The organism is Gemmata obscuriglobus (assembly GCF_008065095.1).
Taxonomy (GTDB): Bacteria; Planctomycetota; Planctomycetia; order Gemmatales; family Gemmataceae; genus Gemmata; species Gemmata obscuriglobus.
The window spans coordinates 7,072,710-7,188,052 of sequence record NZ_CP042911.1 but is presented as its reverse complement, the minus strand read 5'-3'; the positions used below and the strand labels follow the sequence as shown (position 1 = coordinate 7,188,052).

The window sequence follows — 115,343 nt, the reverse complement described above, 5'->3', positions numbered from 1 at the left end:
CCTCCGGCGCGAACGCGAGCAGGCGCGGGAGCGCACCCCTACGGCTGATGGCACGGCTCTCGAATGTGGTGCCGCCTGCGACTCCCGCTTTGTCGCGGGGGGGGGGCGGGCTGACAATTTTGCCGTTCTGTCGAACAGCGCTCGCGCGAGAGGAACAAAAATCGTGGGCAACCGAACTCGGTTCGACCGAACGACTGCCAACCTTGGCGCCGGCGGTCACAATCGTGTCGAAAATGAGAAGGGCTGCGAGGGGTGAAAATGAACCCTCGTAGCCCTTCTCATTTTCATGGCATCCGTGATCGGTCGGTGTCTCCGGAACAAATCGGGCACAAATAATTACTGGGAAATCATTTGTGGCTGGTGCCGCTGCTGGAACGCAAATATGAGAGGAAAAGGAGTTGTGAAAGGTCGATGAGAGTGGTACGGTAACTTCTGTCGGGCCAAGTCAAGCGGTTTTGGTCGATACTCAGTCGCCTCTCACAAATTGCGGTCGCCACCAGTCTGGGCCACTCGCGCCCTGCGACCGAGACGGAAAGGTTTTGACGATGAAACGCGATCACCGTGCCCTGTCCGAGGTTCGTGAGCGGTCCCCGTTCGCCACCCCGCCGCACATCCTGGTCGTCGCGGACACCGCCGACATTGTTGAGGCCGTCGAACTGGCCGAAGCGCTGGACGAGTGCGGTGCGGACGCGGAGGTGCGCCTCACCGCCGACGCCGCGGCCGACTTCCACGGTGAGGCCGACGCCGTCATTTTCGCGGGCGCCGCGGGCGACTCCGGGGTGCTGCGTCACGGGGCCGTGCGGGTCGCGGTGACCGACGAGCGTGCTTCCGTCAGCGGCTACGATCTGGTGATAAACCGGCCGGTAAACCCGTCCGTGCTGATGCGCCGACTTGGGGAGCGTCTCCCGAGCGTGCGGCAATGACCCGTCGTCGTTGACGGCGGTCTCTTGCCCCGTTGGCCTCCGCCGCGGCCCGACCGGTGTTCCGATCGGGCCGCGGCGGAGGCCTTTTTCATGAGCGAGACGAGCCCACTCCGAGCCGGTGGCTGGGGCGTGTTCAACGTTCAACGGGCCGCGTTCACATCCCACACGCGGCGCGAGGTCGCGTGGGCCGCCCCGGACTTTTACGACCAGTTCGCGCCCGTCACGACGAGCTACGATGTCGTGACAGGCGCGGCCACGCGGTTGGTTCCAACTCAGCGGACGCACCCGGTCTCATCCTGGGGCGTCGGGTTCCATCTGTGCGAACGCAGATGGTAACCCGGCTTCAAACCCGGTCAGAATTTTCGGGTTATTCTGGGTAACCTTTATCGCGCCACAGTGTAAGGTATAACCTGACACATAAGCACTTTCGACGCCCGGACCATGATCCGGTCTATCCCCAAGTGCCGATGAACGAGGTCGGCCGCTGACGACCCGATGACGGCGAAGGCCTTGGCGACGGTTATCCATGGGAACTTCTGATGCCCCCGGGGTGCCCCCGGAGCACCTGCTGGTCGATGACTCGCCCACTCGTGAGGGCTCGCCCCGGCACGTTGTGGCGATCGGCGCGTCCGCCGGCGGCCTTGAAGCGCTCGAAGGGTTCTTCGATCACGCCCCGGTCGACACCGGGATGGCGTTCGTCGTCATCCAGCACCTGTCGCCGGATTACAAGAGCCTGATGGTGGAACTGCTCTCCCGGCACACGCGGATGCGGGTGCTGCGGGCCGAGCACGGGATGCCGCTGGAACCGGACTCGATCTACCTGATCCCCCCGAAGAACAACCTCACCATCCGCGGCGGCTGCCTCCAACTGACCGAGCAGGTGGCGCACAGCGGGATCCAACTGCCGATCGACCTGTTCTTCCGGTCGCTGGCGAGCGAGTACGGGGACCGGGCGGTCGGGGTGATCCTGTCGGGCACCGGCAGCGACGGGGCGCGGGGGGTGCGGGCGGTCAAGGAGGCGGGCGGGCTGGTGGCGGTTCAGGACGAGGCCCAGGCCCGGTTCGACGGGATGCCCCGGAGCGCCATCGCCACCGGGCTCGTCGATCTGGTGCTGCCGGTCGAGCAACTGCCCGCGGAACTGGTCAACCAACTGGAGCTGCGGGCCGCCAGCCCGCCGCCCCCGGCCGGCCCGGCGCTCGAAACGGACGACGCCGTCCTGCGCCAGATGTTCGACATCCTGAGCCAGCACGCGGGCATCGACTTCTCGCTGTACAAGCCGGCCACCGTCACCCGCCGGTTGGACCGGCGGATGAGCGCCAACCGGGTCGAGCGGTTCGCCGAGTACGTGCGGCTGCTCGAGCGCTCGCCGCAGGAGCGGGACGCGCTGTACCGCGAGCTGCTGATCGGGGTGACCCAGTTCTTCCGCGACCCCGCGGCGTTCGAGGTGCTCCAGGCGCGGGTGGTCCCGGAGATCTTCGCCGCGGCGCCGGCGGGGGAGACGGTTCGGGTGTGGGCCCCGGCGTGCTCGACCGGGGAGGAGGCGTACTCGCTGGCCGTCCTGTTGCGCGAGTACTGCGACGCCAACCAGATCCGCTGCCACGTCAAGATCTTCGCCACCGACGTGGACCGCGAGGCGGTCGCGTTCGCCGCCGCCGGGGTGTACCCGGCGGCCAGCGCCGCGCTCGTCGCGCCGGACCGGCTGGCCCGGTACTTCACCCCCACCAGCGGCGGGTACCAGGTCGGCCGGTCGATCCGCGAGATGGTCGTGTTCGCGTACCAGAACCTCGTCAAGGACCCGCCGTTCACCCGGATGTCCCTGGTCGTGTGCCGGAACCTGCTCATCTACCTGCAGCCGGTGCTCCAGCGGAAGGCGCTGGCGCTGCTGACGTACTCGCTGCGCCCGGGCGGGTTCCTGTTCCTCGGGGCCAGCGAGAACCCGGGGCACCTGGGGCACCAGTTCCAGACCGTCGACACCCGCTGGAAGGTGTACCGCGCGATCCAGAGCGGGCGCGGGTCGCTGACCGACATCCTCGCCCTGAGCCGCGCCCCCAGTACCGGCCCGCCCGCGACCCGGGCCCCGCGGCTGACCGGCGACGACGTGCTGCTGGACCGGGTCCACCAGGAACTGGTGCGGGCGCTCGAGCAGACGTGCTTCGTTGTGGACGCGGATTACCGGCTGCTGCACAGCTACGGGAACACGGCCGATGTGCTGACCGTCCCGCCCGGGCGGGCGACCCTCGACCTGCTCCGGATGGTCCCGGCGGAACTCGGGTCCGCGATCCGCACCGCCGTGCTCCGCGCCGCCAAGGACGGGCAGGAAACGGCCCAGCCGGTGACCCTCGGCGACGGCGCCCCCCGCGCCGCCCGGCTGCGGGTCCGTCAGTTGCCACCGGTGCCGGACCAGGACGCCCTGTTCCTGGTCCTCCTGGAGCCCGCGGGCGGCCCGTCGGGGGCGCCCGCCGGGGGCGGCGACGGCGACGCGGACCGGTTCCGGCACCTGGAGGCGGAGCTCCAGCAGACCCGGGAGAACCTCCAGGCCACCATCGAGGAGCTGGAAACCGCCAACGAGGAGCTCCAGGCCACGAACGAGGAAATGGTGGCGGCCAACGAGGAGCTCCAGAGCACCAACGAGGAGCTCCAGTCGGTCAACGAGGAGCTGCAGACGGTCAACGCCGAGTACCAGCAGAAGATCGACGAGCTGACGCAACTGAGCGACGACGTTGACAACCTGCTCCGGGTCACGGAGGTGGGCATCCTGTTCGTGGACGAGGGGCTGCGGATCCGCAAGTTCACGCCGGCGGTGTCGCGGGTGCTGAACGTGATCCCGGAGGACATCGGGCGCCCGCTCGACCACCTGTCCAGCGTGGTCCCCGGGCTCGACCTGGCGGGGCGCGCGCGGGCGGTGCTGGCCGGGGGCGACGCCGAGGCCGTCGAGGTGCAGGGGCCGGACGGGAAGCACCTGCGGGTGCGGTTCCTGCCGTACCTGGCGGACGGGCGGCTCCGCGGGGTGGTGGTGTACCTGCTGGACGTCACCGCGGACCGGCGCCGGGAGCTGCGGACGGTCGAGATCCTGAACTCGCACCCGGCCCACGTGGCCGTCCTCGACCGGGCCGGCACGATCCTCATGGTGAACCGGGCGTGGGAGCAGTTCGCGCGGGAGAACGGCGACCCGGACCTGACCCGCACCGGGGCCGGGACCAACTACCTGACCGCCTGCGGCCGCGGGGCCGACCCGGACGCGACGGCCGCCCGGGCCGGGATTCTGGGGGTCCTCGACCGGCGGCTGCCCGACTTCTACCTCGAGTACCAGTGCCACACCCCGGGCCGCCGCCAGTGGTTCATGATGCGCGTGTTCCCGACCGCGGAGCCGCCGGCCGGGGCCATCGTCTGGCACCTCGACATCACCGAGCGGCGGGAGGCCGAGGAGCGGCTCGCGACCGGGCGTCCGAACTCCAGTGAACCGACCGGCGGGCCAGAGTAGGGATATTAGCGGCGCGCCAGAAAGGGCCTCGCCCATGCAGACCGACCTGCGGCACCTCGCCGAGCAGCTCCTCCGGGACGGCACCGTCATGGCCCCGGACCTGAACGGCATCGACCTCGACGGGCTGGTGCACGAGCTGTACGTGTACCACGCCGAGCTGGTCGTTCAGAAGTCCGAGCTGGAGGCCGCGCAGGCGGAGGCCGAGCGGTCCCGCAACGAGTACGCGCAGCTCTTCCACTACGCCCCCGCGAGCATCCTGTTCCTGGACCGCCGCGGGGTGATCCGGGAGGCCAACCAAACAGCCGCACGGGCGCTCGGCGCCGACGCCGGGGCGGTCCGCGGCAAGCCGTTCACCGCGTTCCTGGCCGGGGGCGACCACGCCGCGTTCCACCGGCACCTGAGGTCGGTGCTGGGGGCCGGCCACCGGCGCGAGTTCCCGGCCCGGTGCGTGCGCCCCGGCGGGGGCGGGTTCCCGGCCGAGGTCGTGCTCGAGTGGTGGCCGATGAGCGCGCCGGGGGAGCCCCGCGCCGCGGCCGCGGTCCGGGACGTGAGCGACCGCGCGGCGGCCGAGGTCGCCCGCCGGGCCGCCGCGGAGGCCGAGCGCCGGGCGTGGGAGCAGACCCGGGCCACGCTCGACGCGCTGCCGGCCCAAATCGCCCTCCTGGACCCGGCCGGGGCGGTCGTCGCGGTGAACGCCGCGTGGCGCCGGGCCGCGGCCGCGCGCCCGGCCGCCGGGGACATCGGCGCCCCGTACCTGGACGTGCGCGCGGGGATCTGGGCCGGCACCCGGGCCGCCGACGAGCGGCACGTGGCCGACGGGCTGGGCGCGGTGCTCGCCGGGACGGCCGCCGAGTTCGTGTTCGAGTACCTGTACGGCACGCACGACGGGCCGCGCTGGTGCCGGCTGGTGGTCACCCCGGTCCGCGCGGACCGGGTGACCGGGGCGGCGGTCACGCACACCGACGTGACCGAGCGGAAGGCGGCCGAACAGGCGCTGCGGTTCCGGGAGCGGGCCATCACCAGCGCCGACCAGGGGTTCGTCATCTGCGACTTCCTGGCCCCCGACCGGCCGCTCATATACGTCAGCCCCGGGTTCGAGCGGATCACCGGGTGGGCGGCGGCCGACGTGACCGGCCGCAACTGCCGCTTCCTTCAGGGGCGGGACACGGACCGGGCCGCGGTGGACCGGCTGCGGGCCGCCCAGGCGGCCGGCGAGGCGTGCGCCATCGAGCTGCTGAACTACCGCCGGGACGGGACCGCGTTCTGGAACGGGCTGTCCGTTTCACCGGTCCGGGACGAGACCGGGCGGGTGACCCACTACGTCGGCGTGCTGAGCGACGTGACCGCCCGCCGCCTGCTCGACGAGCAGTCCCGGCAGGGGCAGAAGATGGAGGCGATCGGGCGGCTGGCCAGCGGCGTGGCGCACGACTTCAACAACCTGCTCACCGTCATCAACGGGTACACCGAGATCCTCCTGGCCGAGCTGCCCCCGGGCGGCCGGGCGCACCAACTGCTGCGCGAGGTGTGGAGCGCGGGCGAGCGGTCCGCGGGCCTCACCCGGCAGCTGCTGTCGTTCAGCCACAAGCAGGTGCTCCGGCCCCAGGACCTGGACCTCAACGCCGCGGTCGCGGGCGCCGAGTCGCTGCTGCGCCGGCTGATCGGCGAGGACATCCAACTGGTCACGCTGCCGGGGGCCGACGCGGGCGCCGCCCACGCCGACGCGGGCCAGCTCCAGCAGGTGCTGATGAACCTGTCGATCAACGCCCGCGACGCCATGCCCACGGGGGGCCAGCTGACCATCCGCACCGGCGCCTTCGACCTGGGCGCGGATCACCCCCGGGCGCGGCTCGGGGCGCCGCCCGGGCGGTACGCGACCCTGAGCGTCTCGGACACCGGGTGCGGCATGTCGGTCGAGGTGAAGGGGCACCTGTTCGAGCCGTTCTTCACGACCAAGGGCGTGGGGAAGGGGACCGGGCTGGGGCTGGCGACCGTGTTCGGGGTGGTTCAGAGCAGCGGCGGGTGGGTTCAGGTGGAGTCCGAGCCCGGGGCCGGCACGACCGTGTGCGTGTACCTGCCCCAGGTCGCCGCGCCGGCGCCGCCGCCCGAGCCGCCGCCTTCGACGCGACCGCCGCGCGGCGCGGAGACGATCCTCCTGGTCGAGGACGAGGACGGCGTCCGCGCGCTGAGCCGCTGCATCCTGACCGCCTGCGGGTACACGGTGCTCGAGGCGTGCGACGGGGCGGAGGCGCTCCGCCTCGCACGCGCCCAGGGGCCGTCGATCCAACTGGTGCTGACCGACGTGGTGATGCCGGGCCCGAGCGGGCGGGAGGTGGCCGAGGAGATCCGCGGGCGGCACCCGGCGACGAAGGTGCTGTTCGTTTCGGGCTACACCGACGACGCGGTCGTGACCCGGGGCGTGTTCCAGGACCAGATGCACTTCCTGCACAAGCCGTTCTCGCCGGACGCGCTGGCGCTCAAGGTGCGGGAGGTCCTGGACGCGCCGTGACGGCCGCCCCGCTCGCCCCGCGAAGCCGGCGAGCTCTCCCCCGGGCGCGGTGGCTCGTTCGCCCTTCGTCGGGGCCGCTACTCCGCGCGGGCCGCCGGCTTCAGCACCCCGAGCAGCAGCTTGTAGATGCCCGCGGGCGTGTCCGCGTCGCCGGACCGGAGCCGCAGGTACACGCTCTTGTCGTCCACGATCTTCAGCCGCCCCCGGCTCGCGGCCACGAACTGCTTCGCGCGCTCCGCGCTCCGGTAGGTGAACACGATGTCCTGGCCGTGCCGGTGGACGCTCGCCACCAGCCACTTCACGCACAGCAGCCGGACCTCCGTGGTGCGCAGGAGCCACTCCACCGGCTCCGGCGGCTCCCCGTAGCGGTCCCGGAGTTCCGTGCGGAAGTCGGCCAGTTTCGCCGGGTCGCGGAGCCGGGCGAGTCGCCGGTACACCTCGATGCGCAGCTTCTGCCCCTGCACGTAGTCGCGCGGCAGGTACGAGGGCCACGGCAGATCGACCACCACGTCCACCGCCACCTTCGGCGGCTGGTGCTTCAGCGCGCGGACCGCGTTCTCCAGGAGCTGGCAGTACAGCTCGTACCCGATGGCCGCGATGTGCCCGCTCTGCTCCCCCCCGAGGATGTTGCCCGCGCCGCGGATCTCCAGGTCGCGCATCGCGATCTTGAACCCCGCCCCCAGCTCGGTGAACTCCTCGATCGCCTTCAGGCGCCGCTGCGCGGTCGGGTTCAACAGCTTCAGCGGGTTCACGATGAAGTACGCGTACGCCCGGTGCTTCGACCGCCCCACCCGGCCCCGCAACTGGTGCAGGTCGGCCAGCCCGTAGGTGTCGGCCTCGTCGATGAAGATGGTGTTCGCGTTCGGGATGTCCAGCCCGCTCTCGATGATGGTGGTCGCGACCAGGATGTCGGCCTCCTTGCGGACGAACCGCACCATCGCCTTTTCGAGGTCGTGCGCGTCCATCTGCCCGTGCCCCACGGTCACCTTCGCCTCGGGCACGAGGATCTCGATCTTGGTGGCGACCTCGTAGATGTCCTGCACGCGGTTGTGGACGAAGTACACCTGCCCGCCGCGGTTCATCTCGCGGAGGATCGCGTTCCGCAACTGCTTGTCGTCCCACCGGGTGATGTGCGTCTCGACCGGCTGCCGGTCCGCGGGCGGGGTTTCGAGGTTGCTGATCTCGCGGATGCCCAGCAGCGACGCGTGCAGCGTGCGCGGGATCGGCGTGGCGGTCATCGTGAGCACGTCGACCGTCGCGCGGAGGTGCTTCAGCCGCTCCTTGTGCTCCACCCCGAACCGCTGCTCCTCGTCGATCACCACGAGGCCCAGGTCCTTGAACGTCACGTCCTTCGAGAGCAGCCGGTGCGTGCCGACGATCACGTCCACCTCGCCGGCCGCGAGCTTCTTGAGCGTCTCCTTCTGCTTCGCGCCGCTCTTGAACCGGTTCACCGCGTCCACCATGAAGGGGTACTCGGCGAACCGCTGGGTGAACGTGCGGAAGTGCTGCTCCGCCAGCACCGTCGTGGGCACCAGGACGGCGACCTGCTTGCCGCTGTCCACGGCCTTGAACGCGGCGCGGATCGCCACCTCGGTTTTGCCGTAGCCGACGTCGCCGCAGATGAGCCGGTCCATCGGCTTGGTCTTCTCGAGGTCCCCCTTCACCTCGGCGATCGCGGAGAGCTGGTCGGGCGTTTCCTGGTACGGGAACGCCGCCTCGAACTCCTTCTGCCAGTCCGAGTCCGGGGGGAACTGGTGCCCGGGAACGGCCTGGCGCAGCGCCTGGATGTTGATCATCTCGGCCGCCATGTCGCGGACCGCCTCGGACACCTTCTCCTTCTTGCGGCTCCACGCGGCGCCGCCGGGCTTGCTCAGTTGCGGCTCGGCCTGCGACCCGCCGACGTACTTCTGGACGAGGTCGATCCGGGTCGCCGGCACATACAGGAAGATGCCGTCCCGGAACTCCAGGACGAGGTGCTCCTCCTCGGCGGCGGGGTTCGCCGGCCGCTCGTCGGGGAACAGCGAATCCTCGCCCGTGTCCTGTACGCCGCTCGCCTTATCCAGCATCCGCATCCCGCGGAACCGGGCGATCCCGTGGGCCACGTGAACGACGTAGTCGCCGTCGTTGAGGTCGAGGAACGAGTCGATCGCGCGCGACTCGATCGTGCGGCTGGACTTGGCCTGCGCCTTTGTCCCGGGCGGGAGCAGGTCCTTGTGGAAGATCTCGTGGCTGCCCAGGACGATGACGCCGCTCTCCACGAGCCGGAACCCGCTGCGCACGTGCCCGGTGACGAGCCGCAGCCGGTGCGACTCCGCGAGCTTGCCCGCCTTCAGCACCTCCGTGAGCCGGTGCACCTCGGCCTCGCTCTGGCAGGCGACGAGCACGCGGGCGGTCGCGTTGTGCGCGATCGAATCCAACTCGTCCCGCACCCGGTGGACGCTCCCGCTGAACCGGTTCACCGACTCGACCCGCAGGTGAACGGACGCCTCCACGCTCGGCCGCGGCAGCGCGGACAGCACCACGCTGGGGAGCTTCATCAGGCCCGCGAACGCCTGCTCGGTGGTGTGCAGCCCGTCGGTGGTGGAGACGCGCTCGTGAAAGTGCTTGGCCTGCTCGCGCAGGTCGCGCGGCTCGATCAGCACGACCCACGAGTCGGGCGGGAGGTAATCCGCGAGGTGGCCCTTCGCCGGCCGCGCGCCGGCCGTCCCCTGGTCGGTCGGCAGGAGCGTGACCCGGTCCTTCTTCTCCAGGCTCCGCTGCGAGCCGGCCGCGAACGTGCGCAGGCCCTCCACCTCGTCGCCGAAGAACTCGAGCCGGAACGGGTCCGGGGAGTCGGGCGGGAAGATGTCGCAGATGCCCCCGCGGCGGCTGAACTCGCCCGGGAACTCGACCGCGTCCACGCGCTTGTAGCCGTTCGCGACGAGCCACTCGGCGAGCTCGCTCGGCTCGACGATGTCGCCGGCGGCGAGCGTGCGGCCGCGGGCCGCGAGGTCGGCGCGCTCGGGCACCGGCTGGCACACGGCGCTGATCCCGCACACCACCACCTTCGGCGGCCCCTCGGCCCCGCCCGCTCTCTGGAGCTGCTGGAGGAGGCGCAGGCGCGACGTGGTGACCGGGTCGAGCTTCCCCCGGTTGGAGGACACCGGCCACGACTCCCACATCTCGAACACGGCCGGGCGCGTGCCCAGGAACGAGGCCATGTCCTCGGCCCACGGCTCGACCTCGACGGGGTGCGGCACCACCACCAGGAGCGTGCCCCGCACTTCGGCCGCCAGGGCCGCGGCCGCGAGCGCCGCGGACGACCCCCAGGCCCCGTCGACGGTCCCGCTGCGCCCGGCGGCGAGGGCGGCGCGCATCTCCGTCCAGCCCTCAGTCCGGTGCAACAAGGAGGGCAGGGCGCGCAAATCCGCGTCCGCCGGCACCGCCAGAGCCGCCGTCGTCATGAGAGGTCCCTCCAACCGCCCATTCTACTAATGTCCGCCAGGGGGGGGGTACCAGCCCGATGCGCACAACCGTTTCCTTCGGCACAACACGCGCTGTGGCGCAAGCGGTGAATCACAAGGAAGTTGCGAACGGAATTCGCCTTTTCCGCCGCGATCGAGGGCGAATTGACGAGCGGAAATGTTGATTAAAAGCGCGCGAAATGGTTGCCGTAGTCTCCTTTTGATCGCATAAAGACGCGACCGATGTTAGCCGAGTCCACCCGAATTCGCCCCGCTTTCGCGCTCACTCTCGTTTAGCGCGCCTCGGCCGGAGTGCCGATTAACAGGGAAGGAGCCACCACCGCCGCACCTCGCACGTGCCCCCCGCTCCTCATCTTGACGCCGCACCCCACGAACACGGAGGATCCTCCCGCGATGATTCCATTGTCCCGTTACCTCGGCCGCCTGTTCCGCGCAGAGCCCCACGGGAGCGACCGGCTCGCGCTGCGAGCCGCCCCCGCGGTGGTGTGCAAGCCCGAACCGGCGCTGAAGGGGGAGGAGCTGTTCCGCTCGTTCGGCACCGGCGACACGCGGTCCTACGCGCTGAAGGGCGTGTCGGCCGACTTCCGCCCGGGCGAGCTGAACCTCCTCATGGGACCGTCCGGGAGCGGGAAGTCCACCCTGTTGGCGGTGCTGTCGGGGCTGCTGCGCCCGGACGCCGGGGCGGTCGGCGCGCTGGGCCGGAGCGTGTGGCAGATGGGCGAGGACGAGATGGAGCGGTTCCGGCTCCGGCACTGCTCGTACATCTTCCAGGGGTACAACCTGTTCCCCGCGCTCACCGCCCGCGAGCAGCTCGAGATCGTCCTCAAGTGGGGCGAGGGGTGCTCGGCCCGCGAGGCCCGCGACCGCGCCGACCGCGTGCTCGGGCAGCTCGGGCTGTCCCGGAAAGCGCACCTGCGGCCGGCGGAGATGTCGGGCGGGGAGAAGCAGCGGGTCGCGATCGGCCGCGCGCTGGTCAAGAACCCCGCGCTCGTGTTCGCCGACGAGCCCACCAGCGCGCTGGACTGGGAGAACGGCCAGCAGGTCATTAACCTGCTCACCGAGACGGCCCGCGAGCGCGGCGCGATGGTGCTCGTCGTCACGCACGACCCGCGCCTCACCTCCTACGCCGACCGCGTGTTCGAACTGGCCGACGGGCAGCTCGAGTCGGAAGCGGCGCCCGCCGCGAGCGGGTCGGGGCTGCCGCGCGAGTACGAACACCTCCCCCTCGCCGGGCACGGCCCCCGCGTCCGCCTTTACAACCCGGACCACTGACGGCCGGCTCGCGCGGCGTGACGGCCGTAGCCGACCGCAATTGCGCCGACGCGGCCCACCAAGCGTCGGTTTCACAGGGGGGCGGCGCTCGAAAGAAATCGGGCACCTTCGCGCGCCTCGTTGAGGTCACGCCACGGTTTGTGCTGTGGCACCCTCTGATTTGTGGCAGAGTGTATCTCGTTTGCGGAACGAGGAGCCCGGCCGTTCGGCGAAGAACCGTGGGAGCCGGTCGTCTTGGCTCAGCACGGCGGCCCGCAGTTGCAGGATCGATTCGGCACCGTCGGGCCGGGTCCAATGCTTCTGTGTGCTCTTCACCCGGGCGTTGATCTCGCCCACCAGTGACTCGACCAAGCTACTCGTCGTCGGTAGCCCGTTGCGCCGGTATCGCGGGTACGCCATGCGATCCCGATTGTTCCCCAAGTAGGTCCGCGCGTGCGCCACCACCCGGCGCGGGTCCCGGCGCTCCTCGGCCGTCGCCGCCTCACCCGGTGGGGGCTCACCCAGCCGCGCCTGCCACTGATCCAGTTCGGTGAGCACTTCTCCAACGCGACCCTGCCAGCACGCGCGCATCCAGGCCACGTATTGGGACCAACCCGACGCCTCATCGGGGCTCACGGCCGCGGCCGACGAGAACACGTAACACACCGCGTGCAGGAAATCCACGATCGGCTCGAACGCACCAAAGTACCCGCGCCAGATGGTCCAGTTGTACGCCTGACCGTCGGCTACGAACGCCCGACGCGGGGCCTCATAGAAGCGCCGCTCCTGGGCCTCGGCGGCCATCATCGGGCCGAACGCGGTACTCCCCTCCAGGCTCGCCACGCACGTCCGCACCAACCGCGTCGGGGACCACCGCTCGGCCCCTTCGGGTTCCCCGGCCGGCACCGGGGGCGTCGATTCGTCCACGGTTTCCGGGGGCGCGACCTCGCCCGCCGGGCCCTTCATCTGCTGCACCAGGCGCCGCACCCGGCGCGGGCAGCGGAACGACTCGGGCGGCTCGGGGCACGGGTCCGTGGCGAACGTGGGGCCACTCAGGGTGGCCAGGCACGCCACCTTGTCCTCCTTGTTCTGGGCCTCGTGAACACCCGGGCCGGCGCCCGCGGCGCGGGTGCGGATGCGCCCCCCATCGACCTCGACCACCACGGCCACGGGCACCACCGCGGTCCGCGGCTCTAACTGGCGGCGCCGGTGCTCGACCGCCTTCCGATCGCGCCGCGCGATCAACTCGTGCCCGACCTCGTGAGCCAGTCGGCGCACCTGGTTGTCGCTGATCGTGACCCCGGTCATCCGCACCGCCTCGGCGGCATCCCGGAACGAGGAGAACCGGGCGGCGGCCGTGACGATGCGTTGAACGACCGAGGAACTGTACCCGTGCTCATCCAGCCCGAGGGCCAGCCGCAGGGGGGAAAAAGTCCCGCCGGCAGGCGGGACAATGGGCGATCCGTTCGGCCTGTTGAACCGTGGCCCCTTGGGCCGCCAGGGTGCGGGTGTGTGGTCGGGTCGGGCACGGCTCGCCACACACCGGACACGGAACCTGTTCGGGCACCTTCCGGGCCTGCTGGTGGAGCATCTGCTGGAGGGCACCTTCGGTGAGCCCTTGTGCCGCCGCGGTGGCGATCTGCTCCATCGTCCGGAAGTCCACGTCCAATCCCGGCCCGTCGTCCCCGAACGCCCGCTTGGAAACGATTTTGCCCCACTCCGCCGCCAGTGCTCGAAGGCGGTCGAGTTCCTCGGCCGTGAAACGCGGTGTGCTCATGACTCGCCCCGCACGAGAGTTGCGGCGAAATCGCCCCGCGCTTTTCCTATCCCGTGCCCCGAGGACCGCAAGGCCTACTGCAAACCGTGGCGTGACCTCCGCCTCGTTTTTGCGCCGCAACCGAGCTACCAATCGCTCATCGGGCAAATTACAAGCTCCTCTTCGCCCGATCCCTGGTGGAGTGTCCCAGATGAAAACGGTGCGTCGGTTCTGCGCGGTGGCGGCGGTGGTTGCGCTGGTGGCGCCGGTGGCGCGAGCCCAGGACGGCCCCAAGCCCGGCCCGGAGCACGAGTTGCTCAAGAAGATGGAAGGCAACTGGGACCTGGTGATGAAGTTCGGCGGAATGGAGACCAAGGGGACGGTGGTCTACAAGATGGAGCTGGGCGGGCTGTGGCTCACCGGAACGCTGGAGAGCGAGCTGTTCGGTTCCAAGTTCACCGGCAAGAGCCTCGACACCTACGACGCGACCAAGAAGAAGTACATCGGCGTGTGGGTGGACAGCATGGTCACGCAGCCGATGCTCCTTGAGGGCGACTACGACAAGGACAAGAAGACGCTGACGCTGAGCGGCGACGGCCCGGGCATGGATGGCAAGCCGACGAAATACAAGTCGGTGTCCGCGTACCCGGACGACAACACCATCGACTTCAGCATGTACATCGGGGACGGCAAGGAGCCGGCGTTCACGATCGTCTATAAGCGGAAGAAGTGATCGGGCGACGAGACGGGCCGCGCGACGGATCGAGCCCGCAGCCCCCTCGCACCCAACGACGTGCAAGGGGGCTGCGGGGCTCACGTTCGTGTCGTGCCTCCGGAGCCGGCACCGCGCGGCACGCGAATGACGAGCGACGAAAGACTGCGAAGCGCGTGCGGATCGATACCGGCACCGTACCGCGCAGGCACATCCCCCGACCTTCATTCATGGTCCGGCTGGTAGGTAGTTTCTTGGCGCGCCGCGACCGCGCGGGGGCGGTGCCACGTATCTCGCTCCGGAATCGTCTTTTGTTCGCGACTGGCATTCGCGGTGCATTCAACAGTTCCGCCCGGTGACAGGGGCGCAGGCCGGGTAAGGCGAGCTGGCATCTCCGGCCGCTGTCATGGGATAAGGCGTGAGTGCCCTGCGGACTACCTAGCCGCGACCACGTCAGTCGGTGGGCGTCACGATCAACTGGCGCGGCGCCGACCTCTGCCCGCCCGGCCGGGCACAAGGCACGAGCCAGCCGGCGGAATAACGCGAGCGGCCCGGGATGACTCCCGGGCCGTGTCGCTTGGTGGATGTGAGAGCCTGACGTGATCAGGGCGGCTCAGTGCCCGCTATCGTCGAGGGGCGGCGCGCCGCCGGCGCTGCGGACGTCGTTCTTCTTGGGCGGCCCCTTGGCGACGCTGGGCTTGCGCCCCTTGCAGCTACAGCACCCCTTGCACTGCTTCGGCAGGTTCAGCCCCTGCAGCTCGGACAGCTCCATCCGGGCCAGCCGCACGGCCGACTCCAGGTCCTCGCGGTGCTTCGCCGCCGCGGCCCCGTCGCCCCGCTTGTCGGCCTGCTCGGCCAGCAGCCGGTAGCTCTGCCGCGCGGCCTCGATCTCCGGCTCCCACTCGTCCCGGGACAGCCCCTCGAGCCGCATCAGCCAGGTGGTGTAGTACTGGCTGTTGGCCTGCGCGGACCGGGCCTCGGCCAGCACCTTCGGGTCCGCCGCCGGGTCCGCCGCCATCTCGTCCACCAGCGTGCGGAGGTCACCGTGCGCCTCGGTCAGTTGCTGCGCGAGCATCTGCGCCTTGGCCTTCTCCAGCCGCAGCTTGCGGGCCTCGGCGGCGCGCCCGTCCGGCAGCGCCTTGAGCGCCTGGTCGAACGCCTCGACCGCCGTGGCGTAGTCCTCGGCCGCCACCGCCTGTTCGGCGGACGCCACGTGCAGCGCCACCCGGTCGAGCTTGCGCCCGTCCACCCCCGGCCCGAACCAGTGCGCCACCGCGGCGCCCACGCCGAGCAGCAGCCACCCGGTCAACAGCAGAACGCGAAGCGCCATCGAACCGTCCTCCGCGACAAGGGAATCGGAATCGCGCCAACAAACGGATCAATAATACCGTATCCGCCCCGGCGCGTGAAGAGATTTTGTCGGAATCTCCTTCGAATGTGCCGGTGAACGTGCGTTATCCCTTGCCGAGTACCAAGTCCACCACCCAGCACCCGCGGACGTGTGGTTCATCACCCCGGCAGTGGTCGAGCACTTCGGGGCTGTCGCACCCGGCGTCCTGAAGTGCGTCCGCGAGGATGGGCATGGCGCCGAAGTCGCGAGATTCGTACATCTGGCGGGCGAGCGCGAGGGCGGTGTCGGTGCGCCAGGAAGGGGAAAACGTAACCGGGCGAAACGGGTTCCCGAAGATGCAATCCACTAGCCACCGTTTAGGCCAGCAAAGGTCAACGGAACTGGCACACTATTCGACACGTTTTAAATGTCCACGGTTGAGTTCCGGCCGGAGCGTCGTGAGATAAGCCAGTTCCGCAGCCGCTGCCAGTCGCTTACAAACGGGTTCGTTCACCCTCCACTCGCCGCCGGTAAGGACCGATTCTCCAAGTGCCCCCATCTCGACAAGTCGGGGAAGGTTCGTCCGTTGTGTGGGGTACTGTTCGTAGAAGTCAGCATCGAAGTCGAAACCGAACGTTGGCGACTCGGCGATCCCGTTGGCTCCTGCCATTTCCTCACCGTCCGCCGCGCCGTCGGCATACCGCTCCGCAATTCCGACAGCTTCGACGCTTGCTGGAGCGTGGAACAGATGGGTAATGTGCCGACACGCAGCGACAAGGTACAGAAGGTATTTCCGACCTGCCTGCTCGGCCCCTAAATGCCGGAGAAGTGCCATTGGGTCAGTCGCTACTAGCCACTCTGCTTCCGTCATACCGCACCTCCGTCCCCAGCATGACCGATCCGCGCCAGGTTACAAGCCGAACGGCGGTCGGAGCGGTGCCGAGCAGTCGGTCTACGGGCTCCGCAGAAAAAAATGCAAGGACGGCGCCCTGCCCGGGAAACAGTAGGTAACGATGAGGGCGTCACCGAGGTGCCGACATGATAAACGCTCACGCCGGTCCACTCGCCAGCCGGCTCCGCGGGGTTGTCGTGGGCCGGGACGGCGGCGAACCGTCCGACGACGAGTTGCTCGGGCGCTACGTTCGGTCCGGCGATGCGGAGGCGTTTGCACATCTGGTTCGCCGGCACGGGGCGATGGTGTGGGGCGTCTGCCGCCGACTGCTGTCCGACTATCACGCCGCTGAAGATGCCTTCCAGGCCACGTTCCTGGTCCTCGTCGCGCGGGCGAGCGCCGTCGCGCCCCGGGACCGGGTGGCGAACTGGCTGCACGGGGTCGCTTACAACACCGCGCTCAAGGCCCGCGCGCGGGAGGCCCGGCGGCGCACGCGCGAGCGGCTCTCGGCGGCGCCCGCGGAACCGATGGCGCCGCCGGTGCCCGATTCGTCCGACCTCCGACCGGCCCTTGATCGCGAGTTAAGCGGTCTGCCGGCCCGGTACCGGGAAGCGATCCTCCTGTGCGACCTTGAGGGCCGAACACACGCCGAGGCCGCCAGGCAGTTGGGGTGCCCGGAGGGCACGATCGCCGCCCGGTTGAGCCGGGGGCGGGCGATGCTCGCCGGCCGGCTGTCCCGCCGCGGCATCACACTGTCCGTCGCGGCACTTGCGATCGAACTGGCCGCCGGTACGGCCGCCGGGGCCATACCCCCGCGGCTGATCCGGCGGACCGTTGACACGGCCGAACTGGTCGCGGCGGGCGGGGCGCTACCCCCACACGTCGCCTCGCTCACACACGGGGGATTCAAAGCCATGCTGCTGGAGAAATGGAAGGTTGCGTTGGTCGGAAGCGCCCTGCTGGTGGCGCTGGCCGTCGCCGGAGCGGCCGAACACACCGGCCCGCCGGTCGTCTCCCGTGCGGGCGCCGGCCGGATCGCGGCGCGCCCGGCGCCGGTCCGCGTCGCGCCGCCACGCGAGGAGCAACTGCTCGTCACCTCGTTCCACGCTGCTGATGGCGTGGCCGAGGTGTTCAAACCCGATGGCACCCCGGCTCGTCGGCTGTCGATGGGGGAACTGGGGCATGTGTGGCGTCCCCGGTACTCGCCGGACGGCACCCGCCTCGCGGTTACCAAGGTGGGGCCGTTCGTTCCGAACTCCGGTCCGTGGGCCTCGATCGACCTGCACGTTTTCGACCCCGCCAGCAAGGACGGGCCGGGTGAGCCACTGATTTCCGGCATGCGGTGCATGTTCTTCGCGTGGCACCCGGACGGGACGAAGCTGTACGTGTCGCACCTGCCCCCCGACGTGAAGGACGTGGCGGCGGACAAGCCGGCGCCGGTCGCGACGTGGGTGTACGACCTGAAGACGAAGAAGAAGGCCCCGCTGGAGTTACCGGCCGGGTACGGGATCGTCGACGTCTCGCGCGACGGGAAAACCCTGCTGGCGGTTACCATGACGCTCAATGATGTCTACCCGAGCCGGACGTACCTGATACCGGTCGCGACCCTGAAGCCGCAACTGCTCACCGAGAAGCGGTTCGATGGGCAGCGGCTTTCGCCGGATGGGAAGTCGGTGCTGGGGGTTCGGGTCGAAAAGGACTTGGTCCCATTGACACGGTCGCTGACGGTGGTGGCGGTGGCCGATGGGTCCGAGCGGGCGGTCAAACTGCCCGCCGGCGCGGACAGGGTGTATCAGGCGTGTTGGTCCCCGAACGGCCGGCGGATCGCGTTCCACTGGTGCGAGGAGGTGCCTGTGGAACCGAACCAGGTGTTGGGCGTAGAAGGGGGAAAAGGGTGGGCCGATCGGGTGACGGTGGCCGATCCCGACGGGGGGAACCCGAAGACGATACTGACCTCGGACGGTAAACGAAGTGTTTCCGGGCTGGACTGGAAGTAACGGCGCCGGGGGTGCCACGGGCGAGCGGCCGCAAGCCAGACGGGCGTGGGTGGTTCGGTGCGGAACGGTGAAGAAGTGGCGGAACCCGGCGTCGCGCCGCCCCAGGAAGGTCTTCACCCGGTCCCACCCGAACACCTCTTGCAGGAGTTCGATGTTCGCCGACCCGCGCTCCCGTTCCTCTCGTGCGAAATCCCGGACGCCGATGCCGAACGCCGCGGCCAGTCGCTGCGTGGTGCCCGAGCGGTACGGACGGAGAACACCGGGTTAACGACCGTGCGCCTTGGCCGCCGGCGCATCCCCGCCCCGGTTGTCGCACTGACGGTTCCCCGCCGCCGGTTCGGCTCGCGGCTTCAGTTCTCATTGCAGGGCTCTGAGCAGAACCCGTAGTACGCACGCTGCGTGCGCCGGTCGTAGGTCGCCGAGTACGTGTTCGGCACGCCGCGCTGCAACGTGCTACCGCCGAGTCCGTCGGTGACTTCAACCACGGTGGCCCGGTCGCCGAAACCCGACCGCGGCCAGATCGTGATGCTCCCGACGATCGGCTCTGGGTTCCACCCCTGTCCTACGGCCCAGGCCACGAAGTCGTGCTCCGTGATCGCGAAATCGACGGCGATTACCGTCTCGGGGGTGCCGGTGCTGGTAGAAGCGAATGTCCGACGCTTGCGGGGGGACATCGAGCTGAACCCGGCCCACAACCTCCGTGCGGGTCAGGTGCTCGCCGCGGCTGCGGGTCAGCCACCGGGCTAAAGGTGCGTGGGTCGCGACCACCAGCAGAACCAGCACCCCGCCCGCAATCCGGAGACAATCGCGTTGCCGAGATTGATGGCATGTGCCACGCACCGGGGCATTCGCTTCTAACTGCGCACGGGGTTGCACAAGAACCGCTCCTCTGTGTCGGGCGCGGCGCTCACCGGCCCGGCTGTGGTTTCCGTGTGCGGCAAACGCGATCGGTGAGCCACGGGAAACGAACTACGTGTTCGGGGCCGGGCCGGCACCGTCGCTCCCCTCTCCCAATTGCGCCTCAAGCGCCGCGAGGCACGCATCTTGCCCGCGGAGCGCCGCACGCAACCGCCGGGCCGCTCGCTCCCCCCGGCGCTCCGGTCGCAGCCCCGGCCAGTTGGGCGCGTGGCGGGCCACCTGCTCCCAGACCGGGAGGAACCCGGCTCGTTCCTCTCCGAGTGTGACCGCCCGGCGGTACGCGATCAAGTACCGATATACCCACTGCGTGCGCACCAACGCCCACGCGGCGGAACCGGGCGGCGGGAACTCGTCCGACCAAATGAGCCCGTCGGACATCAAATCGTAGCGGCTGCGTGCCGTCGGATCGAACGGCATCCGGTCGAGGACGGCCAGGGCACCCGGGGAGAACTGGGGCAATTCGAACGATTCCATCACGCGCCCTCATTCACGGTCCGGTTGCGGGTGTCCGCTCTGGGCTGATATCGTTGTGGCACAGACAGAGATGTCTGTACAGCCTTCTCGTGGCACAGACAGGAATGTCTGCCACAAAGGCATCAGCCCAAAACGGACACCCGCAACCGGACCGTGAATGAGAAGTGACGAGCGAACGGACGGGCGCGCCGACCGCCAGTGGGCGGTGCCACGTACCCCACTCCCTGGCGGTCGCGGCTCGTCAACAGGAAGCGACACTACCACCCGGCGCGCCGCCTCACGCCGCGATGCGCCCGGACGGGAGCGGCCCGCGGTCGAGGTTCCGGCGCTCGCGCACGACGTAGGGGCGCTTGCCCTGGCTCTCGTAGTACACGCGGGTGAGCACCTCGCCCATCAGCCCGAGCGACACGAACTGCACCCCGATCAGGCTCGCGACCGCCCCCAGCAGGAAGAGCGGGTTCTGGGTCATTCCGGGGCCGGTGGTGTACTTGATCACCACGCTCGCCGCCACGCTCACGAACCCCGCGAACATGCACAGCAGCCCCAGCCCGCCGAACAGGTGCATCGGGCGGGTCTGGAAGCTCCCCTGGAACTTCACCGTCATCAGGTCGAGCATCACCCGCACCGAGCGCGTCAGGTTGTACTTCGACTGGCCCGCCGTGCGCGGGTGGTGGCGCACCGGCACCTGCGTCACCTTCGCGCCCTGCAGCATGATCAGCGCGGTGATGAACCGGTGCATCTCGCCGTACAGCACCAGGCCGTCGAACACCTCGCGCCGCACCGCCCGCAGGGTGCAGCCGAAGTCCTTGAACGGCACGCCCAGCACCTTGCGGATGAACCAGTTGGCCACGAAGCTCGGCACCTTGCGCAGCAAGAGCTTGTCCTGCCGCTTCTGGCGCTGGCCCAGCACCGCGTCGTACCCCTCGTCCAGCTTCGCGAGCATCAGCGGGATGTCGGCGGGGTCGTTCTGGAGGTCGCCGTCCATCGTCACGATCACGTCCCCGGTCGCGGCGTCGATCCCGGCCTGGGTCGCGGCGCTCTGGCCGAAGTTGCGGCGCAGCCGGACCACCTTCACCCGGGCGTCGCCCCGGGACACGGCCTCGAGCAGCGCGAACGTGTCGTCCGCGCTGCCGTCGTCCACGAAGACCAGCTCCCACGGGCCGGTTCCCGCGCCGTCCAGCGCGGCGCGGACGCGGTCGAACATCGGGCGCACGTTGTCCCGCTCGTCTTTCACCGGCACGACCACGGACAGCAGGCCCATCGGCGGGCTCCTCAGGAGATGGTGAGCGGGACCGCGAGCGGCTCGGACCCGTACTGCACGAACGCGGTGTCGAGCAGCTCGATCGGTTCGCCGTCGATCAGGTCCGCGTGGAACTGGTACGTGCCCGGGGGGAGCGGCGGCACCCCGCAGGCGAACTCGACCGCCTCGCCCGGCGCGACGACGCGGGCGAAGTGGCCGCTGTACGACCGGTACATTCTGGTGCCGTCCGCCGCGGTGACCGTGTGGCACAGCCGGATGCCCCCGCGCCCGGTGTGGAACCGCCACGGCTCGATCGAGGTGTTCCGCGCGCGGACGGCGACCCGGACGCCCCGCCCGGTGGGGAAGCTGGTGCCGCTGGCGAGGGTCAGCTCGGCGCGGTACGGACCCGGGCAGTAGTCGGTGTTCACCCACTGCCGGAAGCGCTCGGGGGCGTGCGGCTCCCCGCGCCGGGCCAGCCACGCCTCGTAGTAGTCGAAGAAGGCGTCGAGCACGGCGGTGCGGCCGACCGCGACGTGCCCGTACCGCGGCCACAACTGGCGCCGGGCGGTCGCGAGGTCGGCGTCGGTGTGGAGCAGCACCGCGACGGTGGACGCCAGCCCGGTGCGGTCCGCCCCGCGCTGGCAGTGGAACACGATCGGGTACGCGGTGTGGTCGAGCACCTCGACGAGGCGCCGCACCTCCCCCGGGGCCGGGAACCGCTTGGCGGAGAACGTGATGTCCTCCTGGTTCACGTTCGCCGCGTGCGTGGTGCGGCACTCGCCGAGGTACCAGGCGGTGTCGGTACACACGCCGCGCAGGTTCACGACCGTGCGGACGCCCTTCTCGGCGATCAGCTCGCGGAGCTGCTCCGGCTTGAGCTGGGCGGTGCGGTACACGCGGCCCGGGATGACAGTGTGCTCGTTGGTCCGCACCACGACCCGCAGCACCTCCGCGCCGAGGCCGAGCGCGGCGGCCCCGCCCGCGAGCTTGAGGAGCCGGCGGCGGGTCAGCCGGCGCGCGGGGGCCGGCGGCGGTGGTGGTGGGGGGAGTTCGGGTGCGTCCATGCGGGCGGGAGAATGCCACAAGCCGCGCAAGAGGGGAAGGCCAAGTTGCGCGCGCCCGTGTTACGCTCCAGCGAGCGCCGCACGCTCGCTCCGCAACGGCTTACGACGAGCGCCGGGCGGCGGCGTGTTCGAGCACGGAACGGTTCTGCGATTTTTCCGCGGGAAAGTTGTTGACTCTCGTAGCGGGGCGAGGTAGAAACTCTTCAGACCGGCCGCGGGCATCGAACTGAATGGGCGACAGTTCGGTAGTTCGCGGCCGGTTCTTTTATTTTGTGCTCGGTCACATTTCCGCACGAAACCTCACCAACCCGGCTCTCAAGTTTCGCACGTGTAACCCTCGTTACACCTTCACACTCCGCGCGCAGGGCTGACTCAAGCTCACCGCCCCGCCCGGCCGATACAGCGAAAACGACCGATATCAACCGATCACCGACGGCCCGCGTATGAGTTCCGTTAGCTCCGGCTCCGCGCTGTACATTCGCAAGGTTCGCGGCATGGGTCGCGGGGTGTTCGCCGGGCGCGATTACCACCGCGGCGAAGTGATCGAAGTGTGCCCGGTGATCCCGCTGCCGGACCCGGCGCCGACGGACCCCGGGCGGGTGCTGGAGCGGTACGTGTTCTGGTGGGGCGAGAACGGCCGGGCCATCGCGCTCGGCTACGGGTCGCTGTACAACCACTCGGCGAGCCCGAACGCCCGCTTCACGCCCCGGGAGTCGCGGACCGACATCGTGATCCGGGCCATGCGCGACATCACCGCGGGCGAGCAGATCATGATCGATTACGGGTGGGACGAGGCCGACTTCGCCGCCCTCCTGAGCCCGCCGCCCGGCTGAGCGGCTGATACACGATCCGGTTACGGGTGCCTGCTTTGGGTTTGTTCTTGTGGCACAGACATTCCTGTCTGTGCGGCGCGAGAAGACTGCACAGACAGGAATGTCTGTGCCACAAGAAACAGACTCAGCCACCCGGACCGTGAATGAGGGTGTCCGGAGCGCATCCCGGTGATCTTTGGGTTGTGCCGGTCGGCGTTGACCGAGACGAGCCGTGAGAGGCGTTGTCATCAGGTTAATGAGGGGATAGGGCCGCACCGGCGTTGCGCGAATCACGCGACCGAGCATGAACCCGGTTCAAGCGCGGAGCCGACTTGCGGACCTGTCCGCGGGGGCGGCGAACCGCATTCGGCACGCCGTCCATCAGCGGGCGGACGAGCGCGTCGGCGGCGCCCAGTAAGACACTTCTTCACCAGCTCACCCAGTCGGGACGTTCACATCCGAGCCGAAGGCAGCGCTGCCGAGGAACTCATTCGCCACAGGTCCGTGCGTCGATCGTGCGAACCGCGGAGCCCGGTGCCATCAGGTAGATAGGGGAAGGTAAGGGCCGCAGCGGGCGCCGTGCGAAGCGCGTGACCAAGGTTCCACCACGCGGGGCTGTAACGGGGGTTACACCCGCGGCACGAGCGGCATCGGCGAACGGGGCGGGTGACGGGACACGAGCTACCGCTGCCGCTGGCGATTCGCTACCCGTTCGCTGGTGCCTTGCGACCAACGAATCGCGCCCGCAAAACCCGGATAATGCTCCTGACCGAACATCGCTCGGTTTCCGTTCGACGAGAATGAAAACGGCGCAACATGTTAATGCGAAATCTATTGTGGCAGAAAATCTTGACGGGTGCCGGTCACCGCGGCTTCGCGGTAGTCGCTTTCGCCCAGCCACCAGCCGCGCACCTCCGGCTCGGCGCCGCCCAGACCCACAATCACGTGGACGACGGTCTCGCCGTAGGTGTTATTGGCGAGGTCGCGTGCGCTCGGCACCGGGGCGGACGCGGGGTGCGAGTGGTAGACCGCCAGCAGTTCCAGACCGCCCGCCCGCATCGCGCGGAACGCGTCGAACATGCCGCGGGCGTCCGTCAGGTAGTCGGTCGGGCTCCGCAGCGCGTTCCGGATTGGGAACCGCGCGGTCGCCACCCCGGCGCCGGCGTCGATGGTGCCCGCGAGCAGCCCGCAGCACTCGAAGGGGAACTCGCCGCGGGCGTGCGCGACCACTTCGGCGCGCAGGGCGTCGGGAAGCACGAGGGTGGTGAACGGCGGCATGAAGGGGAACTCCGTGTGCAACGCCGGCCGAGTTCCGTAATCCTATCCGTCAGCAGCTATCAAGGGACACCGAAATGACCACCGTTGCCGACCTGAAGGGCCAGACCGTTGCGTTCGCCGCGAGCGGGGGGCTCGACTCCTGCACCGTCACCAAGTGGCTCACCGAGAGCGGCGTCAAGGTCGTGTGCTTCACCGCCGACATCGCCCAGCCGGACGAGTCCAACTTCGACGAGGTCGGGACCCGGATGCGGGCCTGCGGGGCCGCGGACTACGTCGCCATCCCGCTGCACGAGATGATCGCCGAGAGCGGCCTGGAGGTGATCCAGTTCCAGGCGAAGTACGAGGGCAACTACTGGAACACCACCGGCATCGGGCGGCACGTCATCGTCGCCGGGATGATCCCCGAGATGAGGAAGCGCGGCGCCACCGTGCTGAGCCACGGGGCCACCGGCCGCGGCAACGACCAGGTGCGGTTCCAGCTCTGCACCAACATGCTGGCCCCCGAGGTCACGGTGTACGCCCCGTGGCGGGACCGCGAGTTCCTCAAGCGGTTCCCCGGCCGGTCCGAGATGATCGACTACTGTAACGGCCACAAGCTGCCCATCAAGGCGAGCAAGAGCGCGCCGTACTCCACCGACGCGAACCTGCTCGGCCTCACCCACGAGGCCGGCAAGCTCGAGCACCTCACCACCGAGCCGTGGTTCGTCACCCCGGGCATGGGCGTGCTCCCGAAGGACGCCCCGGACGCGCCCGAGAGCGTGACCGTGCGGTTCGAGCAGGGCCGCCCGGTCGCCATCAACGGCACGGCGACGACGGCGTTCCAGGCGATCCAGACGGCCAACGCGCTGGGCGGCAAGCACGCCGTCGGGATCGCGACGCACCTCGTCGAGAACCGGTTCGTCGGGATCAAGAGCCGCGGCGTGTACGAGGCGCCCGGGATGGAACTGCTCGGCACCGCCTACGCGTACCTGCTGCAACTGGTGCTGGACCGCCGCAGCCGCGAGCTGTTCGACCACCTGTCGCAGTTCGTCAGCAAGCAGATCTACCAGGGCTACGGGTTCGACCTCGCGACGCACATGGCCCGCTCGGCGCTCGCGCCGATCACGCGGCTCGCCACCGGCACCATCAAGCTGAAGCTGTACAAGGGCCGGGCCGAGTTCGAGGCGGCGGAGGACGTGCCGCACCAGTTGTACTCGGAGGCGAACGCGAGCATGGAGGCGATCGGCTCGTTCGACCACGCCGACAGCGAAGGGTTCTTGCGGGTGCTCCAGGTGAGCGCCCGCGCCCTGGCCGCCAACCACCAGGTCACCGCGCCGGCGTGGGCCGCGCGATAACCACACCGTACCGCCCCCGCCGGTGCCGCCCCCTTCCTCTCCGGGGCGGGAAACAAGGCAAAAGGGCGAAGTCAAAAGCTCAAAAGCAGAGCACCCGTTTTGACTTCGCTCTTTTGCCCCGGTCTTGCACCCCGTCGGGGTGCCGGGCGTGGCACAGGGCGCGCCCTGGATGCCCAACTCTCCAGTACGCACTCGGAACTTCTAACCGCTTCTGAGACCCCAACATGCCTCGCGTTTTCGCGCTCCTCGCGCTGCTCACGTTCGCCCACATCGGTGCCGCACAGGGCACCAAGCAGGACTACGAGCGCGCCAACTCCGTCGGCAAATGGACCGCCGGCAAGGTTACCGCCACGAAGGTGGCGCCCAACTGGACCCCGGACGGTCAGCAGTTCTGGTACCAGAACGCCAATAAGGAGTTCGTGCTGGTCGATATGGTCAAGGGCACGCGGGAGGTCGTCGCGGAGGACAAGCTCCCGAAAGACGCCAAGCCCACGCCCCCGCCCAAGAAGAAGCGGTTCGACGCGGCCGACGAGGGCGGCGACACGTTCGTGCGGCTCGCGCAGCCGCCCCGCCGCGGGGCCGAGTCGCCCGACGGGAAGTGGGCCACGTTCCTCAAGGACTCGAACGTCTGGCTCCGCGACACCAAGACGAAAGAGGAGACGCAGCTCAGCACCGACGGCAAGCCCGGCGACAGCTACGGAACCGTGTTCTGGGCGCCCGACTCCCAGAAGCTGATCGCCATCAAGACCAAGGCCGGCGGCGACCGCAAGGTGACGCTGGTCGAGTCGTCGCCGCGGGACCAGCTCCAGCCCAAAACCTCCACGCTCAACTACCTCAAGCCGGGCGACCCGATCCCGCTGTCCAAGCCGCACCTGTTCGACGTGGCCGCCAAGAAAGAGGTCGCCACCTCGGACGAGCTGTTCCCGAACCCGTGGGACACCGGGTTCGAGCACTGGGCGCCGGACTCGAAGCGGTTCTACTTCACGTACAACCAGCGCGGCCACACGGTCATGCGGCTGCTCGCGATCGACGCCGAGTCGGGCAAGGTCACGGCGGTGGTGAACGAGGAGTGCAAGACGTTCTTCGACTACGCCAACAAGCTCTTCGTCCAGTACCTTGACGACACCAACGAGGCCGTCTGGATGAGCGAGCGCGACGGCTGGAACCATCTGTACTTGATCGACCTCGCCACCGGGAAGGCCCGCAACATCACGAAGGGCGAGTGGGTGGTCCGCGGGGTCGAGCGGGTGGACGTGAAGAACCGCGAGGTGTGGTTCCGGGCGCTGGGGGTTCACCCCGATCAGGACCCGTACCACGTCCACTTCTGCCGGATCAAGCTCGACGGCACCGGGCTGGTGAAGCTCACCGACGGTGACGGCACCCACACGGTCGAATACTCCCCGGACCGCAAGCACCTGATCGACACCTACTCGCGTGTGGACCTGCCACCGGTGGTGGAGTTGCGCCGCACCGCGGACGGCAAGAAGGTGTGCGATCTGGAAAAGGCCGACGCCGCGGAGCTGCTCAAGACCGGCTGGCGGTACCCGGAGCGGTTCGTCGCGAAGGGCCGCGACGGCACGACCGACATCCACGGGTACATCGTGCGCCCCAGCAACTTTGACCCGAGCAAGAAGTACCCGGTCATCGAGCACATCTACGCCGGCCCGCACGACCACCACGTGCGCAAGGGGTTCAGCCCCGCGCCCTACGAGCAGCGGATGGCCGAGCTCGGGTTCATCATCGTGAAGATCGACGGCATGGGCACCAACTGGCGCAGCAAGGCGTTCCACGACGTGTGCTGGAAGAACCTCGGCGACAGCGGGTTCCCGGACCGCATCCTGTGGATCAAGGCCGCGGCGGAGAAGTACAAGGAGATGGACCTGTCGAAGGGGGTGGGCATCTTCGGCGGCTCGGCCGGGGGCCAGAGCAGCACCCGGGCGGTGCTCGCGTTCGGCGACTTCTACACCGTGGCGGTGAGCGACTGCGGGTGCCACGACAACCGCATGGACAAGATCTGGTGGAACGAGCTGTGGATGTCCTGGCCGGTCGGCCCGCATTACGCGGAGCAGTCGAACGTGACCCAGGCGCACAAGCTCAAGGGGAAGCTGCTGCTGGTGGTCGGCGAGCTGGACCGCAACGTGGACCCGGCGAGCACGCTCCAGGTGGCGAACGCGCTGATCCGGGCCGACAAGGACTTCGAGCTGCTGGTGGTGCCGGGCGGCGGGCACGGGATCGCGGAGTCGCCCTACGGCAGCCGCCGCCGGATGGACTTCTTCGTGCGCAACCTCATGGGCGTTGAACCCCGCGCGCGCTGAATGTGGTAAGAGTCATTTTGACAGGATCAACAGGATACACAGGATTGAAAACACGGCATTGTCTTGATCCTGTGTATCCTGTCGATTCTGTCGAAATGACTTTCGAGCGATCCAAATAGCTCCGCGATTGATGTTCGTTTTTTGAGCCCCATAGGGACGAACAGGTAACAAAGAGTTTTGACAGGATCAACAGGATATACAGGATTGAAAGCACAGCACTGTCACGATCCTGTTTATCCTGTTGATCCTGTCAAAATTGCCTTGCGAGCGATTCGATGTGGAACCTGTTCCAGGAGCGCGGGATCGTGTGCGTTGAAGCGGCCGGAGCGGTTCGCACCCACCCGCGCCCGCGTGCGATCCTGCCCGGGTCGTTCAACCCGCTGCACCACGGGCACACCGGGCTCGCCGCTATCGCCGCGGCGCGGCTCGGGGTCGAGGTCCACTTCGAACTGTCGGTCCAGAACGCGGACAAGCCCGAACTGCCGCCGGACGAGGTCGAGCGGCGGGTGAAACAGTTCGCCGGGGTCGGACTGGTGTGGGTGACGCGGGCGGCGGCGTTCGAGAAGAAGGCCGACCTGTTCCCGGGCGCGGCGCTGGTGCTCGGGTGGGACACGGCGGTCCGCGTCGTGAACCCCAAATACTACGGCGGCGAGGCGGGCCGCGACCGCGCCTTGCGGAAGCTCATCGACCGCGGGTGCAAGCTCGTGGTCGGCGGGCGGCTCGACCCGGGCGGGGCGTTTCGGGTGTGGGAGACGCCGGGCGAACTGGAGGCGTTCGGGGAACTGTTCGTGCCGCTCACGGAGGCCGACTTCCGCGCCGACGTTTCCAGCACCGAGTTGCGGCGCCAGATCGAGGGCGGCGCCGCGCCAACGGGTTGAGTCAGGTGCGTGGCTGGTTTGTGGCTCCCTCGGGCCGCAAACGTCCCGCCGGCAACTTCTGGTGTTTTGCTTGGCGGATGGTTGTGTCGCGGCCCGACGCGCCAGCCAGCGGACGGGACGTCCGCGGTCCCAGGGAGTCACAAACCGGCCCGCTTCACCCCCGCCCCAGCACCCCGGCGATGACCGCGTGGATCTGAGCCGCGTACCCCTCGGTGGTGTGGCGCGAGCGGGCCAACTCCCAGCCCGCTTCGCCGTGTGCCCGGGCCAGTGCGGGGTCGGCGACGTAACGCGCCATGCACCCGGCGAGCGCGTCGGGGCCGCCCTTGTAGAGGAAGCCGGTGCGGTCCGGCGCGATCAACTCGCTGGTGCCGCCGCTGTCGTACCCGATCACCGGGCGGCACACCGACATCGCCTCCGCGGTCACCCGACCCATCGCCTCGTTCCGCGAGCACATGAGCGCCGCGTCCGCGGCCAGGAACGCCCGCTCCGGGTCCGGGATGTAGCCCCAGAACTCCACCCGGTCCGCGACGCCGAGCCGCGCGGGGAGCGCGCGGCACTCGTCGAAGTACGCCTGGTCCCCGGTCGCGCCCGACCCGCCCACGAGCAGCAGGCGCGTGTCGGGGAACCGCTCGGCGAGGCGGGCGAACGCCCGGATCGCGATCGCCTGCCCCTTGCTCTCGCGGAACCGGCCCACCAGCACGAAGGTGAACGGCTGCCGGCGCCCGCGGAGCGCGTCGGCCGCCCGGCGCCGCTCGGCGAACGTGGCCTCGTTCCCGACCCCGTTGTAAATGACGTGCGAGTTCCGCACCTTCCGGTTGCCCAGGAAGGCTTGCTTCAAAGCGTGCGACACGAACACGGTGGCGTCCGCGGTGCGGAACACGAGCCGCGACAGGCTGGGGCCGAGGTCCGGCCACAGGTCGTAATCACGGTCGCCGAACTCGCGCAGGTGCCACACGTGCGGCAGGTCGAGTTCGGCCGCGGCCATAGCCCCGATCGCGAACACCGACGAGTTCGAGTAGACGAGGTCCGTCCCCCACTCACGGAGTTGCGCGGCGACGGCCCGCAAGCGGCGGACGTTTCGGAGCGCCCGCCGCGCGACCCCGTCGGCCGTGCGGTCGGTCGAGACCCACCACTCGAACGGCAGCACCGCGACCGGCACCCCGCCCCGCTCCAGAGCGCCGAGCAGATCGCCGGATTCGGGGCAGATCACGTGCGCGCGCACCCCGTGCCCGCTCAGCCCCTCAATGAGGTTCAGCAGGGACAGGTTGGCCCCGTACAGCTCGGTGTAGTGCGTGATGAACGCGACCCGCGCGCCGGGGCGCGGGTCGGTCGGCGGACGGACGGACATTGGCAGCGTGTCCTGTGCGCGGGCGAGCGCGGGGCGGGTTCAGCTTTCGAGGGTGGCGTCGAGGGTGATCTTGGCGTTCAGCACCTTGGACACCGGGCACCCGGCCTTCGCCTTGCCGGTCAGCTCCTCGAACTTCGCCTGATCCGCACCGGGGATCTTCGCCTTCAGGGTGAGGTGGACCGCGGTGATCGCGAACCCGTCGGGCTGCTTGTCGAGCGTCACCTCGGCGGTGGTCTCCATGCGCTCGGCGGTGAGCCCGGCCTCGCCCAGGATGAGCGACAGGGCCATGGTGAAGCACCCGGCGTGTGCGGCGCCGATCAGCTCCTCGGGGTTGGTGCCCGGCTTGCCCTCGAACCGCGCGGCGAACCCGTAGGGGTAGGCGCTCAGCGCGCCGCTCTTGGTGGAGATGGCGCCGCGCCCGTCCTTCAGCCCGCCCTGCCACACCGCCGAACCTTGGGTCTTCATGGGTGTCTCGCTCTGCGTGCTCGTCGTGGTGCCGGAACAATGGGCGCCGGGGCATTATAGGAACCGCCGCCCGAAGGCGACGGTCGCCGCGGCGCCCGCTACTTCAGCACCTCGAGCTTCACCTCCTTGAACCGCACCTCGAGCGGGCCGCCGCTGTGCAGTTGCAGCCCGACCACGCCCCGGCGGGCCAGCTTCTCGTCCTCGTAGTCGGTGCAGAGGTGCCCGTTGATCCAGATGCGGACCCGGCCGCCCACCGCCTCCACCACGTAGTCGTTCCAGTCGTCGGGCTTCACGAACTTCTCGCCGCCCTCCTTCGCGAGCAGCCCGCGGCCGCTCTCTTCGTACAGCTTGCCCCACCACCCGGCGCCGATGTCCGCCTGCGGCCCGCGCATCTCGCCGTCCGGCAGCGGCACGCTGCGGAACTGGATGCCGCTGTTCTCCTTGTTGGGGCTGAGCTTCACCTTCAGCGCGAGCCGGAAGTTCTCGACCGCCGCGTGCGATTTGAGGAACGTGTTCCGCTTCAGCCCGGCCTTCGAGCGGCCCACGATCTCGCCGCCCTCCACGCTCCAGAGGCCCGCCTCGCCGTCCCAGTTGCTCAGGTCCTTGCCGTTGAAGAACTCCTTCGCGTTGTCCGCGTTCGCGAGCAGCGGCACCTGGGATTCGGTTTGCAGGTACGCGACCAGCGACCGGAACTCGAACTCGCTCACCTGCCGCAGGATGTCGTCGGGCATCATCGACAGCTCCGACGGCTTCCGACTCGCCACGTCCCCCGCCGGGATGGTCAGCGTCTCGCGGTCGGTGACCACGGTGAGCAGCCCGTTCGCCTCGCCCTTCACGATCCCGGTGACGACACGGTCGTCCGCCAGCACGAGCCGGGTCGCGGCGTACTCCTTGGGGATGACCGCGCTGGGGTCGAGGATGTTCTCGAGCAGGTAGTCGACGCTGCCGCGGTTGGCGCCGGTGATCTCCGGGCCGACCTTCCCGCCGGTGCCGTACAGCGTGTGGCACTGCTGGCACGTCTTCGCGAACACGGTGCGGCCGAGGTTCACGTCGCCGGCGGGCACCGCGGCTTTGGTGAGCTTCGCCTTCCACTCGCCGATGAGCCGCTTGCGCTCCGCCGGGGACTCGCGCACGACGCCCCACAGGTCCGCGATCTGCTTGTTGAGGGCCGCGTCGTCGTACCCGCGGAGCTGGCGCACGACCTCGGCGGGCACGTCGGCGGCCGGGAGCTTCTTGGCGGCGACGGCGCTCATCAGTTCCTTGGCGAACCCGGGCCGGGCCGCCAGCGTGGCCACCGCGTCGCGCTTCTCCGCGAGGGTGAGCGCGGGGTACTGGGCGAGGACCGCCGCCGGCGTCCGGGCGTCATCGAACGCGGCCAGCGCCCGCAGCGCGGCGCCGCGCAGGTCCTTGTCGGTCAGTGCGGCTTGCAGCAGCGGAACGGCGGCGGCGTCCTTGGCGTCCACGAGCGCGGTGAGGGCCGCGAGCCGGGCCGCGGGGGCCGCCTTCGCGTCGCCGAGCACCTTGCGGAGCGTCGCGAGCGCGCCCTTGTCGCCGAACACCGCCGCGAGGCCGAGCGCCTGCTGCCGGACCGCGCCGTCGGGCGACTTCATGAGCGCCTCAAGGGCCGCGCCCCAGTCCTTCGGCATCGGGAGCGCGCGCTTGCCCCTCGCCCCCTCTTGCAACCCGCGGAAGTACGCGAGCCGCTCCGCGTCGGTTTTCGCCCCCGCGAGCGCCCCCGTGAGCAGGTCGAACGCCGCCGGCGTGCCGAGCGCGCCGACCCGTCGGGCCGCGCTCTGGAACACGAACGGGATCTTGCCATCAGCCGCAAGATCGAGCGCCTTCGCCGGTGCTTCGGCGCACAGCGGCTCGAGCGCGTACCAGTAGAGATACGGCAGGTTATGGTCGGTCGCGTCTTCGGGGTGGGCGAGGAGTTGGCGGAGCAGGCCCGCGCGTTCGGCGGTTCGGATTCGTAACGCGGCGGAAGCGAGTGCCAGCCGGACCACGGCCGATGGCGCGTTCGCGTCAACCTTTCCGAGGTTCGTCGCGTCCAGACGAGCCCCCTCCGTTCGGCCGGCGTACTCCTCGGCGATGAACCGGACCGCCCACGCTCGGACGAGCGGGCTCGCGTCTTCCGTTGCCTTGATGAGCCCCTGGGCGTTGTCACGGCCCAGCGCTTGTAAGGCCCAAAGCGCCTTGACCCGATTTAATTCATGCTTGTCCTCGCGCAGAATCCGGCCCAGTTCACTCACGGCGTCCGGCCGGAGGGTTCCGTTCGCCGCGCGCTCCTGAAGCACGCGCCGGGCGGTGCGGGCGTACCAGTCGTTCTCGTGCGACTGGTACTTCACCAGTTCCTCGTCGGTCGCCTTCGACAGGTCCACGCCCTTCGCCGGCTTCGCGTCCTTGTGGCTGATCTTGTAAATGCGGCCGTTGGTGCGGTCCCACTTCTCGGGCTGTGTAAGGTGGCAGATCTGCTGGTCGTACCAGTCGAGCAGATACACGTTGCCGTCCGGGCCGCTCCGGAGCGCGAGCGGAATGGCCCACTTGTCGTTCGTGAGCAGGAAGTCCGGGTTCCGGTCCGCGACGTACCCGCTGCCCTTCGGCGTAACTACGTCCACGTTGAGCCGGTGACCGTGCAGGTTCCCCATGAACAGCTTGCCGTGGTACTCCTTCGGCCACGCGCCGCCCTGGTAGCACAGCAGGCCGGCGTGCGCGTGCCCGCCGCCGACGCTGTCGCTGCGGCCGTTCCCGCCGTGCGGGGTCGCGCCGGCGTAGTGCCGGTGCAGGGCGATCGTCCCGATCTCGCCGTAGGTGTACGGGTTGAAGTCGGTGCCCGCCTGGCGCTGGTAGCGGGCGCCCGGGATGATGTGCCACATGTGCGGGATCACGCACGCCTCAATGAAGAAGTCGCCGTGCGCGTTGTAATCCAGCCCCCACGGGTTCGACGTGCCCCGGGCGAACACCTCGAACGTGTGCTTGGTCGGGTGGTAGCGCCAGATGCCGGCGTTGATCCGCTGCCGCTCGGCGTCCGGGGCGCCGGGCTTGCCGACGTTCGAGTGCGTGAACACCCCGTGGCACCCGTACAGCCAGCCGTCCGGCCCCCAGATGAAGCTGTTGAGCGTTTCGTGGGTGTCCTGGTAACCCCAGCCGTCGAGCAAGACCTTCGGCTCGCCGGCCTTATCGGTCTCCTGGTCGTGCGGGATGAACAGGAAGTACGGGGCGGCCCCGACCCACACCCCGCCGAACCCGACCTCGATGCCGGAGGCGAGGTTCAGGCCCTCGAAGAACACCGTGCGCTTGTCGAACGTGCCGTCCCCGTCGGTGTCCTCGAAGATCAGGATCTTGTCGCCCTTGGCGCGGTCCTTCTCCGGGAGCACCGGCCCCGGCTCGGGGTTACGCCGCGGGTACACGTAGGCCTCGACGACCCACAGCCGGCCGCGGTGGTCGGTGCAGAACGCGATGGGCTGGTGGACGTCCGGCTCGCCGGCGAACAGCGCGACCGAGAAGCCGTCGGGCACGGTCATCGCCTTCGCGGCGTCGAGCGGCTTCAGCCCGGCGTGCTTGTACGTGTCCGCGACGGCGGGGGCGACGTGGGCGCGCTCGGGGAAGCTCGGCTTCTTCGCGTGGAACCGGAAGTCGTCGAAGTTGATGTGCCCCCACCCGCCGGCGTGCCGGTCCACGACCCGGACGAAGATCTCCTTGTCCTTGTGCTTCGTGAGATCAACGGCGACGCGGGCCATGTCTTCCACCTCGGTCCCGGTGGCGCGGAAGATCACGTCCTTACCGCTGACCAACTCAACGCACGTTTCCGTCGCGTGCTGGCCGCCGCCGACCAGGAAGCTGGCCCACGGGTGCGTCACCTTGAACGGGGCGCTGGTGAGGGCGCCGGTGGGGCGGTCGCCGGCCTTCTCGTACCCTCCGATCCAGAACCGCCCTTGGTGCCGGCTCTGCATGTCGCCGCGCCGCGCCTTCACCGTATCGTCCCGGACCGGCTGCCCCTTGAAGGCGGCGCCGTCGAGGGTCCAGTCCTTCAGGTCGCCGGTTTCGAAGTCGAGGTTCAGCGGCTTGCCGTCCGCGCCGAGCGGGAGCACGCCGAGGTCGTTCGGCACCGGGTCGGCGACGGGCAGGAGGAGCGCGGCGGAGAGAATAGCGGTGAACACGAAGGGATCTCATGGGAGGGCGGCGGGGCCAGTGCCGCGGCCGTGACCGGTGGGGGCGGGCCGGTCGCAGCCGGCGCCCACGCCGGAAGTGTACACGACCCGCCCCCGGGTCCGCCAGCGGGTATCCGCTGGCCCGCTTGCGGCCGCGCGCGCCGCGCGGTACGCTCGTCGCCTCCCACCCCGCCGAAAGGTCCCCACCCGATGCGCCGGCTCCTCCCGTTCGCGGCCCTCGCCGCACTCGCCGTCACTCTTCAAACCCCGGCCGCCGACGACTACGCGCCGGGCGAAGACTCGGTGCCCCACGCGGGCGTGCCCAAGGGCACGGTCACACCGTTCCGCTGGAAGACGAGCAAGGTGTTCGAGGGCACCGAGCGGGACTGCTGGGTGTACGTGCCGGCGCAGTACGACGGCAAGACCCCGGCGTGCGTGATGGTGTTCCAGGACGGCAGCGCGTATGTGGGCGAGAAGGGCGCGTTCCGCGCGCCGGTCGTGTTCGACAACCTGATCCACAAGGGACAGATGCCGGTCACGGTGGGGGTCTTCATCAACCCCGGCAAGTTCCCCACCCCCAAGCGCGAGGAGAAGGACTGGCGCTCCAACCGGAGCTTCGAGTACGACACCGTTTCGAACCAGTACGCCCAGTTCCTTGAGAAGGAGATCCTCCCTGAAGTCGGGAAGACCGTGAAGCTTCGTACCGACGCGGACGGGCGGGCGATCTGCGGGCTCAGTTCGGGCGGGATCTGCGCGTTCACCGCCGCGTGGGAGCGGCCCGACCTGTTCTCGAAGGTGCTGTCGCACATCGGCAGTTTCACCAACATCCGGGGCGGCGACGTGTACCCCGGGCTGATCCGCAAGACCGAGAAGAAGAAGATCCGCGTGTTCCTTCAGGACGGGACGGGCGACCTCGACAACCTGCACGGCAACTGGCCGCTGGCGAACCTGTCGATGGCCGCGGCGCTGAAGCACATGGACTACGACTACCGGCTCGTAATGGGCGACGGGGCGCACAGCGGCAAGCACGGCGGCGCGATCCTGCCGGACGCGCTCCGCTGGCTGTGGCGCGACACCCCGCCGGCGAAATGACCCGGAAGCAGGCGTTTCGATTCCACCGATTCGTTGGGGCGTCTCATGGCACGATTCCTCATTGCGGCGTTACTCCTGGGGGTTGCTCCGTTCGCTCGCGCGCAGGATACGACGCTGTCGCAGATCCTCATCGATGGTGAGGGGTGGAAGAAGGCTGAAGGGCGGGCGGTGAAACCGAAAACGGTCGACCCTTTAGAGGTGCTCGGGGCCGGGGTCTGGGACGGCCAAGCTCCGACCGTTGCAGTGAGATCGCCGGACGGCCGGACCGTGTTCGTTGGGTTCGGAGTCAGTCGCGCGGTTTGGGCTTATTCAGCAGACGGAGATGCCGATTTGGCCACAGCCGCACCTTACTGTCCACTTCAAGTACGACGAGGGCACGGTGGCGGGCCGGTTACGGGCCTTGCCGTCGATAAGCACGGGCGCATTTACGCGGCTACGGAGATTGGCGTGCAGGTGTTCGATTCAATGGGCCGGCTGTGCGGTGTGTTGACACCTGCGGCCCCCGGCTCGGCTGAGGCGCTGGGGTTCGAGGGCGATCGGCTCACGCTCTGGATCGGCGACGCCAAGTACACGCGGCGGCTCAGCACCTCCGGGGCGAAATGAAACTCCCCGCCCCGGTCCGGCGAGTGCGCCAGAGCGGGGCGGGGGAGAGGTTCACGCACGACTGACATTAGAAGTCGCTGAACCCGTCGCCGCCCATGGCGTCCAGTTCGTGCCCGCCCCCGTGCCCGTTGCTGCCGTGCCGCTTTAGGGCCTTGGATACCGCCGGCCGCGGCTTCTGTCCCGCCGACCGCTTCGCCGGCCGCGCCGCCGGGGCCGAGCCGCCGGCGCCGAGCTTGAACCGGCTGACCAGCTCGCGGAGTTGCGCGGCCTGATCGGTGAGGGACTGCGCGGTGGCGCTCAGTTCCTCAGTTTGCCCCGCGTTCCGCTGGGTGGCAGCATCCATCTGGCTGACGGCCTTGTTCACCTGCTCGATGCCGATGGACTGTTCCTTGCTGGCGGCGGCGATCTCGGTGACGATGCCGGTCACCCGCTTGACACTGGTGACGATCTCGGCGAGTGTGTCGCCCGATCGGTTCACCAGCTCGGTGCCCGCATCGACCTTCCTCACCGAGTCCTGGATCAGCCCCTTGATCTCCTTGGCCGCGGTGGCGGACCGCTGGGCCAGGTTCCGCACTTCCGACGCCACCACCGCGAACCCGCGCCCCTGCTCCCCGGCCCGGGCCGCTTCCACCGCCGCGTTCAGCGCCAGCAGGTTGGTCTGGAACGCGATCTCATCGATCGTCGTGATGATCTCCGCGATCTTCTTCGACGACCCGTTGATCGCGCTCATCGCTTCGACCGCGCTGCCCACCACATGGCCGCCCTTCTCGGCCACCTCCTTCGAGCTGTCCACGAGCTGCCGGGCCTGCTGCGCGTTGTCCGCGTTCCGCCGCACGGTGGCCGTTATTTCCTCAAGAGAGGACGCCGTTTCCTCCAGGCTGCTGGCCTGTTCCTGCGCTCCGGCCGAAATCTCGTCGCTGGCGCTGGACAGTTGCCCGGACGCGTCGGCCAACTGTTCGGACACCTCTTGCACACCACCGAGGGCCACGCGGACGCTGGCCACGGCCTCGTTCAGTGAGCGGGCCAGCCGGCCCACGTCGTCGCCCCCCAGGTCCGGGATGGTGACGGTGAAGTCCCCTGCCGCCAGCGCTCGGGCCACGGCCATCACCGCTTCCACCTTGCACTGGAGTTCGGCCGCGGCGGCCTGCTCGCGGCCCAATTGCTCAGCCGCGGCGGCCTGCTCGCGCTCCAATCGCTCCCGTTCGGCCGCCGCCTCCCGCGTGAGCCGCTGGGCCTCGGCCGCGGCGCGGGCCCGGTCCGCCTCTTTGGCGGCCCGCAGCGCGTCGATGGTCGTGTTCAGCGCCGCAGCCAGCCGCCCCACCTCGTCCCGGGTGCCCACTTGGGCGTGCCGCGACAGGTCCCCGGAGCTCGCGGCCTCGAGCACCGTGACGCAGCTCTCCAGGGGCCGGACGATCGAGCGCGCCACCAGCAACCCGACCGCGATGCTCAGGCCGGCGGCAACCAGGGTGCAGGCGCGAAGTTCTGACTGGACTTGGCCCACGGCCGCGTTGCCGTCCTCGTTGATGTCCTTGGCCACCTCGGCCACGGTCTTCACCAGCTCGTCCATGCTGGCGGTCGCGGCGTCGAACTTCTGGTCCCCGTCGACCACCGCCGCCGCGACCGCCTCGGCCCGGCGCGCGCGGTCCTTGTCGCCGGCCGCCCAGTAGTCGCGGATCGCCCCCACCGTGCGGTCAGTGGCGGCGAAGTAGGCGTCCATCGCGGCCCGCACCTTGTTCAGGTCCGCACGCTCGTCCCGGCCGCTCCGCGAGGTGCGCAGCACTGTTGCGGCGTACGCGCTCAGCCCGTCGGTGATCTGCTTGCGGTGTGGGGTCTGCTCCTCAACGAGCCGCTCGGCCGCGTGCCGGTCCTGGGCCGCCGCGGCCCGCACCACCCCGTTCCGGTAGCGGGCCAGGTTGACCGACGACTTGGCCAAATCGGTTCCGGCCGTGGTGTAGTCGGCGTACAGGATACGCATGCGCTCGCGCGACTGAGAGAGGCCGTCGGAGCCGAGCGCCCCGCTTGCCACCACCACCACGCACACAGCGGCGAAGCTGAGCAGCAGGCGGGTGGCCACCGACCTGTCCAGGAACCATTTCATGCGTCACCGTTCCGATGCGCCCCTCTCGGCCAGCGGGCACGGCCCGGACTGGCCACCCGGAGGAGAATGAGGGCGCGGTACTTGCCGGGATTCTCCCTGACACGCTTATCGGGAATCTGCTGTGCGGATTTGTCACACCGCGCCCGACCGGGATCGTGGGACGTATCACGGGGCCGCGGCACGTGAGTGCCGGCGGCCGATTTAGCGGTATAACGTCGTTGCCCTCCGTCCCGTGCTGCCAAAACAGCACCCGGCTGAGGCACCGGGTACGTGTATCAGAAGTCGCTGAACCCGTCGCCGCCCAAAGCGTCCAGTTCGTGCCCGCCCCCGTGCCCGTTCCCGTTGCTGCTGTGCCGCTTTAGGGCCTTGGATACCGCCGGCCGCGGCTTCGGTCCCGCCGCCCGCTTCGCCGGCCGCGCCGCCGGGGCCGAGCCGCCGGCGCCGAGCTTGAACCGGCTGACCAGGTCGCGGAGTTGCGCGGCCTGATCGGTGAGGGACTGCGCGGTGGCGCTCATTTCTTCGGTCTGGGAGGCGTTCCGCTGGGTGACGCTGTCCATCTGGGAGACGGCCTTGTTCACCTGCTCGATGCCGGTGGACTGCTCGCGGCTGGCGGCGGCCATCTCGGTGACGATGTCGGTCACCCGCTTGACACTGGTGACGATCTCGGCGAGTGTGTCGCCCGACCGGTTGACCAGCTCGGTGCCCGCATCGACCTTCTTCACCGAATCCTGGATGAGGCCCTTGATCTCCTTCGCCGCCGTGGCCGACCGCTGGGCCAGGTTCCGCACTTCCGACGCCACCACCGCGAACCCGCGCCCCTGTTCCCCGGCCCGGGCCGCTTCCACCGCCGCGTTCAGCGCCAGCAGGTTGGTCTGGAACGCGATCTCATCGATCGTCGTGATGATCTCCGCGATCTTCTTCGACGACCCGTTGATCTCGCTCATCGCTTCGACGGCCCCGCTCACCACCTGGCCGCCTTTCTCCGCCACTTCTTTGGAACCGCTGGCCAGTTGCCGGGCCTGCTGGGCGTTGTCGGCGCTCTGCTTCACCGTGGCCGTGATCTCCTGCAGCGAACTGGCCGTTTCTTCCAGACTGCTGGCCTGCTCTTGCGCGCCGGACGAGATCTCCTCGCTCGCGCTGGACAGTTGGCCGGACGCGTCGGCCAGTTGCTCGGACACCTCGCGGACCCCCTCCAGGGCGGTCCGCACGGACACGATCGCCTGGTTCAGGGCGCGGGCCATCTGTCCGATGTTGTCGGTGCCCAGGTCCGGGATCGACACCGTGAAGTCGCCCGCTGCCACCGCGTTCACCCCGGCCTGGATCGCCTCCACCTTGCGCTGGAGTTCGGCCGCCACCGCCGCGTCCTGCTCGGACCGGGTCCGCGCCGCCGCCGCCTCCTGATCGGCCCGCTCGGCCGCGGCCCGCGCCTCCTGGGCCGCCCGCTCCCGGTCCCGCGTCACCTGGGTCCGCTCCGCCTCCTTGGCCGCGATCAGCCCGTCAATAGCCACGTTCAGCGCGGCCCCCAGTTGCCCCATCTCGTCCTCCGACTTCACCTCCACCTTGCGGCTCAGATCCCCCTTGGCCACCCCGTCCAGCACCGCGATGGTCTGGGTCAGCGGGCGGACCACCGACGCGGTCAGCAGCAGTCCCAGCCCGACCGCCGCGACCACCGCCCCGATGCTCACCGCCCACATCGTCCGCCGCCCCTGCTCGAACACCTTGGTGGCCCCGGCCTCCTCGTCCTTGCTGATGGCAAGCTGGGTGTCGACGACGCTCGTGAGGGCCGCGGTCAGTTCAACCACCGCCGCGGTCTCGCGGGCCATCACCTCCTCGGCCTTCTCGAACTCGCGCCGCTCGATGTGGCTCCAGATCTCCTCGCTGTACCGCTTCCACTCCGCGAACTTCGCCTCGAACGCCCTCCACATGACCGCTTCCTTGTCCGTCATCGGCAAGGACGCGTACGTCTTGATGCCCTCGTCGATGTTCTTCTTGGCCTCGTCGTGCGCACCGCGGATCGGCCCTGTGATCCGCTCGTCGCCGCGGCGACCGAAGATGACCGCGCTCCGCTCGAGCCGCTGAATGGTCAGCGCCCCGCTCCGCACCTTGCCCAGGGCCAGGGCGGAGGGGACCAAGTTGGAGTTGGCGTTGGTCTGGCACTCGCGGAGCGCGCCGAGCGCGTCGAACGACTGGTACGCGAGGATCGCGCACGCCCCGGCGACGATCAGGAACCCGCCCACCATGCGCGGGCCGAGGCGCAGTTTCGATAACGCCGCGAGGGTCGAGTCGATCACGAGTGCGGTCTCCGGTCGGTTAAGTCAGTTGCACAAACCGCCGGCGCCATGCGAACGCGCCGGGCGGGCCGGGGTTATCGATGTTACACCATCGCAAGCTCGTGGCTGGTAACGCCGACGAGCCGGTCGATGTTGATGAGGGACACGAGCCGCTGCCCGTCCCGGGCGATCCCGGTGAGCACCGAGGTGTCCACGTGGGTGCCCAGGTCCGGGGGCGGGACGATTTCCTGGCTCGCCACGTTGAGCACGTCGCTCACCGCGTCCACCAGGAGCCCCACGGCCCGGTCCGCGACGTTCACCACGATGATCACGGTGAACGGGGTGCACTCGGTCAGGGCCAGCCCGAACCGGGCCCGCAGGTCCACGATCGGGATCACGGCCCCCCGCAGGTTCAGTATCCCGCGCACGTCGGGCGGGGTGTTGGGGATCGTGGTCACCTTTGAGTAACCACGGATCTCCTGCACCCGCAGCAGGTCCACCCCGTACTCCTCGTCCCGCAGCCGGAACGTCAGGAACTGGCCGCTCCCGGCCGGGAGCAACAGCGGGCCGCCGGCCTCGTTCGTATCCATTCTTCACTGCGAGGTTAAGAGTCAGCGCCCGGAATAAGCGGAACGGTCGGCGCGCGGCCGGTTCCGCTGCCACCAACATCGGCGGCCGAGATCAAAATTTGCCCTCGTTGAAATGAGATAGAACAGAATCGCCTACGGCGAAAGCAATGTGATGCCAGATGTCAATTCGACTACCATGAGCTGAGAATTTTGAAGGCAAACAATGAGTTGGTTAAAGTGAAGTGTGAAAACACATCGTGTTTTCGTGCGTGTACTGATTTTTGTTTCCTCATGAATGTTGATCCGGGTGTGTTGCGGCGAACGGGGCGAGGTGCCTGGTCAACCGCCGCCCGCCGCAGAGCGCGACGTTCCCGGGGCCAAGTCGCACGACAATTCGCCCCACGGCTCAATAGCGTCGAAAGAGCCTCGTTACCTCTTCAGAACGCTGGCGCCGGTGGTGTGAAAAAACTGCCGGGACCGCTATCGCTCTGAACCGGATTTACCGCCCGATCGGTAAAATCTGCACAGGCGCAAACCGGGCACAACGGACGCGAAAGAAATAAAATCAATCGAGGAAATCGGTTACGGCAATGTGGCTGCTCGCTGTTACAACTGGCACGATCGCTGCTTTACAACTCAGCATCGAGACCTTCCCCCGGTCTCACGGAACAAGGCCTTCCCCCAAGGCCGCTCCTTCCCCCAACCCGTCCCCCTGACCCTTCACACGGGCCAGCAGCTTCCCCCGGCTGCTGGCCTCTGGTCTTTTACCCCAGATCGATGACGAACGCGCCCGGTGCGCCGGCTTCCACCATCGCCCCCGCCAACCCGACCCACTCGCCGCAGTTGTCGAGGATCACGGCGTCGGCGGTAGCCACCAGGTCGCCGGGCTGTACGAGTACCGCGTCCGGGTTCTGCACCACCTCGGCCGCCCAGTCGGGGCTCGTCGCGCGCACCATCTCTGCGAGCCGACCGCTGTTCGAAACCGGCGCGTCCAGCAGCCACGTACACGGCCCGGCGCCCCACGCCGCAAGGAGCCGCGCCGCCAGATCGAGCGCCGGCTGCGTCTCCTCGACTTTCCGGTACGTGCCGTGGACGCTGGCGAGGTCGCGGAACGAGCCGTCCCGCCCGCCGATGATGACGCCCCCGCCCAGCGCGGACTCCAGCGTGAGGATCAGGTTGAACCCGTCGATCCGCAGCGGGCGGCCCCGGAGCGCGGCGACCCCGACCTGCCGCGCCCGCCGCCCGGCGAGCGCCCCGTCCGAGCAGGCCGAGCGGAGCACCGCGGTTCGCTGGCGCTCCACCAACGCGTACCGATCCCCGACCAGCTTCAGCGACGACGGCGCGGCGTACCCGCGCGACAGCAGCCACGACAGGTCCGACACCGCGGCCGCGAGCGCGGGGCGTGCGTCGGGGCCGAACCACTCCGGGTCCTGCGGGCCGGGACCGCGGTGCTTGCGGGTATCGGGCATACGTTCTCCGTTCTCCTGCTGACCTCGACACGCGGCGGCCCCCTGATCTACTCTCCGCTTTCCCACCGGAGGGGCCAGAGATGCCGCGAAGTGTCGTCACGCAACTCATGTTCGAGGGCAAGGCCGAAGAAGCGATGAACCTGTACGTTTCGCTCTTCAACGGCTCGGTGCCCGCGGTCGAGAAGTACAAGGCGGGCGAACACGGCCCGGAAGGCACGATCAAGCGGGCCGAGTTCACGATCGCCGGGCACCGGCTCGCCTGCATCGACAGCCCGATGCCGCACGCGTTCACGTTCACCCCGTCCGCCTCCCTGTTCGTCGAATGCGCCGACGAGGCCGAACTGGACGCGGCGTTCGCCACCCTGTCCGCGGGCGGTGCGGTACTGATGCCGCCGGGCGGCTACGGGTTCAGCAAGAAATTCACCTGGATCAGCGACCGCTTCGGGGTGTCGTGGCAGCTCAACTTGGCGTGAGGGCGCACCGTGGCGAAACAAAAACCGGTCGACGACGTGGAGAGCGTTCTCGCAACCCTGGAGCACCCGCAGAAGCCTGCGATCCTCGCGATCCGCGAAATTCTCCTCGCCGCGCCCGGCGTCACCGAGGGCGTCAAGTGGAACGCGCCCAGCTTCCGCACGACGGAGTGGTTCGCGACGTTCCACCTGCGGGCGAAGGCGGGGGTGCAAATGATCCTCCACCTCGGCGCGAAGGCGCGGGCCGGGGACGGCATCACCGTCGTCGACCCGGGCGGACTGCTCACGTGGCTCGGCAAGGACCGGGCGTCGGTGACGTTCGCGGACGCGGCCGACGTGGCGGCGAAACGAGAGGCGTTCGCGGCGCTGATCCGCCGGTGGATCGCGCACGTTTGAACCTGGGGTGTACCGGTCGCCTCTGAGCCGGTAGCATAATCCGTTTCCCCAGGAGCAGACATGACCATCGACGGAGTTTCCCAGACCACCGGGCTCGAGCGGCTGGTCGACATCGGGGCGGACGAGGGCGGCCTGAAGCTGACGATCCGGGACCGCAAACTCGAGACCGTACTCGGCAGCGTCACCGTCCCGGCCGAAGACCTGATGACCGTGCTCACGGAGCAACCGAAGGGGCCGCAGAACATTTCCGGGGCGCTGGAGGTCGAGATCCGGCGCAACGAAGTGTGGCTGACGCTCGGCGGGCCGGACGCGGCCGTCGGGCTCGACGACCTGATGGACGCGGTCGGCGGCGCGCTCCCGTCCTGATGCGCGCCCCGGTAACGGGTGCCCGCTTTTGCCTTTGTGGCGCACATCCCGATCCTCCGCGCGGGGCGGTCGTCCGAGCCAATCGCGACCGCCAGTTCGTACCTCATTCGTACTGACCGAGCGCGAGCCAGCCCGTTTGCGTCATCACCTGACGCAGAAAACGTTCGCTTACTCATCTGCCCTTCACTCGCTTTCCGGTAAATGTGGGAACCGTACTCCCGGCCCCCACAGGATGCCGCCATGCGGTGGATTCCATGCGTTCTGGCGACGGCGCTCTGCGCCGGTGTCGCCACCGAGGCATCGGCCCAGCAAATCATGATCGCCTGGGGCGACGAGGTGAGCACCCTGTTGCTGACCAACGCCGCGCTCCAGGCCGAGATCAAACTCACCGGCGAGCAAAAGGGGAAACTCAAACCCGTCACCGAGAAGCAAGCCAAGTTCAATAAAGAGTTCACCGACGCGTTCGGCCCGGACGCAAAAGCCGGCTTCGACCTGGTCCAGTTCAATGTCATGCGCGAGAAGCAGGCGGAACTGGCCGCGGAGGTCAAAACGGCGCTCGATAACGCGCTGACGGCCGACCAGCGGAAGCGGCTCAAGCAGATCGCTCTCCAGGCGATGAACTTCATGATCTTCAACGACCCGGATGTGGCCCCCAAGGGGCCGGCGTACACCGACGCCCAGAAGGCCGCCATGAAGGAGGTCGGTGCGGCTCTCAAGCTGAGTGACGAACAGAAGAAAGCCATTAAAGTCCTTGCCGACGGGGTCAGCAATGACAGCCGAAAGATCCGCGAGGAAGCGGCCCTCGGAGGGCTCACCCCCGCCGGCGTGGGGTTGCCCCCCGAGAAAGTGGCCGCCGCCAACGCGAAACTCGACAAGGTCCGCAAGGAGGCGTGGGTGAAGGTCGAAACGGCCCTCAACGAGTCCCAGAAGAAGATCTGGAAGGAACTCGTTGGTGAGCCGTTCGACTTGGCCACGCTTCGCCCGACACCGAAGAAGTAGTTACTCGAGCGGCCCCGGTTCGGTCGCCAATCACGAGCCGGCGGCCCCGCCGGGCGAATGCCCCTACCGGACGCGACGGGTTGAGTGCCGACCCGGACGCGCTGGCGTTCCTGTCCGGCGAGTTGAACCTGATCGAAGTCGTCGCGTGCCCGAATCGCTGAACGCGGTTGCACCGGGCACTGTGTCCATGCAGCACTTCCGGAAGTCCGGACCGCGCCCGACAGAGCAAGCCGTGCCGGTTTCCGTTCGCGGAGTGAAACGATCTCCGCGAATCGGTTCCGCCGCAAACAGCATCGTGTAAACGTCTTGTGCAATTTCATTCGGAGCCACGTTCCGTTCATTCCGACGCCGCGTGCGGGTTTTGCAGGCGCGATTCGGTGGTAGCGGTGCCCCAGCGAACCGCCCGCTCTCGACCCGTCCGCCGGCAGCGAATGTCCAGTCCGCGACCCGTTCGCATACCGCCAGTACCGCACTGTAACCCTCGTTACAGCCGCCGCTCGCTTGTGAAACGACTCGCGTAAGCGTGCTGTGGCTACCATCGGCGAACGCAGCCGGCGGCGAGCCGTGGGAGTTGCTGCCGGCGGCCAGGTGCGCAACTCGCCTGATGCCAGCGAAGCCGAGCCCCCATCAAACTGATGGCATCGCGTCCGCGTTCGTGATTCGGAAAGTTAGTTCCGATGGGGGCGCGGTGATGGAAGTGGAGCGGGTGGCAAAGACGTATCCTTACGCCTCGCCCCCGCAGGTTGCTCGATCGCCATTCACGAGTCGATTGGAATTCCGTTCGGGGGATGTGGGAAGAGCAGAGAACAGGAGAGAAGCCTACTTCATATCAGGGCCAGCGGTGGTGTTGAGCGCGTTCGGTGCTCGCGTGGCTTCGATCTTCTGAATCGCCTCCAGTGCGGCGATGGCGATTTCGAACTCCGCGCCGTCGCGCAACTCGCGCAACTTTGGGAGCGCGGCTTTCGCATCCGGACCGATCGCGCCGAGCAACCCGATGAGTTCCGGTTGCATCCCCCTCGCCGAAGGCTTGTTCAGGCCGTTCACCAGCTCGGGAACCGCGCCCTTCGCCAGCAACGCGTTCCGCTTCAACAGCGGTATCAGGGTGACGTACTCCGGTTCAAAGTCCCCCCACCCCACGTGCGGCTCGTTTAGCCGTGGAATGGCGCCGCGAACGGCGCGCGGCACCAACTCCGGGCAGTCCGCCGCGATGCGATCGAGCACCAGCGGCACGTGCCAGAACGCGCTGTTCGGGCGCTCGTGTATCGCGCGAGCGAACGTTGCCCGGTACGCGGCGGGATCGGCCTCGATTTTCGAGAGCGCGCAGGCCGCGAGCAGTCGCAACCGCGGGTCCGGGTCGGTGAGCAGTTCCTTGAGTTCCGGCACCGCGTCCCGTGCCCCCGGTCCGATGTCGGCAAGACACAACAGGCACCACATCTTCTCCCGGTCTTCGACCCTGGCCAAACGCGCGCGAATCAGGGGCACGGCCCCTTTGGCCGCCGGGCCGATCGTGCCAAGCGCGCGAAGGGCGCTATTCGGGTCGAATCCCTCCCGTGCCGTAAAAGTTGGCTCGCGCGTGAGATACGACAGCAGGAGCGGAACCGCGTCCTTCGCCGGCGGGCCGATCCGCTGAACCAAATCGAAACCGCGCCCGCCCTCGAGCATTTTGAGCACCGCGGGAATGGCCGGCGCGATTTCCTTTGCGAACAGGTCGGTACGTTCAAGCGGGCGGCGGTCGCCGTAGTCGGCGATCCATTGGGCCAGCGCCGCGCACACGTCCGGGTCGGACGAGTCGATGGCGTCGATCGTTAACGCCGCGTTCCAGCGGAGGTTGCGATCCCTCAGTAGCGGGAACAGGTGCTTGAGGTGCGGGCGCGCGAGGTGCCGCAGTTGACGGAATTCGACAAGTGCCGTGAGACGTTCCTTCGGGTCACCGCTCTTCAAGAACGGTACGAGCAGTTCAACGTCTTTGGGGGCCAGGCTGATCCGGACCGCGGAGATCGCGGCATCCAGAGGCGTCATTTCGGGGCGCGTCGCCCGGCCCGCGGCCCGTTCGCGCAGTGCGGGGAGCAGCGCTTCGGTCCCGGGACCGCGGAGGTCCTTGAGGGCGCGTACCGCGAACTCGCGCAGCTTTGTGTCGTCCGACTGTAAATGTTCCACCAGCTTTGGAATCGCCGCGGGGCCGCAAAAGCCGATGACCGCGGCGGCATCGATCTCGTAACGTTTGTCCCGGTAGCTCAGGAATTCCTTGTCATTGAGAAGCGGCAGCGCGGCCCTAACGACCTCCGGCGGGGCGGGGCGGCACCGTTGATTGATCGCCACCAGTGCGTGGAAGCGAACGCCGTAGTCCTTGTCCGCCAGGAACGGAATCAGTTCCCGTGCGATCGGTCGGAGGTCGGCTTCCGCCCGGCAGTGGAACCCGCCCTCCGATACGAAAGTGCCGAATGCGTGCTCGCACAACGCGTTCAATTGCTCTTTGCGGACCTGTTCGTCTTTGTCCGAGAGCAGACCGGCCAGAGCCTTTTGTCCGTCCGGGCCGAGCTTCAACAGGCTCAGCACGAGCCGATCTTGGTTATGTCGACTCAGGTACCGCACGATCGCCGGAACGAGAGGAGCGGCGTCGGCACCGAACGGCGCCCACGTGGACCACGCGTTCCCCCACCCAGAGCCGGAGAGGAGCCATCCGCGTTCGTCGGCGTCGTCAATCGCTTTGATGATTGCCGGGAACAGGTCTTTCCTGACCGCAGGAAGCGCCTTCGCGCCGATGGCCACGAGCGCCTTTGCCGCGGCATTACGCAGCGGCAACTTCAGCTCCCCTTCGGGAACCATCGCCCTCGGGTCGAGGGCCGTTTTGATCAGCGCGGGAACCGCGGCCTCTGCTTTCGGGCCGATAGCCGCGAGCGCGTTCAGCGCGTTCAGAGTCACCTGTTGGTGCTCGCCTTCACTCAAACACTTGATGAGTGCCGGCACCGCATCCGCGGCGCCGGGGCCAATGGCTCCCAGTACCGCGGATGCGCGCTCGCGAATCTCGGCGTCCGGATGCGTGAGCAATTCCGTGAGCGCGGGAACCGCTTTCGGCCCGATACGCTCGAGTGCGTCCCATGTCGCTTTGAGTAAGAAGTCCGCCGCGGCCTCTTCGCGGGACCACTCGCGTTGGTCCGCAAACGGAATCGGCGCCGGAGCCGGCGTGGAGCGAATCACTTCGACCAACGCCTGTACCGCGCCTTCAGCCTTCGGTCCGAGGTCGCCGAGCAGTTCCGCCGCAACGACCCGCTCGCCGGGTTTGCCGTTCTTGAGCGTCTTCACCAGACCGGGAACCCGTTCCGGAACGGGAGCCGCCGAAATCGGCACCGCGCCCAGCAGGAGTGGCAGCAGCGCGCAGAACGGCTTCATGTGGTCTACTCCGGCGACGTACCGCGCCCCGATATTACCTGACGGCAACCGCGATCGCACCTAACGAGATTCGTACCGGAGTACCGCGACCTTCCGCACTTGAACACGCGCCCGGAATTCCCGAACGGCCCGCTGCGGCGCAAGTGGCGCGGCAGGAACGATCGCCCGGGGTGCCCCTCTGGATTTTGGCCCGTTATTGGTTTTCCCAAAACCCCTTCCACTCCGGCCCCGCTGCTAATGCCCCCAGTTCGACAAACGGTGCCACATGCCCCAGATTCCATCTCGCCCCAGTTTGTTTCATTCTGATGTTGAGCAATTGCTTAACCGTTCCCTCCACCAACCCGCTTCCAATCGACTGCCCCCGCCGCAAACGCACCGCATAATTCAACCGCCCCTGTTGGCCACAAAAGTAATTCAATACGCCGCCCAAGGCGGCTCCGTCGCCTCCGGCGGGCATCTGCCCGGTCAGTTCTCCGATCCAGTCCACCAACCCGGGATATCCCAGTGCTATGCACATCTTGGATTTGTATAACTGATTGCGGATTGCTGATTTAGGGTTTTCACTGCGACGAAATTGGGGTTAACCGAGTGGTCGTGGGACGCGGGGTGGTGCGGGGTCCGCGACCCGGGACATGGAGGTCACCGTGATTCTGCCACCTCATCAGCGCGTCCCACGCTCCCAACCGCACGCGCCCACGGACTTCGCGCGCCAGGTCCTGGAGGGCCTGCCACTGGCCCACGCGTCGCTCGCACTCTTCGCCTATGGCGTTCCCGACCCGGTCCTCGCGGACCTCTACGAGCGACATCGGGGACGCGGCTATGAGGACGTCGTGACCTTCGCCCAACTGGTCACCTGGATCTTCGATGCGCTCATCGAACACCAGGGCTCGGGGCGGCAGGCCCACCTGCGACGCCACCGGCAACCCGACGACGGGTGCCACGAAGCGTTCTACGGCAAGCTCCGGCGCATCCCCCGGGGCCTGAGCGAAGCGTTCCTGCGGGACGTCACCGACCGGTTCACCGCCCTGTTCCCCGAGGTCGTCGCGCACCGCCTTCCGACCTCCTTCGACCGCCTGGAGGTTCTGATCCTCGACGGCAAGAGTCTCAAGAAGGTGGCCAAGCGACTCGTCGACACGCGGGGCACACCGGGCAAGCTCTTGGGCGGAAAACTGCTCGTGGCGTACCGGCCCCGTGACGGGTTGGTGCTCGACATGGCGGCCGATCTCGATGGCGAAACCAACGAGGCCAAACTGATCCCCGATTTGATGCCCCGAGTGCACGCCCGAGGCGGTCCGGCGAAACTGGTGGTCGGGGATCGGTTGTTCTGTGCGTCGAAGCACTTCGCCGAGTTCACCAAGGACAATGGTCATTTCGTGGTGCGGTACGCGCGGACCCTGTCGTTCGAACCCGACCCGAAGCGCCCCGCGGTCACGACCGCGGACCCATCCCAACGAGCCGTGGTCGAAGAATGGGGGTGGGCCGGGAAGCCCAAGGACAAGCTCCGCCGGTACGTCCGGCGGATCACCGTCGCGCGCCCGGTGGGCGAAGCGATTACAATCCTCACGGACCTGCTCGATTCGGCCCCATACCCGGCGACCGATCTGTTGGACCTGTACCGCATCCGGTGGACCATCGAAGGCACGTTCCAAAAGGTGACGGCGATCTTCGCCCTGGGTCGGTTCATCGGTTCGACACCGGAGGCGACCGTGTTTCAGGCGTCGATGTGTTTCGTCCTCGCGAACGTGGTGCAGGTCCTCCAGGGCTATGTGGTTGCGAAGCGGAAGGTGACCATCGACGACCTCTCGACGGCGCAGTTCTGCACGGACTGGCATCGTCAGTTGGCCGCGCTCAAGGAGTTGGTCGAGGTGTCGATGATCGTGTCCCTGATCCCGACGGATCAGACGGCAGAGAGTGTGGGAACGTTGTTGGATCAGTTATTGGGCACGATGTGGAAGCCGGGCTGGGACAAGACACGCAACAAGGCGCCCCGTGCCCACCCGCACGCCGCGAAACAGAAGGGGGCACACACCTCCGTCCAACGGCGTCGACAAGCCCACAAGCCCAACGAGGATCCCTGAACTCAGTTGTGCACAGCACTGGGGATATCCGTCTTCCAGCAGCTTCGACTTGCCCCGGACAAACGCCGTCGCGGCTTGGACCCCGGGACCGAACACCGCCTTCGCCCCGCTGGCGAGGTACTCCGCCCCATGCCAGAAGTCGAGGACCTGGGTCGCGTCACGGAAGTGCTGCTCGGACACGTTCCACAACCACTCGGCCCCATCCCCCAGTACCGTCATTTGGCTCGAATCGGTCCACTCCAGTCGCGTGGCCTCGTCGTGACACCGCTTCCCGAACAGGCTCGCCTCCTCCACGGCCGCGATCACCGACCGCGCCAACGGGGTTGGCAGGTCGCGTCCCTCCCAGTCCATCGCCGTGGTCGGCGCACTTCGCTCGCGCCGGGCAAAAACGGCCATCTTGAGATCCCGCCAACCGTCCTCCACAGTGTTGACCTTGCCCGCGTCGATGTGCAACTCGCTGTCCACCGGCCGCTCGGTCCTGGCCGCGGCTTGGGCTCGGGTGAAGACTTCAGCGGTCGAGCGGTGTTGCCGGGTGGCGGTGGCCTGGGCCGCCGTGGCGTGGCAGAGTTGCCGGATGGTGTTGTCGTCCAATTCCCAGCCGACCACCTCGGCCAGAGTCACTTCGGCTTTGGCGAAGGACTGTTGGACGCCCAGCAAGACGGCCATCCGACAGGCGCCCGGGGTGACGTAGCCGCTGAGGCCCAGCCCGCGATCGGCTCCGAACTCGCCTTGCCCGCAAGTGGGGCAGTGGAAATACCTCCGCTCCAGCTCAATCGGACCAACGGCGGTCACAACCGTTCGGGTGTGCGGTCCTTTGGAGCGCCCGGGGTGCGTCTTCGCGCAGGTGCGGGCGCGCCCCCTTTTTGCTCGTCCTTCTCGATCCGTGAACCCAAGGCGGCACCGAGTGTGGTCCGCAACAGTTTGCGCCCTTGATCGAGTGCATGCTTCTCGCAGGCGGCCAGGACCGTGCCGTCGGGAGCTTCTTGGGCCAGACGATTCAGGTCCGTGAAATAGCCCAGCAGTTGTTCCAAGGCCAACCGTTCGGATTCGGTACTGTATTCTATAGTCAGCGTCGGCATCAGTATCCCTCCCAGATTGCCACGGCTTCCCCAGCCGGCTCCCATACCGTTCACAAATGCCAAAATCCAGAGGGGCACCCATCGCCCGGGCGAGTTGCTCAAACGGGTTCACAGAGGGCGTTCGCCCGTCCGATAGAGACTGAACCGTAATCGCTTTCGCAGAGGTGCCATGAACCCGAAAATCGTGCCCGCAGGGGAAGGCCGCCGCCTCAACGTGCTCGGGGACAACCAACTCGTCCGCCTGACCGGCGCCGACACCGGCGGCTCGTTCACCTTGATCGAACAGACCAACCCGCCCGGGGTGGGGGTGCCGCTGCACGCTCACGCCAACGAGGACGAACTGCTCCACGTGCTCGAAGGGGCGATGGACTTGACCGTGGGCGGCCGCACCACCCGGGCCGAGGCCGGGGCGGTGGTGCTGCTGCCGCGGAACGTGCCGCACGCGTTCGTGACCGTCGGGCCGGGGATCACGCGCTCAACGGTCACGGCCTTCCCGGCCGGGATCGAGCACATGTTCGAGGAGTTGGGGGCGCTGCCGCCGGGGCCGCCGGTGATGGAGACGGTGTTCGAGATCTGCGGCCGCTACGGCATCCGCTTCCTTCAGCCCGCCGAACCGGGCGACGACCTGGCGGGCGTGTGATACCAAATCTGGTTGAAGAGTAACGGTGGTCGGGAGCGCCACCCGCCTGCTGACGCAGGCGGTTCGCCCGTAGCTCTTCGAACCGCCTGCGTCAGCGGGCGGGTGGCGTGCTCAACGACCACTACTCTTCAGTCGGACTTGGTCCTTACACCTGGGCCATCCCGCCGTCCACGAACAGCTCCACCCCGGCCACGTAGCTCGCGTCGTCCGAGGCCAGGAACACGGCCACCTTGGCGATCTCGTCCGGGGAGCCCATCCGGCCGAGCGGCACCTGACTCGCCATCCCCGCCTTGAACTCCTTCGACTTCTCCTCGGACCCGGCGATGGCGTCGATGGCCGGGGTCTCGATCGGCCCCGGGCTGACCGCGTTCACCCGGATCTTGCGGGCCTTCAGGTCGTTGGTCCACGACCGGGCGAACGACCGCACCGCCGCCTTGGTCGCGCTGTACACGCTAAACGCTTCCATCCCCTTGATCGACACGATCGAGGCGTTGAGGACGATCGCCCCGCCGTCGGGCATCAGCGGGAGCGCCTTCTGGACGGTGAACAGCAGCCCCTTCACGTTCGTGTTGAACGCCTTGGCGTAGTGCTCCTCGGTGATCTGCCCGAGCGGCGCGAACTCCCCGCCCCCGGCGTTGGCGAACACCACGTCCACCCGCCCGTACTTCTCCTTCACGGTGGCGTACAGCCGGTCGAGGTCGGCGAGGTTCGCCACGTCCCCGCGGACGCCGATCGCCCCGTGCCCGATCTCCTTCACCGCGGCGTCGAGTTCGGGCTGGCGGCGGCCGGTGACGACGACCTTCGCCCCCTCGGTCGCGAACCGCTTGGCGGTCGCCAGCCCGATCCCGCTGTTCCCGCCGGTGACCACCGCGACCTTGCCTTCGAGTTTGCCTGCCATCGGAGCGCTCCTGAAAAGACCGGGCCGCCGAACGGCCGGAGGATGTGTGTTAGAGTTCTGTGGGATTACCGAACCCCGCCGCCGGCGAGGAGTTGCTCGCCGGTCAGCCAGCCAGAGTCGTCGGAGGCGAGGAACACCGCGATCTTGGCGATGTCGTCCACCTTGCCCGAGCGGCCGAGCGGGGCCTGCTTCACCGTCTCCTTCTCCATCTCCGACCCGATGACGCCCGCGGTTACCGTGCCCTCGGTCTCGATCAGCCCGGGGTTCAAGGCGTTCACCCGGATCCCCTTCGGCCCGAGTTCCTTGGCCAGCACGCCGGTGATGGCGTCCACCGCCCCCTTCGTACCGCTGTAGACCGCACTTTGCGGCGGGGTAATGCGGGTGACCACCGACCCGATGTTGATGATGCTGCCGCCGGCCTTGAGGTGCTTGACCGCCGCCTGGGTGACGAGCAGGAGCCCGAGGACGTTGATGTTGAACTGGCGGTGGAAGTGCTCTTCGGTGATCTGCTCGATCGCGCCGAACTCATACACCCCGGAGTTGTTGACGAGGACGTCGAGCCGGCCGTAGTTCTTGACGGCGGCATCAATGATGGCCTCGGCGTCGGGCTTCTTCGCCACGTCCCCGCCGACCGCAACCGCCTTGCCGCCCTTGCTCGTGATGTCGGCCACGACCTTGTCGGCCCCCGCCTTGCTGCTGGCGTAGTTGACCACCACGGCCGCCCCTTCGGCCGCGAGGTGCCGGGCGATCTCCGCTCCGATGCCCTTCGACGCGCCCGTTACGACCGCTACCTTGCCTTCGAGTTTCTTCGCCATGACCGGCTCCCACTTGAGAAGTTGCAAGTCGCAACTGGCGGGGTATACAATAGGTAATGGTTGCTCCTTGCAACCGAATTCCAGAATTCTCCCACAACGGGGGAAAAGCCATGAAGCGTAAGAGTTTAGAGAACGAAGAGTGCCCGCTTGCCCGGTCCCTGGATGCGATCGGCGACGCGTGGTCGGTGCTGATCGTGCGGCAGGCGTTCGCCGGGGACCGCCGGTTCGGAGAGTTCGAGAAGAGTCTCGGGGTGGCCAAGAACATCCTGACGGTGCGGCTGCGGAAGCTGGTCGCACTCGGGGTGCTCGAACAGGTCACGGTTGAGGGGAGTGCGTACCAGGAGTACGTGCTGACCGAGAAGGGCCGCGGGCTGTTCCTGGTTTTGATGGCGATCCGGCAGTGGGGCGAGGGGTGCGGGGGCGACAACCCCTTCGTGCTGGTGGACAAGCGGGACCGGAAGCCGGTCCGGCCGCTGGCGTTCCACGCCCACGACGGGCGAGAACTCGGCCCGGACGACATGGAGTTGCGACCCGCCGCCGAGTCCGGCTGCCAGGCCGGGCCGGCGCGGCGGGTCACCCCACCAGCTTCTTGAGCAGCGCGATCTGACCGGCGTGGTAGGCGTAGTGCTGCGCGGTCCCGTGCAGCATGACCGCCACCGGGTACGGCTTGCCCGGTACGGTGGCGTCCAGCTTCGCCGCGTCAAGCCCGGCAACCACGCCGAGCAGTTTCCGGTGCTGGCGATCCAGGTCATCGAGCGCGGCCGCCCACGCCACTTCGTTCGTATCTATAACGGGCGGGAAATCGCCCGCGTCCGGCTCCGTGATCGGCCGCCATTCGGTAATGCGGTTCGCGACAACCCCGACCCACGCGGCGAGGTGATTCACCAGCGCCCACGCGGAGTGCGTGATCTGCGGGTGCTTGGCCGCGGCGGCCGCCGCCGTGACGCCCTTCAACACCTCCCGCAGCGGCGGCCCGTGCCAGCACTCGCCGTCGTAGGCGCGGCGGAGTTCGTCATCAATGCGTGCGAGTTCACCGGTCAGTGGCATGGTTGTGCTCCTCTTGGTACTTGTAGGCTCGTCCGGAACAAATCGATGCATGTTTGATCCGCTGCCGAACCTGCGCCGCGAACGCTTCTCGCTTCGCTGTGACGTTCGTCTCACCGGCGAACATAACCGACGCTTGGTCCTTGCCGATTCCAGTCGTTTCAAGTTCCAGGTTCCAAGTTCCAAGTCGGAACCCCGCTCGTCAAAAGCGCCGGCGATTCGTGTCGCTCGTGACTCCACTTGGAACTTGGAACCTGGAACTTGAAACGACTGGATCCAGTTTAGCGACCCGTCCGGGGCATCGTTCGTGATGCCTTCTGCGTCACATCGCAAACGTGGTGCCGCCTTGAGCCGGGTGGCACGCGGGTTGCAAATCTACGGCGGACGCCCAGTTGTTTCCCCCTCCGGGCTGCTCCGATGACCGCAACACCGACTGACCGCAAGGTAAGTGTGATGAGTGCGTGGGCCGAAACGCTGGCACGCAGCGCGCACTCGACACTGGATCGGATGGATTCGGCACTGACCCGCACCGAGGAAAGGATCGCGCAGGTGCGCGAGAAGATCGTGCGGCGCGACCGCGAACTGAAGCTGTCGTCCCGGAACTCCTGACAACCGCGGCCCCGGCCGCGATCCCATAATCGAGGACATGACATGGCACGCAAGAATCACGACGAGTGGGGCGAGTGCAAGGGCTGCAAGTGGTTCCAGGTCGAACCCGACGCGAGCGTCGAGAACACGACCATGGGGCTCTGCATCGAAGAGAGCCTTCAGCGGTTCACCCTTCGGGTCTCGGGCAACAGCGGGTGTAACTGCTTCGTGGCCGGTAAGGTGGCCCACGCGAAGGGCTCCGGCTCGGCTCCGCCGACGGCCAAGCCGACCCGCTAAGCAGGCGGCTGCAACGCTTGGGAGTGGGACACGCATCCCGCTCCCAAGCGTTGCAGCCGTCAACACGTTACAAATGCCCCTGGCCTCGTGATTCATCACCTGTCAGCTGTTGCACGTCTCTCCGCTGTGGTATCGAACAAGCCGTTCACACATCGGGTGTCCGCCTACGCTATGATAAACGCGTTCCTGTCGGTTTCGGAACGCGCTGACGGCCGTCTATTTGTGCAAACGCGAGCCTCATCCGGAGCCGAGAATCCGGCGCTGGGACGGCCGGGCACACCTTCGATCGCCCTCCATGCTCACTTGGCACGCGCACGAGAACGCGGTCACGGCTCTGGCGTTCGGCCCGGACGGGCGGTTCCTCGTGTCCGCCGGCGGCGACAACTCCGTGCGCATGTGGGATCCGCTGAGCGGGGTGGAGCAAGCGCGCATTGTTCTCCGTCACTCGCTCGCGATGGTGCCTGATCGAGCCCATCCGCTTCGGAAGATTTTCTTGTCCTGTGGCGGCGAACATGTTGCGGTTCACCGCGAGCGAAGCGGGCTCATTTTCGTCGATCGTGCTGCCTTCCGCGTATTCGCAACTCAATGGGCGGCCACGATCGTCGGCCCGTGTCTCGGGCCAGATGGCGCCTCGGTACTCGGATTGGTTGAGTCGCCCCTTATGGGGATGCGAAAGTGCGTTCAGTACTCACTCGCCGACGGCTCAGTTGCAGATCTCCCGCGAGTAGTAGACTGGTCTGCCCGGGCGATTGCGTTCGCGCCGGACGGGTCGCAAGTGGCGATCGGTCGTCAGTTATGGCACTGGCCATCGGTCGATTCGTCGCGCGGCACAAACATCGACATGAAGCGTTACGAACCCGAAGACCTCGCGTTCTCAGCCGACAACCAACACCTGTTCGCGCTGGTCGGCGGGAAGATCGTCGTGTACGGACTGCCGGGCGGGCTGTACCGAACGAAGCTCAAGGGGCACAACGGCCGCATCACCGCAATGGCCCTCACCCCGGACGGCTCGCGGCTCTGGACCGCGAGCCGCGACGCCACCGTGAAGTGCTGGGACACGCACGCCCTTACCCTCGACCGCACCTACACCTTCCAGACCGGCGGGCTGGACTGCCTCGCCGTGTCGCCCGACGGGAACGTCGCGGCGGTCGGCAGCGGGCAGAAGGGGACGATCACGCTCTGGGATTTGGGCTAACCTGCCCCGCGCTGCGGCGCCGGCGGGCGGATACAATTCCGGTATCCCGTTCACACATCTTCCGCCCGCGCTGAGGAGCCGGAATCATGGCGTTCGACCCCGTTAAGCTGGCCGCCGACACCGAAGCGTTCTGTCAGGAGGTGCGGCCGGCCGAAGAGTTCGCGTACGCGAACCGGCAGTTCAACGACCAGGTGGTGCCGCTGGCCGCGAAGCACGACCTCCTGGGCATGAACGTGAAGCCCGAGTACGGCGGGCGCGGCGCCGACGCCGTCAGCTACTTCAAGGCGCTCGCCCGCATAGGGCGCGAGGGAACCACCGTCCGCACCTTCTTCTCCGGGCACCTGAGCATCGGGGCGTACCCGATCCAGACGTGGGGCAGCGAGGCGCTCAAGCGGAAGTACCTGCCCGCCGCTGCGAAGGGGGAGAAGATCCTCGCCTTCGGGCTCACCGAGCCCGACGCCGGCAGCAACCCGCGCGAGATGACCAGCACCTACGAGAAGCGGGGCGATCACTACGTCCTCAACGGGGTGAAGTACCTGATCTCCAACGGGGGCATCGCGCACGCGGTGGTCGCGTTCGCGTACCCCGCGGGGCAGGTGGGCACGGGCCGCATCTCCGCGTTCGTCGTGGACACGGCCGCCAAGGGGTTCGAGGCCGAGAGCTTCGCCGCGAACGCCAAGATGGGGATGCCCACGTCCAACACCGCCATGTTCGAGATGCACGACGTGGCCGTGCCCGCGGAGAACCTGGTGGGCGAGGAGGGCGACGGGTTCCGGGTCGCGATGGGCACGCTCGTGAGCGGGCGCCTGAGCGTCGCCGCCGGGTGCCTGGGGGTGATCGAGGACTGCCTCGCGGAGGCGATCTGGTACGCCAAGGAGCGGAAGCAGCACGGCAAGGAGATCGCCCGGCACCAACTCGTTCAGGACCACATCGCGCACATCGAGATGGACCGCGTGGCCTCGGACGCGCTGCTGATCCGCGCCGCCGAGGCGAAGGACCGGTCGGCGGCGAGCCCCGGCGACAAGGAGCTGGCCCGGCACGCGGACCTGCTGGCGGCGCAAGCCAAGCTGTTCGCCACCAACGCCGCCTGGGACGCCGCGGACCGCGCCGTGCAGGTGTTCGGCGGGCGCGGCTGGAGCACCCTGTACCGCCCCGGCCGGCACCTCACCGACGTGCGCGTGTGCCGCATCTACGAGGGCACCGACGAGATCCTCAAGCTGAAGATCGCGGCCGCGCTACTGGGCAAGGAGTGGGAAGCGTTCAAGTAGCCGCACGCCGCACGGTTACGCGGCCGCGTTCGTCGGAGTTCGGTACAAGGACTGGCGGACCGCCCCGCGCCCCTCAAGACAGTGGGGCGCGGGGCGGTCCGCCGGTTCTGTTCTTACTTCTTCTCACCGTTACGGCGGAGCCCGTAGCCGGCGGCCGCGGCCAGCCCGATCAGCCCGCTCACGACGGTCGCGGGCTCCGGCACCCCGCACGGGGGCGGCGGCGGGCACACCGGCGGCACCACGACCGGCGGAACAACCGGCGGCACCACGACGGGCGGCGGGGGCGGCGGTACGAACGGCGGCGGGCTGACCGGCGGGTCCACGATCACCGGCGGCGGGAGCGTCGGCGGCACCACGACGACCGGCGGCGGGCTGGTGATCACCGGCGGGAAGAACGCGTGGGCCGGCTGAACCCACACGGCGAACGGGGCCGCTGTGAAGGTCACGGTCATCACCGGGACCAGCTTCTTCAGACCCTTCTTGAGACGCGTGCGGCGAGTCGTCACGATTGCCCTCCTTGACGCATTCCTCTAGATCACGTGTCTTACGCAGTCGCGCTTTTGTTTCTTCGACCGCCGCGAGTGCCCCGCTTGAACATTTCGCCCTGCGTGCGCGGCTCGCGCAGTTGTGCCGGACGTGCCGGGAGTGGCGGCCGGGCCCGACGCGCCGCCGGTGCGGGCGCCGGCCCTCAGAAGTTGGCCCGACCACAGGACCGCGGGTCGGGGCCGACCGTTCGTGTGCGCATAATCCGACGGATTCGATCGGTTATCCCGGTCCATTTTGGACGATCGTACCCAGTTCGGAACCGAGGCCAGCTACCGTCAGCGGGGCGAGCACCGGACCCGGGCCACGCGCCCGGTGTACCGGTTGCTATTACGGCGGCGCGACTGCTGATTCGCGGGTGGTGGATCGCCGGCAGCGCCGACACACTCGCGAGCAACCGCTGGGATTTGATCATCACATTCACACCCCACACCACACCCGGCGCGGGACAGACGGGGCTCCCACACCACGCCCGAATGACCGAGCACGCCGTAGCCGTGGCAACGACTGAGGAATGTCGGTGCCACAAGAAACAAACGTAGCCAACCGGATCGTAAGTACGGTCGCGAGCCGGTTCGCCGGTTCTGTTCTTACTTCTTCTCGCCGTTGCGGCGGAGCCCGTAGCCGGCGGCCGCGGCCAGCCCGATCAACCCGCTCACGACGGTCGCGGGCTCCGGCACCCCGCACGGGGGCGGCGGGGGGCACACCGGCGGCGACACGTCCGGTGGTTGGGGCGGCGGGTTGAATGGCGGCGGCGGGGGCGTCGGCGGCTCGAAGGGGGGCGGCGAGGGCGGCTGCGGCAATACTCTGGGCGGTCCCGAATCGTTGATAAAGGGCGGGAAGAACGCGTGGGCCGGCTGAACCCACACGGCGAACGGGGCCGCTGTGAAGGTCACGGTCATCACCGGGACCAGCTTCTTCAGACCCTTCTTGAGACGCGTGCGGCGAGTCGTCACGGTTGCCCTCCTTGACGCATTCCTCTGGATCACGTGTCTTACGCAGTCGCGCGCGTGTTTCTTCGACCGCCGCAGGTGCCCCGCTTGAACATTTCGCCCTGCAGGCGCGGATCGTATGGTTGTGCCGGACGTGCCGGGAGTGGCGGCCGCGCCCGACGCGCCGCCGGTGCGGGCGCCGGAGCCCAGAAGTTGGCCCGAGCGGGGGGCCGCGGGTCGGGGCGGTGCCGACCGCGGGTCGAAGGAAGGAGACGACGTGACGTAACTCGGGCGGTAGGAGATCGCCCGGCCGGCGTGTCAGGAGGACCGCTTCACATGCGCCGCATTCTGCTCGGCGGGCTGGGGATCGCGCTGGGCGTGTTCGCCCCCCCGGCCCTGGCTCAACAGCCGCGAACCGGCGCGCCGCGTGCCGCCTCATTAGGGCTGCCCAGCGCGCTCCCGGACTCACAACCCACAGAGGTTACGCAAACGGGCCTGCTCCGCGGCGGGGCGCCCCGCGGGACCGTGAGCTACGCGCCGGGAACCTTCGGCTCCCCCGCACCCGCCACGCCGGTCGTCGGCGGTTCGGTAACAGGTGCCCCCCCGGTCGGGTTCCCGGTGACCGGCGTTCCGACCACGAGTGGGCCGGTCGGGTACCCCGTTACGGGCGGGCCGGTCGGGTACCCCGTTACGGGCGGGCCGGTCGGGTACCCCGTTACGGGCGGACCGGTCGGATATCCCGTTACGAGCGGGCCGGTGCCCGGAGGGATGGTGGGCTTCCCGGTGACCGGCGCGCAGCCCGCCCCGCTCGGCTCGCCGCGGGTCGCGCCGGGGGGGGGGCCGCCGAGCGTCACCGAGTCGCGCGACCCGACCGGCCGTGTCCCCGACGGGACGACCTTCGTGCCGTCGGTCCTGCCGGACGGCGGGGCCGGCTGTCCGGTAGAGGTCGAGGACCCGCTGTTCTCGGACGCGCCGCTCACCGGGCTGGACCGGGTCGCGAGCGTCCGCCGGGGCTGGGTGAGCGCCGAACTGCTCATGTGGTGGAACCGGGGCACGGTGGTGCCGCCGCTGGTGACCACCAGCAGCACGGCGGCGCTGGGCATCATCGGCCAGGGCGACACCCGGGTGCTACTGGGCGGCTCGTTCGGCGACACGTACCACACCGGCGGGCGGGTCGGGGCCGGGTACTGGTTCGGGGACGGCGAGTGCCGCGGGGTGGACGCCCGGCTGTTCTGGGTGGCGCCGGCGACCACGTCGTTCTTCACGACCACGACCCAGAACCCGCTCCTGGCGCGGCCGTTCTTTAACATCAACCCGACCACCGCGCCGACCGTGGGGTTCGGGGAGTCGTCCGAGATCGTCGCCCGCCCCGGCGTGGCCACCGGGAGCGTGCTGGTGACGCTGAAGAACACCGTGTGGGGCGCGGAGGTGAACTACCGGCGGTACCTGACCAGCGGGCCGAACATGCGGCTCGACCTGCTCGCCGGCTACCGGTTCCTGGACCTGCGCGAGGAGCTCACGATCACCGAGCGGTTCGTGCGCACCCCGGACTCGGACCCGGCCATCGGCGTGCCGGCCATTTCGGGCACGATCACCGACTCGTTCCGCACGACGAACCGGTTCCACGGCGGTCAGATCGGGATCGCGGGCACGTTCACGCGGGGCCGGTGGTCGCTCGACCCGCGGGCCACGGTGGCGTTCGGTACGGTGCGCCAGACGGCCGAGATCAACGGCTCGCAGACGCTGAACTTCCCGGACCAGACCACGACGGTCACCCCGGGCGGGCTGCTGGCGGTGCCGGGGGCGAACATCGGCAAGTTCAGCCGGGACAAGTTCGCGGTGGTGCCGGAGGTGGGCCTGAACCTGGGCTGGCAGGCGACGGAGCGGATGAAGCTGTTCGTCGGGTACAACTTCCTGTACCTGAGCAGCGCGCTGCGGCCGGGCGACGCGATCGACATGCGTCTGGACGCGGCCCGGGTGCCGAACCTGTTGCCGCCGGGCACGGGGGCGCCTCTCACCAACACGATCCGCCCGGCCCCGCAGTTTAACAGCAGCGGGTACTTCGTCCAGGGCATCAGCTTCGGTCTCATGTACCGCTGGTGATCATGCCCCGATCGGTCAACGGTGCGGGCCGGCAACCTGCAGGTTGCCGGCCCGCACCGTTGACCGATCGGGGTTACGCGTAGCCGAGATTGAACCTGGGCGCTTGCGGAACGCCCCGCGCCGTCGACCCCTTGGCATCCCCGACGACGGGTTCACGTTCCGGCACGTTTGTGCGTCAACGGGCGCCGTCTGCGCCACCGGCGCGGAGCGGGTGACCGTGAACGGGCGCCGGTCAGCGCTCCAGCCACGGGTCGAGCCAGGAGGCGTGGGCCAGGTGGTTGAACCCGCTCTGCATGCGCGCCTCCAGTGTGAGCACCTTCACGCCGGTCACGTCGATGTCGAACCCGGCCGTGTCTCCGGGCGCGCCGACCCCGGCCGACTCCCACAACTGGCGGCCGTCGCCGTACACCGCGAACACGACCGGGCCGGACAGCGTGCCGATGCTGTCGCCGACCCCGGCCCACCCCTTGAACCGCTTGAACTCGCGCCCGGGCACGAAGCTGACCCGGCACGCGCCTTTCTCCGGCGGGTGCGTCGAGAACCCGTACCGGTACTCCTGGCCTTTGACGCGGATCGGCGTTTTCAGGTCGTCACCGCGCACCCCGACCCCGAGCTTCCACGGGCCGGCCTGGTAGTCGAACGGCGTCAGCGACGCGAGGTACGCTTTGGGACCGGTGTCCTTCGCCTTCGGGTCCACGTCGAACGGCGGCTTCGGCACGGCGACGGTGGGCGGGGGGCCTTTTTTCGGAGCCGGTTTCGGCTCCGACGGCTTCACCTTGGGCGGATCAACGGACGCGGGTCCGTTGCGCGGTTCGTTCTGCACTTGCTCGGGCGGGGGCAGCGGCTTGGGGGGCGGGGCGGGGACGAACCCCGCGGACGCAACTACGGCAAGCCCGAGGACGTACAGGAACACCGGGCGCAGCGTTTGGTCGAGATTGTTCAGCACATAGTACAGGCCGTAAAACGGAACAAACATACACATCAGCAGTGTTCCGATTCCGTCAGAGGCCGCGACGATCATCAGCCACACCCACCCGGTCATAAAACTGAGCAGGCCGGTGATGAGGGCCAGCGGCATCAGCACCGGCCGCGTTCCGCTGGCCACGGCCGCGATCAGGAGGAGCGCCAGCGGGAGCAGGCCGCCGCCGAGCCAGATGACGGCCGGGAGCCACGCGGGGATTCCGGCGGGGAGCTGGAAGGTGTTGGAGCGGTTGCGCTTCTTACCGAGGTCGGTGTACTCGCGTTCGTAGGGCCTGGGCATGGCTCACCGTTAGGCGTCAGTAAGAATCCAGTCGTTTCAAGTTCCAGGTTCCAAGTTCCAAGTGAAGTCACGAGCGACACGAACCGCCGGCGCTTTTGACGAGCGGGGTTCCGACTTGGAACCTGGAACTTGAAACGACTGGATTCTATTCGCACCAAGTATAGCCGCACGGTCGTTCCGGTCCAGGTTCGCTTCGGCCGCGGACGGGTTCGGGCGAGCCGATCCGGTGTTCTGACACCGAGGCGCGCCGGCGTCATTTTCGCTTGAACTCGATGCCGGCGAGCGTCAGCGATGTGGCCTTTCCGTCGCTCACGCCGAACCGCACCAGATCGCTCTCGAAGAACGCCCCGGTGATGCGGAACGTGTCGCGCTCGAAGTGCTCGAGCGGCAGCGAGAAGCTGCTGAACTTCGCCGTCAGCGCCCCGCCGGCGTGGGTCACGGTCGCGGGGCCGTAGGCCGGGTGTGAGTACGTGCCCGCGTAGCTCGCGAGCGGCAGCGCCGGCTTCGCGGACGGGTCGCGGGCGCGATCGCGGGCCGCCAGCGCCGCGCTCTTCGCCTCCGCCTCCTCCTCGGCAAGACGCGCGTAGTACGCGTTCCAGTCCTTCGACTTCAGGTCGCAGTACCGGTCGATCAGCGCGTTGGTCAGCGCGATCGGCAGCCGCGAGTCGTGCATGTTGCACAGCACCGCGAAGCCGAACTGGCGCTCCGGCACGAGCGTGAGCTGCACCCGGAACCCGTCGATCAGCCCGCCGTGGGCGACCACCTTCAGGCCGCGGTAGTCGCTGACCACCCAGCCCATGGCGTAGCTCACCTGCACCGTGTCCGGGAACAAGGCCTTCGCCGCACCTTCCAGGCGCATGAGGTTCTGCGGCGCGCGCGTCTCGACCAGTGGCTTTGAGGAGACGAGGCGCGTGCCGCTGGGCGCGACGCCGTCGGAGAGCTGAAACTCCAGCCACGCGGCCAGATCGCGGGCGGTCGCGTGGAGCGACCCGGACGGGTTCGGCTCGCGCATCTCGTACACCGGCGCGGCTTCCACCTTCCCGGCCTTGTTCAACCGGTGCCCGTGCGCGCGGTCCGCGTCTTTCGGGATCTCCGCGGTGGTGAACGCGACGTTTTTCATGCCGAGGGGCTCGGCGAGCCGCTCGCGGACGAGGACCGGCCACGTCTTCTTCCCGCACGCCTCCGCGACCCGCCCGGCGGCCATGAACGTGAGGCTGTTGTACCGGTACCCGCTGCGGAACGGGTAATCGAGGGGCAGCCGCGGCACCTGCTTCAGCATGTGGTCGATGCTCCATGGGGCGCGGTACCAGAGGAGGTCGTGGTTGCCCAGCCCGGTGCGGTGGGTGACGAGGTCGCGGACGGTCAGCAGCGCGGTGGCGTGCGGGTCGGAGAGCTTGAACCCGGGGAGGTGCTTGCTCACCAGGTCGTCCCAGCCGAGCTTGCCGTCGTCCACGAGCGCCGCCAGGAGGGCGGTCGTGAACTGCTTCGTGCAGGACGCGAGCGGGAACACCGTGTCCGCCGTGACCGGCTCGTCGCGCCCGAGCGCGCGGCGGCCGTACCCCTTCAGAACCAGAGTTTGGTCGCCGCGCAGCACCACGACCGCGGCTCCGGGCGCCTGGAACGCCTTGAGCGCGTCGCCCGCGAGCGCGTCGACGGCTTCCGGCGTGGGGTCGGCCGCCCGCACCGGCGCGAGGAGCAGCGGGAGCGCGGCGGCCGTGAGGAGCCAGTGCATGGGAGTGCTCGTGTGGAACCGGACCGCACCGATCGGCCGCGCCGGACGTACACCAGTGAGTGTGGGCACGGGTGCGCGGGGGAGTGCGATGGCTCGTCGGGTCACCATCATCGGTGCGGTGCTGCTGGTTGTTTTTGTAGCGGCGGTGCTGCTGCCGTTCATCGCGAAGGCGCGGCACCAGGCGAACGTCGCGGCGTCGCAGAACAACTTGCGCGAGCTGAGCCTGTTCGCCGCGCGGCCCGCGAACCCCGACCCCCGGCGCGCCCCCGCGAAGGGGTTCACGGAGGTGCCCGCGGGCACGGTGGTGGTGCCCGGCGTGCCGCCGGAGGAGCGGCTCAGTTGGGTCGTGACCATGCTCCCGGTGCTCGACCAGCGCAAAGTGAATTCGGCCCAACTGCTCGCCGCGCTCGACACCACGAAGCCGTGGAGCTTCGAGCCCAACCAGGCCGCCGGGCGCGTGCGCGTCCCGATGCTGCTGTGCCCCGAAAACCCGCCCGAGGTGCCGCCGGGGGCGGCGGCGGTCACGTCCTACGTGGGCATCGGCGGGCTGGGGGCCAGCGCGGCGGCGCTCCCGCTCGACGCGCCGCGGGCGGGCGCCGTGCGGTACGACGCCCCGACGCCGTTCGAGCGGATCACGGACGGGATCAGTCAGACGCTCCTGTTCGCGGAGACGCGCAACGATGTCGGCCCGTGGCTCCGCGGCGGCCCCGCGACGGTGCGCGGGCTGGACGACGCCCCGAGCGCGCCCCCGCTCGTGGGGGCCGGGGGGCAGTTCGGCGGGTACTTCTCGGGTACTGCGAACTTCGCGATGTGCGACGGCAGCGTCCGCACGTTCACCGCGGCGGTCGAGCCGCGGGTGCTGTTCGGCTTGAGTACCATCGCCGGGAAAGATACCGATCCGGCCATGATCGACTGATTCGCATCCGGTTGTAGAGTAACGTTCTTCTGTAACCGGCCTCTGTGAGGCCGGTGCGACACCACCCGTGTACCACCGGCCTCACACAGGCCGGCTACAGAAGACGGCCGGGATACCGATTAACCGGATCGTGCTCAGCGTTTCGCCAATCTTTTATTCAGCGCCAATCATAATCTCGGACAGGAAGTCTATCGGCATCGGCGTTTCTTTGGTGAGCGCGCCACGGAATGGTGAGGGCTCTTCACCGGGCGCGGGCACTTCGCCCGGAATGTGAAAAAACGCCGGGCGGTTTCTGGGGCACGGGGCACTTCATACAGCCAACCGGCGGGGGACCGCGAACGAGCACGCGGGCCGCCGGGATCGGAGCCGAGTTGAGGAGCCACCGATGACCGCCCCGAAACGTGTCGTGCCGCCCCGATTGATGCGCCTGGTCGCGGCGGCGCCAGTGTCCGATACCGACCTGCTCGCACAGTTCATCCGGTCGCAAGACGGGGCCGCGTTCGCGGCGCTCGTCGAGCGGCACGGGCCGATGGTCCTTCGCACCTGCCGGCGCACGCTCTGGGACGCCCACGCCGCGGAAGACGCCTTCCAGGCCACGTTCCTCGCACTGGTGCGCGGGGCGCACCGGGTTCGCAAAGCCGCGTCCGTCGCCTCCTGGCTCCACGGGACGGCGGTCCGCATCTCCCTTAAAGCGAAGGGGACCGCGGCCCGCGGCCCGCGCCCGTCCGACCCGTCAGCCGCCCGGTGCGAGCCCGACCCGCTCGCCGCGATGACCGGGCGGGAGTTGGTCTCCGCGGTTGACGAGGAACTGGTTCGCCTCCCGGAGCGATACCAGGTCGTGATCACCCTCTGCTGCCTGGAAGGGCTCTCGCAGGAAGAGGCCGCGCGGCGGCTGGGCTGCTCGGTGGCGTCGGTGAAGGGGCGGTTGGAACGCGGCCGGGAGCGGTTGCGCGCGCGGCTCGCGCGGCGGGGGCTCGCGCTCTCGGCAGGGTTGGGCGGCCTGCTCTTCGATTCGGCCCGCGCAGAGGTGCCGCCGCGATTGTTCGCGCGAGCGGCCGAACTCGCCGCGCCCGGTACTGCGTCGCCGAGCGTCGCGGCGCTGGCCGCGGCGGGCGCACCGGCCCACGCGACGTGGCCGGCTGTGGCGGTGGCGGTCGTGGTGCTCGCGGTTGGTGGCGCGGCCGCGCTGGGGTACGCCACCCCGCCCCGAACTCCGGAGCAACAGCCTGCCGAAGCCACGCGGCCCGCTGATGCACCGCTCGACGGGAGCCCGCGCCGTCAAAACTCGGGGCCGCCCGCAAAAACGGACCGCTACGGCGACCCGCTCCCCGCCGGCGCGCTCATGCGATTGGGAACGCTGCGCGGGGCCGCCACGGTGATGAGCTTTGGCGTCACCGCAGACGGGGCCGTGCTGACCGTAGGTGAAGAGGGCGATTTGCGGCTCTGGCAACCCGAAGCGGACACACCGGAACCCGCCGTGCGGCTACCGGTACGGGTGCCGGACGAATGGCACGGGCGCTTCCATTCGTACATCTCTTCCGACGCCAAGCGCGTTGCCTGTTGCGCACCCGAATCCGTGATCGTGTTCGAGCGCCGTGGGGAAAACGTTCCGGCCGAGATCGGGAAGTTCAAGTTCCCCCCCGTCGAATCGCTTGCCTTCGCTCCTGACAGCAAGAAGCTCGTTGTTGTCACAAGAAATCGCAAAGGTAACTCAGAGAGCATAAGAAACAAGGAGAAAAAAGAGAACGAATACGCGGTCCACGTGGCCGACATCCAGACGGGGCAGTCGCGTGCCCTCGTGACGGATCTCAGCTACATCCGAGAAGTTCGCTTCTCCGCGGACGGCCGGCGCGTGGCCGTCAACACGTTCGACGAGCTGTTGGTGTTCGATGTCGGTACCGGTAAGGAACTGGCCCGGTGGTCGGTCGACGGGTTCAAACTGGATCGCGTCGCCCTGAACACCACGGGCGACGTCGTCGCGGCACGGCTTTACAAGGAAGCGACGGAAGAACACCTCGACGTCCGGTTCTTTGAAGCGACGACCGGAAAGGCCCAGAAGGGGGCGGTCGGTACGGACGGCGGCGACTGGGTGACGTTCGCACCGGACGGGAAGACGGTTCTGATCGGCGACGCCCGCGGCGTTCGCTGGTGGGACCCGATCGCGGGGCGGTTACTCCGGCAGTTCGACGGAGCCAGCGGTGAGCTTTTGTACGGTGAGACGTCGGTCGCGCGGTTCACTCCGGACGGGAAGGTGCTCGTCGCGACGACCGGCCGGGTCTTGTTCCGGTGGGACGCGGCGACCGGGAAACCGCTGTTCGCCGGGGTTCACGCCGCCTCACTCTTCGGGAGTGTCCACGCGCTGGGCGTATCGGCCGACGGGACGCGCTACGCGACCAGCGCCGGCTCACGAATCCGGGTCTGGGATGCGGCGACCGGGAAACCCGTCGCGACCGTGCCCAGCGTCAACCAGTGGCCGCACAATCTGGAGTTCTCTCGCAACGGCAAAACGCTATTCGCGCCGGTCGGCGGTGAAATCGTGCAGTGGGACGCGGCCACGGGAACGGAACTCCGGCGGTTCGCGGTGGACCCGAAGGAGCCGCGCCAGGAGATGGTGATCGGGCTGCGGTTGTCGGACGACGATAAAACGCTGACCGGCGTCACACTCGGGCGGGTGAAGGGCACGCTCACTTCGGTGTTCACGACCTGGGACGCGCGGAGCGGTGGGCGGCAATTCACGAAGAAGTTGGACCCGTTCGACTGGAGCGCCGGACGCTGTTGCATCAACTTCTCACCTAACGCCCTCTACGCGTCGCTCTACGGGGATGTCTTCCTCACCGCGGACGGGCCGACGAAGGGACTGCTCCCGCCGCGCACGCTAGGGCCGGGCTTCGCCGCCGGCGCGTTCTCGGCGGACGGCGGCCGGATCGCCTTTACGTACATCGACGAGAGCGACCCGCGGGGCGTCATGCGCGGGGTGGTTTACGGCGTGGCCACCGGGGCCAAGTTGTGCGACCTGCCGGCCGGGTCCGGCGGGCGCGTGGCGCTGAACTCGGACGGCAGCGTTCTCGCGGCGGCCGGTCTCACCGATCTCACGTTCTGGGACACGAGCACCGGAAAGCTGCTCGCGCGGCACCGGTCGCCGCCGACCGAGAAGGGCGACACCATGTATTCGAATTCGTTCGCGGAGGTCATGCGCTTCACCGCCGACGGCACCAAGCTCATCACCGGCCACGCGGACACGACCGCGCTCGTGTGGCCGGTTCCCGCCGGGGCCGCGAAGTGACGGGGCGGCGCGGCTCAGAAGGCGCGGTAACAGACGGCAAAAACGAACAACCCGAACGCCGCGCCGGTGTAGACCGAAAGCCAGAAGTCCGCGCGCTCTTCGCAACTGTTCATGCGCGGAGTCTGGCCGATACGCTCGTACGAGTCAAGTGCGAGTGGCTCACGCGCCCCTTGTCGGACGTGTCGCGCCGTGCTAATTGAACTGGCTCGGAGCGCGGAGGAACCGTGGGCGCGGGCCGAATACCTGGAGCGGCTCCCCGGAAGCCGAGAACCCCGACGAGTTCAGATTCGAGCCAGGGGACCATCACTACCTGCCTGCCGCCCAGTTGCTACAGCCGAGTCGCGAACGGCTTGACTGCCCACGCGATCCGGGGTTCGTACTCGATCCGGACGACCCGCGGCGCACCAAGGCCACGGTGTTGGGTTGCACCTGCGGCATTACCCAATGCTGGTTCGTTCAGGTGCGTGTTACGTTGCTGCCGGAAGTGGTCGTCTGGTCCGAGTTCGGGCGGTTCCACCGGCCGCACTGGCACTACAACCTCGGCCCGTTTACTTTCGACCGTGAGCGGTACGAGACCCAGTTGGCTTCCGGTGTGGCCTTGGACACGGTCGTTTAGTCCGCGTGCCGTTGGCCGTTCGAGTTCCGGCAACCGGAGGTGCGGAAGGTATGTGGTATCTTGCGGAATTACTGTTCGCCGAACCGCCGCGCCCGGATCGCGCCGACTACCGCTGCGAAGCGTCGAACGTGGTGTTCGACGCCACAGACGCGACCGAGGCGTACCGCAAGGCCGTCGCATGGGGGCTGGCATACGCTGCCGAACCGCCGGCCGGGATGCGTCTGGTGGGCGTGTCACACCTGACCACAATCGGCCGCGAACTGGGCGACGGCACCGAGGTTTGCGGCCGGTTCTTCCAGGCGACGGGTGTGTGGGCGGCGGACGGCGGTCTGGTCCCGCCCCCGGGTCAACTCCGGGCCATCCAGTGGGAGCGGGGTCAGGACGTGCCGATCGGGGAGTTGCTCAGTCCCGATCAGATTACCCAACTGAGGCAAGTGTGGGCACGTGCCGCCGCGGATGCGGCACCGGACCCAACCACATGATTCGTTTCTTACTGCTCGCCACGTGCTGGAGTTGCGGCCGGATCAGCGAGCTTCAAATCCAGCGAGCAAAGGGTGAGGTCGCGCGACATGTTCTCACAGCGTCGGGTCTGGATCGTTGGGTGCGTCGTGGCCCTCACGACCTTGGCGTTCGCAGTGTCCTACGACCGGTGGGCACGCCAACGCGCCGTCTCGGACAGGTCCAGCGTCGGACCGACTTTCACTCTCGACGAACTGTGCCGAGACTCGCTCGCGGAGGGTTGGCGCGTCAAGTACACGCCCGACATGCCCGGCCCGTACCGGCGACGGCTGCCGGGGTTCCTGTACTACCACCCCGGTCCGAATGGCGCGTGTGTCGTCCGCGTGCGCGACACGTCCGGTGCTGTCGTACTGGAAGAGCAGACGAGGCCGGGGATCGATTTCCTCACCCTCGTTCTTGAAACGCCCGACGGGCAGCGCACGGAAGGGCTACTGGTGCGCGGTGAATGAGGGTTAACGACATCAAGGCTCGCCAGCCAATTCGTGTCGGTAGCTTCTTCCGGATAGGGCTGGGGACGTTTAGCTCGGCGAGGTTCTCGTGGCTAACGGTTTTCGTGTGCGGTGTGACGCGGTGAAATACCGCCAGGGTTTCGTTGAGGTGATCGGCCAAGTCCATCCGGGATTGGTCAACATCGAAACGTGGCAGGTCAGCGCGGCAGCTAACATTTCGGGGCTCGAACTGGAGAGCGAGCGACTGGTTGACGCTGACATCAGCGCGAACACCGAGTTGGAGCTAACTCCGGCACAAGCCCGGGCACTTGCCGTGGCGCTGACGGCCGCGGCGTATGCGGCCGACGGCGTGTCGTGACCGCATACGCGTGGAGCACAGACGTGCCGTAATCAGGATCGAAACCGGTCAAGAACGAACCGCTCGCCGTCGAGCAGAACGTCCGGGCCGCGCCGGGTCAGAGCCAGCACGCGGCGGTTACCGTCCGCGTCGTCGAGCCGCAGGGCCGGGCGCCCGTCCGTGCTGATAACGTCCCACGAGCCGACTTCGCGCTCGCGCCCGGTGCGGCTGGCGGACAGCCCGCCCACGCCGACCGTGACCTGCGTTTCCTTGACCCGCTCGTAAATCCCGTCGGTTCGGAACGTGTACCGCTCCTCGACCGTATACCCGCCCGCCCCGGGAGTGCTGCGGTAGGTGTCGGCGCCGACCATCACCGTTCCGGACAGCACGGAGGTCCAGCTTTCCATCGCCGGGCTCACGAAACTCACGTACCCGATGAGCCGCGCGCATTCGCGGCGCAACTCGGGTTCGGCGAGTCCCGCGTGGTTGAAGGGCGCGAGGAGGAATAGTTCGGCGGTGTCCGGGTTGCGGATCGCCCCGATGAACGGCACGTCCGAGTCGCGCCGGTTGAGTATCGTGGCCCCGTGCGTGCCGACCGGCCCGAGGGCGGCCATCAGTTCGTACAGGGACAGCAGGTCGCCGGCGGTGTCGTCGGCCGGGGACGCGCGGGTCACGCCTAGGCCGAACGTTCCGTGCGTCGGGCCGAACAGGTACGCGCCCGGTGCCGCCGCCAGACCGCAATCGGCCGGGGCGTCGATCAGCATCCGGAACTCGGGAATCCGCAGCACGGTTGCCTCCGAGAAACCGCGCCCGCGTGCCGGGCGCTCTGAGGTGCTGTTCGCCACCTTCAGTTTGCATATCGATCGCAAGGGATGCGGCGCGTTCGCCCGTGCCATCAGCTTGGTAGGGGGATGTTCTGACCGTGCCGAGGAGACCACACGCTTCCGACGTCAGAACGGGCCGCGGAATGGATGGGTGGTCGTGCGGCTTCGCTTCGACCCCTGTGGGCCTCGTGTTCACGAAGACCGGTTTTGACAGGATCGACAGGATTTACCGGATGAAGACCGAGCGATTGGAAATCCCGTTTAACCTGTCGATCCTGTCAAACTCTTTTGGGCTTCCCGATCGAGCCGTGCGCATCCAATGCGGATCCCGTTCCGCTATGCGTTCGTGTGGGTCGCACGCCGAGTGCCGCGAATCGTTTTTGCCGCTCGTTGGTCGCTTCCGCACCGAGGACCGAAAGCCACCCGGACGGTCTGAGTGTTCCCGACTCGGGCCGTGCTGTAACGGGGGTTACAGTGCCGATACTGGTGGATACCCGATGGGACCGGAACTGGACATTCGCTGCCGTTCGATTGGTCACGGACTACCCGCGAGCGGGTACGGAACTACCCACGAATCCCGCGTTCAGGCAACGGGTCAAGTGCCGAGGTTAACGGGTGCCGAGCCTGAGACGCCGGGCGATGCGTCACAAGATTTTGTCGTGATGATACTTGCGTCGATTTCAATCCGTAGGCGATTCCGCCCGGTCGGATGAGACGTTGGCGCCGATGGCTCTGCGAGGAGTGATTTGGACTTCCGGAAGTGCTGGGTAGTCGGAATACGGTGGGGAAATGCCCGATGCGCCGGTTACGCGGCTCGTTCTTCCTCACCCGTATCGCATGGAACGGGGGAACGGATCGGAGCCGTTTCGGGCCACGCTTGCGATCGGGACGACCGCGACTGCGGGTCGGGCGATCTCATAGAATTAGTGCCAGAAGACTCACGAGGGAGGGCGGGCCATCAGCAGCAGTTACAACCTCACCCACTTGAAGGTGCTGGAGGCGGAGAGCATCCACATCATCCGCGAGGTCGCTGCCGAGTTCGAGCGGCCCGTGATGCTGTACTCGATCGGCAAGGACTCGGCCGTGATGCTGCGGCTGGCGCAGAAGGCGTTCCACCCCGGCCGGCTGCCGTTCCCGCTGCTGCACGTCGACACGACCTGGAAGTTCCGGGCGATGATCGAGTTCCGCGACCGGTACTGCCGCGAGCAGGGGCTCGACCTGAAGGTCTGGACCAACCCGGAGGGGCTGGCCCAGAACATCAACCCGTTCGACCACGGCTCGAAGAAGCACACCGACGTGATGAAGACGGCGGCGCTGAAGCAGGCGCTGAACCACTACCAGTTCGACGCGGCGTTCGGCGGCGCCCGCCGGGACGAGGAGAAGAGCCGGGCCAAGGAGCGCGTGTACAGCTTCCGCGACCGCTTGCACCAGTGGGACCCGAAGAACCAGCGGCCGGAGCTGTGGAACCTGTACAACTGTAAGGTGAACAAGGGCGAGAGCATCCGCGCGTTCCCGCTGAGCAACTGGACCGAGCTGGACGTGTGGCAGTACATCCACCTGGAAAACATCCCGATCGTGCCGCTGTACTTCGCCGACGTGCGCCCGGTCGTGGAGCGCGACGGCACGCTCATCATGGTGGACGACGAGCGCATGCGGCTGCGGCCCGGCGAGGTGCCGATGATGAAGCGCGTGCGGTTCCGCACGCTGGGTTGCTACCCGCTCACCGGAGCGATCGAGAGCACCGCGACCACCCTGCCGGAGATCATCGAGGAGATGCTCCTGGCGAAGAACTCCGAGCGCCAGGGCCGGATGATCGACCACGACGAGTCGGGCTCGATGGAGCAGAAGAAGCGCGAGGGGTACTTCTGATGGCTGTTAGTTGTGAGAAGGCTGCGCCATGATCTGCGAAGTGAACGGCGAACCCGCGCTGGCCTACTGGATCAGCTACCTAGAACTGGGATTCGGTGGACCGGTAGAGAGGCAACTCTACCCGTACGCCTTAAAGTTTGAGGTCGCCGAGGTGTGCGGCTTGATTGCCGTTGATGCGAACACTTTCGTGCAGGAGATGAAGCTCGATTTCGAGCGAACAAGCGACTCATACCCACAGTACCTTCACGACCTTGGATATCCCTCAATCGACAACCTGGTTCAAAACGAAGGCGCGTTCTGCGAAACCATCCGAAGGTACCTCTACAGCGAATTATTTGGCCGCTGTTTCCCTTGGTCACCCCCATACCGTGACGTGCGGTGGATTATTAGCAGCGTCGACGCTGTGCGAGCCCACAGCGGGGTCATTGAGGTGCTCGGGCAAGCGTTCCGAAAGGTTGAGAGTCACTGCAATGCAAGCCGTTGACCTGAGTCAGGAAGACATCCACGCCTACCTCGCCCGCCACCAGCGGAAGGAACTGCTGCGGTTCCTCACCTGCGGGAGCGTGGACGACGGCAAGAGCACGCTCATCGGGCGGCTGCTGCACGACACCAAGATGATCTACGAGGACCAACTCGCCGCGGTGAAGCGCGACAGCGAGAAGGTCGGCACCACGGGCGCCGGGGAGATCGACCTCGCGCTGCTCACCGACGGCCTCAAGGCCGAGCGCGAGCAGGGCATCACCATCGACGTGGCGTACCGGTACTTCTCGACCGACCGCCGCAAGTTCATCATCGCCGACACGCCCGGCCACGAGCAGTACACGCGGAACATGGCCACCGGCGCCTCGACGTGCCAGCTCGCCATCATCCTCATCGACGCCCGCCACGGCGTGCAGACCCAGACGCGCCGGCACTCGTTCATCGTGTCGCTCCTGGGTATCCGGCACGTCGTCGTCGCCGTCAACAAGATGGACCTCGTCGGGCACTCGCAGGAGGTGTTCGAGCGGATCAAGGACGACTACACCGGGTTCGTCGCCAAGCTCGGCCTGCCGGACATCACGTTCATCCCGATGTCGGCGCTGAAGGGGGACAACGTCGCGTCCAAGAGCGACGCGATGCCCTGGTATCACGGCCCGGCGCTCCTGGACCACCTGGAAACGGTCCACATCGCCAGCGACCGCAACCTCACCGACCTGCGGTTCCCGGTGCAGTACGTGATCCGCCCGAACCTCGACTTCCGCGGGTTCGCGGGCACCGTCGCGTCCGGCATCGTCCGCAAGGGCGACGAGGTGATGGTGCTGCCGTCGGGCAAACGCAGCCGGGTGAAGTCGATCGTGACCTACGACGGCGAGCAGGACGAGGCGTTCGCGCCGCAGGCCGTGACCGTCACGCTGGCGGACGAGGTGGACGTCAGCCGCGGCGACGTGCTGGTGCGGCCCGACAGCCCGCCCCACGTCAGCCGCCAGATCGAGGCAATGGTGGTGTGGATGGCCGAGCAGCCGTTCGTGCCCGGCCGGACGTACACGCTGAAGCAGACCACGCGGCAGGTGACGGCGGAGGTCGCGGCGTTCCGCTACGGCGTGGACGTTAACACGCTCGAGCACCGGACCGTCGCGCGGCTGGAGCTGAACGAGGTCGGGCACGTCCAGCTCAGCCTGACGCAGCCCCTGGCGTGCGACCCGTACCGCACCAACGCCGCGACCGGGGCGTTCATCCTGATCGACCGGCTGACGAACAACACGGTCGGGGCAGGGATGATCCTGGAGGCGGGGGGGGCGCGGCAGGCGGAGGCGGTGGTCACCGCGAAGGCCCGCGAGAGCCTGATCGCCCCGGCCGAGCGGGAGCGGCGGTTCGGGCAGAAGCCGGTCACGGTGCTGCTGGTCGGGCTGACCGGCAGCGGCAAGAGCCGCATCGCCTACGCCCTGGAGCGCCGGCTGTGGGACGAGGGCCGGGCGGTGACGGTGCTGTACGGCCAGAACATGCGGCACGGGCTGAACCGCGATCTGGGGTTCACCGCGGACGACCGCTCCGAGAACCTGCGCCGGTCGGCCGAGGTGGCAAAGCTGATGAACGACGCGGGCGTGATCACCGTCGCGGCGTTCGTGGCCCCGCACGAGGCGGTGCGCGAGAAGGCGAAGCAGTTGATCGGCCGCGACCGCGTTTTGGAGGTGTTCTGCACGGCGCCGATGGAGGTGCTGCGGGCGCGCGACCAGAGCGGCGCGTACCGGCTGGCCGACGAGGGCAAGATCGCCCAGATGCCGGGCGTGACCGCGGCGTTCGAGGAGCCGCAATCGCCCGACCTGGTGCTTCAAACCGACAAGGTCGGTGTCGAGGAGTGCGTCAACCGCGTCATCGACCTGATGAAGGCGAAAGGCATTCTGCACTAGCGTGCGCGGCCCTGCGGGTCCTTGAAAGGGTCACCGGGCCGCTCGTTCGAGAGCGGCCCGGCGCGGTCACATTCGGACGCGGTTCAGGAGCCCGCGGGCGGTCCCGATCCGCAGGTACACGATCCGCTGCACGTCGCGCGGTGTGACGAGCCTCGCCCGAATCTGCCGGTTCCCCAAATCGGGCCGGCACACGATGAAGTAAATCAGTTCGACGGCGAGCGACACGGAGGCCACACCCACGCACACGACGTTCGCGAACCCGGTCGGCGGTTCCCACCGCCGCAACTCGCGCCCCCGCAGCCGGCGCCACCTCCACACGTACCCGTAGAGCGTCTGCATCGAGGCGGCGGTGAGGTACGACACCCGCGGTGGGTCGCGGCCGACCGGGGGCGGTGGCGACCGCTCCCGCGCCGCGCGTTCGAGGAACCGGAGGTCGTCGGCCGGAACGGGAAACTCAACGGGCTCAGACACGGCACTTTCCCCATCAAGAAATGGGATAACCAGGAAAGCCGCCGCACGACATCCTACCCGCGCGCGGCGCGAACCGCTACGCTCACTTCACGACCCCAAATCCTCTCACCGACAGGCGGCATCCATGTCGTTCTTCCCGGACGTGCCGAAGATCAAGTACGAAGGCCCGGACAGCACCAACCCGCTGGCGTACCGGCACTACAACCCCGACGAGCTCGTCGAGGGCAAGTCGATGAAGGACCACCTGCGGTTCGCGGTGTGCTACTGGCACACGTTCCGCGGCACCGGCTCCGACCCGTTCGGCCCCGGGTGCGCGATCCGGCCGTGGGAGGACGGCACCGACAGCCCCGCGATGGCGCTCAAGCGGGTGGACGTGGCGTTCGAGTTCATGGAGAAGCTCGGCGTGCCGTACTACTGCTGGCACGACCGCGACATCGCGCCGGAAGGCGCGAACCTCGCCGAGACGAACAAGATCCTCGACTCGGTGGTGGCGAAGCTGAAGGAGGCGCAGGCCCGCACCGGCATCAAGCTGCTGTGGGGCACCGCGAACCTGTTCAGCAACAAGCGGTTCGTCCACGGCGCCAGCACCAGTTGCAACGCGGACGTGTTCGCGTACTCCGCCGCGCAGGTGAAGAAGGCGCTTGAAGCGACCAAGGAGCTGGGCGGCGAGAACTACGTGTTCTGGGGCGGGCGCGAGGGGTACATGACCCTCTGGAACACCGACCTCAAGCGCGAGCTGGACCACCTCGCGAAGTTCTTCCACATGGCGGTGGAGTACAAGAAGAAGATCGGGTTCACGGGCGCGTTCCTGATCGAGCCGAAGCCGCACGAGCCGACCTCGCACCAGTACGACTTCGACTGCGCCAACTCGCTCGCGTTCCTCCGCAGCTACGGCCTGGAGAAGGAGTTCAAGTTCAACGTCGAGACGAACCACGCGACGCTGGCCAAGCACACAATGGGGCATGAACTGGAGTACGCGAGCATCAACGGGATGCTCGGGAGCATCGACGCCAACCGCGGCGACCCGCTGCTCGGGTGGGACACGGACCAGTTCCCGACGGACCTGTACCTGACCGCGCAGGTGATGCTGATCGTGCTGAACCAGGGGGGGATCGGGTCGGGCGGGATGAACTTCGACGCGAAGGTGCGGCGCGACAGCTTCGAGCCGATCGACCTGTTCCACGCGCACATCGGCGGGATGGACGCGTTCGCCCATGGCCTGAAGATCGCCGCCGCGATGCGGAAGGACGGTGTTCTGAAGGACATGGTGAAGAAGCGGTACGCGAGCTGGGACTCGGGCGTGGGCGCGGACATTGAGGCCGGCAAGGTGAAGTTCGAAGAACTGGAAGCCTACATGCTAAAGAAGGGCGAGGCGGAGCCCAACGTGTCCGGCCGCCAGGAGCTGATCGAGAACATCATTAATCGCTACCTCAAGTAAAGCCGAAGAGATTGGCCACAAAAAAGCACAAAAGGAAACCAAAGAGCAAAACAAGAGATTGATATCAACACAACTCTTTTGCTTCTGGTTTTGGTTCCCTTTTGTGCTTTTTGTGCTTTTTTGTGGCCAATCTCTTCTGTTTGTGGCTTGTGCTTTTTGTGGCCAGTGCCTCTTCTTTCAGTGGCCTTTCACCCGGCGCCCGCGGACGCTGTGCGGGAACAGCTTCTCTTGCATGAGGTTCCCGTTCGCGTCGAACGGCAGTTCTACCAGATCGCCTACGAACTCCAGGTGCGGGACACCCCGCACGTCCGCCAGCAGCGGCTCCGACAGCCACATCTCGACCACTTCCAATGTGTTCGGGATCACGCAGAGCTTCACCTTCTCCAGTTCCGGCTGCCAGCACGTCTCGACGCAGTGGCCGATCACCTCGCGGTCGGTGTCGAACCCGATCGGCAGCTTGCTCCGCCACAGCGAGCGCGCGGTGAGGTTGTTCATGCGGAACGGACCCGGGTCGATGCCCGCCAGCGCGCGGTTGGTCGTAAGGTCCGCGATCCCGATTCCGGTCGCGTTGCCGTGGCTCTCTGCGGATACGTCCAGCACCCCGATGCGCACGATGCGCGGGTCGTTCGTCTCGGCCTCGGGGGTGGCCTCGATCAGCATCCGCCCGACCACGTTCGGGTCCATCCCGGCGCCCGAATAGTTCTTGCCGCACTCGCCGATGATGAGCACGTCGGCGCCCGGGAACGGGAGCCGGCCCATCAGGCCGCGGGCTTCTATGAGCAACTCGGGTTCGCGCGCCCAGAGGTCGTCACGGTCCACGACTTCGAGCCGCGCGGTTTCCTCTTTGGCGTTCTCAATGATCGCCAAACCGCCGACGAACGGCGTCTTCTCCATGATCACCCGCCCGGACTCCGGGATCATGTCGCGCAGGCCGCGGGTGCCGAAGCTGTGAACCTGGTCCGCGCCGTGCCGCTTCCCGAGCCCGATCACCAGCATCTTCAGGATGCCGCTCTCGAACGTGCCGCGGAAGTCCGTGTGCGGCTTCACCCGCGACACCGTCACCACCGCGTCGGCCTTCAGCGCGTTCTTGTCCCACCATACCGCTTGGCCCCAGGAGTTGGCCCCGATGTTCTCCGCGTCCATGTCGGTCACGACCGGCACGCCGAGGTGCTGTTCGTCGATGCGGTAGCTCGCGAGCAGCTCACGCTGGCCCGCGGACGTGGCCCCGCCGTGTGACCCCATCGCCGCCACCACGAACGGTTGCGCGCCCAGTTCCTTCAGGGCGTCAACGGTCGCCTTTGCGATCGCCAGGTAGTTGTTGATGCCGCGGCTGCCGCACGCGACGGCCACCTTCATACCGGGGCGAATACGTTTGGCGGTCTTCGAGTTGAGCCACAGCTCGCGCGTCGTCTGGGCGACGTCGGCGACGGACGGTTGCGGGGCGGTCTGACGCACGAGTTGGACGCGGGGGATGAACACGGCGGTCTCTTGTTTGAATAGGGAGGGAACATCGCGTATTTTCGTCTCGCGCCTGCCGAATGCAAGTCGAGCCGCGACAGGCTGCCGGTTGTGCAAGGCCCGGCAAACACATTTCGCTCCGAAACTCCTGACCCTCGACTTGCACCCCCGGAAATTTTAGCGCACATATTTACACTGTCCCGTCCATGGTGAACGGGTGAACCGTGGAGACCGCGCGATGCCGCTCCGGTACCTCTTCATCGACATGAACTCGTTCTTCGCGTCCGTCGAGCAGCAGCACGACCCGGACCTGCGCGGGAAGCCGATTGCCGTCATCCCGACCCGGGCAGAAACGACCGCGTGTATCGCGGCCAGTTACGAAGCGAAAGCGTTCGGGGTGAAAACCGGCACACCGGTGTGGGAGGCCCGCAAGCTGTGCCCGGGGATCATACTCGTTTCGACGGGGCACAAGCGATACGTCACCATGCACAACCGCATCCTCGCGGCCGTGCGGAGCGTCCTCCCGATCGACAGCGTGCGCTCGATCGACGAGATGTCCTGCAAGTTGACCGGTAGCGACCGAGAGCCGGCGCGGGCGCGGGCGCTCGCAGAGCAGGTCAAACGCGCGATTCACGATCTGGCCGGTGAGTGCATGACGTGCTCGATCGGGATCGGTCCCAACGTGCTGCTGGCGAAGGTGGCCGCCGACATGCAAAAGCCGAACGGGCTGACCCCTCTCACCGACGCCGACCTGCCGCACGCGCTCCACCGGCTACAACTGAACGACTTTCCGGGAGTGGGGCCGCGGATGGAGCGGCGGCTGAGGCTGTGCGGGATCTGTACGGTGGCCCAGTTCTGTGCGGCGTCCGCAAAAGCGTTGAGTGACGTATGGGGCAGCAAAGTGATCGGCGAGCGCTGGCACGGGCTGTTGCACGGAGACGAGGTACCCGAGACTCCGACCCGGCGCCAAACGGTGAGCCACTCACACGTACTCCCACCGAACCTGCGCACGGACGAGAAGGCGTACGGGGTGCTAATGCGACTGGTCCACAAGGCCGCGGCGCGGTTGCGGAAGATCGGCTACTGGTGCGGGTCGGTGTCGGTCGGAGTGCGGTTCCTGGGTGCGGACCGGAGCGCGCGCGTGCGGTGGGACGAGAGCGCCCGCGTGCCCCGGTGCCAGGACACGCCGGCGCTGGTCGCGGTGGTCGCGAAGTTGTGGGCGGGGCGACCGCGCGGGGGCGCGCCGTTCAAGGTGGGGGTGGTACTGAGCGACCTGGTTCCGGCCCGGAGCGCAACCCCATCACTCTTCGATGAGGACCACCAGGGTGGCAATATTTCGGCCGCGCTGGACGAGGTGAACGCCGAATTCGGCGCGAGCGTGGTGTACCTGGGCGCGATGTTCGGGATGCGGGACGCGGCACCGTCGCGGGTGGCGTTTACACAGATCCCCGATTTCGACCGCCGGGTGAACTGAGAGCGGTTGGCGCGTGCTGAGCCCACGGACCGGCGGGCTCCGGTTCTTGTTTGCCGATATTACGCGGGCTCCGCGCCGGGCTGTGGGGGCAGGATCGGGAACAGGGCTGTGCCGCCGGTGCTGGCGCCGACCCGCGGGAAGAACACGCGGAACGTGGTTCCCTTACTCTCGGAACTCTCCACACGGATCAGCCCGCCCACCCGGTCCACGATCCGACGCACGATCGCCAACCCCAGCCCCGTTCCCTTCGACTTGGTGGTGAAGTACGGATCGAACATGCGGCGCTGGGTTTCCGCATCGATCCCGCTTCCGGTGTCGGTCACCTCGAGCAGCACGAACCGGCCCAGGTAGCTCGGGTTGCCGGTCAGCTTCACCGGCGCCAGCCGGATCGCGACGAGGCCGCCGGCGGGCATCGCCTCACTCGCGTTAACCGCAAGGTTCAGCAGCAGACGCGTGAACTGCCCCTTTTCAATGAACACCTGCCCGAGTTCGTCCGGCTGCGTGTACTGGATCTTGTATTTCGAGCCGATCGCGGCCTTAAGTACAGGCATGAACTCGGCGGCAACGGCGCCCAAATCGAGTACCGCCGGGGGCGCGGTCTGCGGGTGCGCGAACTCCAGCAGGCCCTTCGCCAGTGCGGTGCCCTGTTCGGCCGCGGTGACGATGTCCTTTGCCTGCTTTCGTGCGTCGTGAGGTAAATCGTCGCGACGCGCAAGCAGGCCGCCGTATCCGAGGAACACGGTCAGCAGGTTGCGGAAGTCGTGAGCCACGCCGGCGGCAAGCTGCTCCAGGGCCGCTGCCTTCTCGTGCGCCACGGAGCGCTCGTCTTGGGTGAGGAACGCGGCCCGCAGTTCGCGCACCTCGGCCGACTGAATCCGCAAGGCGAGCAGGTCCGCCATCGAGCCGACGAAGTCCCGCGCCTCGGTGGTCCACTCGCGGGGCAGGCCGACGTGTTCGTGGCACAGCACCCCTACTAGTTCGCCGTCCACGAAGATGCCGGCGTCGAGGATCGAGCCGATGCCGAGCGGGCGCAGGTAACGCGCGGCCAGTTCCGCGGTCCACGGCTCCGTGCCCGCGACCTCGGCGGGGACGGCCTTGCGAATGGAAATGGACGTGAAGTACGCGGGGAAGTCCGCGACCCGGAGCATGGTTCCGGCGGAGTGCTCCTTCTTGGACCGCTCGAACAGGTTCGCGCAGCGGAGCGCGCCCCCGTTGTCGATGAACAGCCACACGCCGACGCGCTCGACCGTGAGTGCGTCGGCACACAGCTCGCACGCGCGGCGAAACACGGCGTCGAGCGGCTCACTCGGAGCGAGCCGGGCGAGCTCCAGGCGAGCGATTTCCGTGGCCCGACTCGGCCCGGGTACGGAGTGCGGTGAGGTCATGGGGCGGCACGAAGTACAGAGGAGATACAAGCCCTACTGTAACCCACGCCAAGGCGCGTGGACAGCGGTTTCGTTTCCGCCTCACCAACCCGCACTGCCGACCGGTGCGGGGGCCGGGGTCCACGAGAAGTCGAACGGCTGGTCGGTCAGTTCCTCGCTGGCCCCGCGATCCCGGAAAATGTGCAGCACCCGAACCCGGGACAGGTCGTCGAACTTCGGCTCGGGGTACAGGTCCGAGCGGAACGGGTTACCGGGCTCGTATTCGTGGATCATGGCCCGCACCTTCGGTACCCCGCGGAAGTGCATCTCTTCGGCGCGGCGCGTCCCGCCGTGAACGTCATACAGTTCGGTTAGCACGCGCAGCGCGCGCTCCAGGTTGCGGAACGTCACCCCGTCTTCAATGAAGATCATGTCCACTTGGGTCGCCCGGAGCACGGCGTGCGCGTGCTGCCGGGCGCGCCTGGGCAGCACGCGGCTGTAGGCCGGGCCGACCATCGGCGGGGACTCCTCGCTGGCGGAATCCGCGTCCTCCCGGCCGACGCCCTCGACGAACCACCAGTGGGGGGCGAGCCAGAACCCGCCGCCCGCCGGTCCCTTGAACACGCTGGCCCGCTTAAACAGTTTCTGGAGCCCGCGGAACAGTTGCCGCCGCACCTTGATCTCGTCACGGCGCTCCAACCGCTCTTTCACCGCCCGGAGTTGCAGGTCGGCGAGGCTCACTTTAAGGGGCCAGACCGGATTGAACTCGGTCGCCTCGGACCGCGCTTCCTCAACAACCTCGACCCCGACGTGGTTCGGTTCCCTTGCTTGGGGAGCGGTGCGAACGGCCCACCCCCACCGGCGGGCGATGCGCGCGGCCGAGCGGACGTCACCCGCATGTGCGCCGGCGATGTGCAGCGTCGGCGGCGTGCGGCGCGCCGGGTCGCCCCGGCGCGCGCCGTTCAGTTTCACCACCACGACACACAGTAACCCGGGCAGGAACCACGCCGCAACGGTTCCGAGAAGCGCGGTGAACGGCATCGTGTCGTCGGCCCGTGGGGGAGCGAACAGTCGCCCGCCGCACGCGGTGAGCAGTACGGCGAACGCGAGCAGCGCGGTCAGCCCGATCACCGTCGCGAGCACCCGACGCAGCGGCACCGCACACACCGGCTTGTCGGCCGAGCCGCGCCAGAGCAGCGCGGCGCCGTCGCGGCCGCGCGGCACGTACGCGGCCCAAGCACTTACCGCCACAACGAGGCACAGCAGCAGCACCGGGGCCGGCGGGAACTCCCAGGCGACGAGCGCTACGCCCACCGCGTACCCGACAACTGCCGCCAGTTCGGCTCCCCGTCTGTCAGTGTCCCCGAGCCACCGTCGGAGCCACTTATCCAGCGCGGCAATGGGCACAAACAGGCCCACGCACGCGACCGTCAAGAGCGTGCCCCAGAGCACCAGCAGCAGGGCCAGATACAACGTGTACGACGAGTAGATCCCGACCGCGCGCCAGCCGGCGGGAAACACCGCCCACGCCCCCGCCGCTAGTCCTCCCCACGTGAACAGCACCAAGGCAAGCACGAAGACCACCGGTGGGGTGCGTCGCGGGAGCGGGGGTACACCGCGCAGATCGATGCCGTGGTCGTACCGGAGCCACGAGGTTGATCCGGCCGCCCGCCGGCCCAGCGCGGCCAGCCGTGCGACCCACGGAAGCGGCTCGCGCCGGTGCCGCACCGCGACCGTCAGTCCGACCCCGACGAGCGCCAGGGCTGCGGCGCCGTCGTGCAAGTCGGATGCGGCGTACCGCCCGGCGATCTCTAACCCGATGACGAATGCGCACACTGCGACCGTGAACCAGGTTCCGGCCGGCAGTACCCGCCCGTTCAGAGTGAACACCGAGGTGAGCAACTTCATGAAGGCGTTTAACCACACTACGGGGCCGCATGCGTCACTCCCGCCCGGGTCCGCGGACCCGGGCGGGAAGGCACGGGCCATTCTACCACTTCTATCGGAACAAGTTGCGGGCACGGGCCGGAAATGTGTTCGTGGCTCACGACGCCATCAGCGGGCGCAGTTCGCCGGCCAGGAACACGCTGCCGGTTACGCACACCAAGTCCGTATCAGTTACGGTGGAAACGGCCGCGTTCCAAGCCTTCGGTGCGGTCGCATGAAGCGTGAACGGTTTACCCGGCGCGACCGCGGCGAGTGCGGTGGCGAGCGCTTCGGTCGGCACGCCTCGCGGGTTGTTGCTGTACTTTGTGAAGTAGAAATGGTCGAAGTAGCTCGCAAGAACGCGAAGTATCTCAGCAAACTGCTTGTCCGACGACACCGCAAACACCACACGCTTCGTGCCCGCGTTCGGGAACGCCTCGCGCAGCGTGGTCACGAGTGCCTCTGCGCTCGGCACGTTGTGCGCGGTGTCGAGAATTGTGGTCGGGCGTTCGCGCACCACCTCGACGCGTGCCGGCCATTTTACCTCGCCCAGCCCGCGCGCGACGGCCGCCGCCGGAATGTGCATCCCGGCCGTTCGGAGCCGATCGAGTACTGCCGTCGCCACCGCCGCATTCGCACGCTGGTGCGCACCGAGTAGGCCAATGGGAGCGGCTCTCACCCCGACCTCCTCCGCGACATGAAGTTCTTCCCTTTTGAAGGAAGGGATTGGAGAACAGGGCTTCACACCCACTTCCCATATTGGAGCACTCAACTCGGCCGCCACTTGGCGAATCACGGCGCGTGGCCCGTCCTGGGTCACGCCGCTCACCACCGGCACCCGGCGCTTGATGATTCCCGCTTTCTGGAACGCGATCGCTTCGAGCGTGGTGCCGAGCTGGGCCATGTGGTCCGGTCCGACGTTCGTGATCACCGACACAAGCGGTTGGCACACGTTAGTACTGTCGAACCGCCCGCCGAGCCCCACTTCGATCAGCGCGATGTCGCAGCGGCGTCGCACGAAGTGCAAGAACCCCAGCGCCGTCCCGATCTCGAAGAACGTCGGTGACGGGAACCGGGGGTCGGTCTCCATCGCGCGAACCGCGGGGGCCACCTCCTCCATGCACGCAGCCAGTTCCCCGTGGGAAATGGGCACGCGGTCGACCTGCATCCGCTCTTCGATGTGGGCCAAATGCGGGGACGTGAACAGCCCCGCACGGTAGCCCGCCGTACGCAACACCGACTCGAGCATCGCGCACGTGGAGCCCTTGCCCTTTGTCCCGGTGACGTGAACGAGGCGCAGCCGGTCCTGCGGGTCGCCGAGACGCCGCAGGAGCGCGCGCATCCGCTCCAACTTGAGGTCCAGCGGCCCGGCGGACCGCACCTCGTAGTTGATGCGTCCGTACCAGAAGGCCAGGGCTTCGTCGTAAGTCATCGGGGCCGTGCGGGGGACGGGCGATTCCGATGATGAGTTAGCGAAACCGGGACGAAAAGCGAGCACGCCCGCGTGCCACCTTGGCACGCGGGCGCCGGCGAATCAGCCCTGAACCGGCATGCACACCTGCTCGAGCAGTTTCTCGCACTTTTCCTGGATCACGTCCGCGAGGTTCGGCAGCGGGGCGCCCTCGGGCAGCGACTCGCGTACCACCGCGAGCCACCGCGGGAACGCGTACATCTGCGCGAACCCGTCCAGCGACACCGGCTCCAGCCGCGTGTGCTTGCCGCGCCGCTCTGCGTCGTTCAGCAGCGTCTTGCTCTTGCCCGTGGTCGCGATGTCGTCTTCCGGTCGCAGCAGCACCAACAGGTCCACCATCGCGGGCTCGGTCTCGAGCACGCCGAGCTTCACCTCAAGGTCCTTCGGCTTTCCGGCGCCGCGGGCCAGGAACAGCCCCAGCCCCATGCGCCAGGGCTGCCCGTCCTTGCAGGCCCAGTGCGCGATCGTGACCACGCCGTAGGTCGGGTGCTCGCCGTACGACCACTCGTCGACGACGTGCTGCAAGCGCCACGGCCCGACCTTCACGCCGTGCTCGTGGCAGGTGCTCAGGAACGCGCCCAGGCCGGCCTGAAGCTCGCGCGTGGCGCCCGTGAGAGCCCCTTCCGGCTCGAGCTTCCGCCGCGCGGCCCGCTGCTCCTGCTCCCACAGCTCGACGAGCGCGGCGGCGGTCAGCTTCACCACAGCGGGGGCCGGTACGTCTGCCGGTACTTCCGCCGGAAAGCTCTGGGCGGCCGGCACCTCCGGGGCGGCAATTGCTTCGAGCGGGCTGGGCGCACTCTCGATCAACTCTGGCGCCGGCGGGGATTCGCTCACGGGCTCGTGGGTGAACACCGCTACGGGTTCGCTCACCGGCTCGGCCGTTGGGGCGTTCGGGACGCTGACTTCTCCCGCTCGCGCTTGCTCCTCGACGCGCTCCTGCTCCTCAACCGCAACTGCGAGGGGCACGTCCACCGGCGCCGGGGCTAGCATCAACGGGGCGGTGGCCGGCGCCTCGATCACGTCCACCTGCTTGAAGGTGAACTCGACCTTCTCGGGGGCTTCGCCCTCATCGTGCCCGAGCAGCGCCGCGAGCCGGCTCGCGTGGTCCACCGGCACCGGCCAGTCGTCGAGCGTCGGCTCGGTCGGGGCCACCAGGGCCGGCGCGGGCGCGAGTTCGGCTGACACGTCGAACCGCGCCGCCGGCAACTCCACGAACCCGGACGGGGCCGGGCGGGCGGCGGGGGCCGGCGCCGGCGCCTCGACCGGCGCGGGGGCGGGGCGGCGCTCGGCGGTCAGGTCGTCCGGGCCGTACACGACGTGGTCGAACAGGTGGCGGAACTGCTGGAGCATGTCGCGCAGGGTCGGTTCGGTGCGCGCGATGCGGAGTATCTGCTCGTCGGCGAACGGGAAGATCTCGGGCACCGGTTCGCCGTTCGGCAGCTCGGCGAGGCACGGCCGGAGGCGCGCCTCGACCACCCGGCGGACGAGGTCGCTCGGCGGCGCTTCGAGGCGGATGGCCTTCACGGTGCCGTGCTTCGGCACGTGGACCGGGTTGTTGAGCCGGTCCTGAATGTACCCGTCCAGCGAGGGCACGAACCGGTTCCACAGCCCGCGCTCGGCGAAGATCAGGAAGCACAGGCCGTCGATCTGGTGCATCACCTGCACGATGCCGGCGAAGAACGCCTCGGCGGTCTTGTGGGCGTCGTCGGTGCGGCGGGCGAGCAGCAGGTCCTCGAGCTGGTCGAACGCGACCACGACCGGCGTCTTCAGACTGCGGAACACCTCCGTCAGCACCTTGAACAGCGCGAGCACGAGGTCCTGGCGCGTCGGGCGGACGTGGAACTCGAGTTCCGCGAACCCGAACGTGAGGAAGCTGGCGAGGTCGCTCTCGTCGCGGAGCAGGGCGGCCTTCGCGAACCCCTGGAAGATGTGCCGGCGCATCAGCCCGGCGGTGTTGTGCGCCTCGTTCTTCTGGACGTAGGCGCTCACGAGGTCGAACGCCTTTTGCGCGGTCAGCCCGGCCTCGCTGAGGGCCTGGAGCACCGGCGTGGGCACCCGGGCGAAGTTGGAGTACCCGCTCAGGTTCTCGGCGAGCCATTCGGCCCGCTCGCGGGCCTGCTGCGTGCCCATCCCCAGGCGCCGCGCCCAGCGGCCCAGCCCCGGCGGCGGGAACAGCTCCACCTTCTCCTCGTCGCTCAGCTCGCGCAGCGCGACGCCGAGCTGCCGCCGCACGAGCTGGTCGCTGATGTACTCGAGCGGGCGGACGCCCTTCTGCTTCCCGCCCCCGAGCAGCGTGTCGATGATCTGGAACAGCAGGTACTCGAGGAAGTCCGAGTCGCGCTGGTACACGCCGGGGGTGACCAGTAACTGCCACTGCCCGCTGGTGCCGTGCTTGATGCTGTGCAGCAGGTGCGTCTTGCCGGCGCCCTTGTTCCCCAGGATGGGCACCACCTCGCTGTGGGTCTGCGGGTCGTACCGGTACAGGTCGATGATGGCGTGGAGCAGGTCGCGCTCGGCGGCGAACAGCTCCGGCACGTGGTACCGCGCGCACACCTCGTCGTCGGGGTTGCGGGCGAAGTAGTTGCGGAACGGGTTCCCGGCCCGCTTGAGCACGTCGCGGGTGCGCCCGGTCAAGGCGATCGGCTCGGGCGCGATGGCGGTAGCGGTCATCAGATGAACCTCCTTGTTCGAGCGTCGGCGACCAGGCGAGGGGCAGGGGTCAGGAACCGTACAGGGCCGAGCCGGTGATCTCCCGGACCCCGGCTTCGCGGAGCGAGGCGTAGTACGCGATGCCGTGGCCGATGAGCAAGGCGTACTGCGGCTCCGGCAGGGCGTACAGCGGGCCGGTCCACTGCGGCAGGGAGACCCGTCCCTCGGAGTGCAGCTCCCGCAGGCAGTCGTGGAACTCGCCGATGGTGAGCGCGGCGGTCTGCGCGAGGGCGCGGAACAGTTCCGGCAGGGGGCAGTCCGTGGGGCCGGTGTGCTCGGCGAGGTGCGCGAGCACCGCCGGCGCGAGTGCGGGCGCGGGGAGCAGTCCCTCCTCGACCCCGCCCCGGAGCAGGAACGGGCTCAGGGCCGGCGCCTCCGGAACCCCAGCGTGTGTCGAAGGCACGAACTCGCTCACCGGCTCTTCGACCCTCGGGGCGGCGACCGAGGGGAGCGCTTCGCGCACCCGCACCGCCGTGACCGCCGGCAGCACGCGCGACACGGCGTCCCGGAGCCCCTGGAGGCTGTCGGCCATGCGGCGGGCCGTGGCGAGCAGATCGGTGACCTCGCCCTGGCGCGCCTCGAGCACGCGCACGAAGTCCTCCAGCACCTGCTTCGGGTTCACCGCCGCCAGCAGGTACTCCCACCCCTTGTCGGTGAGGCCGTAGAGGTCGCGGGGCGTTTTGCTCTTCGGGTCCGCCCCGACCACCCGCACGAGGTCTTCGGCGAGGCACTTCTGCGCGGCCGGCTTCGCGCCCGCGACGTTCGGGAACAGGCCCAGGTCGGCCTTGCCCGCGTAGAGCGGGAGGCCGGTCGGTTCGGCCGCGGCGCGGGTCAGGGCGTCGAGGACTTGTTGTGTCAGTTTGTCGGCCACGGGTCCGCTTCCGTGCGGGACGGTGTGTGGGGGCACTCGCACCGATGGTACGCGGAACCCGAGTCGCGTTGCAACCCCGACCCCGGCGCGTCATGATGGCACGGAACTTCGACACGGAAGACGAAACTGAGGTACACCACATGACCACCCGAGGACTCGCGGCACTCGCCCTCGTGGCGCTGCTGGGGCTGCGCGGCACCGCGGACGAGCCGAAGCTGCCCGACGCGACCGCCTTCGACCGGCTCGTGATCGACACGCTCCGGGACGTGCACAACCGGGGCGCGGACCTGTACAACGAGAGCAAGGACTTCGTCGGCACGTACCGCGTGTACCAGGGCGCGCTGGCGACCGTCCGCCCGCTGATCGGCCACCGCCCCGAGGCGCAAAAGCTCATCGACGCCGGGCTGGAGGCGGCGGACAAAGAAGCGAGCGCGGACCGCAAAGCGTTCCTCCTGCACGAGACCATCGAAGCGGTGCGCAAGAACCTGAAGGCCGCCACCGCCGCACCGAAGAAGTCGCCCGAACCGACTGCCAAGAAGCCGGACGAGACGAAGAAGACCGAGACCCCCGTCAAGAAGCCGGACGAGACGAAGAAGGTCGAACAGCCCGCGAAAAAGCCCGAAGAGCCGAAGAAGCCGGCGCTGCCCGTGGCCCCGGCGCCACACACCGTGAAGCCGAAGAACTGAGTTGCTCGCCCCGCGGGATCACGGTCGGTTCGGGCACCCGCGGGTGATCGGCTCATCGCAGCGCACCTCCGCGTGGAGCAGGCGTCGGGACCGCAGCGGTCCCAGGGAAAGACACAATGTCGAGTCACGAACCGCGACCGGGACGGTACCGTCACTACAAGGGCGGCGAGTACGAGGTGGTCGGCGTCGCCCGGCACAGCGAGACGGAGGAGCCGCTGGTGGTGTACCGGCCGCTGTACAACGACACCGGGCTGTGGGTGCGCCCGCTCGCGATGTTCCTCGAAACCGTCACCGTGAGCGGCGAACCGGTCCCGCGGTTCGCATACGTTGGGCCGTCATGACACCCCTCATCGGCGCCCTTCCGGGCGTGCGCAAGGCCATCCAGCAGGTGGCCGGAACCGACGCGACCGTCCTCATCCTGGGCGAAACCGGGACCGGCAAGGAACTCGTCGCCCGGTCGCTGCACGCGCAGAGCCCGCGGGCGCGAGAGGCGTTCGTACCAGTCAACTGCGGCGCGCTGCCGCAATCGCTGGTGGTCGCCGAACTGTTCGGCTTCGAGGCCGGCGCCTTCACCGGTGCCGCGCGCCGGCACGCCGGCCGGTTCGAGCAGGCGAACGGCGGCACGCTCTTCCTGGACGAAGTCGGCGAACTGACGGCCGACGCGCAGGTCGCGCTGCTTCGTACCCTTCAGGAGCGGGTGGTTCAGTTGCTCGGCGGGTGCAAGCCGGTTCCGGTGGACGTGCGCCTGATCGCGGCCACCAACTGCGACCTCACCGCCGGTGTTCGCGAACGCACCTTTCGCGCCGACCTGTTCTACCGGCTGAACGTGTTCCCGATCCAACTCCCCGCGCTCCGCGACCGCCGGGACGACATACCGGCCCTCGCCGCGCACTTCCTCCAACATTTCGCGACCCGGCACAACAAGCCGGCGAACACCGTCTCCGCTTCGACGCTGCGCACGCTGGCCGCGTACGACTGGCCCGGGAACGCGCGCGAGCTTCAGAACGTCATCGAACGCGCGGTGATCGTGAGCGAAGGGGACGAACTGGTTGTCGATCCCGCGTGGCTCGGGGCGCCTCCGGTCGAAACGGCGCGCACCTGGGCCGAGCAGGAAAAGGCGCGCATCGTGGCGGCCCTGCGGGCGGCCGGCGGTCGCGTGTACGGCCCCGGCGGGGCGGCTCACCGTCTCGGGCTGAAGCCCACCACACTCTACGGCAAGATGCGCAAACACGGCATCACACGCGACGCCGACTGGCAGTAGCGTCGGCGCGGGAACGTCCCACCCCGCTCGCTGGATCGCGACCACGCCGAACGGTCGGCACACCCGGTATTGCCCCACGGCATTTCCCCTTTCGCGGCACTTTTGGAAGTTTGAGCGACACCCGGTTGGGTGTTTGGCGCCCGCGTTTATTCGCGGGGAGAAACCGCACGTGTGGGCCGTGTTCGTTGCAAGTGGCTCTGTGTTCGCATATTGCGTCGTTTGATTCGGATGCCACTGGAACCGGTGCTCGTTCATTCGGGAGGCTCCTGCGGGTTTTGAGGGCGTGATTCGCGGGTAGCGACCACCCAGCGAACCGGTAGCGATTCACCAGTCGGACGGCAGCGAATGTCCAGTCCGCGCCCCATCAGGTGCTACCGGTGCCGTGCTGTAACCCCCGTTACAGCAGAGGCGAGGTGGGAGGGACCGCACCAGCCTCGCGGGTGCTTTGCTCGTGGCCCAGACCGAAGGGCCTGCGCCACGAGCAAAGCCAGTACCCGAACTCACCGTGGTCGTCGTCAGCCCGATGCGCGACACCCGACGGCGGGTGCGACCTCGGCGCGCCTCCGCGCTGCGGTCGATCAGTACCGCAGCGGCTCGAAGCGGCTGGGGTCCGTGTACGTCCGGTACGGGCGGGCCGGCGTACAGTCCCACATCCGACTGATGGCACCGCGGCACTCGCGACCGGATTTCCTTCCGCCGTCCGACCGCATTTCGTCACCCGACCAAATCCGGTCGGTCGTTCCGTTCCGGAACAGGGCTTTTCAAGCACTTTTCGTGCGGCACGCGGGCTGCAATTGCGTCGCGCGGTCCCGGCAACCGTTTTCGAGGTGCGACGATGGCTCACGTGGTGACGGCCCCGTGCGTGGGGTGCAGGTACACGGACTGCGTGGTGGTGTGCCCGATGGAGTGCTTTTACGGCGACGAGCGCCAGCTCTACATCGACCCGGACGACTGCATCGATTGCGGGGCGTGTGCCCCCGAGTGCCCGGTCGAGGCGATTTTCCTGGATGGGGATGTGCCCGCGAAGTGGTCGGACTTCGTACCGCTCAACGCCGACCGCGTGAAGGCGCTGAAGCCACTCGGGGCGCGCGTGACAGAAAGAGAGAGACGCTGACGCCGCCACATGCGTCGGGGGCGGTTGTGTTCGCTCGTGGGATTCGGACGCCGCGCCGGCTCCGCAGAGCCGCTCCCAATGTTCTCGAATCGCTGCCCACCACGCTCTGTACCCGCCAGCAGGGTGAACAGGCGCCAGCGCAAACTCTCGGAGCCAGGAAATGATGACCAGTTAGTCTTAAGAAACGGTGGCGGAATGGGCGGCTGGTCGTGACTTCGTTTCGGCCCACGCGAGCCTCGTGTATGGAGACAGTTTTTGACAGGATCGACAGGATAAACAGGATTTAAAATCGGTCTGTCTTCATCCTGTTCATCCTGTCGATCCTGTCAAAAACTGTCTTCGCCCGCCCATCGCGATTGGGTGCCACATTGCCCTCGCCCCGGCTGGCAGCGTCCCCGAGCGTGCTTCATTCCGCCATGCATTCTAAAACAACGCGGATACGGAGGAATACGGTCAATATATTTAATAATTTCGTTTGATTAATTAAATTTCAGTAAGTTTCGGCTGTGATCGGCGTCACGGATGGACCGCCGGTTCGGTACGTCGCTCCGATCATACCCCCGTGCATCCCACTGCCTCCCCCCTTGTCCTTCGCGGGGCGGTGCGGCAGACTATCCCGGCACCTTCCGCACGCGTGAGGATCATTGACGCCATGACGCGGTACCTCTCTTTGTTGCTTCTCCTGGGAGCCCCGGCCGGCGCCCGGGCGGCGGAGCCGCCCAAGCCGCTCGCCAGTGGCTTAACCAACCCGCAGTCCGTTGCGGCGGCCCAGGACGGGCGCGTGTTCGTGTCGCTCGCCGGTGAAACCGGCAAGGACGGCGACGGCTCCGTTGCCGTTATCAAAGACGGCAAAGCGACCCCCTTCGTGACCGGGCTCAACGACCCGAAGGGGCTCGCGCTGTTCCGCAACTGGCTCTACGTCGTCGATAAGGCCGGGCTGCTCCGCATCAACGTCTTCGGGAAGGACCCGAAGGCCGAGGTGTATGTGCCCGCGGACAAGTTCCCGGCCGCGGCGAAGGCGCTCGCCGATGTGGTCGCGGACCCCGAGAGCGGCACGGTGTTCGTGACCGACGCCGGCGACAAGGGGACTGGCGGCGCGCTGTACCGCATTGCCCCGCCCGCGGCGCCGAAGGGGCCGGGCCAAGGGGGGCGGGGGCCGGGCACGGTCGATGTCCTCGTGGACGGCACCAAACTGAAGGGCCTGCACACGCCCGGCGGCGTGGCAATGGACGGCGCGTCGCACGTGCTCTTCACCGACGCCGGCACGGGCAAGGTCTACCGCGTCAAACTCGCCGACCGCACCAGCGACCTGGTCGCCGAGGGCATCGACGGCGCGAACGGTCTCGCCTGGGACTACTACGGCCGGCTGTTCGTGTCCGGCGGGGCGTCGGGCAAGCTGTTCGTGATCCCGCGGCCCGGCGAGAAGCCGGTGCCGGTCGTCGGGGGGCTCAAGTCCGCCAATGATCTGTGCCTCGACGCGAGCGGGGCGAACGTCCTGGTGGCGGACGCGACCGCGGGCACGGTGAGCTCGGTTGCGGCCCAGGTGCCGGGCGCCGAGGTCGATTTCAGCCCGCTCCCGCTGAAGACCGAGGTCGCGTTCCCGGACCTCAAGTGGGAGGGGTGGGACGCAGAGGGCGCTACGGGCAAGGTGGTGCCCCTGCGCCCCCTCGTGCTCACGCACGCTGGGGACGGCTCCAACCGCGTGTTCGTCGCCACACAACAGGGCGTCGTGTACACGTTCGCCAACGACCAGAAGGCCACCGAGACCAAGGTGGTGCTCGATATCCGGGACCGCGTGAAGTACAACGACAACACGAACGAGGAAGGGCTGCTGGGCCTCGCGTTCCACCCGAAGTTCAAGGAGAAGGGCGAGATCTTCATCTTCTACACGCCGAAGAAGGAGAACAAGGTCAACGTGGTGTCGCGGTTCCGGCTCAGCAAGACCGACCCGACCAAGCTCGACCCGGCGTCCGAAGAGCAGATCATCCGTTACGAGAACAAGCTGTTCTGGAACCACGACGGCGGCACCATCTGCTTCGGCCCGGACGGGTTCCTGTACGTGATCCACGGCGACGGCGGGATGGGCGGCGACCCGCAGGAGAACGGCCAGAACCTGAACACGCTCTACGGCAAGATCCTGCGGCTCGACGTGGACCAGAAGGCCGACGGCAAGAACTACGCGGTGCCGAAGGACAACCCGTTCGTCGGGAAGAACGACACGCGGCCCGAGATCTGGGCGTACGGGGTCCGCAACATCTGGCGCATGAGCTTCGACCGCAAGACCGGCCGGCTGTGGGCCGGCGAGGTGGGCCAGAACCTGTACGAAGAGATCAACATCATCGAGAGGGGCGGGAACTACGGCTGGAACCTGCGCGAGTCGTTCCACCCGTTCGGGCCGAAGGGCGTGCGCGAGAACAAGGGGATGATCGACCCGATCTGGGAGTACCACCACGACGTGGGCAAGTCGATCACCGGCGGCGGGGTGTACCGCGGCAAGGCGCTCCCGGAACTCGACGGCCACTACCTGTACGCGGACTACGTCACGTCGCGGCTGTGGGCGCTCAAGTACGACGAGGGGGCGAAGCGGGTGACCGCGAACCGCCCGATCAAGGACCCGCAGCGGCCGGTGGTGTCGTTCGGCGAGGACGAGAACGGCGAGATCTACTTCCTGACCGTCACGAACACCGGTAAGGGGATCTACCGGTTCACGAAGTAGGCCGCACGTTCGCGGTCGTGCTTGCGAACGAATGACGTTGACCAATTGTGCCTAATTTGTGGCACAGACATTCCTGTCTGTGCTGGGTCTAAGAGCCGCACAGACAGGAATGTCTGTGCCACAAAGGCAGAAGCCACAACAGGCGTAACCGGCGGGAGTAAATGAGGGCCGGGTTGGCGCTGCCGACCCGGCCCGTTCTCGTTGCCCGTGCGGCTGAACCCGCGGGGCCGCAGGCCGTGACGAAAGGCCCGCTCCGACGGGCGCGCAGGTGACCGTTCGCCGATTTCACTTGACGCCGGCTGGACCGACCGGCACGATAACTCCTCCGACGGCCGGTCCGACTGTTCCACCCCCAGACGCCCATGCCGACACGCAAGATCCGGTGCCCCGAGTGCGATGTCCGCCTCGTCCAGCCGCCCGGCGCCGAAGCGATCGAGTGTCCGCGGTGCGAGCACATTTTCTCGGCGCCCGACGACCGGGATGAAGACGACGACACCGACGCGCCGGCCGCCCGCTCCCCGTTCCGCACGCTGCTTTTCGTCGGGCTCGGCACCGCCGCCCTCGGGGCCGCGGCGGCCGGGGCGCTCGTGCTGGTGCGGTCGCTGAACCGGGAGCCGGATCCGGGGGCGGTCGGGCCGGTCGTGGTAGCGCCGCTGCCGCAGAAGCCGGCCCCGCCGGTCGGCACTCCGGCCCCGCCGCCACCCCCCCAGGCGCCGGCGATCGCCCCCGCGGCCGACGACGCGGACCCGTTCCGCCCGGCCGACCCGGTTGCGGCGGCGGCGGTGGCCGAACTCGATCGGTACGCCGCAGAGGGGCCGGCGATCCCGCAGGACGAGGCCCGCGCCAAGGCGCTCCGGACCGCCCACCTGGAGTGGTGCCGGGGCACGACCGAACTGGCCTTCGGCCGCGTCGGCCGGGCCGACGCGCCGTGGGCCGCGAAGGCCCGGACCGCGCTCGGGCTGCGCGCGAAGGAAATGGCGACCCGCTCCCCGTTCGCCTCACACAGCCCTGAAGACGCGCCGAGCGCCGCCGCGCTGGCCGCGGCCGTCGCCGACGGGTGCGACGACCCGCTGGTGCAGTACTTCCACCTTCAAGCGCAGCGGGCCGCCGGCGCCGTGCCCCCCGATCGGGTGCTGGCCGAGGCCCGCCGCGTGACCCAGTTGGTGTGGGACAGCCGGTACGCCGACGCGCGCAAGATCCACGCGGTTCACAACCTGCTCGCCCAACTCCACGAGCACCGCGCGCCGGCGGACGAGATCGCGACCTGGGACAAGCGGTTCTGGGAACTGCTGACCAAAGTCAGCGCCGACCCGGACCCGGTCAACCAGGACAACGTCATCGAACTCGTCACCCTGCGGGAGCGGCAGTCGATGAGCGCGGGTCGGAGCCGCCAGAAGGCCCACGAGGAGATCGCCGCGTGCCTCAAGAAGGGCGGCGCCCCCGAGGCGACGCGGCTGGCGGTGCGCGGCGCCTTCCTGATCCGGTACGCGTGGGACGCGCGGGGCTACGGGTACGCCAACACCGTCACCCCCGACGGCTGGCGGCAGTTCTCCGAGCGCCTGGCCGAGGCCGAGGAGGCGCTGACCGCCGCCCACGAGCGGGACCCGAACCAGCCGCACGCCGCCACCAGCATGCTGACCGTGTGCATGGGCCGCAGCCACTCCCGCGACGAAATGGAGCGGTGGTTCGAGCGGGCCATGCGGGCCGACCCGGACAACGCCCAGGCGTGCGCGACCAAGATGGAGTCCTTGCACCCAAAGTGGCAGGGGTCGCAGGAAGAGTACCTCGGGTTCGCGTGGCAGTGCGTCCGCACCCGCAACGCGAGCGGGCTGCTGCCGCTCGCCGCGGTGTCGAACCTGATCGCGAACATGCCGGTGCCCGAGCCGGTCCACGCCGCCGCCGCCGCGCAGGCGCGGCCGCAGTACTCCCAACCGCTGGTGTGGCGGGTGCTGGACACGGGGTACACCGTGGTCCGGCGGGAGCGCCCCGAGCTGCTCTGGGTGCGGGGCGGCCACGCCCGCGCCGCGTGCCTCGCCGGGCAGCACGGGGTGGCGGTCCGGGAGCTGAACGCCGTGGGCGACGACTTCAGCGGCGGCGGCTTCCGCTCGCCGGCCGCCCTCGCGCTCTACCGCACCTGGGCGCGGACGGGCCGCTTACCGGGCGGGTGATCACCTCTCTCTATTGACCGACCGGAGCGTTAATGGCTTCGTCTCGCCTTCCGCCGTGGACCTACGCCGCGGTCGTGGTCGTGTGCGGCCTCGGCACGTTCGCCCTTGTGGGCCACTTCCTCGGCCTGTTCCGGTCCCCCGCGCCGGTCGCCCGGGCGCCGGTCCCGGACCGCCTGCGCCTGCCCTCGCCCATCGACCCGAACAGCCTGCCGCCGCACCGTGCGGCGAAGTACGCCGCCGCCCGCGCCGCGCTCGTGCCGGCGTTCGAGGCCGCGTTCGACGGCCCGGTCCGGATCCACGACACCGTGCTGTGGGCCGTCGAGGACTACGCCCTGTTCCTGGCGCACCCGCACCCGCCGGACGCGCTCGTGGCCCACTGCCGCGAGGCCCTCCGGCGGGCGGTCATCGACGGGTGCAAGGACCCGTTCGTAACGTTCGCCGAGTGGCGCGTGGACGTGGAGGCGGGTACGGACACGCCCGGCGAGTCGGGCTTCCGGTTCGCCGAGGCGCTCGGCCGGACGAAGTACCCGGCGGTCTACCGTTTAGAGGCGCACCTCGACGCGATGGACCGCAGTGCGGACCTGCTGGAGCGGCCCCCGGCCGAACGGGTGGCGGCCGCCGGCCAGGCCCGCGACACGTTCTGGGTGGCGTTCGCCGAGGCCGCACGTGACCCGAGCCCGGTTGCCGAAGCGCTGCTGCTCGCGGCGGTTCGCGAATTGGTCGGCCGCGACGCCCCCGTGTGCGGAACGCCAGAGGAGAACTACAAACGCGCTACGGCGGCCCTGGCCGCAGCGGGTGCCCGCGAACACGTCCGCCTCACCCTCGACGGGTTTGACGCGGCGCGGGCGGGGCGCGCGGGGACCGGCCCGGTGGCGCGGGCCGCACTGGAACGTGCCCGCACCGCGTTCCAGCGGGCGTGGGAACTGGAGCCCGCGTGCCCGGCCGCCCCGACCGAACTCATCGCGGTCACGGCCGGGCTCGGCCTGGGCGCCGACGAGGCTCGGCGGTGGTTCGCCCGAGCCATTGAGGCGGACCCCGACAACCCGCGCGCCTGGGCCGCGCTGGTGGACGCCGTCGGCCCGGACCGCGGCGGCGCCGTTCCGGATGCTCTGGCTGTGGCGCGGTCGTGCCGCGAGCGCGGCGCCTGGGACGCGGGCGTCCCGGCCGCGGCGGCCGTCGCGTTCGATGTCGCTCGCCGGCACCGCCCGAACTTCCTCACCACGGCGGACGGGTGGGCGGAGGTGCAAACGTTCTTCGACGCCTGGCTCGCGGCGCGGCCCGCCGACTGGCACGCCCGCACCTTGTACGCGCGGCTCGCGACCGACGCCGAGCGGTACGAGATCGCGGTCCCGCTGTTCGACGCGCTCAAAGACCGTCCCCGGCCCGGCGTGTTCGCGGGGCCGAGCGAGTACGCGGCCGCGGCGGCACGGAGCCGGGGGATGATCCAGTGGGCCGCGGTGGGCGTCGGTGCCGCGCCCTATCCGGGCTACATGAAGCTCGGCGAACCGGCACGCCGGGCGGCCGCGCGCGCGGCCCGACGGGGGTGGTTCGCGCGGACGTACCGCGACTCGTTCAACACGGCTTACCCGGCCGACGGCCCGGGGCGCGCCGAGGCGCTCGCGGCGCTGAACGCGGTGGCCGACGCCGAGGCGCCCGGCTTCCTGTCCGGGGGTGTCGCGGACGCCGCCTGGGAGGCGCTCGAACGCGCTGTCGCGGCCGGGTGTGACGACCCGCTCGTTGCCACCCTTCACGCCCGGTTCGGTGCCGCAACCGGCCTCGGCGCAGCGGACGGCGACAAACTCCGGAAGGCCGCGGCGCGGCTCGCGGCGAGTCGCTACCCGGTTGCGGTGCGGCTCCCGGCGGCGCTGAGCGCGACGGACCGCACGGCCGGCGGCAGCGCGGAGCAGTTCGCGGACCTGTGGCCGCTGTTCACCAGCGCCGCGGCGGACCCGGACCCGACCGCCCGACAAGAGTTGCTGCGCGCCGCCGACCGGCTTCTTGTCGCGCTCCCCGCGGGCCGGGCGGCGGACGGCGAGCGGTTGAGCGCCGCGCTGGCGGCCGGGGGCGACGCATACGGCGCGCTGGTCGTGTCCGCGGCGGGGCTCATCACCGCGGGGTGGGCCGAAACCGCTGGCCCGCGCCGCGCCGATGCGCCGCGGCTGCGGGAAGCGAGCGCCTTGCTGGAACGGGCGTGGCGGCTGGCGCCGGAGCGGCCCGAGGCACCGACCCGGATGCTCGCCGTCGCCACCGGGCTGCGTGAGCCGCGGTCCGTCGCGGAGCGATGGTTCGTGCGGGCCGCGGCCGCGGACCCCGACAACTACGAGGCGGTGCGGTGGTTCGCCCGGTACCGGACCTTGACGGCGGACGGGAACGACGGCGGTCAAGCCCTTTTCGCGGTTCGGTCGATCGCGTACGACTTCGGTCGCTGGGAGGGGGGATTCGGGCTCCTTGCGTCCGAGGTAGATGCGAGCCTCCTGACGACCCTTTACCGCGGCCGGCTCGATAACCCGCTGATCTGGCAGCAGATGGAGCAGCCGCTCCAGACGTGGACCCAGGCGGACCCGGCGTGCCGGTACGCGAAGACGGTGTACGCCCAGATGGCCGCGCGGGCCGGCCAGCACGTGGTCGCGAACCGACTGTTCCGTCAACTGGCGGGGCGGCCCTGGCCGGGCGTCTTCACGTCACCGGAAGCGTACCGCGAAGCGGCGGAGCGCAGCCGGCGCGCGGCCGGCGGTGTGCAGTTCGATTGACCGTACCGTCGGGCGCACCGTTCGGGTGCGGGGCGGGAACCGTTCGGAAGGCATCAGTTCCACCGGGCGACTTCGTTCAGGGCGCGGTAGAGGAACTTCCGCACGTCCGCGGCGTCCTCGGCCCCGGGTTCGGCACGGAGGTACGCCCGGAGCGGGTCCACCGCGCGGCCGAACTGCTCCGCCTGCACGAGCAGCACCCCCAGGTCGCGCTGCTGGCTCGCGTCCGCGGGGACCAGTTGCGTGAGCCGGCGGGTGACCCGGGCGCCGCGGCGGTAATCTCGCTCCGCGAGGTACGCGGTCTTCAGGTTCTGAAGCATCCGCGCCACGATCGCTCCCGGCGGCGTCGCCGCCAGCGCCTCGGGGGTCGCTTCGAACGGCCGTCCGGTCACGCCCCCCACGAGCGCCTCGCACCCTTCGATGTCGAGGAACTGTCCGCCGTTGAACGGGTCGAGCAGCACCTCTTCGTTGCCCTCCACGGCTTTGACGATGAAGTGGCCGGGCAGCCCCACGCCGACCACGTCCAGCCCCGCGCGCCGGCCCACTTCCATCGCCAGCACCGACAGCGCGATGGGCAAGCCCACCTGGCGGTCGAGCACCTTGTTGAGGTAGCTGTTCCGCGGGTCGTAGTAGTCCTCGGTGTTACCCGCGAACCCGCACTCCTCGAACAGGAAGGTGGACAGTTCCGCGGTGCGGGCCGCTAGCGACCCTTTCAGGCGCGGGCGCAACTGCTCTGCGAGCCGTTCGATCCGGCGTAGGTACGCGCGCGGGTTCATGCCGCTGTAAGCGTCGCGCGCGATGAGAAGGGCGATTCGGGCCAGGTCGGTCTCGGCACTCGGATCAACGGAAAGTGCCTCAAGAGCGGCTGAGAGTTTCATGAGGGCATTTTAACCGCGCCACAACGCGGCGGTGAAGGTGAGCCGGAACTCGGGAACGAATTCAAGGGAGCAACTTCAACAGGCGCCGCGAAATCTTTGTGGCGCCCGAGTTTGGAACCCCGTCGCCAGCCGGTAGCATCAAATAGGACGGATTTGTCCACTCGGAGGTTCACCGATGGTCGTTCAACGATACACAACCGATCTTCATTGCGGGGCGTGCGTGGCGAAGGTGCGCCCGCTACTGGATGCCGCCCCGGACGTTCGTAAATGGGACGCCGACACGTCCGGCCCGCAAACGGTGCTGACCGTCGAGGGCGACGGTGTCACCGCGGAGCGACTCGGCGCGCTTCTGCGACCCGCGGGGTATCACGTTCTCGGTGAGGTGACCGCTGCCCAACCGGCGCCGCCCCCCGAGAAGCCGACATCGTACTTTCCGCTGCTGCTGATCCTCTCCTACCTGTTGGTCGGGGTTGGAGTAACGGAGCTGGCCGCGGGGACATTCGACCCGATGCGCGCGATGGGCCGGTTCATGGCGGGTTTCTTCCTGGTGTTCTCGTTCTTCAAGCTGCTCAATCTGCGGGCGTTTGCGGATGCCTACGCCGGCTACGACGTGGTCGCTGCGAAATGGTACGGCTACGGTTACGTCTACCCGTTCATCGAGTTAGGGTTGGGCGTTGCATACCTCGGGCACTTCGCCCCGCTCGCCACGAATGTCGTGACACTTGTGGTGATGGGTGTCAGCACGGTGGGGGTGGTCAAGGCGCTCGCGGCGCGGCGCAAGATCCGCTGTGCCTGCCTGGGAACCGTGTTTAACTTGCCGATGTCCGCGGTGACGCTGGTCGAAGACGTGCTGATGGTCGGGATGGCGGTCGCGATGCTGTTCTGGCTGCTGTACAACTAGAACCGCACGACTAACTGGCAGCCTCTCCCTCTACCAGTTAGCCGTGCGGTTGTTTTTGGCTCTCGCCGATTTATTCTAATGCGAGTCGCGTGCCAAAACTGACTGCGGCTGCATGAGGATGTCGCAACTACTTCATTTCCAAGTAAATCCGGTGCTCGATATTTTTCGCGGCTGCTAGCGATACCGGATTGGGTGCATTAACTGTGTGCATCTGCGGTCACTTGGTGCTTTCTAATTGGGCTTTCGGCTTGATTTTGCATCCTGGTTGACCCACGTCACCATCATCGTTCACAATAAGTGAAACTACTTCCGGAGCCGCCGCATGCCCGCGACCGTGGACGACACTTACGCCGAAGCCTTTCGGAGCATTTACGCGAGCGTCCTCGTTACGGCTCGCGACCGGTACTGGCTCGATCACGCCGTAAGTGCCGCGACGGGTAACGCCAGCAGCACCATTCTTTGCGACTGCGAAGCGGGGCTCGATCGCTACGTCGAGGCGTCCGAAACGCCGGACCGGCGGCCCGGGGCGATCGTCCAGTTCCACGTCCCCCGCTTCCATAAGGACCGTGAGTCGCGACTGGAGCGATCGGTGCTCGTGCGGGTGGCACAGAACGTGATGACCTGCCCCACCACCGCCGCGTTTAACGTATTGCCGGCGGACGGAAGTTGGTTCGCGAGCCAGCAGCCGCCGAAGCCCGGCGCGAAGTGGTTTCCGCTGGGCCGCAAGGTCGCGTACTTCGGCGACGGGCACCAGTTCACCGCGGAGCGGCACGGGCGGCGGTGCTGGGTGGTGCCGATCCTCAGCGGCGAGTTCGTGATCGAGCGGCGCTGCGGGTTCGCCGACGGGCTGATGGGCGGAAACCTGTGGTTCTTCGGTGCGACCGCCGACGCCGCGCTCGACGCCGCAACGAAGGCCGCGGCGGCCGCGAGCGAGGTCCCGGGGGTGATTCTGCCGTTCCCGGGCGGGGTCGCGTCGAGCGGCAGCAAGGCCGGGAGCAAGTACAAGTTCTCGATCGCCAGCACTTACGCCGAGTACTGCCCCACCCTGCGCGGGAAAGAGGGTGTCGCGTCGCGCCTGCCAGAAGGGGTCGCGAGTGTGCAGGAGATCATCATTAACGGAGCCGACCTGCCGACCATTGCGAAGGCGACGCAGGCCGCGATCGCCGCGGCGAAGGACGTGCCCGACCTGCTCACGATCTCGGCGGGCAACTACGGTGGGCGGCTCGGGAAGAGCTTCATTTACCTGCACCCCGAAAAGCAGCCGGCGTAGTCGCGTTTGAGCCGCCGGGCATGCTGATTTGTCTCACGCGGCTCGCTACACCCAGTGGAGGCCGGGTGCGATCCTGACCGGGCAGGGGAGCGAGACGTTCGGCGACGGAGGCTTCAAAGAGTGATGACCCAAGGTGTAGGTGCCGCCGATGCCCTAACGCGGCACGTCTTCGGGCCGCCTGACCCGTCTCCGGCACTTGTCGAGTCAGGCCGGTTTCCCTCTAGTTGGGTCAGCGAGTATCGCCGTCTGTTGCACGCGGTGACCGACGAGTGGGCGAGCGCACCAGCATGGCCTCGGCATCTCGTCGGCGCCCTACACTACGCCCTAACCCACCTGCGGGTGCGGTACGAGGCGTGGCGATCGATCGAGGGTGGCCGGCGGGACGAGGGCACGGAGCGGGAACTGTCCGAGGTAGAGGCCCTGACCCGCCTCCTGTTCGCCCGCGCGTTCCCGCCCGCAGCGACCTCTTTTGTCGAACCGGGCGCGGCACTGGGCCCGGCCACGTGACTCGTTTCCCATCGCTCGCCGGATGTCCGTCCGTGTTGACCGCGGGTGTTGCGTTCGGGTCGTGAGCGTGATGCTCGGCAAAAGAGGGTTTGATGAGCGCAAGAGCGGCTGGAATACTTGGGGCGTGTATCGTTGTTGCTGCCCTTCTGCATGCTTTGCTGTCCGGCGGGCGCTACCAAATGGTCCGAGCGGACAGTAGCTGCCTACTACTGGACACCAGAACCGGGCGGATGTGGCAGAAGTTCGTTGCCACCAACTCCGGCCCATCGGAATGGTCCGAGGTGCCAGGGCCGTAGCGCGAACCCGTCATGCGGCAGAACCCGCCCCAGCTCCAGACCGCTGTAAACTACTTGGTTTCCTGACCGTATCGCGATGTGTGCGGCCGGTGATCCGAGTCTTCTGTTACAGAGGGCTCCGGATCGCGCGAAACAGAGCGTCCCCGGTACTCACGTCGTCTCTCCTTGTGCGCTGTGAAGCCGCACTGCCGGTGCCGCACACGGAACCGCGTCGCGGGCGCCGACTCGTCCCGCCCTGCATTTTGTAGGGCGAGGCGCGCCTGCGGTCGAAGCCCTGTTTGCAAGGCGCGCACGCGAGCCGTGTTTGCGTCAAGCGGCACGGGTCGGGCTGCCGATAACGGATGTGTGGAATTTCGCACCGCGACATTCGGTCGGCGCGGCCGCCTTCACGCGGCCGCCGCGCTCGCACTGCTCGCCGCCTGTGCGGGCTGTGGGGACACGCGGTTCCTGCGCCGCACCTGCCCGGCGCCGCCGGACCCGCAGGGCGCGGCCGAGCGCCCCGCGCCTTCTGCCGAATACCGGGTCGCGTGCCCCGATGTTGTGTCGGTCACGTTCACCGATCACCCTGATTGGGACGCGGTCGCGGTTGTCGATGTGGACGGGCGGCTCCCGCTCCCGCGCCCCGGCAGCGTGAGCGCCGACGGGCGCACCCTCGACGAGATTCGCACCGACCTCGCCGCGCTCGCCGACTGCCCGACCGAGCGCGTGACCGTTACCCTCGCGGCCGCCCGCAGCGCGCGGGTCGTGGTGTACGGCCCGATCCGCGGTCGCGCACGGGTGGTTCCGTACCAGGGGCCGGAGCCGGTGCTCGACTTCCTGAAGCGGGTCGGCGGGCTGCCGCCCGGATCGAAGCTGAACCAGGTGTACGTGATCCGGCCGAACGTGGCCGCGGCGGCGCGCCCGCAGGTGTTCCGGGTGAACGTCGCCGCGGTGCTGGTCGATGGCGATCCGCGAACCAACGTGCTGTTGCAGGCCGACGATCAGATTTACGTCGGCGAAACGCGGCAGTCGGTCCTGTCGCGCGTGCTGCCGGACTGGCTCGGCACCGCGTACCGCCGCCTGACGGGCCTTCTGCCGGACGACTGGTGGTCGTTCACCAAGTCGCGCCGGCCGGCCGACTCTTCTCTTGGCGGCACCACCCACCCCGGCTCACTTTTCCTCGCCCCGGGCCGATCCGCAGATTGACCGCAGCCGCGGGCGAATGCAATTCTGCTCTGGCGTATGCAAGCGTGATCGCAGTCGGTGGCTTCACTCCGCAGCACGAGGCCGCGCCGTGGTGGCGTTGTGGAACGTGTGGCCCTGTGTGAAACGCCGTGGTGTTCGGCCGGGGCATATACCGGTGTGCTGTCGCTGTCCCAGAACACGTTTCAGTAGCCCGAGCGTGCCGCGCCGGCTGGGGGCGTTGCCGTGTCGAGATGATATTGGCCGCTAACGCGAGCGAGCCGTGCCTGCCCTTGTGTGGCAGACGCGGCTCGCTCGTTGACCGGATTGGAGCGATCAGCTCCCGCCGGTCATTTTCGGCTCAAGGGCCTTCAGGATCTCTTTCGCCTTGGCCTTGGTGTCGGCCTTCGGCTTCTGGAGGTCCGCGAAGCCTTTTTGCAGGACATCGGCCCGGGCCGCGTCGGTTTCACGCACCCGCGCCACGATGTTGTCGAACGAGGTCACTTCGCTGCCGAGCGCCTGGCCCTTCGCATAGTTGTTTAGAACCTGCTTGGCCTGCTCCAGCCCGGAGTTCTCTTTAACCTCGATCGTCTCTTCCTTCGTCCGCCCGGGCGGGCCGCAGCCCGGGGCCGCGAGTGCCCCCACCAGGAGCGCGAACGCCGCTGTACGCCAGTACTTCGTCACGTGCCGCTCCTTCCTTAGTAGTTGGGCACCGGCTGACCGTCCGAGCGGTTGCCGAGCAGTTGGAAGGTGGTCAGGGCAATGCTGTTCGAGATGAACCGCACCGAGCCGTCGCCGAGCACCGCGTTGACGCCGCCGGTGTGCATGCTGCGCGGCGGGATCAGGCCGAAGCCCCAGTCGTGCGCGCCGCCCGGGCAGCAGTCGCCGCCGGCCGTCGGGTACGCCCAGTTCGGCGGGACCGCGGTGTTGAGCGTGGACTGACCGGCCGAGTACCACGCCCACATGGTGCCGTTGTTGGACCGCATCCCGCTCGGCGAGGTCCGGGCGGCCTGACCGATCGCGTCCACTTCCGCCTGGGTCGGGAAGTTCTTGTTCACGACCGAGTTGAACAGGCCGTTGTTCGTGTAGAACACGTCGTACGGGTACTTGCCGGCGTTGCCGCTGGCGTTCGAGCCGGACAGCAGTTCGGACGCCAGCAGCGTGTTCGACAGGCCGTCGGTCACGTCCCCCATCTTGGTGTCGTTCTGGTACGAGACGATGCCGTTGAACCGGGAGCCGCCCCACACGGTTTCGACCGAGCTGCCGGTGGACCAGCCGTAGTTGCCGCCCGGGCCGTCCCAGCCGCTCGGGTTGCTGCCGCGGGCCGGCGCGGCCGGCGACGACGGGCACAGGAACACCGACAGCTTGGTGTTCATCCCGGTGTTGTAGGTCCAGCCCCAGTTGGTGCGGTTCGCTTCGAACAGCTTGAACAGCGGGTCCTGTTCGACGAACGGGAGGATTTCGACGTTGGCGCTGGTGGCCTCCCAGGCGTTACCGCCGACCTGGCGGTAGTTCCGCGGGAACTTCTGTCCCACGTCGTGGTAGCCGTGCATCGCCAGCCCGAGTTGCTTCAGGTTGTTTGAGCACTTCATGCGCGCGGCAGCCTCGCGCACCTTCTGGACGGCGGGCAGCAGGAGCCCGATCAGGATCGCAATAATCGCGATCACGACCAACAATTCAATAAGCGTGAAACCCCGCACGCGGCGGGATTTCGGGGGAGAGAAGGAGAGCATCACCGACCTCAAAACGCAGATGATAAGGTGCTCACCCCGGTGATGGGGTGGAGAGCAAAAAATGTGTGGCGGGAGCTGGCGTGTCTGTGGGAGCGGGCCGACTCACGTCACGCATTCTTCTTGGACTCTACCCGCCCTGTGCGCCCGGTGCAAGTAGCAATTCGGTTCGCGCACAATTATTTGGTTCGGTTTGCCGCGCGGAACCCCGACTCTATCGCTTCGGCGCCGGTCAGTGGGGCGCGGCACGCGAAGTTCTCGCAGACGTAAACCGTGACCGCACCGTCCAGCGCCTCCTTGCCTTCGAATAGCGTCGCGAGTTCTGCCGGCGGCGCCCCGGACGCCGGGTCGTGGAACGCGACCACCCGGCGCGGCCCGAATGTCGCCCGGACCGCTTCGATCGCGCGCCGCGTTGCTTGGTCGTGCTCCGGGCCGACGATCGCCACCTGCTGAACCGGGCCGAGGTGGAAGTCGAGCGCGATGAGCATCTGCCCGCTCGCGGCCGGGTGCTCCGCCATCGTCTCGCGGTACCCGCGGAGGGTGCGCTCGGCCGGTTCGGCGAGGTCCCGCCGCCCGGTCAGCGCGGCCAAACGCAGCAGGACCGTTACGGCCACCGCGTTGCCGCTCGGCGTCGAGCCGTCGTGCAGGTCCTTGGTGCGGGCGATCAGCTCCTCGTGGTCGTCCGCGGTGAAGAAGAAGCCGGGGCCGTTCGGGTCCGCGAAGTGCTTGAGTAGCGCCTCCGCCAGTTCGAGGGCGGCGCGGAGCCACTTCACCTCAAACGTTGCTTCGTACAGCGTCACGAGCGCGTCCGCGAGGAACGCGTAATCTTCCAGGTAGCCGCTCAGCTTCGGCGGCTGCCCCACCCCGGCGGTGCGGTACAGTCGCCCGTCCGCGGTGCGCATGGTCCGGAGGATGTGATCGGCCGCGACCGCCGCGCACGCGGCGTCCTCGCCGCCGGTCGCCATCCCGAACTGCGCGAACGCGGCGATCATGAGGCCGTTCCACGCGGTCAGGATCTTCTCGTCGCGCCCGGGCCACACCCGTTTCGCCCGCGCCGCGTAGAGCGTGTCCTTGACCGCCCGGAGCCGCGCCCGGAACGCCTCCTCGCTCGTGCCGTGCGCTTTGCCCTCGTCGGCGTCGGAGAGGGTGCGGAACAGGATGTTGCGCCCCTCGAAGTTGCCGCCCCGGGTGGCCCCCCACACCTTGCACGCGAACTCCGCGTCCTCGGCCCCCAACACCGCGCGCAACTCGTCCAGCGACCAGACGTAGAACTTGCCCTCTTCGCCCTCGCTGTCGGCGTCCTGGGTGGAGAAGAAGGCGCCGCCCTCCGCCCACATTTCCCGCACAACGTAGTCGAGCGTCTCACGGCCGATCTGCTGGAAGAACGGGTCCCCCGTCCGCTGGTACGCCTCGGCCAGCGCCGAAGCGAGCAGGGCGTTGTCGTAGAGCATCTTCTCGAAGTGCGGGACCAGCCACTTCGCGTCCACGCTGTAGCGCGCGAACCCGCCGCCGAGCTGGTCATAAATGCCGCCGCGGGCCATCGTGGTGAGCGTGTGCTTCACCATGTCGAGGGCCACCGGGTCGTTGAACCGGTCGGAGAGGCGCAGCAGGAGCTTCAGCTCGAGCGCGTGCGGGAACTTGGGCTGCGACCCGAACCCGCCGAACCGCGGGTCGTAGCTGCGGCGCAGCGCGGCCAGCGCGCCGGCCAGCAGCTCCGGCGCCACGGGGCCGTCGGCGTCGCCGAGGGCGCCCATGCGCTGGAGGTCGCCGACGACGCTGGTGCCGATCTCGTGAACGCGGTCGCGCTGGGTCTGCCAGGCGTTGTGGATGCCGAGGAGCAGCTTCTTGAAGCCGGGCCGGCCCTGGGCGGCGTACCGGTCGTCGGGCGGGTAGTAGGTGCCCGCGAAGAACGGCTTCAGGTCCGGGGCCAGGAACACGGACAGCGGCCACCCGCCGCCCTCGCGGGTCATCACCTGGAGGGCGGTCATGTAGATGGTGTCCAGGTCCGGGCGCTCCTCGCGGTCCACCTTGATGCACACGAAGTGCTCGTTCATGATCGCGGCGGTGGCCTCGTCCTCGAAGCTCTCGTGCTCCATGACGTGGCACCAGTGGCACGCGCTGTACCCGACGCTCAGGAAGATGGGGCGGTCGAGGTCCCTCGCGCGGGCGAGCGCCTCCGGCCCCCACGGGTACCAGTCCACCGGGTTGTTGGCGTGCTGCCGCAGGTACAGGCTGGTCTCGGTCGCGAGGCGGTTCGGCTGGCGCGCGGCGGTCATGGCGGGTCCCGTGATGCGGTGGGCAATAGGATTCTACGGACGCCCGTTCCCGATCCCCTCCGCGGCGAGTTCCCCATGTTGCTCGGTCTCGCGTGCCTCGCGCTCACCGCTCCCGTTTCCGTTTCCCCGGTCCGAGCGGACCCGCCCGTGGTCCCGCTCGCGCGGGCGCACGCGCACAACGACTACGAGCACGCGCGCCCGCTGTTGGATGCGCTGGGCCACGGGTTCTGTAGCGTCGAGGCGGACATCTGGCTCGTGAAGGGCGAGCTGCTCGTCGGGCACACGCCGCTTTCGCTTAAGCCCGAGCGCACGCTCGAGAAGCTCTACCTCGCCCCGCTCCGGGAGCGGATCAAGGCGCAGGGCGGCGCGGTGTACCGGAACGGCCCGCCGTTTTACCTGATGATCGACATCAAGACGGACGCCAAGGAGACCGCCCTGGCGCTGGAGAAGGTGCTGGAGAAGTACTCGGACATTCTGACGGTCACGACGGACGGGAAGACCGAACCGAAGGCGGTGACGGTGGTGGTCAGCGGGAACCGGGACGTGAAGACGATCGCCGCGCCGAAGGTGCGGTACGCGGCGATCGACGGGCGCCCGGCCGACCTCGCCGGCACCGCACCGGCGCACATGGTGCCGTGGGTCAGCGAGTCGTGGAAGGCGCTGTTCAAGTGGGACGGTACCGGCGCGATGCCGGACGCCGAGCGGGCGAAGCTCCGCGAGCTGGTCGCGAAGGCGCACAAGCAGGGGCGGAAGGTGCGGTTCTGGGCCGCGCCGGAAACGCCCGAGGCCTGGAAGGAGCTGCTCGCCGCCGGGGTCGATTTCATCAACACCGACAAGCTCGCCGACCTGGCGAAGTTCCTGCGCGAGGCCGAGGCGAAGAAGTAGCCCCGGGCCGGCGCGGCGGTGGTATCGGGACGGAGGCAAATTTTGACAGGATCGACAGGATTAAACAGGATCAAGCAGAGGTGCATTGGCCCCGTTCATTGCGCTTGCTGTGAATGATCGTTGGTTGCATGATAAATTCATGTGTGTTTAGTCGGGTCGATAGGACTAAACAAGGCTGTATTCATCCTGTTTAATCCTGTTGATCCTGTCAAAAACTGCCTTTACCTTGCGCTGGGTTTACGGTTCGGTCACGGGTATCCGTTTTTGGCCTGTGTCTTTGTGGCACAGACGTTCCTGTCTGTGCGGCGCGAAAAGGCCGCACAGACAGGAACGTCTGTGCCACAAAGCAGACACAACCAGCCGGATCGTGAATGAGCGGGACGCAACGCCCGGCCCAAGCGCGCGACTGGCGCTCAGTGCTTGTCGCGCTTGGGTCGGGCCTTGATGTCGAACAGCCCGAAGATGTCGTCCTCGCTCAGGCCCAGGGAGGCCGGCTTGTCGGCCTGGGCGATGAGGTCGTTGAACACCTTGCGCTTGGCGTCCAGGATGTCCGCGATGCGGCCCTCGATGGTGCCGCCGCTGAGGAACCGGGTGACCGTGACCGGGTGCTTCTGCCCCAGCCGGTGCGCCCGGTTGATGGCCTGGTCCTCGATCGCCGGGTTCCACCAGCGGTCGAACAGGAACACGTAGTTCGTGAACTGCAGGTTCAGCCCCACGCTCCCGGTCCCGTAGCTCATCAGGAGCACGTGGGCGCTCGGGTCGGACTTGAACCGGTCGAGGATGGGGGTCCGCTGGGGCTGCGGGATCTTGCCGTGGTACTGGAGCGGCCCGTACTTCGCGAGCGCCTTCGCGAGCACCTCCAGCGGCTCCACCCACTGCGAGAAGATGATCGCCTTCCGCCCGCTCTCCGCCACCTCTTCCATGTCGGAGAGGAGCTGCACCAGCTTCGCGCTCTCGCCGGTGAGCGGGTCGAAGTTGCAGATCTGCTTCAGCCGCATCACGAGCTGGAACACGTGCTGCACGGTGATCGTGTCGCCGAGCGCGTTCAACTGGATGACGCCGTCGTTCTCGGCCCGCACGTAGGCGGCGCGCTGCGCCGGGGTGAGCTCGACCTCCAGGTCGCGGATCACCTTCGGCGGCATGTCGGTGAGCACGTCGTCCTTGGTGCGCCGCAGGATCAGGTCCGAGGTGTACTGCGGGATCCGCTTGGCCGGCGTCTCGGCCGGGATGCGGCCGGGGGCGACGAAGCTGAAGATGTTCACCAGGTCGTCGGGGTGGTTCTCGATGGGGGTGCCGGTGAGCGCCCAGCTCCGCCCGCGGTTCAGCCCCCGCACCACCAGCGCGGTCTTCGACTCCTTGTTCTTGATCCGCTGGGCCTCGTCCAGCACCACCACGTCGAACTGGACGCGCGCGTCGGCCGCGAGGTCGCAGTCGCGCGTCAGCGTCTCGTAGTTGATGAGCTTGAGCGGGCAGTTCGACACGAGCCACGTGCTGCGGCGCTGCTCGGGGTCGCCCTCGAACGCCTCGAACGGCACGTCGGGCGCCCACATCTTGAGCTCGCGCGCCCAGTTGTGCATGAGCGGCTTCGGGCACACCACGAGGCCGCGCTTGATCTCGCCCGAGTGGAACAGCAGCCGCAGCGACAGGATGGCCTGGGCGGTTTTGCCCAGCCCCATCTCGTCGGCGATGAGCGCGTGGTGCCGCGGCATCAGGAACGCGATGCCCTCGAGCTGGTACGGGTACGGCTCGAACGGCACCTCGAGCTGCCGGCCGTCGAAGAGGCTGTCGAGCGGCGGCTGGAGCAGGTACAACAGCCGGTCCTTGAAGAAGACGGTGTCCGCGGTGGGCTTGGGGCGGATGCGCGGCTTCGCCGGCTCCTGCTGGTCGGGCAGGGCGGGCTGCGGGATCGACTGCCGGCCCGCCCGCGGCTCTGTGGCGGGGCGCGGGGCGGAATCGAACCCCGCCGGCGGGGCGGGGAACTTCCACCCCTCGGTGGTGACGCTCAGCTCGAGGCGCCCCAGCGCGCGCACCCACGGGGCGTCCGTCAGGAGCTTGGCCTCGCGGACGTTCGGTTCGAGCGGGTGATCGAGTTTCGAGAGGCCGAAGGTCTCGACGACGAGACCGATGCCCCGTTCCCCGGCCCCTTCCCCCAGCGCGGGCGGCGGCGCGTGCAATTCGCCCGCCAGCTCACGCACTTCGGGGCGAGGGAGTTCGGGCGTCGCGTCGAGCGAAAAGAACTCGTCTCCTTCCACCGAGAGGGAAGGGCTCAGAACCGGAAATGAAGCGGGTTCGGTTCCCCCTCGCGTTTCCGGGAAGGGGGGGAGGGGGGCTGCCGCCGCGAACAACTCCTGTCCCAGAGCCAGCGCCGTCGGGACCACTTCTTCGCCTTCCAAGCCGTCAGGCCGCAGCACGGTTCGTCACCCCCATCTTGCGGGCCTCGGCCACCGCCTCACGGACCCGCGCGAACGGCTCGGACAGGTCCACCGCCGAGTCCACCCGGGCCAGCAGCTCTTCGACCGCCTCGCGGTCGCCCGCGAAGCGGGCCGGCAGGATCAGCCCGCCCGGCGTGCGGGTGTGCGGCATCGTCACGGCGTTCGGCGGCACCGCGCCCGGCGGGCAGACCGCCACCACCGGCACCTCGATGCGCGAGCGCAGCGCGAGTACCGAGAGGGAGTCCGTCACGACGAGGTCCGGCTTCGTGCCCGTCTTCTCCACCAGCGTCTTCCCGATCACATCGGCATGCAGGTACTCCGTCAAGGTTGGGCCGTAAAGGGCAGTTTGGACCCGGTTCGGCTGCACGGCGGTGGTGAGGCGGAACTCGAGCGGTCGGCCCCAGCCGTTGGTCACCAAGTACCCGCCGAGCCAGCCGGTCTGGTCCTGGAGCACGGCGAGGAACCCGAGGGCCAGCGGTCCCGACGGTTTCGACGAAGCGGACTGCGTTGTCACGATGAATGGTCCCCGAACCCCGAATGTAGGGTCTATCGTGTTGCACATCCCCCATCGGCGCAAGACGAGTTGGTAATTCAGGCAGGTTTGATTGGAGTTCGCAGTCCGGGCTGCTCCGGCAGGATCATGCGGTACGGATTACGCAACTTCTCACGGGCCGGGAGCAAAAGTTCCGTTTTGCCTTCAGGAAGTGAATTGGAGATCCGCAATTTCGGGACGGTAGCCAGAAGTGATACCAAGCTTCGTCGAATAGTACCGGTGATTGGGAGCGCCACCCGCCGGAGTGAGTCGGCGGGTGCAACCGACACCCTGCCGAGCAGTTGATCTTCAACCGGAGTCCAGTCGTTTCAAGCTGTTGGTTGTGCGCCACCCGCCTGCTGACGCAGGCGGTTCGACGAGCCACGGTCGAACCGCCTGCGTCAGCAGGCGGGTGTAACCTGTTGGGTTCTGCGAGTGATCACATCTGGGCTGCCTACAACTTGAAACCACCGGATCGGATTCGATACGAGAGCCCTTGGTCTCTTGGTATCTATCACTTCGCGGATGAGCGTTTGCCGCAAACTCGGCCTTCCGAAATCACGGTAAAGGTGTAGAACAACAGAATAGGGAGCTGTTTTCGGCAGGATGAACCGGGTTCGCCGCACCGCACGAGTCACTTTGTTTGGTTCGGTTCCGCCCGCCATCCGGTCGAATAACTTCTTGCTCGCCGTAGGCCCGCGCACACCCTGTAAGGTTCTGAGATGTCCGACGAAACCGCGCCGAAACTCTCCCCCGTCGAAGGTCACAAGTCGGAAGGGCGGTACCTTCGCGGTACGCTGGCCGAAGAGATCGCCGACGCCTCGATCGACCACCTGAGCGACGCCAACAAGAGCCTGATCAAGTTCCACGGGAGCTACGAGCAGGAGGACCGCGACGCGCGCAAGGCGCGGGCGAAGGCCGGCGTGGGCAAGGCGTACATGTTCATGATCCGGCTGAAGATGCCGGGCGGGAAGCTGACCGCCGACCAGTGGCTGGCGCTCGACGACATCGCGGACCAGTACGCGAACGGGGCGCTGCGGCTCACCACGCGCCAGAGCATCCAGTTCCACGGCGTGCTGAAGGGCAACCTGAAAGCGACGATGGCCGGCATCAACGCGAGCCTCGTCACCACGCTCGGCGGGTGCGGGGACGTGAACCGCAACGTGCTGTCGTGCCCGGCCCCGCTGCCCGACCCCACCCGCGCGCAGATGCAGCGGGACTGCGACGCGGTGGCCGAGCACCTCGCGCCGAAGGCCGGCAAGCAGTCGTACCACGAGATCTGGCTGAACGGCGAGCCCGCCAAGTTCACCGACAACCCGGAGATCGACGAGCCGCTCTACGGCAAGACGTACCTGCCGCGGAAGTTCAAGGTGGCGTTCAGCCTGCCGCACGACAACTGCACGGACCTCCTGGCGCAGTGCCTCGGGTTCCTCGCGATCAGCGAGGGCGGCCAGCCGGTCGGTTACAACCTGTTCGCCGGCGGCGGCCAGGGGCAGACGAACAGCAACCCGGACACGTACCCGCTGCTGGCGCAGCCCGTCGGCTTCATCGGGCTCGACGAGGTGCTGATGGCGGCGGAGGGCGTGTGCAAGCTGTTCCGCGACCACGGCAACCGCAGCAACCGCAAGCGGGCGCGGCTCAAGTACGTGATGAAGGACTGGGGGCTGGAGAAGTTCCGCGAGGTCTTCTACCGCGACTACTTCAAGGGGCCGCGCCGCGACCCGCGGCCGGTGGAGATCACCGGGCTGGACCTGCACCACGGCTGGCAGGGGATGGGGGGCGGGAAATACTTCCTGGGGCTGTCGGTCGAGAACGGCCGGGTGCGGGACGAGGGCGCGATGCGGCTCCGGAGCGGGCTCCGCGCCATCGTTGCGAAGTACAAGCCGGACATCCGGGTGACCGCGCAGCAGGACATCATGCTGTGCGGGCTGACGATGGACGACCGCGCGGGCGTCGATTCGATGCTGAGCGAGTACGGCATCCCGCGTCCGGAAACGCTGTCGCAGGTGCAGCGGTGGAGCATGGCGTGCCCGGCGATCCCGACGTGCCCGCTGGCGATCACCGAGAGCGAGCGGGCGCTGCCCGGTGTGGTCGATCAACTTGAAGTGGCGCTGAAGGACGCCGGGCTGGCCGGGGAGCCGATCAGCGTGCGGATGACGGGCTGCCCGAACGGGTGCGCGCGGCCGTACCAGAGCGAGGTCGGCATCGTGGGCCGCGGCGGCACGAAGTACACGCTGTACATCGGCGGCGACAGCTACGGCCGCCGGCTGAACACCGAGATCCAGGACGGCGTGCCCATCGAGCAGATCGTGCCGAAGCTGTCCAAGGTGTTCGCGGCGTTCGCGGCGGAGCGATCGAATGGCGAGCTGTTCGGCGACTACTGCACCCGCGTCGGGCTGCCGAAGCTGAAGGAGCTGATCGGCGCCCCGGCGTAACTGGTTTCTTCCCTGGGACCGCGGCCGTCCCGGCCGCTGCTTCGCGTGTGGTGTCGCTTCAACGGGAAGTGTGGAGCAACAGCGTGGGGATACGAGCGGCCGGGACGGCCGCGGTCCCAGGGAAAGCCGCCCCAACGACGTGCCGCACAGAGGGCTCGCCCGTGGCCGAAGCGAAACCGTGGGAC

Annotated in this window: 88 protein-coding genes and 4 pseudogenes (1 of these 92 only partly in view); 50 read left to right on the top strand and 42 right to left on the bottom strand. The window is 68.3% G+C overall.

The genetic code is table 11. The features are described 5' to 3' along the window. Positions 1 to 545 precede the first annotated feature (545 nt). The 4 genes from GobsT_RS29655 to GobsT_RS29640 all read left to right on the top strand — a co-directional run bounded on the left by GobsT_RS29655 (position 546) and on the right by GobsT_RS29640 (position 6,910). Positions 546 to 923, top strand: a complete 378-nt coding sequence (locus GobsT_RS29655) for a hypothetical protein (protein ID WP_010043502.1) — start codon at positions 546 to 548, stop codon at positions 921 to 923. 90 nt (positions 924 to 1,013) lie between these two features. After that, entirely contained in the window at positions 1,014 to 1,259 is a 246-nt protein-coding gene (locus GobsT_RS29650) for a hypothetical protein (protein ID WP_109570781.1), read from the top strand. A 190-nt stretch (positions 1,260 to 1,449) separates the two neighbouring features. After that, positions 1,450 to 4,404 (top strand): chemotaxis protein CheB, encoded by a 2,955-nt coding sequence (locus GobsT_RS29645; RefSeq protein WP_081471762.1) that lies wholly within the window; start codon positions 1,450 to 1,452, stop codon positions 4,402 to 4,404. 34 nt (positions 4,405 to 4,438) lie between these two features. After that, positions 4,439 to 6,910 (top strand): PAS domain S-box protein, encoded by a 2,472-nt coding sequence (locus GobsT_RS29640; RefSeq protein ID WP_010043508.1) that lies wholly within the window; start codon positions 4,439 to 4,441, stop codon positions 6,908 to 6,910. A 77-nt stretch (positions 6,911 to 6,987) separates the two neighbouring features. On the opposite strand, the gene mfd is transcribed toward GobsT_RS29640, so the two are convergent. Beyond that, positions 6,988 to 10,353 carry a transcription-repair coupling factor gene (gene mfd, locus GobsT_RS29635; RefSeq protein ID WP_010043511.1) on the bottom strand — a complete coding sequence of 1,122 codons (3,366 nt, stop codon included), beginning with the start codon at positions 10,351 to 10,353 and terminating at the stop codon, positions 6,988 to 6,990. A gap of 414 nt (positions 10,354 to 10,767) precedes the next feature. Here mfd and GobsT_RS29630 point away from each other — a divergent pair, with 414 nt between their 5' ends. Beyond that, entirely contained in the window at positions 10,768 to 11,646 is an 879-nt protein-coding gene (locus GobsT_RS29630; protein WP_010043513.1) for an ABC transporter ATP-binding protein, read from the top strand. Positions 11,647 to 11,772: 126 nt separating this feature from the next. On the opposite strand, the gene GobsT_RS29625 is transcribed toward GobsT_RS29630, so the two are convergent. Next, positions 11,773 to 12,933 (bottom strand): hypothetical protein, encoded by a 1,161-nt coding sequence (locus tag GobsT_RS29625; protein ID WP_010035719.1) that lies wholly within the window; start codon positions 12,931 to 12,933, stop codon positions 11,773 to 11,775. 88 nt (positions 12,934 to 13,021) lie between these two features. Then, positions 13,022 to 13,402 (bottom strand): hypothetical protein, encoded by a 381-nt coding sequence (locus GobsT_RS29620; RefSeq protein WP_010035721.1) that lies wholly within the window; start codon positions 13,400 to 13,402, stop codon positions 13,022 to 13,024. 190 nt (positions 13,403 to 13,592) lie between these two features. Between GobsT_RS29620 and GobsT_RS29615 the strand changes: the two genes are divergently transcribed. Further along, positions 13,593 to 14,114, top strand: coding sequence for a DUF1579 domain-containing protein (locus GobsT_RS29615; protein WP_010043514.1), 522 nt, complete (start codon positions 13,593 to 13,595; stop codon positions 14,112 to 14,114). 592 nt (positions 14,115 to 14,706) lie between these two features. Here the strand turns inward: GobsT_RS29615 and GobsT_RS29610 are convergent. The 3 genes from GobsT_RS29610 to GobsT_RS29600 form a co-directional block, all read right to left on the bottom strand. Then, positions 14,707 to 15,423 (bottom strand): DNA repair protein RecN, encoded by a 717-nt coding sequence (locus GobsT_RS29610; RefSeq protein ID WP_010043515.1) that lies wholly within the window; start codon positions 15,421 to 15,423, stop codon positions 14,707 to 14,709. Positions 15,424 to 15,547: 124 nt separating this feature from the next. Then, positions 15,548 to 15,790 carry a hypothetical protein gene (locus GobsT_RS29605; RefSeq protein WP_010043518.1) on the bottom strand — a complete coding sequence of 81 codons (243 nt, stop codon included), beginning with the start codon at positions 15,788 to 15,790 and terminating at the stop codon, positions 15,548 to 15,550. A 42-nt stretch (positions 15,791 to 15,832) separates the two neighbouring features. Further along, positions 15,833 to 16,294, bottom strand: coding sequence for a hypothetical protein (locus GobsT_RS29600; protein WP_109570783.1), 462 nt, complete (start codon positions 16,292 to 16,294; stop codon positions 15,833 to 15,835). A gap of 167 nt (positions 16,295 to 16,461) precedes the next feature. Here GobsT_RS29600 and GobsT_RS29595 point away from each other — a divergent pair, with 167 nt between their 5' ends. Beyond that, positions 16,462 to 18,312: an RNA polymerase sigma factor gene (locus GobsT_RS29595; protein WP_010043522.1), complete on the top strand. Its 1,851-nt coding sequence runs from the start codon at positions 16,462 to 16,464 to the stop codon at positions 18,310 to 18,312. A gap of 350 nt (positions 18,313 to 18,662) precedes the next feature. On the opposite strand, the gene GobsT_RS29590 is transcribed toward GobsT_RS29595, so the two are convergent. From GobsT_RS29590 to GobsT_RS29575, 4 genes are all read right to left on the bottom strand, one after another. Beyond that, a complete protein-coding gene (locus GobsT_RS29590) occupies positions 18,663 to 18,986 on the bottom strand; it encodes a hypothetical protein (RefSeq protein ID WP_010043526.1) in 324 nt (107 codons plus the stop codon). Between the two features lie 295 nt (positions 18,987 to 19,281). Next, positions 19,282 to 19,704: a hypothetical protein gene (locus GobsT_RS29585; protein ID WP_010043528.1), complete on the bottom strand. Its 423-nt coding sequence runs from the start codon at positions 19,702 to 19,704 to the stop codon at positions 19,282 to 19,284. Between the two features lie 277 nt (positions 19,705 to 19,981). Further along, a complete protein-coding gene (locus GobsT_RS29580) occupies positions 19,982 to 20,965 on the bottom strand; it encodes a glycosyltransferase family 2 protein (RefSeq protein WP_010044721.1) in 984 nt (327 codons plus the stop codon). An 11-nt stretch (positions 20,966 to 20,976) separates the two neighbouring features. After that, on the bottom strand, positions 20,977 to 22,008 hold the full coding sequence (locus GobsT_RS29575) for a tyrosine-protein phosphatase (RefSeq protein ID WP_010044724.1): 1,032 nt from the start codon (positions 22,006 to 22,008) through the stop codon (positions 20,977 to 20,979). A gap of 443 nt (positions 22,009 to 22,451) precedes the next feature. Between GobsT_RS29575 and GobsT_RS29570 the strand changes: the two genes are divergently transcribed. Then, on the top strand, positions 22,452 to 22,841 hold the full coding sequence (locus tag GobsT_RS29570) for an SET domain-containing protein-lysine N-methyltransferase (protein ID WP_010044726.1): 390 nt from the start codon (positions 22,452 to 22,454) through the stop codon (positions 22,839 to 22,841). An 810-nt stretch (positions 22,842 to 23,651) separates the two neighbouring features. On the opposite strand, the gene GobsT_RS29565 is transcribed toward GobsT_RS29570, so the two are convergent. After that, entirely contained in the window at positions 23,652 to 24,098 is a 447-nt protein-coding gene (locus tag GobsT_RS29565; RefSeq protein ID WP_010044736.1) for a M67 family metallopeptidase, read from the bottom strand. 74 nt (positions 24,099 to 24,172) lie between these two features. Here GobsT_RS29565 and argG point away from each other — a divergent pair, with 74 nt between their 5' ends. From argG to GobsT_RS29550, 3 genes are all read left to right on the top strand, one after another. Further along, positions 24,173 to 25,432 (top strand): argininosuccinate synthase, encoded by a 1,260-nt coding sequence (gene argG / locus GobsT_RS29560; RefSeq protein WP_010044738.1) that lies wholly within the window; start codon positions 24,173 to 24,175, stop codon positions 25,430 to 25,432. Between the two features lie 224 nt (positions 25,433 to 25,656). Continuing rightward, on the top strand, positions 25,657 to 27,747 hold the full coding sequence (locus GobsT_RS29555; RefSeq protein WP_010044740.1) for a DPP IV N-terminal domain-containing protein: 2,091 nt from the start codon (positions 25,657 to 25,659) through the stop codon (positions 27,745 to 27,747). Positions 27,748 to 28,022: 275 nt separating this feature from the next. Next, a complete protein-coding gene (locus GobsT_RS29550; RefSeq protein WP_010044743.1) occupies positions 28,023 to 28,625 on the top strand; it encodes a nucleotidyl transferase family protein in 603 nt (200 codons plus the stop codon). Positions 28,626 to 28,779: 154 nt separating this feature from the next. On the opposite strand, the gene GobsT_RS29545 is transcribed toward GobsT_RS29550, so the two are convergent. From GobsT_RS29545 to GobsT_RS29535, 3 genes are all read right to left on the bottom strand, one after another. Further along, positions 28,780 to 29,973, bottom strand: coding sequence for a glycosyltransferase family 4 protein (locus tag GobsT_RS29545; RefSeq protein WP_010044749.1), 1,194 nt, complete (start codon positions 29,971 to 29,973; stop codon positions 28,780 to 28,782). A gap of 39 nt (positions 29,974 to 30,012) precedes the next feature. Then, on the bottom strand, positions 30,013 to 30,438 hold the full coding sequence (locus tag GobsT_RS29540) for an OsmC family protein (protein WP_010044751.1): 426 nt from the start codon (positions 30,436 to 30,438) through the stop codon (positions 30,013 to 30,015). A 98-nt stretch (positions 30,439 to 30,536) separates the two neighbouring features. After that, positions 30,537 to 34,595, bottom strand: a complete 4,059-nt coding sequence (locus tag GobsT_RS29535) for a PVC-type heme-binding CxxCH protein (protein ID WP_010044754.1) — start codon at positions 34,593 to 34,595, stop codon at positions 30,537 to 30,539. A gap of 201 nt (positions 34,596 to 34,796) precedes the next feature. On the opposite strand from GobsT_RS29535, the gene GobsT_RS29530 reads away from it, so the two are divergent. Then, positions 34,797 to 35,678: an alpha/beta hydrolase gene (locus GobsT_RS29530; RefSeq protein WP_010044756.1), complete on the top strand. Its 882-nt coding sequence runs from the start codon at positions 34,797 to 34,799 to the stop codon at positions 35,676 to 35,678. Between the two features lie 447 nt (positions 35,679 to 36,125). Continuing rightward, positions 36,126 to 36,281 carry a hypothetical protein gene (locus GobsT_RS38265; RefSeq protein WP_010044759.1) on the top strand — a complete coding sequence of 52 codons (156 nt, stop codon included), beginning with the start codon at positions 36,126 to 36,128 and terminating at the stop codon, positions 36,279 to 36,281. 67 nt (positions 36,282 to 36,348) lie between these two features. On the opposite strand, the gene GobsT_RS29525 is transcribed toward GobsT_RS38265, so the two are convergent. The 4 genes from GobsT_RS29525 to GobsT_RS29510 form a co-directional block, all read right to left on the bottom strand. Further along, on the bottom strand, positions 36,349 to 38,379 hold the full coding sequence (locus GobsT_RS29525) for a methyl-accepting chemotaxis protein (RefSeq protein ID WP_109570784.1): 2,031 nt from the start codon (positions 38,377 to 38,379) through the stop codon (positions 36,349 to 36,351). Between the two features lie 275 nt (positions 38,380 to 38,654). Further along, the gene (locus GobsT_RS29520; RefSeq protein WP_010043704.1) at positions 38,655 to 40,670 is read right to left on the bottom strand and encodes a methyl-accepting chemotaxis protein; all 2,016 of its coding nucleotides are present in this window, start codon (positions 40,668 to 40,670) and stop codon (positions 38,655 to 38,657) included. An 83-nt stretch (positions 40,671 to 40,753) separates the two neighbouring features. After that, positions 40,754 to 41,239, bottom strand: coding sequence for a chemotaxis protein CheW (locus GobsT_RS29515; protein WP_010043706.1), 486 nt, complete (start codon positions 41,237 to 41,239; stop codon positions 40,754 to 40,756). 743 nt (positions 41,240 to 41,982) lie between these two features. Continuing rightward, the gene (locus GobsT_RS29510; protein WP_010043708.1) at positions 41,983 to 42,687 is read right to left on the bottom strand and encodes a DUF434 domain-containing protein; all 705 of its coding nucleotides are present in this window, start codon (positions 42,685 to 42,687) and stop codon (positions 41,983 to 41,985) included. An 80-nt stretch (positions 42,688 to 42,767) separates the two neighbouring features. Between GobsT_RS29510 and GobsT_RS29505 the strand changes: the two genes are divergently transcribed. From GobsT_RS29505 to GobsT_RS29490, 4 genes are all read left to right on the top strand, one after another. Further along, a complete protein-coding gene (locus GobsT_RS29505; RefSeq protein WP_010043709.1) occupies positions 42,768 to 43,160 on the top strand; it encodes a VOC family protein in 393 nt (130 codons plus the stop codon). 9 nt (positions 43,161 to 43,169) lie between these two features. Further along, on the top strand, positions 43,170 to 43,553 hold the full coding sequence (locus GobsT_RS29500) for a DUF1801 domain-containing protein (protein WP_010043711.1): 384 nt from the start codon (positions 43,170 to 43,172) through the stop codon (positions 43,551 to 43,553). Positions 43,554 to 43,613: 60 nt separating this feature from the next. Further along, positions 43,614 to 43,919, top strand: a complete 306-nt coding sequence (locus tag GobsT_RS29495; RefSeq protein WP_010043713.1) for a hypothetical protein — start codon at positions 43,614 to 43,616, stop codon at positions 43,917 to 43,919. A 240-nt stretch (positions 43,920 to 44,159) separates the two neighbouring features. Next, positions 44,160 to 44,918: a hypothetical protein gene (locus GobsT_RS29490; RefSeq protein ID WP_010043715.1), complete on the top strand. Its 759-nt coding sequence runs from the start codon at positions 44,160 to 44,162 to the stop codon at positions 44,916 to 44,918. A gap of 819 nt (positions 44,919 to 45,737) precedes the next feature. On the opposite strand, the gene GobsT_RS29485 is transcribed toward GobsT_RS29490, so the two are convergent. Then, positions 45,738 to 48,308 carry a HEAT repeat domain-containing protein gene (locus GobsT_RS29485; protein ID WP_010043719.1) on the bottom strand — a complete coding sequence of 857 codons (2,571 nt, stop codon included), beginning with the start codon at positions 48,306 to 48,308 and terminating at the stop codon, positions 45,738 to 45,740. Positions 48,309 to 48,501: 193 nt separating this feature from the next. Then, positions 48,502 to 48,813, bottom strand: a pseudogene (locus GobsT_RS29480) (hypothetical protein); the annotation flags it as partial. A 139-nt stretch (positions 48,814 to 48,952) separates the two neighbouring features. Between GobsT_RS29480 and GobsT_RS29475 the strand changes: the two are divergent. After that, entirely contained in the window at positions 48,953 to 50,386 is a 1,434-nt protein-coding gene (locus tag GobsT_RS29475; protein ID WP_162097345.1) for a transposase, read from the top strand. A 21-nt stretch (positions 50,387 to 50,407) separates the two neighbouring features. Here the strand turns inward: GobsT_RS29475 and GobsT_RS29470 are convergent. Next, positions 50,408 to 51,340 (bottom strand): annotated as a pseudogene (locus GobsT_RS29470) (ISKra4-like element ISGob7 family transposase); the annotation flags it as partial. Positions 51,341 to 51,634: 294 nt separating this feature from the next. Between GobsT_RS29470 and GobsT_RS29460 the strand changes: the two are divergent. After that, the gene (locus GobsT_RS29460; RefSeq protein WP_010043725.1) at positions 51,635 to 52,105 is read left to right on the top strand and encodes a cupin domain-containing protein; all 471 of its coding nucleotides are present in this window, start codon (positions 51,635 to 51,637) and stop codon (positions 52,103 to 52,105) included. Between the two features lie 145 nt (positions 52,106 to 52,250). On the opposite strand, the gene GobsT_RS29455 is transcribed toward GobsT_RS29460, so the two are convergent. Both GobsT_RS29455 and GobsT_RS29450 read right to left on the bottom strand, forming a co-directional pair. Next, positions 52,251 to 53,003, bottom strand: coding sequence for a glucose 1-dehydrogenase (locus GobsT_RS29455; protein ID WP_010043728.1), 753 nt, complete (start codon positions 53,001 to 53,003; stop codon positions 52,251 to 52,253). A 65-nt stretch (positions 53,004 to 53,068) separates the two neighbouring features. After that, a complete protein-coding gene (locus GobsT_RS29450; protein ID WP_010043729.1) occupies positions 53,069 to 53,818 on the bottom strand; it encodes a glucose 1-dehydrogenase in 750 nt (249 codons plus the stop codon). 110 nt (positions 53,819 to 53,928) lie between these two features. On the opposite strand from GobsT_RS29450, the gene GobsT_RS29445 reads away from it, so the two are divergent. Beyond that, positions 53,929 to 54,411 carry a winged helix-turn-helix transcriptional regulator gene (locus tag GobsT_RS29445; protein ID WP_010043731.1) on the top strand — a complete coding sequence of 161 codons (483 nt, stop codon included), beginning with the start codon at positions 53,929 to 53,931 and terminating at the stop codon, positions 54,409 to 54,411. Here GobsT_RS29445 and GobsT_RS29440 read toward each other — a convergent pair. Further along, positions 54,392 to 54,865, bottom strand: coding sequence for a DinB family protein (locus GobsT_RS29440; RefSeq protein WP_010043733.1), 474 nt, complete (start codon positions 54,863 to 54,865; stop codon positions 54,392 to 54,394). The two genes, GobsT_RS29445 and GobsT_RS29440, sit on opposite strands and share 20 nt — an antisense overlap. Positions 54,866 to 55,279: 414 nt before the next feature. Between GobsT_RS29440 and GobsT_RS38260 the strand changes: the two genes are divergently transcribed. From GobsT_RS38260 to GobsT_RS29420, 5 genes and pseudogenes are all read left to right on the top strand, one after another. Then, on the top strand, positions 55,280 to 55,471 hold the full coding sequence (locus tag GobsT_RS38260) for a hypothetical protein (RefSeq protein WP_162542123.1): 192 nt from the start codon (positions 55,280 to 55,282) through the stop codon (positions 55,469 to 55,471). A 42-nt stretch (positions 55,472 to 55,513) separates the two neighbouring features. Next, positions 55,514 to 55,747 (top strand): hypothetical protein, encoded by a 234-nt coding sequence (locus tag GobsT_RS29435; RefSeq protein ID WP_109570785.1) that lies wholly within the window; start codon positions 55,514 to 55,516, stop codon positions 55,745 to 55,747. A 295-nt stretch (positions 55,748 to 56,042) separates the two neighbouring features. Continuing rightward, positions 56,043 to 56,138 (top strand): annotated as a pseudogene (locus GobsT_RS41275) (WD40 repeat domain-containing protein); the annotation flags it as partial. 450 nt (positions 56,139 to 56,588) lie between these two features. Next, a complete protein-coding gene (locus tag GobsT_RS40050) occupies positions 56,589 to 56,942 on the top strand; it encodes a WD40 repeat domain-containing protein (protein WP_232068429.1) in 354 nt (117 codons plus the stop codon). 86 nt (positions 56,943 to 57,028) lie between these two features. After that, the gene (locus GobsT_RS29420; RefSeq protein WP_109570786.1) at positions 57,029 to 58,210 is read left to right on the top strand and encodes an acyl-CoA dehydrogenase family protein; all 1,182 of its coding nucleotides are present in this window, start codon (positions 57,029 to 57,031) and stop codon (positions 58,208 to 58,210) included. Between the two features lie 113 nt (positions 58,211 to 58,323). On the opposite strand, the gene GobsT_RS29415 is transcribed toward GobsT_RS29420, so the two are convergent. Continuing rightward, positions 58,324 to 58,716 carry a PEP-CTERM sorting domain-containing protein gene (locus GobsT_RS29415; protein ID WP_010051671.1) on the bottom strand — a complete coding sequence of 131 codons (393 nt, stop codon included), beginning with the start codon at positions 58,714 to 58,716 and terminating at the stop codon, positions 58,324 to 58,326. A gap of 627 nt (positions 58,717 to 59,343) precedes the next feature. Continuing rightward, positions 59,344 to 59,709, bottom strand: a complete 366-nt coding sequence (locus tag GobsT_RS29410) for a PEP-CTERM sorting domain-containing protein (protein ID WP_010051674.1) — start codon at positions 59,707 to 59,709, stop codon at positions 59,344 to 59,346. A gap of 312 nt (positions 59,710 to 60,021) precedes the next feature. On the opposite strand from GobsT_RS29410, the gene GobsT_RS29405 reads away from it, so the two are divergent. After that, on the top strand, positions 60,022 to 61,788 hold the full coding sequence (locus GobsT_RS29405; protein ID WP_148087912.1) for a BBP7 family outer membrane beta-barrel protein: 1,767 nt from the start codon (positions 60,022 to 60,024) through the stop codon (positions 61,786 to 61,788). Positions 61,789 to 62,020: 232 nt separating this feature from the next. Here the strand turns inward: GobsT_RS29405 and GobsT_RS29400 are convergent, their stop codons facing one another. Both GobsT_RS29400 and GobsT_RS29395 read right to left on the bottom strand, forming a co-directional pair. After that, positions 62,021 to 63,049: an NPCBM/NEW2 domain-containing protein gene (locus GobsT_RS29400; protein WP_010053317.1), complete on the bottom strand. Its 1,029-nt coding sequence runs from the start codon at positions 63,047 to 63,049 to the stop codon at positions 62,021 to 62,023. Positions 63,050 to 63,302: 253 nt separating this feature from the next. Next, positions 63,303 to 64,781, bottom strand: a complete 1,479-nt coding sequence (locus GobsT_RS29395) for a serine hydrolase (protein WP_010040403.1) — start codon at positions 64,779 to 64,781, stop codon at positions 63,303 to 63,305. Between the two features lie 88 nt (positions 64,782 to 64,869). On the opposite strand from GobsT_RS29395, the gene GobsT_RS29390 reads away from it, so the two are divergent. The 6 genes from GobsT_RS29390 to GobsT_RS29370 all read left to right on the top strand — a co-directional run bounded on the left by GobsT_RS29390 (position 64,870) and on the right by GobsT_RS29370 (position 70,922). Then, on the top strand, positions 64,870 to 65,697 hold the full coding sequence (locus tag GobsT_RS29390) for a DUF1559 family PulG-like putative transporter (protein WP_010040405.1): 828 nt from the start codon (positions 64,870 to 64,872) through the stop codon (positions 65,695 to 65,697). A gap of 385 nt (positions 65,698 to 66,082) precedes the next feature. Continuing rightward, complete coding sequence (locus tag GobsT_RS29385; protein WP_010040407.1) at positions 66,083 to 68,980, top strand: sigma-70 family RNA polymerase sigma factor; 2,898 nt, start codon at positions 66,083 to 66,085, stop codon at positions 68,978 to 68,980. 460 nt (positions 68,981 to 69,440) lie between these two features. After that, positions 69,441 to 69,596, top strand: coding sequence for a hypothetical protein (locus tag GobsT_RS38255; RefSeq protein ID WP_157506735.1), 156 nt, complete (start codon positions 69,441 to 69,443; stop codon positions 69,594 to 69,596). A gap of 50 nt (positions 69,597 to 69,646) precedes the next feature. Further along, positions 69,647 to 70,078, top strand: coding sequence for a hypothetical protein (locus tag GobsT_RS29380; protein ID WP_010040412.1), 432 nt, complete (start codon positions 69,647 to 69,649; stop codon positions 70,076 to 70,078). Between the two features lie 87 nt (positions 70,079 to 70,165). Next, the gene (locus tag GobsT_RS29375) at positions 70,166 to 70,564 is read left to right on the top strand and encodes a hypothetical protein (RefSeq protein WP_010040415.1); all 399 of its coding nucleotides are present in this window, start codon (positions 70,166 to 70,168) and stop codon (positions 70,562 to 70,564) included. Between the two features lie 121 nt (positions 70,565 to 70,685). Then, positions 70,686 to 70,922, top strand: a complete 237-nt coding sequence (locus GobsT_RS29370) for a hypothetical protein (protein ID WP_148087910.1) — start codon at positions 70,686 to 70,688, stop codon at positions 70,920 to 70,922. A 32-nt stretch (positions 70,923 to 70,954) separates the two neighbouring features. Here the strand turns inward: GobsT_RS29370 and GobsT_RS29365 are convergent, their stop codons facing one another. Then, on the bottom strand, positions 70,955 to 71,689 hold the full coding sequence (locus GobsT_RS29365) for a hypothetical protein (protein ID WP_010040418.1): 735 nt from the start codon (positions 71,687 to 71,689) through the stop codon (positions 70,955 to 70,957). A 987-nt stretch (positions 71,690 to 72,676) separates the two neighbouring features. Here GobsT_RS29365 and cysD point away from each other — a divergent pair. From cysD to cysN, 3 genes and pseudogenes are all read left to right on the top strand, one after another. Next, a pseudogene (gene cysD / locus GobsT_RS29360) lies at positions 72,677 to 73,594 on the top strand (sulfate adenylyltransferase subunit CysD); the annotation flags it as partial. 28 nt (positions 73,595 to 73,622) lie between these two features. Next, positions 73,623 to 74,078: a hypothetical protein gene (locus tag GobsT_RS29355; RefSeq protein ID WP_010040421.1), complete on the top strand. Its 456-nt coding sequence runs from the start codon at positions 73,623 to 73,625 to the stop codon at positions 74,076 to 74,078. Beyond that, positions 74,065 to 75,981: a sulfate adenylyltransferase subunit CysN gene (gene cysN, locus GobsT_RS29350; protein WP_010040423.1), complete on the top strand. Its 1,917-nt coding sequence runs from the start codon at positions 74,065 to 74,067 to the stop codon at positions 75,979 to 75,981. Before GobsT_RS29355 ends, cysN begins: the two co-directional genes overlap by 14 nt. A gap of 66 nt (positions 75,982 to 76,047) precedes the next feature. Here cysN and GobsT_RS29345 read toward each other — a convergent pair whose 3' ends face one another. Beyond that, positions 76,048 to 76,452, bottom strand: coding sequence for a hypothetical protein (locus GobsT_RS29345; protein ID WP_010040425.1), 405 nt, complete (start codon positions 76,450 to 76,452; stop codon positions 76,048 to 76,050). A 124-nt stretch (positions 76,453 to 76,576) separates the two neighbouring features. Between GobsT_RS29345 and xylA the strand changes: the two genes are divergently transcribed. Beyond that, complete coding sequence (xylA, locus tag GobsT_RS29340; protein WP_010040427.1) at positions 76,577 to 77,890, top strand: xylose isomerase; 1,314 nt, start codon at positions 76,577 to 76,579, stop codon at positions 77,888 to 77,890. Positions 77,891 to 78,067: 177 nt separating this feature from the next. On the opposite strand, the gene GobsT_RS29335 is transcribed toward xylA, so the two are convergent. After that, complete coding sequence (locus tag GobsT_RS29335; protein ID WP_010040433.1) at positions 78,068 to 79,369, bottom strand: nickel pincer cofactor-dependent isomerase, group 22; 1,302 nt, start codon at positions 79,367 to 79,369, stop codon at positions 78,068 to 78,070. Between the two features lie 217 nt (positions 79,370 to 79,586). Here GobsT_RS29335 and GobsT_RS29330 point away from each other — a divergent pair, with 217 nt between their 5' ends. Continuing rightward, positions 79,587 to 80,822, top strand: a complete 1,236-nt coding sequence (locus GobsT_RS29330; protein WP_010040435.1) for a DNA polymerase Y family protein — start codon at positions 79,587 to 79,589, stop codon at positions 80,820 to 80,822. A gap of 59 nt (positions 80,823 to 80,881) precedes the next feature. Here GobsT_RS29330 and GobsT_RS29325 read toward each other — a convergent pair whose 3' ends face one another. The 5 genes from GobsT_RS29325 to GobsT_RS29305 all read right to left on the bottom strand — a co-directional run bounded on the left by GobsT_RS29325 (position 80,882) and on the right by GobsT_RS29305 (position 89,163). After that, positions 80,882 to 82,207, bottom strand: a complete 1,326-nt coding sequence (locus GobsT_RS29325; protein ID WP_010040437.1) for a GAF domain-containing sensor histidine kinase — start codon at positions 82,205 to 82,207, stop codon at positions 80,882 to 80,884. 81 nt (positions 82,208 to 82,288) lie between these two features. Beyond that, positions 82,289 to 84,175, bottom strand: a complete 1,887-nt coding sequence (locus GobsT_RS29320; protein WP_148087909.1) for a hypothetical protein — start codon at positions 84,173 to 84,175, stop codon at positions 82,289 to 82,291. A 55-nt stretch (positions 84,176 to 84,230) separates the two neighbouring features. After that, entirely contained in the window at positions 84,231 to 85,544 is a 1,314-nt protein-coding gene (locus GobsT_RS29315) for a bifunctional folylpolyglutamate synthase/dihydrofolate synthase (protein ID WP_010040447.1), read from the bottom strand. A 102-nt stretch (positions 85,545 to 85,646) separates the two neighbouring features. Further along, entirely contained in the window at positions 85,647 to 88,253 is a 2,607-nt protein-coding gene (locus GobsT_RS29310) for a hypothetical protein (RefSeq protein ID WP_010040449.1), read from the bottom strand. A 49-nt stretch (positions 88,254 to 88,302) separates the two neighbouring features. Beyond that, positions 88,303 to 89,163, bottom strand: a complete 861-nt coding sequence (locus GobsT_RS29305; protein ID WP_010040450.1) for a hypothetical protein — start codon at positions 89,161 to 89,163, stop codon at positions 88,303 to 88,305. 140 nt (positions 89,164 to 89,303) lie between these two features. Here GobsT_RS29305 and GobsT_RS29300 point away from each other — a divergent pair, with 140 nt between their 5' ends. The 7 genes from GobsT_RS29300 (at position 89,304) to GobsT_RS29270 (ending at position 99,858) form a co-directional block, all read left to right on the top strand. Next, positions 89,304 to 89,849 carry a hypothetical protein gene (locus GobsT_RS29300; protein WP_148087908.1) on the top strand — a complete coding sequence of 182 codons (546 nt, stop codon included), beginning with the start codon at positions 89,304 to 89,306 and terminating at the stop codon, positions 89,847 to 89,849. A gap of 116 nt (positions 89,850 to 89,965) precedes the next feature. Then, on the top strand, positions 89,966 to 90,190 hold the full coding sequence (locus GobsT_RS29295) for a DUF1653 domain-containing protein (RefSeq protein ID WP_010040454.1): 225 nt from the start codon (positions 89,966 to 89,968) through the stop codon (positions 90,188 to 90,190). After that, positions 90,187 to 91,110, top strand: a complete 924-nt coding sequence (locus GobsT_RS29290; RefSeq protein ID WP_010040455.1) for a sigma-54 interaction domain-containing protein — start codon at positions 90,187 to 90,189, stop codon at positions 91,108 to 91,110. The genes GobsT_RS29295 and GobsT_RS29290 overlap by 4 nt, the downstream gene beginning before the upstream one ends. An 835-nt stretch (positions 91,111 to 91,945) precedes the next feature. Beyond that, on the top strand, positions 91,946 to 92,224 hold the full coding sequence (locus GobsT_RS29285) for an indolepyruvate ferredoxin oxidoreductase subunit alpha (protein WP_010040456.1): 279 nt from the start codon (positions 91,946 to 91,948) through the stop codon (positions 92,222 to 92,224). 652 nt (positions 92,225 to 92,876) lie between these two features. After that, positions 92,877 to 94,940 carry a PQQ-dependent sugar dehydrogenase gene (locus GobsT_RS29280; RefSeq protein ID WP_010052504.1) on the top strand — a complete coding sequence of 688 codons (2,064 nt, stop codon included), beginning with the start codon at positions 92,877 to 92,879 and terminating at the stop codon, positions 94,938 to 94,940. A 362-nt stretch (positions 94,941 to 95,302) separates the two neighbouring features. Continuing rightward, the gene (locus GobsT_RS29275; RefSeq protein WP_010046133.1) at positions 95,303 to 97,108 is read left to right on the top strand and encodes a hypothetical protein; all 1,806 of its coding nucleotides are present in this window, start codon (positions 95,303 to 95,305) and stop codon (positions 97,106 to 97,108) included. 32 nt (positions 97,109 to 97,140) lie between these two features. Beyond that, positions 97,141 to 99,858, top strand: coding sequence for a hypothetical protein (locus tag GobsT_RS29270; protein ID WP_010046135.1), 2,718 nt, complete (start codon positions 97,141 to 97,143; stop codon positions 99,856 to 99,858). A gap of 53 nt (positions 99,859 to 99,911) precedes the next feature. Here the strand turns inward: GobsT_RS29270 and GobsT_RS29265 are convergent, their stop codons facing one another. Then, positions 99,912 to 100,733, bottom strand: a complete 822-nt coding sequence (locus GobsT_RS29265; RefSeq protein WP_010046137.1) for a SirB1 family protein — start codon at positions 100,731 to 100,733, stop codon at positions 99,912 to 99,914. Between the two features lie 175 nt (positions 100,734 to 100,908). Here GobsT_RS29265 and GobsT_RS29260 point away from each other — a divergent pair, with 175 nt between their 5' ends. The 3 genes from GobsT_RS29260 (at position 100,909) to GobsT_RS29250 (ending at position 104,892) form a co-directional block, all read left to right on the top strand. Further along, positions 100,909 to 101,634, top strand: coding sequence for a heavy-metal-associated domain-containing protein (locus tag GobsT_RS29260; protein ID WP_010046140.1), 726 nt, complete (start codon positions 100,909 to 100,911; stop codon positions 101,632 to 101,634). 322 nt (positions 101,635 to 101,956) lie between these two features. Next, complete coding sequence (fhcD, locus tag GobsT_RS29255; RefSeq protein ID WP_010046143.1) at positions 101,957 to 102,904, top strand: formylmethanofuran--tetrahydromethanopterin N-formyltransferase; 948 nt, start codon at positions 101,957 to 101,959, stop codon at positions 102,902 to 102,904. Between the two features lie 1,148 nt (positions 102,905 to 104,052). Beyond that, on the top strand, positions 104,053 to 104,892 hold the full coding sequence (locus GobsT_RS29250) for a polysaccharide biosynthesis/export family protein (protein WP_010046146.1): 840 nt from the start codon (positions 104,053 to 104,055) through the stop codon (positions 104,890 to 104,892). Between the two features lie 312 nt (positions 104,893 to 105,204). Here GobsT_RS29250 and GobsT_RS29245 read toward each other — a convergent pair whose 3' ends face one another. The 3 genes from GobsT_RS29245 to GobsT_RS29235 all read right to left on the bottom strand — a co-directional run bounded on the left by GobsT_RS29245 (position 105,205) and on the right by GobsT_RS29235 (position 108,874). Further along, positions 105,205 to 105,552: a hypothetical protein gene (locus GobsT_RS29245; RefSeq protein ID WP_010046153.1), complete on the bottom strand. Its 348-nt coding sequence runs from the start codon at positions 105,550 to 105,552 to the stop codon at positions 105,205 to 105,207. A gap of 14 nt (positions 105,553 to 105,566) precedes the next feature. Further along, on the bottom strand, positions 105,567 to 106,601 hold the full coding sequence (locus GobsT_RS29240; RefSeq protein ID WP_050790341.1) for a DUF1559 domain-containing protein: 1,035 nt from the start codon (positions 106,599 to 106,601) through the stop codon (positions 105,567 to 105,569). Between the two features lie 176 nt (positions 106,602 to 106,777). Then, entirely contained in the window at positions 106,778 to 108,874 is a 2,097-nt protein-coding gene (locus GobsT_RS29235) for a thioredoxin domain-containing protein (RefSeq protein WP_010046158.1), read from the bottom strand. Between the two features lie 75 nt (positions 108,875 to 108,949). On the opposite strand from GobsT_RS29235, the gene GobsT_RS29230 reads away from it, so the two are divergent. Further along, positions 108,950 to 109,759, top strand: a complete 810-nt coding sequence (locus GobsT_RS29230; RefSeq protein WP_010046162.1) for a phosphatidylinositol-specific phospholipase C/glycerophosphodiester phosphodiesterase family protein — start codon at positions 108,950 to 108,952, stop codon at positions 109,757 to 109,759. Between the two features lie 413 nt (positions 109,760 to 110,172). On the opposite strand, the gene GobsT_RS29225 is transcribed toward GobsT_RS29230, so the two are convergent. Together GobsT_RS29225 and GobsT_RS29220 are read right to left on the bottom strand one after the other, a co-directional pair. Then, the gene (locus GobsT_RS29225; RefSeq protein ID WP_238323625.1) at positions 110,173 to 112,170 is read right to left on the bottom strand and encodes a DEAD/DEAH box helicase; all 1,998 of its coding nucleotides are present in this window, start codon (positions 112,168 to 112,170) and stop codon (positions 110,173 to 110,175) included. Further along, positions 112,157 to 112,705 (bottom strand): hypothetical protein, encoded by a 549-nt coding sequence (locus tag GobsT_RS29220; protein ID WP_010052280.1) that lies wholly within the window; start codon positions 112,703 to 112,705, stop codon positions 112,157 to 112,159. The genes GobsT_RS29225 and GobsT_RS29220 overlap by 14 nt, the downstream gene beginning before the upstream one ends. Positions 112,706 to 113,445: 740 nt before the next feature. On the opposite strand from GobsT_RS29220, the gene GobsT_RS29215 reads away from it, so the two are divergent. Further along, positions 113,446 to 115,158: an NADPH-dependent assimilatory sulfite reductase hemoprotein subunit gene (locus tag GobsT_RS29215; RefSeq protein WP_010052666.1), complete on the top strand. Its 1,713-nt coding sequence runs from the start codon at positions 113,446 to 113,448 to the stop codon at positions 115,156 to 115,158. 161 nt (positions 115,159 to 115,319) lie between these two features. Next, positions 115,320 to 115,343 carry the beginning of an SMI1/KNR4 family protein gene (locus tag GobsT_RS29210; RefSeq protein ID WP_071529355.1) on the top strand. Its footprint extends 885 nt past the window's final position, so 24 of the gene's 909 nt are visible here — the first part of the coding sequence; the start codon lies at positions 115,320 to 115,322; its stop codon lies beyond the right edge, outside the window.

What these genes read in the sequence shown, in the direction of transcription:
- GobsT_RS29615 (WP_010043514.1), top strand. Translation starts at nt 13,593, where the DNA reads ATGAAAACGGTGCGTCGGTTCTGCGCGGTGGCGGCGGTGGTTGCGCTG.
- GobsT_RS29400 (WP_010053317.1), bottom strand. Translation starts at nt 63,049, where the DNA reads ATGCCCAGGCCCTACGAACGCGAGTACACCGACCTCGGTAAGAAGCGC.
- GobsT_RS29230 (WP_010046162.1), top strand. Translation starts at nt 108,950, where the DNA reads ATGTTGCTCGGTCTCGCGTGCCTCGCGCTCACCGCTCCCGTTTCCGTT.
- GobsT_RS38260 (WP_162542123.1), top strand. Translation starts at nt 55,280, where the DNA reads ATGACCGCAACACCGACTGACCGCAAGGTAAGTGTGATGAGTGCGTGG.
- GobsT_RS29550 (WP_010044743.1), top strand. Translation starts at nt 28,023, where the DNA reads ATGTGGAACCTGTTCCAGGAGCGCGGGATCGTGTGCGTTGAAGCGGCC.
- GobsT_RS29460 (WP_010043725.1), top strand. Translation starts at nt 51,635, where the DNA reads ATGAACCCGAAAATCGTGCCCGCAGGGGAAGGCCGCCGCCTCAACGTG.
- GobsT_RS29265 (WP_010046137.1), bottom strand. Translation starts at nt 100,733, where the DNA reads ATGAAACTCTCAGCCGCTCTTGAGGCACTTTCCGTTGATCCGAGTGCC.
- GobsT_RS29295 (WP_010040454.1), top strand. Translation starts at nt 89,966, where the DNA reads ATGTCGAGTCACGAACCGCGACCGGGACGGTACCGTCACTACAAGGGC.
- GobsT_RS29280 (WP_010052504.1), top strand. Translation starts at nt 92,877, where the DNA reads ATGACGCGGTACCTCTCTTTGTTGCTTCTCCTGGGAGCCCCGGCCGGC.
- GobsT_RS29450 (WP_010043729.1), bottom strand. Translation starts at nt 53,818, where the DNA reads ATGGCGAAGAAACTCGAAGGCAAGGTAGCGGTCGTAACGGGCGCGTCG.
- GobsT_RS29580 (WP_010044721.1), bottom strand. Translation starts at nt 20,965, where the DNA reads ATGGGCCTGCTGTCCGTGGTCGTGCCGGTGAAAGACGAGCGGGACAAC.
- GobsT_RS29260 (WP_010046140.1), top strand. Translation starts at nt 100,909, where the DNA reads ATGGTCGTTCAACGATACACAACCGATCTTCATTGCGGGGCGTGCGTG.
- GobsT_RS29315 (WP_010040447.1), bottom strand. Translation starts at nt 85,544, where the DNA reads ATGACTTACGACGAAGCCCTGGCCTTCTGGTACGGACGCATCAACTAC.
- GobsT_RS29390 (WP_010040405.1), top strand. Translation starts at nt 64,870, where the DNA reads ATGGCTCGTCGGGTCACCATCATCGGTGCGGTGCTGCTGGTTGTTTTT.
- GobsT_RS29495 (WP_010043713.1), top strand. Translation starts at nt 43,614, where the DNA reads ATGACCATCGACGGAGTTTCCCAGACCACCGGGCTCGAGCGGCTGGTC.
- GobsT_RS29385 (WP_010040407.1), top strand. Translation starts at nt 66,083, where the DNA reads ATGACCGCCCCGAAACGTGTCGTGCCGCCCCGATTGATGCGCCTGGTC.
- GobsT_RS29240 (WP_050790341.1), bottom strand. Translation starts at nt 106,601, where the DNA reads ATGCTCTCCTTCTCTCCCCCGAAATCCCGCCGCGTGCGGGGTTTCACG.
- GobsT_RS29420 (WP_109570786.1), top strand. Translation starts at nt 57,029, where the DNA reads ATGGCGTTCGACCCCGTTAAGCTGGCCGCCGACACCGAAGCGTTCTGT.
- GobsT_RS29645 (WP_081471762.1), top strand. Translation starts at nt 1,450, where the DNA reads ATGGGAACTTCTGATGCCCCCGGGGTGCCCCCGGAGCACCTGCTGGTC.
- GobsT_RS29570 (WP_010044726.1), top strand. Translation starts at nt 22,452, where the DNA reads ATGAGTTCCGTTAGCTCCGGCTCCGCGCTGTACATTCGCAAGGTTCGC.
- GobsT_RS29600 (WP_109570783.1), bottom strand. Translation starts at nt 16,294, where the DNA reads ATGACGGAAGCAGAGTGGCTAGTAGCGACTGACCCAATGGCACTTCTC.
- GobsT_RS29355 (WP_010040421.1), top strand. Translation starts at nt 73,623, where the DNA reads ATGATCTGCGAAGTGAACGGCGAACCCGCGCTGGCCTACTGGATCAGC.
- GobsT_RS29395 (WP_010040403.1), bottom strand. Translation starts at nt 64,781, where the DNA reads ATGCACTGGCTCCTCACGGCCGCCGCGCTCCCGCTGCTCCTCGCGCCG.
- GobsT_RS29275 (WP_010046133.1), top strand. Translation starts at nt 95,303, where the DNA reads ATGCCGACACGCAAGATCCGGTGCCCCGAGTGCGATGTCCGCCTCGTC.
- GobsT_RS29625 (WP_010035719.1), bottom strand. Translation starts at nt 12,933, where the DNA reads ATGACCGGGGTCACGATCAGCGACAACCAGGTGCGCCGACTGGCTCAC.
- GobsT_RS29440 (WP_010043733.1), bottom strand. Translation starts at nt 54,865, where the DNA reads ATGCCACTGACCGGTGAACTCGCACGCATTGATGACGAACTCCGCCGC.
- GobsT_RS29215 (WP_010052666.1), top strand. Translation starts at nt 113,446, where the DNA reads ATGTCCGACGAAACCGCGCCGAAACTCTCCCCCGTCGAAGGTCACAAG.
- GobsT_RS29620 (WP_010035721.1), bottom strand. Translation starts at nt 13,402, where the DNA reads ATGAGCACACCGCGTTTCACGGCCGAGGAACTCGACCGCCTTCGAGCA.
- GobsT_RS29435 (WP_109570785.1), top strand. Translation starts at nt 55,514, where the DNA reads ATGGCACGCAAGAATCACGACGAGTGGGGCGAGTGCAAGGGCTGCAAG.
- GobsT_RS29530 (WP_010044756.1), top strand. Translation starts at nt 34,797, where the DNA reads ATGCGCCGGCTCCTCCCGTTCGCGGCCCTCGCCGCACTCGCCGTCACT.
- GobsT_RS29590 (WP_010043526.1), bottom strand. Translation starts at nt 18,986, where the DNA reads ATGTCCCCCCGCAAGCGTCGGACATTCGCTTCTACCAGCACCGGCACC.
- GobsT_RS29405 (WP_148087912.1), top strand. Translation starts at nt 60,022, where the DNA reads ATGCGCCGCATTCTGCTCGGCGGGCTGGGGATCGCGCTGGGCGTGTTC.
- GobsT_RS40050 (WP_232068429.1), top strand. Translation starts at nt 56,589, where the DNA reads ATGAAGCGTTACGAACCCGAAGACCTCGCGTTCTCAGCCGACAACCAA.
- GobsT_RS29380 (WP_010040412.1), top strand. Translation starts at nt 69,647, where the DNA reads ATGTGGTATCTTGCGGAATTACTGTTCGCCGAACCGCCGCGCCCGGAT.
- GobsT_RS29445 (WP_010043731.1), top strand. Translation starts at nt 53,929, where the DNA reads ATGAAGCGTAAGAGTTTAGAGAACGAAGAGTGCCCGCTTGCCCGGTCC.
- GobsT_RS29525 (WP_109570784.1), bottom strand. Translation starts at nt 38,379, where the DNA reads ATGAAATGGTTCCTGGACAGGTCGGTGGCCACCCGCCTGCTGCTCAGC.
- GobsT_RS29650 (WP_109570781.1), top strand. Translation starts at nt 1,014, where the DNA reads ATGAGCGAGACGAGCCCACTCCGAGCCGGTGGCTGGGGCGTGTTCAAC.
- GobsT_RS29485 (WP_010043719.1), bottom strand. Translation starts at nt 48,308, where the DNA reads ATGAAGCCGTTCTGCGCGCTGCTGCCACTCCTGCTGGGCGCGGTGCCG.
- argG (WP_010044738.1), top strand. Translation starts at nt 24,173, where the DNA reads ATGACCACCGTTGCCGACCTGAAGGGCCAGACCGTTGCGTTCGCCGCG.
- GobsT_RS29325 (WP_010040437.1), bottom strand. Translation starts at nt 82,207, where the DNA reads ATGACCTCACCGCACTCCGTACCCGGGCCGAGTCGGGCCACGGAAATC.
- GobsT_RS29610 (WP_010043515.1), bottom strand. Translation starts at nt 15,423, where the DNA reads ATGGCGCTTCGCGTTCTGCTGTTGACCGGGTGGCTGCTGCTCGGCGTG.
- GobsT_RS29320 (WP_148087909.1), bottom strand. Translation starts at nt 84,175, where the DNA reads ATGGCCCGTGCCTTCCCGCCCGGGTCCGCGGACCCGGGCGGGAGTGAC.
- GobsT_RS29235 (WP_010046158.1), bottom strand. Translation starts at nt 108,874, where the DNA reads ATGACCGCCGCGCGCCAGCCGAACCGCCTCGCGACCGAGACCAGCCTG.
- fhcD (WP_010046143.1), top strand. Translation starts at nt 101,957, where the DNA reads ATGCCCGCGACCGTGGACGACACTTACGCCGAAGCCTTTCGGAGCATT.
- GobsT_RS29575 (WP_010044724.1), bottom strand. Translation starts at nt 22,008, where the DNA reads ATGGACGCACCCGAACTCCCCCCACCACCACCGCCGCCGGCCCCCGCG.
- GobsT_RS29630 (WP_010043513.1), top strand. Translation starts at nt 10,768, where the DNA reads ATGATTCCATTGTCCCGTTACCTCGGCCGCCTGTTCCGCGCAGAGCCC.
- GobsT_RS29510 (WP_010043708.1), bottom strand. Translation starts at nt 42,687, where the DNA reads ATGCCCGATACCCGCAAGCACCGCGGTCCCGGCCCGCAGGACCCGGAG.
- xylA (WP_010040427.1), top strand. Translation starts at nt 76,577, where the DNA reads ATGTCGTTCTTCCCGGACGTGCCGAAGATCAAGTACGAAGGCCCGGAC.
- GobsT_RS29455 (WP_010043728.1), bottom strand. Translation starts at nt 53,003, where the DNA reads ATGGCAGGCAAACTCGAAGGCAAGGTCGCGGTGGTCACCGGCGGGAAC.
- GobsT_RS29540 (WP_010044751.1), bottom strand. Translation starts at nt 30,438, where the DNA reads ATGAAGACCCAAGGTTCGGCGGTGTGGCAGGGCGGGCTGAAGGACGGG.
- GobsT_RS29595 (WP_010043522.1), top strand. Translation starts at nt 16,462, where the DNA reads ATGATAAACGCTCACGCCGGTCCACTCGCCAGCCGGCTCCGCGGGGTT.
- GobsT_RS29545 (WP_010044749.1), bottom strand. Translation starts at nt 29,973, where the DNA reads ATGTCCGTCCGTCCGCCGACCGACCCGCGCCCCGGCGCGCGGGTCGCG.
- GobsT_RS29290 (WP_010040455.1), top strand. Translation starts at nt 90,187, where the DNA reads ATGACACCCCTCATCGGCGCCCTTCCGGGCGTGCGCAAGGCCATCCAG.
- GobsT_RS29375 (WP_010040415.1), top strand. Translation starts at nt 70,166, where the DNA reads ATGTTCTCACAGCGTCGGGTCTGGATCGTTGGGTGCGTCGTGGCCCTC.
- cysN (WP_010040423.1), top strand. Translation starts at nt 74,065, where the DNA reads ATGCAAGCCGTTGACCTGAGTCAGGAAGACATCCACGCCTACCTCGCC.
- GobsT_RS29310 (WP_010040449.1), bottom strand. Translation starts at nt 88,253, where the DNA reads ATGACCGCTACCGCCATCGCGCCCGAGCCGATCGCCTTGACCGGGCGC.
- GobsT_RS29300 (WP_148087908.1), top strand. Translation starts at nt 89,304, where the DNA reads ATGACCACCCGAGGACTCGCGGCACTCGCCCTCGTGGCGCTGCTGGGG.
- mfd (WP_010043511.1), bottom strand. Translation starts at nt 10,353, where the DNA reads ATGACGACGGCGGCTCTGGCGGTGCCGGCGGACGCGGATTTGCGCGCC.
- GobsT_RS29270 (WP_010046135.1), top strand. Translation starts at nt 97,141, where the DNA reads ATGGCTTCGTCTCGCCTTCCGCCGTGGACCTACGCCGCGGTCGTGGTC.
- GobsT_RS29330 (WP_010040435.1), top strand. Translation starts at nt 79,587, where the DNA reads ATGCCGCTCCGGTACCTCTTCATCGACATGAACTCGTTCTTCGCGTCC.
- GobsT_RS29565 (WP_010044736.1), bottom strand. Translation starts at nt 24,098, where the DNA reads ATGCCGCCGTTCACCACCCTCGTGCTTCCCGACGCCCTGCGCGCCGAA.
- GobsT_RS29655 (WP_010043502.1), top strand. Translation starts at nt 546, where the DNA reads ATGAAACGCGATCACCGTGCCCTGTCCGAGGTTCGTGAGCGGTCCCCG.
- GobsT_RS29505 (WP_010043709.1), top strand. Translation starts at nt 42,768, where the DNA reads ATGCCGCGAAGTGTCGTCACGCAACTCATGTTCGAGGGCAAGGCCGAA.
- GobsT_RS29285 (WP_010040456.1), top strand. Translation starts at nt 91,946, where the DNA reads ATGGCTCACGTGGTGACGGCCCCGTGCGTGGGGTGCAGGTACACGGAC.
- GobsT_RS29640 (WP_010043508.1), top strand. Translation starts at nt 4,439, where the DNA reads ATGCAGACCGACCTGCGGCACCTCGCCGAGCAGCTCCTCCGGGACGGC.
- GobsT_RS29515 (WP_010043706.1), bottom strand. Translation starts at nt 41,239, where the DNA reads ATGGATACGAACGAGGCCGGCGGCCCGCTGTTGCTCCCGGCCGGGAGC.
- GobsT_RS29555 (WP_010044740.1), top strand. Translation starts at nt 25,657, where the DNA reads ATGCCTCGCGTTTTCGCGCTCCTCGCGCTGCTCACGTTCGCCCACATC.
- GobsT_RS29585 (WP_010043528.1), bottom strand. Translation starts at nt 19,704, where the DNA reads ATGGAATCGTTCGAATTGCCCCAGTTCTCCCCGGGTGCCCTGGCCGTC.
- GobsT_RS29490 (WP_010043715.1), top strand. Translation starts at nt 44,160, where the DNA reads ATGCGGTGGATTCCATGCGTTCTGGCGACGGCGCTCTGCGCCGGTGTC.